Raw genomic sequence first — 112,813 nt, 5'->3', positions numbered from 1 at the left:
AGGGACCGCCGGTGGGCCTGGTCGGCATCGGGGGGATCACCACGTTCGAGGTCGGGTGGTTTGTCACATTCGCGGTGGCGATGCTCAACATCGTTCTCGTCGTTCGGAACACGCGAGCGCAAGAGGCATTCGGTCGGCTCGAGTTGCTGCGCTCCGGGCGGTTCGCGGTGCTCGCCAACTCGCTTGCGGTGGCGGCGATGGCTCTCGTCATCAATGTCGTCATCGGGTTCGGCGCCGCAGTCGCGCTCATCGCGGGTGGCGGCGAACCCACCGGTGCGTTCGCGTTCGGCGTGGCAACCGTGCTCATCGGCACCATGTTCGCCGCAGTGGCACTGCTGGCAGCCCAGATCACCGAGCACAGCAAGGGCGCGTACGGGATCGCCTGCGGCGTATTGGGTGTCGCCTACCTGCTGCGCGCTCTCGGCGACGCCACCGATTCCGATCCGCTACGGTACGCCTCACCCCTCGGTCTGGCGCAGGCCATCCACCCGTACGGCGACATCCAGTGGTGGCCGATGATCCCGTGTCTGGTCATCGCCGTGGCCAGTGTGCTTGTCGCACTGCGGATCGAGGTCACCCGCGACCACGGCTCCGGGCTCTGGCGGCCATCGCCTGGTCCGGCCCATGCGGGTTCGTTCACCCGGCGACCCGCGGGGCTGGTGGTACGCAATCAGCGGATGACCCTGGCGATCTGGGCGGCCACCATGGTCGTCCTCGGACTGGGGTTCGGGGTCACCGCCCGCGACGTCGGAGACATCTCCGACGGTCCGGCAGGTATGCGCCAACTCCTGGAGCGATTCAATGTCGATGTGGTGGACGGTTTCCTGGCGATGTCGACACTGATTCTCGCGGTTGCGACCACCGGCGCAGCCATCGCGATCACCGCGGGACTGCGCAGCGAAGAACTCTCCGGGCGCGCAGACCTGCTGCTCTCGGGGCTGGTGCCGCGCTGGCGACTGCCGGTACTGCACCTCGCCCTGGCGGCAGTGACTGTTGTGGTACTGGCGGGCATTGTGGGCGGCTGCATCGGACTTGCGCACGGGTTGGGGGTCGGCGACCCCGGCCAACCGGCACGCATGCTGATCGCGTCTCTGGCGCAGATCCCAGCGGCGTGCTTCTTCATCGGACTGACGATCGCAGTCATCGGCGTTGTACCACGGCTGGCTTGGCTGCCGTGGGCGGTCCTGGCCTGGTCGGGCGTGGTGACGATCCTCGGGCCGTCGATGAACCTTCCCACCGAGATCATGAACCTGTCTGTCTTCCATCATGTTCCACACCTGCCGGGAGTCGCTGTGCAGGCTCTCCCGCCGATACTCCTGGCTGGTGCGGGTGTGATCCTGGGCGTCGTCGGGGTGGTCGGCTTCGCCCGACGCGACCTGGCCTAGCTGCGGTGCTGATCAGCCTCACCGAGCAGTCGCTCGACAATCCGTCGCGCCGTCGGCAACGCCGACTCGTCTCCGATCCGGGCCCCGGAATTGGCGGCCGCCACCACGGCGTCGAGCTCGAACGCGAGGGTGGCGGCATCATGGTCGGCGAGCGCACCGTCGTCCTGTGCGTAGCGGATCGCCTTCTCGAGGAAGTCGAGCCACTCACGCCGGTCCGCCCCGATCGCGTCACGCACCGGGCCCGGACGACTGTCGAACTCGGGAACGGTTGCGGCACGGAAACATCCGCCCGGCATCGCGGGCGTCGCGACATAGTCCAGCCATCGATCGACGAGGGTGCGCAGCCGCGCCAATCCTCGTTCCTCGTTCAGCGCAGGCGCGACGACCGTACCGAGGAAGACATCGCGCGCCGACTCGACCGCGGCCAGTTGCAGATTCTCCTTGCAGCCGAACAGCGTCGAGACACCACTCTTGCTCAGGCCGAGATCCGTGGCGAGCTTTCCGAGACTCAAGCCGGTCAGCCCCTCGACGGACGCGACGTCGGCGGCGTGGCGTGCGATGGTCGCGCGCGCCCTGGCGCCTTTGATGAGGCGCTTGTCCGAGAGCCGCTCCGAGTCGGTCATGAACCCATGCTCCCACTCGACCCTTGAAAAGGCGAACGATCGGTCGTATTGTTTCAACAAGACGTACGACCGTCCGTTGAGTTTGTGCTCGATGATCCGAGGGAGTCTGTTATGAGCCACGTCGACGACCATTCGTCCGGCACCTGGACCGAGCGCGACGATCCTCTCCTCCTGCCGCCGGCGAAGGCTCGCGAGATGCTGTCGACGGCCCCCTGGCGTCGGTTCGCGGTGATCGGCGATTCGATCGCGCAAGGCATCGGCGACCCGTGGCCGGGGTACGCCGACGTCGCCTGGGCCGACCGGGTGGCCGACACACTGCGGGCTGTCCACCCCGACCTCTCCTATCTCAACAGCGGCCGCATCGGCGCGACCATCCCGGAAATCACTGCGGCACAGATTATTCCGCTGTACGAGTTCATTCCCGATCTGGTGCACATCAGTGCCGGTGGCAACGACCTGTTCGTAGGCACAGACCTCTACACCGTGGAACGCGACCTCGACGAACTGTGCGCCGCAGTCGCGGCGACCGGTGCCACGTTGTCGATGTTCACCCTCGCCGACGCGTTCTCCGATGACTTCGCCGACCTCCGCGAGCGCTTCTCCGCGCTGGCCGACATCACGCGTCGGCTGGCCGGACGCTACGACATGGTGCTCACCGAGTTCTGGCAGCACCCCGCGCGACTCCGGCCGAGCTGGTTGAGCGCGGACATGATCCATCTGACACGGGCAGGGCACGCCGTGGTGGCCGGCGACGTGATGCGGTCGCTGGCGCAGTGGGAGTCACCAGCCGAGAGGATCCGCGCCATCAGCTGATCCCACGATTCCCCCAATTGGTGGGCTTCGCCGACGCTCTGAATACGTTATCTTTCCTAACGAACCAGACGTCAGCTCGTCGCCGGTCGATTGACGGGAGAAGCCATGCCCGACCGGGTTGTCGACACTCACATGCGGTTCTGGGACCTGGCCACCGGCTGGTACCCCGGAATGGCCGACTACGCGCGGAGCGTCGCGACGCCCGAACTCGCGAGCGACTTCGGGCCGGACGACTACCGGCAAGCGGTCGGTTCGTTCCCCGTCGACAAGCTCTTGCACATCTCCGCAGCGCTGACACCGGGCTCGTATCTGGACGAACTGCGGTGGGCGGTGAAACTGGCCGACGAGCACCACCTGGACATGCGGTACATCGGGTGTGTCGACGCCACGATGTCCCCGGCCGAGATCATCGCCGATCTGAACGCGCAGCACGCAACGACATCGGGGTTCGCGGGCATCCGCGTCGTCTACGACTTCGAGCCCGACTCCCCCGCGGTGCACACTGTCTTGTCGTGGCTGACCGAGCATGATGTGGTGTTCGACCTGGTCACCCAGCCCGACGAGATGCCCGATTGGATTCGTGCGCTTCAACGATTTCCGGACCTCACCGTCGCCCTGGTACACACCGGATTCCCCACCGCGGACGACGACGACGCCCACGCCGAGTGGCTGGAAGCCATTCAGCTGTGCGCCCGTGAGACTCGCGCCTCCTGCAAGGTCTCCGGGCTCAGCATGACGACGAACACGTTTGAGCCCACGGCATTGCGCCGATGGATCGACCCGGCGATCGAGACCTTCGGCTGGGATCGGGTCATGTTCGGCAGTAACTTCCCCATCCACCGGACCGCCGGCACCTATCAGGAACTGCAGGCCAGCTTCGACGCGGTCATCGGCGACGCGACCGCCGACGAGCAGGACCGGTTCTACGCGCGCAACGCGATCGAGGTCTACGGCTTCGAACCGTGACTCCAGGACCGCCCAGAAGGTCAGTTGATGTGCACCCCGGTGATCACCACGCTGTCGTCGTCGAGGACTGCCGCGGTGCATCGGAACGGGTTGGTCGGGCCGAGTCGGGCGGCGCTCGGGAGCTCACCGTCGAGAGTGACGTCACCGGTGACGGCCCAATGGGTTTCGATCTCGGCACGCTCGCGGCCGGCGTCCTGCAGAGCCTGCGCCTCGCCACTGCCCACGCCCGTCGTCCGCGAATCGACGTCGACGAACTCCACTTCTGCGGCTTGGCCGTTCGCGCCCAACCGGTCGTCGAGTTCACCGCGGACGGCGTCCTCGCATCGGGAGGTCGCCACGGTCTCGTGCGCGCTGCGTTCCTGCATGGTGGACCGCCCGTGCCAGAGCAGGGCGCCGAGGATGACCACGATCACCGCGGCCCCGATCACCCACAGCGGCAGACGCGGGATGCGGCGACGTTCGGTGGACGTACCGGGCCGCATCAGGACTCGCCGTCCTGCTGGACCTGCCGGCGCAGCACGTTCTTCTGGATCTTGCCGGTCGATGTCTTGGGCAACTCGGCGAACACGATCTGCTTGGGAACCTTGAATCGCGCCAGGTGTTCTCGGGCGAACTCGATAAGGACGTCGGCCGACAGATCGGCTCCGTGGCGAATGGTGACGTAGGCGACCGGTACCTCGCCCCAGCGGTCGTCAGCGCGGGCGACCACGGCGGACTCGACGACGTCGGAGTGACTGTCGAGGACGCGCTCGACCTCCACCGAGGCGATGTTCTCACCACCGGAGATGATGACATCTTTACTGCGGTCGCGGATCTCGGCGTAGCCGTCGGGATGCATGACGGCGACATCTCCGGTACGCAGCCATCCGTTCACAGTGGCGACCGCGGACGCGTCCGGGTCGCGGTAGTAGCCGAGCATCACGTTGTTGCCGCGTGCCACGAGTTCTCCCTCGGTGGCGCCGTCGGCGGGGACGTCGTCGCCGTCGGGGGTCACCACCCGCAGCATCCCCGCGGAGATGTTGCCGATCCCCTGGCGCGCCTTCAGCTGTGCCCGGGCATCGGCGCCCCCGGCGTCCCACTCGGGTTGCCATTGGTTGACCGCGATCGGACCGAATGTCTCGGTGAGCCCGTACAGGTGGGTGACCTCGACACCGAGATCGGCCATCCGCGCGAGCAACGACGGCGACGGTGGCGCGCCACCGGTCGTCGCGTGCACGGTGTGGTCGAGGGGTGCGGCCGCCGGGTCCTCGGCGATCATCGTCAGCACCGTGGGTGCGGCGCTGAAATGCGTGATGCCGTCCTCGGTGAGATGACGCCAGATCTGGGCGGTGTCGATGGCGCGCAGGCACACGTGGGTGGCGCCGGCTGCGGTGAGCGCCCACGGGAAACACCAACCGTCGCAATGGAACATCGGCAACGTCCACAGGTAGGCAGACCCCGGTCCGATGCCGGTGTGATAGGCCATCGCCAGCGACTGCAGGTGCGCGCCACGATGGTGGTACATGACGCCCTTGGGCCGTCCGGTGGTGCCCGAGGTGTAGTTGATGGCGAGCAGTCCGCGTTCGTCGGCGTCCCGCCACACCGGAGCGGTCGCGGTCGTGAGCAACGCCTCGTACTCGTCGTCGGCGCCGCCCGCGACGATCACCCGAATCCCGGCCGCGTCTGCGATGGTCCGTGCGGCCTCGGCGAACTCGGCGGTCGCCACCAACAGCGTCGCGCCGCTGTGTTCGAGGATGTAGCCGAGTTCCGCTTCGGACAGCCGGATGTTCAGCGGCACCAGCACCGCCCCGAATCCCAGTACACCGTGGTGCAGTTCGAGCATCACGTGGCTGTTGGCACACAACGCGGCAACCCGATCGCCGGGTTGGACGCCCAGGTCCGCGAGGGCAGCGGTCAACTGACCGGATCGCTGGTGGAATTCGGCGTAGGTGAAGGTGAGCTCGCCGTCCACGATGGCGGTGCGCTCGCCGAATACCGCCGCTGCGCGGGACAGGAACGAGACCGGGCTGAGCGGGGCGAAAGTGAAGTCCGCGGGCGTCGGGGCTTCGGGTGGGGCGGCATCCGCCATCGATCAGTCGCCTCCTCGCGTGGTCTCGATGGTCGCGATGATACTGACGTGCCGGTCGTGGGGAGCGAACTCCTCAGGGACCGGGGTGACGCTCGGCCGCCGGCTTTCCTCGAAGCCCAGCCGATCAACGCCCAATGTGCTACAACAAAGACCGGATATTTGTCGCACACGAAGATTCGCGGTTCGCAGACCTGCGGGCCATCCGCGTTGTCTGCCGAGAGCGAGAAATGCTATGCCGAAATGGCTTGGCCTGCAGGTGAAAGCCGGCATCGCCGCGTTCGCTGCCACTCTCCTGATCGCGGTTCCCGCCCTGCAGTCGGCACCGACGAAGCCGGTCGAGCCGATCGCGGCACCGGTGGTTGCGACGCAAACCCTCGACGTGAACCCGGTGCGGTTCGTCAATCCGCTCGTCACCTGGGGGACGTTGTTCGCCAACACCGGCCAGAATCTGGCGGAGATAGGCGGCATCCTCATCGAGGAGCCGGCCCCCATCCTCACGCAGATCGGCCGCAATCAGCTGGCCAACATCGCCTACTTCCTGGCCGTCGAGTTCAACACCTACGCACAGCTCGGCCGGGTCGCGCTCGAGGTGCCCGGAGCAGTGTTCCGGTCGTTCACCCTGCTGCTGCAGGGTCGGTTCGAGGAGGCCGCGGCGGCGGCACTGGTCCCGCTGGAAGACGCGATCCGCATCGCCAACGAGGGCCATGCCGACCTGCTGCCGATCCTGTGGAACACGCTCGCCAATGCCGGACGGGTCGCGCTCCGACTTCCGATCGTCGCGTTGCTCGTCACGCCGGCGCTCATCGGTACTGCGCTGTCGGTCGCGTGGGTCCTCAGCGTCAGCGGCGCCGGACTGCTTCTCTCGGTGCTGCGCGGCGACCCGGTCACCTTCGTCAGCCACCTCCTCAATGACCCGGTCAAGATCGTCGACGCGCTGCTGAACGGCCACGAGTTCCAGATCGGATTCAGCATCAACTTGCCGCTGATCGGTTCGGTGGGTGTCTCGGCCGAGCTGGGTCTGCCGGGACTCCTCGGTGGCAATCCCACCGGTTTCACGATCGACGCCCCGTTCCTGCCGCCGGCCGGGATTCACTTCGAGGTCATCCACGGCGTCATCCCCACCCTGCTCAACCAGCGCGACTTCATCGCCGGTGCGCTGCGGCCGATCCCGCTACCGGGAGCGGGAACCCGCAACGCGCGCCTCGAGATACCCGCGCTTCCTCGGCTGGAGTTGCCGCCACCGCCGGCGCTGCCCGATCCCGTCGCCGGGCTGAACAAACTGGCCGCGGATGTTCCGGCTCAGGTCGAGCGGGTGACCGACGACGTCACGAAGACCGTGCAGGACGTCTCCGCCGAGTTCGACCGGATGGTCAAGAACATCGTGCCCCCACCCGCGCCGGCGATCACCCCACCGACACTGCCGGTGATCACGCCTCCCCGGATGCCCGCGCTCGACGCGCCGCCGATCGTTCCCAGCATCGAGAAGTTCCTCAAGGATCTGGCGCCAGCACCGGTACCTGCCGGCTGACGCGGCTCGTCACTCAGTGCCCCGCGAATGCCTCAGCCAACCACCAGGAGCCGCCGTCGTCGGCGATCTTTGCGTCGACGACAAGGGGTCGCGCCGAGCCGGTTGACCGGAACTCGTCGACCCACTGCCGCACGCCGTCGAGGTCGTCGAGGGTCCGCACGGTGACGCCTCGTGCGCCGAATCCCTCAGCAATGGCGGCGATGTCGGTGTCCGGGAAGGTGACCGTGGCGTGGTCGACGCCGGTGAAGTGGTGCACCTCGGCGCCGTAGGCCGCGTCGTTGTAGACGATCACCACCAGTGGCAGACCGATCCGCACGGCGGTCTCCAGGTCGGCGATGCTCATCAGGAAGCCGCCGTCGCCGGTGCCCAGCACGGGAAGTCGTTGCGGCTGAGCGATTGCCGCACCGATCGCGGTCCCGAGTCCGAGTCCGATCGATTGGAAAGCCTGGGTGAAGCAGAAGCCGTACTCGTCGGGCACCGACAGGTGGGTGGCCGGGTAGCCCATGAAGTTGCCGGAGTCGATGGACACGACCCGTTCGGCGGGCAGGATCTCATCGAGTGCGATGGTCAGTGCGCGCGGATCGATGCGGTCGTCGGTGGAGCTGTCGTCGACCGGAACATGCTGCCACCGTGAGTCTTTGGCGATTCGAGCGACGACTTCGGCGGTGCGGTAGCGCGGGACGTCCGATTGTCCCAGTTCGGCAAGCACATCCTGCGCCGTCAGCCCGCAGTCACCGACGACGCCGAACGTGGCCGGGCGGTGTGCGCCGATCGCGTCGACGTCATCGTCTACCTGGACAACCGTCGTCTCCGACCCGATGAGCTTGCCGTGTCGCATCGTCCACATGTTGAGCGCGCATCCCCATCCGACGATGAGGTCGGCGTCGGCAATCAGCTCGGCCGATGTCGGGGTGGAGAAGCCACCTGAGATGCCCAGGGCGTACTCGTCGTCGACGAAGAGCCCGTGCGCCACCGCCGATGTCGCGAGCAAGGCTCCGGAAGCCTCGGCCAGCGCAGCGATCTCGGGACCCGCCCCACGACCGCCGCGGCCCGCGACGAACACCGGCTTACTCGATGCCCGAATGGCGTCGACGAGATGCGCCACCGCTTCCGCATTCGGCCGCACCCGCGGAGCCTCGACGACCGCGTCAATCGGCCCCTCCACTGACGCCGCGCTCGCCGCGACATCGATGGCCACATTCAGCACCACCGTGCGACGCTGCGTCACCGCGATCCGATACGCGCGTGTCACGTCGGCGACCACGGTCTGCGCCGAGTAGACCCGCTCGCTGACCGCGCCCACGCTGGTCACCATCGACTCCTGGTCGACGCGGAAGTTGGAGCGCAGGGCCGCGGCGGGGCTGTCGGCGGTGAGCACGATCATCGGGGTGCGACTCTTGGCCGCTTCGGCGATGCCGGTCATCGCGTTGGTGAGTCCGCATCCCTGGTGTAGCGACACCACCCCGACGCGCGACGACATGCGCGAGTAGCCGTCGGCCATCATCGCCGCACCGCCCTCGTGGCGGGCTGCGGTGAACGGAACACCACCTGCCCGAAGGGCATTGGTCATCGTGAAGTTGCCACTACCGACGACCCCGAAGACGTGGCCGACGCCGAGATCGGCCAGGGTTCGGCCCACCACGTCGGCGACGGTGGGACCGTAGGTGGTCATGCCGCGCCGATCACCGCGAGCACCCGCGACGGGCTGCCGGTGCCGCCGACGATCGGCAGCGGGGTGACCACCAGCAGCGCACCGGTGGCGGGCAGCCGGCCGAGGTTGCGCAGCGACGTCAGGCCGTACTTGTCGTTGCCGAGGAAGTAGTGGTGTACCGGGAAGGCGGGGTCGAATCCGGCGGCCAGGCCGGCGTCAACGCCGACGGTCTCCACCCCGAGGCCGGTGATGTCACGTTGGGCGGCAAGCCATTCGGCGCAGTCGGATGCGACTCCCGGTGTGTGCGAGCCGGTGTCGTCGGCGTTGAGGAACTCGGCCTCCGATCCGCCGCGCGATTCCCAACCCGTCTGCAGCAGTAGCCAGGTGCCGGCGTCAAGTTGGCCGTGGGTGCCTTCCCATTCTTCGACGTCGGCGATGGTGAGGAGGTAGTCGGGATTGTCGGCGACCTTGGCGGTGAGGTCGAGCACCGCGGCCTTCCCGATGAGTCGTTGGACGGGGATCTGGGAGACGTCGTCGCCGTCGCGGCCGGTGATCCAGTGCACCGGCGCGTCGAGGTGGGTGCCGATGTGCTCGCCGGTGTGAATGTTGTTGTGCCGCCAGAACGGGCCCGGCTCGTTGTACGCGCTGACCTCTTCGAGGCTGAAGTCGATCAGGTTGACGAACGGGTCGGGCAGACGCAAGGCCGGGGTGGCGGCGCTGAGCGGGGTGGTCAGGTCGATCACCTCGAGGCTGCCGGTGGTGATGGCGTCGATGAAGTCGGTGAGGACGGCGTCGGCCTGCGGGGTGGTCATGGCTGCTCCTTCGTTCGGTGGCTGCACATGACGGTAGTCGTTCCGTGTGGGCGCGCAGTGCGGCATGCGACGCTGCTCGCGCCGCACTGCTCAGTGCGTCGTCAGATACGCCTTGGTGACCGTGGGCCAGTTCGCGATCGCCTTCCTGGCCGGCGACTCACCGGCGGGTTCGGGCATCGTGCGCTTCGGTGAAGGCGGCTTCGGGCTCGCCGTCACCGGCGCAGAGGTCGCCGGAGGCGTCACCGGCTCGGTCATCGAGCGCATCAGCGCCCGGAGTTCGGCGGCATCCTTCTCCAGCCGGTTGATGCGCTTGCGCGTGACCTTCTCGACCCGCGCGAGCTCGCTCTGCAGCCGCGTCACCTCGGCTTCGAGGCGCTTCGTCGTGTCACGCTCACGCTTCTTGCTCATCGGTCCATCCTCGGTCGCCGGCTTCGGCTCACTGTACGAGCGGAGGGCGCGTGACCTGGGGATCTCGGGGTCGTGTCGGGTCGGAGTGCGTTGCACAGAAAAGTTAACTACAAGATCCATAGCTAACTTTAATAGCCCTAAAGTACACTTACGGCGTCGTTGTTGTACTTTCTTCGTCCACGGAGTTCTCATGGATTGGCCCGGTATCCGAACGGAAGAACGTGCCTGGGTGCCCCGCGGACACTCAGGGTCGCGCGCCGATCGGATGCTGCGAACGATCGAGGTGGCGGTTCCACCGATGATCGCGGATTTACCGTACGACCCGATCGGCAGCGTTGCGAGGTCCCACGAGAAGGCCGTGATCGCGGTTGCTCGACTGGAAGCCGGGTACGGGGCGCACTTGGCGCCTCTGGCCGACTTCTTGCTGCGTAGTGAGTCGATCGCATCGTCGAAGATCGAGCACATCGACGCCGGGCTGCGCGCTTTTGGCAAAGCTTTGGCGGGTGGGAAGGCAAGCGCCGAAGCCCGATCACAGCTCGCTGCGGTTCACGCGTTGATCGCGATGGTCGACGCCGCCGGATACGGCCCGATCACCCTTGATCTCGTCCTACGTTCCCACGCCGTGCTCATGGCTCCCGACTACTACCAGGCACAGGATGCCGGCATGGTCCGAGACGTGCAGAACTGGATCGGCGGCAGCGATCACTCACCCCTGCATGCGATGTACATCCCGCCTCCGCCCGAGTTTGTCGCGCCGCTCATGGACGACCTGATCCGGTTCAGCAACCGAATCGACTTGCCCGTCTTGGCGCAAGCCGCGATCGCGCATGCCCAGTTCGAGTCCATTCATCCGTTCGTCGACGGCAACGGCCGCATCGGGCGCGCGTTGATCAGCGCGATTCTCCGCCGCCGAGGCCTCACCGAACGCATTACGGTGCCGCTGGCCTCCGCGATGCTCGCCGACACCACCCGGTACTTCGCGAAACTGGACGACTACCGCAGCGGCGATGTCGACAGTTTCGTCGACTACGTGGCGGAGGGAACATCGCACGCTGCCGCAGCATCAGAAGAATCCGCCCGCGTCCTCGCGAGCCTGCCTGCGCTGTGGAACGAGCGTGTACGTCCACGCGCCAACTCCGCCGACGCCGCCATCCTGGACCGGCTTCTCGACTCGCCTGTACTCGATGCAGATGCGGCACAACAGATCACCTGGACGTCCGATGCAAGTACCTACCGAGCTCTGGGCCGCCTGACCGAGGTCGGGATCTTGGAGCCGTTGTCGACCGCCAAGCGCAACCAGATCTGGGCGGCCGTCGACGTGCTTGCCGAACTGGACGCGCTGTCGGCGGCAATCGGGCGGCGCACGCTGGCAGAGTGAGCTGCGGATATACGCCTGTTCACCCATGTCGAGCTAGATTAGTCAGCCAACGAATGAGCTACCATGTAGCACATGTCTGAAGTGGGAATCCGCGCACTCAAGCAGAACGCCTCCGCAGTGGTGGCGGAGGCGGCCGCGGGCGAAACCGTGATCATCACGGATCGTGGACGCCCGGTCGCGCAGATGACGTCGATTCCCAACTCTCCCTTGGAGCGCCTGCTCTCGTCGGGGGCTGCTCGTCCTCCACGACGCGATATCCGTGAACTTCCGCCGCCGGAGCCGGGCCCTGCGTTGTCAGAGGAACTCGCCGCGATGCGTGCCTCCGAGCGGTACTGACAGGTGGCGCACTATCTCGACACTTCCGCGCTGGTCAAACTCGTCGTCGCCGAGGAGGAAACGTCTGCCTTGATGTCTTGGCTTCCCGACGAAGGCCGCGATCTGGTGTCGTCTGACCTCGCCCGCACCGAACTTCTCCGTGCGGTACGCCGGACAGCGGACGACCGTGCCAGGGAGGCACGGGTGGTCCTGGACTCGATCACGCTCGTGCCCGTGACCACCAGAATTTTCGAAGCCGCTGGACACCTGGACCCGACGGTCTTGCGCACTTTGGACGCTATCCACCTCACAGCCGCTCTCGAACTCGGTGACGACCTCGAAGGCATTGTCACGTACGACGACCGAATGGCGGATGCGGCTCGCTCGCACGGGATCGCCGTGGTCGCCCCTCGCTGATATCTGGGACACCGGGGAGGACTGGCCCGCTACGGCTCGACCACGATTGCCTAAAGGCCAGTTCCACGAGTAATTCGGTCTGGCGGACAACGCAACTCCGCGCTGTCGGATCACCGTGGACCTATCCCGCGTCAGTACTTGTCGTCTCCATCGAAACGAATGCACGGCGACACCGAGACCACCTGATAGGTGCCCGACTGTTCATCGGCACGAAGGTGAACAGAGAAGCCTTCGCCGTTCTCGACATGCCGGTCCTCGGTCGACTCACTCGAGCCGACCTTTCCGGAGACGTAGCCCTGCGCCGCCAACGCATCCAAACCACGATCGATGTCGGCCAGCTCGGATTGCTCCAGATCGATCAGTTCCGTTTCGACGCTGACACTCCAGGGCGGACCGGTCAACCGGCTGTCATCGCCGATCTCGCAGCCAACCAACGTCGCGGGCCAATCCAGCGGGTGCTCTGGAAAGGGACGGTTGGCGTCCCAATCGGGCACCAGCTCATGCAGGTTCGCGTTGACGGTGCGCCACGTAGCGTCGAGCGACATGTCACGGATCACGACTTCCGGTTCGCCATAGTTGTAGCACGCAGCAGTGCCGGCAACCATGGCGAGCGCAGAGCCCAAGCCAACCAGTCGCCTCACTTCTCCCGACCCTCCGCACTCGGCAACCGCCACCCGAACGTCGCCGTCGGCGGCGCGTCCTTGGAGTACAGCCGCGCCGGCCGGCCACCGCCGACCCGGGTCGCCGGCTGACCGTCGGCGGTGATCTCGGCGGCGAGCAACGGCTGCACCCGACGGTTGAACGAGTCGCGCATCAGCCGCCGGCCCAGGATGGCTTCGTGCAGCTCACGCAGCTCCGACAACGTGTACGGCGCGCGTAGCAGATTGTCCGGATCGGGCTGATCCTCGTAGCGCTCGCGAAGATTGTCGGTGGCCGCTGCAATGATCTGTTCGTGGTCATAGAGCAAGCGCTCCCCTGACGTCAGTTGTCCGTCCGACGTCACCGGCGCGACCTCGCCGACGACGTCCGACAGTTCGTCGGCCGGTAGGGCCACCGCATGCGCGATCGAGATCGTCCACCCCCGGGGATCTCGGTCAGGATCGCTGAACACCGCCAGCAGGTGCGGTCGGACGTGATCGGGCGAAAGCCCCAGTTTGAGTTCGAGGACCTCGCGGACCGTCTCCTCGACGGTGTGCCGTTCCCGGACGAACCGCCCCGGCAATGCGACTCCCTCGGAGTCCGTGTTGCGTTGAACCACAACGCACAACGTGGCGTCGACCACCGTGAGCACGGCGATGTCGACGGCGACGTTGGGCCGCGGATAGTCGCTGAGACCGGCGCGGGTGCGAGCACTCACGCCTCAACCCTATGCGAATGTCTGCGCAAAGTAGTAAGCTCAAAAACGCGCAAAGTCACCGCCTCGGTCGGATGCCAGGTGGGAGGAAAGGAAATCCGATGAAACTCTCCGCCGCTCTCGACGTCGAGGTCGTCGCCCATGAGGCCGCCGACGAGGTCACCGTCCTACTCGAGCTGGAAGCGCCCGCCGCCCCGGACACCAACCGCGCGGCCACAGCGCTGCAGGTGGTGCTCGACCGCAGCGGCTCCATGTCCGGGCCGCCGCTCGACGGTGCACGGAAGGCGCTGGCCGGGGTTGTCGCACAGCTCGATCCGTCTGACGTGTTCGGCGTAGTCACCTTCGACGACGACGCCCAGGTGGTGGTACCCGCCGCTGCACTCACCGACAAGCCGCGCGCCACCGACGCGATCAACTCGATCAGCGCAGGCGGCTGCACCGACCTGTCGTCGGGCTACCTGCGGGGTCTGCAGGAACTGCGACGGGGCACCGCTGCTGCCGGCATTCGCGGCGGCACCGTGCTGGTGATCAGCGACGGTCACGTCAACCGCGGCATCCAGGATCTGGACGAGTTCGCGAGTATCACCGCGAAGGCGGCCGCCGACGGCATCGTCACGTCCACCCTCGGGTACGGCCGCGGTTACGACGAGACGTTGTTGTCGGCGATCTCGCGCTCCGGCAACGGCAACCACGTGTTCGCCGACGACCCGGACGCGGCCGGCGCGGCGATCGCCGGTGAGGTCGAGGGTTTGCTGGCGAAGTCGGCGCAGGCGGTGACACTGACCGTGCGGTACGTGCCGCAGGTGCAGGCACTGTCGCTGTACAACGACCTGCCCGCCCACCAGACCGCCGACGGCGAGGTGATGATCGAACTCGGCGACCTGTACGCGCTCGAGGCGCGGAAGCTGTTGCTGCGGATGAAGGTCGACGGCCTCGCTTCGCTGGGCCTCGCGCAGATCGCGTCGCTGGAGTTGCGTTACGTGGAGACCGCGACCCTCACCGAACACACGGTGTCGCTGCCCATCTCGGTGAACGTGGTTCCCGGCGACGAACTCGGCGACCGGGTGCCCGATCCGAAGGTGCAGTCGGAGCGGCTGTATCAGGAGGGTCAGGCGGCCAAGCTCGAGGCGTCACAGGCCTACGAGACCGGCGACCTCGACGGCGGTCTGGCGCACATGCGTGAGTCGCGCGACCGCCTGCAGGCGGCGTCCGTCCTGGCGAGGCCGGAGGACCGCGCCGCCATCGACATGGAACTGTCGATGATCGAGGAGGTCAGTGCCGAAGCGCCCCTCACCGGAGCCATCTACGCGTCGAAGGCGACACGGGATTCGTATCACCTGGGCAACCGAAAGCGTGGTCGTCGGCGCTCGTAGTCCTTGCCGTTGGTCGATCTCGATACGCGACTCACTCCGTTCGCCGCTACTCGATCCACGGTTGGGGGCCCTTAACCGCTGGTCGAGTAGCGACGTGCGAGCTTGCGAGCCCGACGCGTATCCGCCGGGCTGAGCCTGTCGAAGTCGAGACCTCGACACCACCCACGAGAAAGGCCCCCGTGCACCTCACCCCCACCCAACTCGACCGCGCCACAGGCGTTCTCCTCGGCACCGCCGTCGGCGACGCCCTCGGCGTGCCCTACGAGTTCGAGACCCGCGTCCTCCCCGACGATGAGCCTCCGCAGATGCTGGGCGGCGGGCTCGGCGACTTCGCGCCCGGCGAGTGGAGTGACGACACCTCGATGGCGATGGCCATTGCGCTCGTCGCGGCCACCGGCGCGGATCTCACCACCGACGACGCGCTGGACGCCATCGCCGAGAACTTCCTACGCTGGTTCGATGGCAACCCGCCGGACGTCGGCAACCAGACCCGGGCGGTTCTCGGCGCCACCCGCCATCGACTCGACGCGGGCGAGCGCGGCGCCGGCCGAGTCATGCGTGAGGAGTCGGACCACTACGCCACCGCGCACCCACGTTCCGCAGGCAACGGTGCACTGATGCGGACCGCGCCCGTCGCGTTGGCTCACCTCGACGACCGCGACCACCTGGCCGACGCGGCCCGTCTCGTCGCGTCCCTGACGCACGCCGACCCGCTGGCCGGCGACTCGTGTGTGTTGTGGTGCGAGGCGATCCGAGTCGCCGTGCTCGACGGGCGGATAGACATCCGCGCCGGGCTCGACTTGCTCCCCGTCGAGCGCACCGACCGATGGGCACAGTGGCTCGACGAAGCCGCTGGGCAGGAGCCGAAGACGTTCACACCCAACGGTTTCACGGTCACCGCCCTGCAGGCGGCCGCGGCTGCGATTGTCCAGACACCGTCGGACGAGACTCTGCCATCGGTGCATCTGCAGAACGCGCTGCACACCGCCATTCGGATCGGCAACGACACGGACACCGTCGCCGCGATCGCCGGCGGACTACTCGGCGCTCGATGGGGTGCGGACGGGGTGCCGTCGCCTTGGCGTCGCATCGTGCATGGATGGCCACGTCATGAGCGGCCCAGCGATGCCCGCGACCTCGTCGCACTGGCCACGCACACCGTTTGCGACGGACATTCGGATAGCTCGGCTCGGTCGACGATCGACGACGTTCGCTCGTCAGGAACCGACTCCACCCACAAGTGAGCTGGCACCACTGCATTCACGCGACCGACACGTGTGCGTATCGAGATCCGTATAGTCTCACCGGCACAACGGAATGGGGGACCGCGAGCTGTACGCACTCGTCGACCGACACGACCGACCAGGTGAGTTCGCGTCCATGCCGTTGATGACGCGGACGCTCTGAGCGAAAGCGGTACCGCCTCCAGTCGCCGCACGTGTGGGCAACACCTCCGGGGGAGTGCGGAACATCGCACCTGGAGAGGCCGACAACCCGGGCAGCATCTGGACAATGGAGGTGTGCAGCATGGCATCGAAGACTCCTCATCGCCCATTCATCCCGTGCCGACGCTCGCTCGGCTGACCGAGGAGGACGCGCCGTTCTGGCTGCTGCATCGCGGCGTGGGTTGGTCGGTGGTCCAGCAGATGGTGTGGACCTTTCCCGATGAAGTTGCCAAAGACAGCCTGCGACAACTGAACAGCGCATTGACCCACGGCCGACTGCATCGGCGTCTGGTCGAGGCACGGGTCCCGGGGGCACGGCCGTATTGGGTGCGCGCCACGCAGCCGGTGCCATTGGCGTTCGACGACGAGCCGATCGTCGACGAGCAGCTGGCGGACTGGGCGGTGGCCGAACTGCGCACGGTGGATCTCGACCCCGACGACGGCCGCTGCTGGCGGCTGCGCGCCGCGGTCACGAGCTCCGGGCACACCGTGCTGTCGTTGTGCACCCTGCACCTCGTCGCCGATGGGGCAGCTCGTATCGAGGCGGTTGCCGCTGCACTGCGCTTGTGCGAGGCGCTGGGCGTCGAGAACACCGGAGATCGGCCGGTCCCCCATGTGCAGGTCGCACCGGAGACGTCGCGACGGGCCGATCTGGTCGACGCGGCACGCCAGGTCGGCGTGACAAGCCTCGGGCTCCTGCGGGTGCTTGGGCAAACGATCCGCCGCGACCGCGACGAGACCCCGACCGATCCGCGTCCACCGCGCGCTCCGCTGGCCGACCGCGCGCCGACAGCCACCCCGGTGTGGGCGACGGCGACGGTCCCGGCCGACGACTGGGACCAGATCGCAAGTCGGCACGGCGGCACGGCCAACTCGTTGTTTGTGGCGGTCGTGTGCGGGATGTTGCGCGCGGCCGGGTACACGGCGCCGGAGAATCCGGTGAAGGTCGGCCTGCCCGTGTCCGACCGCGCAGAGGGCGACGAGCGGAGCAACGCGGTCGCCGGGGTGACGCTGTACCTCACTCCGGTGCCGAAGGCCGCCGCCGACCTCACCGCGGTGCGCGACGCGTGCCGACAGGCCTACACCAAGCTCGCGGGCGGGCAGCGTTCGGCGATGGCGCATCTTCGGCCGTTGGCGTGGTTGGTGCCGCCCACGCGGCTCGCCGGACTGTCCGGCTCGGATGCCGCCTACCCCGACGCGGTCGCGTCCAACGTCGGCCAATTACCTCCGGAACTCCTGGTCATCGGTGGGGTCCGGGCTTACGCCGTGACCGTGCGTGGGATGGCACAAGGCGTCGACCCCGCCGGTCGCCACCGGTACGGCGACGGCGTCCAGGCGTGGCTGACCCGCACCGACACGGACGTGACCGTCACCGTGTCGGGATTCGATGAGAAGAGCTTCGTCGACGACGACACGTTCCGGCGGGTGCTCGCCGACGAACTGCGGGCGTGGGGACTGCCGCATCGAATCTGGTGAGTGGACGCGCGACTACCGGCACCGAACCTGTGCCCCGCCGGGTCCCCGGACCACCGAGGTGGCGAGCAGTCGGTAGCTTAGGCCTCAGGTCGCCGGCGTCGCGCCCCGCAGGATCGACGTCATCTTCTTGCCCTTGGCGACCTCGTCGACGAGCTTGTCCATGTAGCGGATCTTCTGCATCAGCGGGTCCTCGATGTCCTCGACTCGGTGACCGCAGATCACGCCCGTGATGAGTTCGGCGTTCGGGTTGAAGGCGGGCGCCTGCGCGAAGAAGGTCTTCAGGTCGGTCTCGTCGGCGAGCACCGTCTCGAGGCCGGCATCGTCGTAGCCGGTGAGCCAGGTGATCACCTGGTCGACCTCCGCCTTGGTGTGACCTTTGCGTTCGGCCTTGGCCACATAGTGCGGGTAGATGCTGGCGAAGCTCGTGGTGAAGATCCGATGCTCGGCCATCGTCTGCCTCCTTCGTCGGTGGTGATGATTGTGCCAGGTGGTCCGGTTCGGCCACCTATCCGCGGTAGCATCTGCCCGAGTCGCGGCTCGCACGACTATCGGGGGGAACGATGAGCGGGGATTTCACCGCCAATCCAGGTGCCGGAGACAGCATCCCCGGCGCCGTAGAGGGGATGGGGCGCTCCGCCGAATCGGCGTCCCGACCGGACGACACCGCAACGATCAACGCGGCGATGCCGAACGCGGCGTCCGGGCAAAGGGAGCCGTTTGCGTCCGCTAAGCGCGCAGCCTGTGTGATCTCGGTACTCGTCATGCTGTTGGCCACCGGGACCGGTTGCTCGACTTCGGATACGCCGGCTGAAGAATCGCTCACTACAAGCTCGTGGACCGCACCTGCCCCTGTCGCGCCCGAGGACTACCGCTTCCCCACTGACGTTGCGGGTCCCAACACTTTCGTCTGGTCAGCTGCCGACGGCATTGATCTTCACAGCAGACCGGCCGAACTTGCACGTGCGTATCTCGAGTCGTGCCAATTGTCGGTTTACGGGAGGCAAGCCGCTTATCCCGGCGCCGTGGCTGCCGCTCCAAAGCCAAGCGTCGAGAACCGGATCGGTTGCCTATACGCCCCAGAAGGTCCTGAAGGAGACTTTCCTGCTCTATTCGGCACCATGTACGCGAATATCGAGGAGATTCAGGCTTCTGACAGCGAGGTATCAGCACGAGGCTGCTACTTGCGCAACGGCCGAGCCGAGGTCGGCACCTGGGAACCACAGAGCTCTTACCTCAGCGTCTACGAGTTCAGTTTCACGGCCAAACTCCCACCCCAAACGGCGGATCCGCGAGCGAACGTTCGACGCGAAGCTGCACCGGGAACAGGCACGCGCGCCCCGCAGTTCGACGTGTTCTATCCGTGGAAGTTCGACGCGGTGCCCTGGGCTGCGCCCTCGTCACCCCAGCTGCCCGTCAGCGAGCGTCCCTGCAAACAATGGGGAGCCGGCATGCTCGATCAGATCCCGGCGTACCGCGGCCAGAACCCGATCACGCCTGACGATCGTGAAGCCTTGTTGATCCCAGAACTAGACGGCCCGGAGGGATTCCCCACTCTGCCGCAATCACCGGCATGGCCTTCACCCTGACCGCAGTGCAACACCACGATCCAGCAATCACCACGACCGGGATCGACACAGCACATGGCTAAACACGAGCGCACATTCACCGGCGACTTCGACGAAGTCCTCCGCGCGATCCACCGAGGCGTCATCGCCGGCAGCTCGTCGGCAAGCTTCGAGGACTCGAGCGACCTCAACGTCGGTGACGTTCGTTGTTCGACCATGGTCTTCGAGCGGTACAGCATGGTCGGCGCCAATCGCCTGAGTCTCACGGTGACACTGGTAGGACGCGAACGAGATCTGGGCCTTGTCGCCATCACGTCCGGCGGCAGCCAGGCGATTTTCTGGAAGCTCAACTCCTTCGGCGAGGACGCGTTCCTGTCGCAGTTCATCGATCTGCTGGAAACCATCGTCGGACGCCAGTCCGCCTGAGTCGCGTCTCCGACCACAGCGACCCACGCAGCAATCCGATTCGTGTCGCCGGGACGAGTCCATGCCGCGGTAACGCCGCACTGGCCCGCCCCGATATGACCTGTGTCACACACTTCCGCGCTGTCCTGCGCTCACCCGCAGAAAGTACCGACACATGCGACAACGACACGGTCAGCAGACCGAGAACGCCTCGATGTCGTCGAGGTCGGGGCGACATCGCGCAGGTCGATGGCGCACCCTCGCCCTACGTGGGTGCACGGTGGCCGCGGGGTGCGTCGTCGCGGTCACGACCGTGCAGGCGACGGCGGAGGCGCAGCCGCAGAACCGGACGGTGCTCTCGGGCCCGATCTACTCCGTCGCGGACGGACCGTTCTGTGGGGTGTGATCAACCTGCTGGCCTCGCCGTCGCCGACGCGCGCACGGACCACCTACATCCAGGTGTCGGGCGGGTTCTACGGCATCTCCGGATCGTTGGCGCCATGCGGAGTCGGAGTGACCGTGCACTGGCGCAATCTCAGAACCGGCGCCAAGGGTGCTGTGCACGGTCGGGTGTCGGGCATCGTGGTCCCGTTCGCCGGGACACTCATGTACCGGGAGCCGGTCACGGGTTCAGGGCCCGTCGAGCTCACAGTGCAGCCGCACCGGCCGTACCTGCCGAAGCCGCCTGTGCGCGTTCAGATCCCATGACTGACCCACCACACCTGCCTCAGTGGCACCTCGCTTCACCCAGGTCGGGATGAATATCAGGAGTACTCATGCCATTTCGCCGATCATTCCTCGCCACCTTTCTCCTCGCCGCGACAGTCCTGCTGACCGTCGCACTGACCGCGCCGGCCGCGTCCGCCGCGCCGGCGGGCAGCACTCCGGCCGCGGGCACCGAGGGCCGCGGGTTATGCCTGGACCTGAACTCGTCGGAGGTGAAGTGGGGTCTGCGTGAGATCGGGCCGCCGCTCGGTCGATCGGATCTGCGTTGGGTGGCCAGGAGCGGGTCGATGGCGCGGTCAATGGATCGCACCCCGAACTGTCCGTTCCTGATGTGGGCGACGTTCGACACCTCGGGCGGCACCGCGTCGTCGCCGGTAGCGGTCCTGCTGTTCCGGCCGGGCAGGTATCTCGGGGTGGCGAATCGTCCGACGGGCTACACCCGGGTCAGCGGGTTCACTCCGTTCAGCGTGACCGTCACCTACCGCTGGCCGCAGCCCGGCGACGCGAACGCCAACCCGACCGACGGGCCGGTGTCGTCGTTCTTCTTCCAGGTGTTCGATCGGGTGTTCAGGTTCGGGGAGTTGCCGCCGGGGGTGGGTTGACCACCATGCACGGCCACCCGATCCCGAGGCCGCGCATAATCACTCGCGGCCTAAGCCCTCGAGAGCTACTTTGCTGCAGTGTCCGAGTATCCAGCGATCATTCCCCCAGGCGAGCAGCTGCGTGATGTCCTGCACGATGCCGGACTGACGATCGACGATGCCGCTGCCAGACTCGGGGTGTCCGCGGATCTGCTCGCGAACGTTGTCGCGGGCCGTGCACACATCACCCCGGGGCTGTCGCGACGGCTAGGTGACTTGCTCGGTCAGTCGCCGACGTTCTGGGCGAACCGGCAAACCGAGCGTGACCGGTGGGTCGAGGAGGCGGCGCGGGCTGTCGCCGAGTGGTCGGCGCGATTGAATCATCGCCTCGCAGAACAGTAAAGCCAAGGGCGGTGACACCTCGCTCCGTGCCCAGCAAAGCGTCCACAATGCCGTTGCTACATCCGGGTCGGTGGGTTCACGACGTTCAGCGTGACCGTCACGACATCATCGGTTCCAGTCCTGGTTGACGAAGCCGGTCACCTGTGTGATCGCCGAGTTTGGGATTGTGCCGGTGTCGTCGGCGTCCTGCAGGAAGTAGCAGGGGCTGCTGACAATGATCCGTAGCGGCGAAGTATTTTCGATACGGACCGAGTAGATGTCGCTGGTGCCTCGGTCTGGCGGGTCGCCGCTCCACGTGATCGGCAGCGAGCCCAAGAGATTGCGGACTTCGTCGGCCGGCACCTCGTCCTCGGGTTCGAACCGGATGTCGGCGATGTACTTGACACCGTTGTAGTTGCCTCCGGCGGTGAGTCCGCTGGTCTTGGCTTCGCACTTGGACCATCGCTCCGACGATGCGGTTGAGCGCGGTACAAGGCCGGCTGGGGAGACGGGATCGATCACTGACTGCATCAGCTCACGCCCGGAGGTGCGGACGGCGTGCGCCTGCTCGGCTGTCAGCGGCTCGACATCCGAGACAACCTCGGAGGAGCCGGGAAGCGGTGCAGGTTCATCGCTGCCGCACGCCGACAGCAACACGGCCACCGCGCCTGCTCCTACAACTATCGACATTGCGCGACCTCGTTGACGTTTTCGTAATGCCTGTCGCCGCGGTTTGGAGGCGCCGCCGGGAGTGGGTTGATGAATCACATCCCGACCGAACTGGAAACGAACGCGAATATGACACCGAGAGGTGTAGCGAGAGCACCTACGAGCAGGCCGGAGCCGATCTGACGGATCACTCCTGGTGTACCCAACGCGACGAGACCAAGACACGCCCCGATCAGCACGAGGATGACGACCCAGAGCGCACCCGGTACGAGCCAGACCACCAGGCTGAGGAGCAGGGTGACGCTTGCTCTGAAAGAGCTTGTCGGACCGAAGAAGGTGCTGGGCCTCGCGTAACACGGTCTCAGAGCGCGCATCTGTCATATCACTACACCAACAAGACGATGGTGCCGGCGCATCGACGAGCAACCCCGCGAGGGCGAACCGTCTGTTCGAACGGTTCGGCAGCAGGGCGTACGCGGCAGCGAGGAGTGGAGCATCGCAACCTTATCTTCCCGAATCCCCTACAACGCCCTACAGCACTGGCTCGTCGACACGAACTGCGTCGGCCTTTGCATCAAAGGGCCTGGGAACGTGCAAGTCGAAAGTTGTTCAGGAGCCTGACGCTCGCGAGGCCTGTATCTTTCCCATGAGTTGGGCCGCCTCATCGTCAGTCATTTCGTAGGTGCGGGCTGCGGCAACGAGGCTGGTAGATGTTGTATTAGCCTCTGCGGCCAGTTGATTCAGGTCATCTCGCCATTCAGACGCAAAGGCCGCCACTGCGCCCTGCACGGCCGGAGCCCAGTCGCCGCTGCTGTCGCCGGCTTTAGATGCCGCTTCGGTAATAGCATGGTGGGCCTGGCCCCAACCGTTACTGATGGAAACCACCGCACCCGAGTTGATATCCACCTCATCGCCTCCTGACTAGCCCGTGCTCAGCCGTTGTCGGACAAACTGATCGCTCTCGGTAGGTGTGCCAACTGTCCCAGCACCTCGTCTACCGATTCCTCGAACATGAACTGCTCGCCGACGATCCTTATGCTGATGGTCCCGACGGCTGAGTGGACGAGGTGCAGCGATCGTTCGCCATTCTGCGCCCGCAGCTCTGCTCTTGCATTGTCGTCATCGGGGATCCAACCTTTGACCAAAAGCCGATCGCCCACTGCCGCAAACTCTTCGGCGGCATCTGACGTGGAACCGGTCGCCGTAACGACTGGGACAACTCCGCCGTTCGACTTCGCAAAGGACACGGCCACCTCGTTCGGCAATGTTTCGGATAGGCGGCAATGTCGCCACAGAGCCGCAAGTTCGGCGGCCAGTGAGCCGACATCTCGCCATGCCTTTGCGGCAAGTGAACTCGCCGCGACTTCACCCGCCATGGCATCGGTTGACGACTCGGCCGGTAGTGCCTCCGGATGATGCACGTGTGAGATCCGGACGCGCGGGTCGGCGATCCGGCTTCGAGCGGACTCCAAAAGCTCGGCGACAAATGCTTCGTCCTGACTGCGCGGATGCGACATCATCGACCCCAGTCTTGACTAACGAAGCCGGTGACCTCGGTGATCGCCGAGTTGGGGATGGTGCCGGTGTCGTCCGCGTCCTGCAGGAAGTAGCAGGGGCTGCCCACAATGATCCGCAGCGGTTCGGTGTTCTGAATGTGCACCCAATAGACACCGCTGGTACCTCTATCCGGCTGATCCTCACCCCATGTAATGGGCAATGAATCCAACAGGTTGTGAACTTCATCGATCGGAACCTCGTCGGCGGGCTCAAACCAGATGTCAGCGATGTAGTTGACGCCGTTGAAATTTCCTCCAGAGTTAAGGCCGCTACTCTTCGCTTCGCACTTCGACCACTCTTCGTAGGAGGCGGTTGACTTCGGCGTAAAACCGGCTGGGGCGACGGAATCGACCACCGACTGCATGAGTTCGCGTCCTGACGTGCGGACAGTCTGTGCTTGCTCGGCGGTCAGTGGTGCATCGCCTGAGACAACATCGGATGAATCGGGCAGCGGCGCCGGGGTATCGCTGCCGCACGCCGACAGCAACAGCGCTGCCGCACCCGCTCCGAGCGCGATAGACATGGCGTTGCGACCGGGCCACCTCCGTACCGTCTGGTGCCGCATGCTCTATTCTCCCTCTCCGTCGCGTGACCGTGCAGGGTCGCCGCCGATACCGTAAACGTCCCAGTTACTACGGCGGTCTTCGTGGCTGATGTCCTCGCCGTGGCCGCTGGCGATCTCGGCCAAGTTGTCAAGCGACTCGGAGCCCCGCTGGTAGTAGCTGGTATGCGAACCTATGCCGAGGGTGGTGTCGCCGCCCTCGGCGCGAAATCGTTCGGCGCCGAAGTCGGTGGTGGCCGGGTCGGTGCCGAGTCCGCCGAGTCCGGGATATCCGCCAGCGGTACCGCCGAGAAACGTGACCGTGTCGTCTGACGCCGACCCGACGTAGACGTTCTTCTCGCCGATTCCGAACTCCTCTGCCGTCGCAGCACCTCCTGCACCAGGTGAGCCGATCAGGGTGATCGTGTCCACATCGCCGGCCAGGCGGCCGTCGTCGGCCGCCCACCCGGTGGTCACCGAACCATAGCTGTGCCCAATGAGGTGGACATCGAGCTTGTCCGCGGCGCCCTCGCCCTGGCCGAGGCCCATCTGATCGCGAGCGGCGACGAAACCTTCGATGTCGCTGGCGAGCCGGTTTCCGCCGTCTTCCGCGGCTCCTGAGAAGGCCACTGCGCCAGTGTCGGCGCCGCTGGGTGCGTCGTACCCGATCCATGCGACCGAGGCGACACCCGCTTCTGCACCGCCGGCGGCGTTGTACAGGTTGATCGCCGCATCTACGTTGTTGGGTGTCTTCGTGATGTCAGTGGTCAACCCGGGAACATTCCACGAGACGTGCCGCGCAGTGTCGAGATTCCCAATGCCTACGACCGCCTTCCCATCGCCGCCAAAAGCCTGGGCGTCGTAATCATAGAGGTAGACCGGAGCGCCCCGTGCTCTCTCACTTGCGTCCTCTAGAGCCCCTCGCACGGTGAGCGCTTTCTCCAACGTCTTCTCCGCGTCCGAACGCGCCTTCGATCCAGGGTCCGGATGTGCGGGACTTGGCGACCCCCGAAAAGGTGCGGCAAGAACGGCTTGAGCTTGCGAAATGTCGCGATCCAGGTTCTGACGGCTGGCGATATCGCGCACCGACGGCGGCAAACCCTCGCCACCCTTGCCCAGATACTCGGGGAACTCCTGCAGCGCAGCATCGCGCTCAGCAGGCGTCAGGCCAGCCCACCACCGCGCCCGTTCCTCGGCCGACATCCTTCCCAGATCCTGGGGATTGGCGCCTTTGCCGACCTTGTCGAGCGCAGACCGTATCGCCACGGCTGGGTCGTAACCCTGAGCAGCCAGAGACCTGCCACTGGTCGCGACTCCGCCGAAAGCGCCCAGACCCGACACCAGAGACCGTTCGTTGGCTTCCGTGTCGGTCTTGAGCGTCGTGTTGTCGGTGGTGTAGGTGTTCACCTGCTCGGTGAGCGCGGACGAGCGAGCCTGTAGATCGGCCAGCGTCGCGGCAGGGATCTCCTTACCCTCCCAGCTACGAACTTCCGTCTCGAAGTTGCTGATCGACCGCACGAGGTCAGCTCGGCGATCCGTTAGCTCGTCATGAACCCGCTTTAGATCCGTCAACTTGTCGCCGTAAACCGTCAATGCCCGGGCCCCACGAGTCAGGCCGGTGTATGCGGTGGAGGTTTCAGATGCGAACGGGGCGATGGCGCCGAGGTAGGCCGATGCGCCACCTCCCGACCACACCCCGCCCTTCACTCCGACGTCCTTCTTGGCGCCACCCTCGGCGAAATCCTGCTGACCTTCGACAGTGTTGGCGGCATTGGTCAACCGCTGAGCCATCGCCTCCGCGCTGGCCGGGCTACCTTTGACTTCGGTCGTCTCGCCCGGCTGCGCAGGAATCGTTATCGCAACCATCTAGTCCCCCTGACATGCCCGGTGGCGGCGGGCACACAGTTACAGCTTGCCGCACCATCGCCGTTTCGACATCATCGGGGGCACCAGATGGTTCGAACGTACTACTCCAACATGGTGCTATCTTCTTACAACCACGTGGCGCGCGGGCGGAGGACCAGAACTGACAAACCAGCAGGCAGTCCTAGCGCGATTCCTCGATCCAACGCCCACCGCCCTCGACGAAGAGTGGGAATCGGTGCGCCACCGACAGTCGCCACCACCAGGTAAGAGACAGGTCAACTTCATCCCTAGCGAGGTCGTACTGTCCCTTTGTTCATCCCTACTTGTCGATCACAACCGCTATGGTGGAAATACATCACACAAGGCTGCGTTCCCGGTCCAACACTTGTCCCGGCTCTACCTCCGCCCGCCATCGAGTTTCCTCGCCAAGATGGCCAACCTGGATGGCAGCCGCAGTCACGCCGGTCAGCATGAACTCGAAGTTGCCGCGCGCTTACAGTCTGACAGTCTCCTTCTCCAAGAGGTATACCTTAGGATTCTGAGATCCGCTCGAAGAATCGGAATCGGTGCAGACGTTCTGCCCGACTTCCTCGGCCTCGAACTCGGAGGTTCCCTATACCTGGCAGGTCAGACCGAACTGTCTGCGAGCGACATAGAACGAGACCTCGAACCACGCATTCAGCAGTGGGCAGTTGACCGTTCGGACGTGCCCGTGGCACTTACCCAGAAACTATTGACCGCAACAGTAAGAATTGGCCAGCATCGCTTCGCATCCCAAGTCCTCGCTAATCACGATCACCGCTGTGTTTTCTGTGGAATGTCAGGACGTTTTGGAGGGCGCAAGCATGCCCGCTTACTAACCGCCAGCCACATCAAGCCTTGGCGCACGTGTTCCAACAGGGAGCGCCTCGACTTCCGAAACGGTCTAGCGGCCTGCCCCACCCACGATGTTGCCTTCGACACCGGGCTTATCACCGTGGACAGTGACCTGAAGATCCATCGATCTCCAGACCTTGACGCGGCGCTTGAGGGAGAGGACACGTTCAAGCTCGGCTATTCCTTTGGTCACCCACCGATTGCGACGCGCCTTATCTTGCCGGACCACGCGCACTCACCGGACACCACTTACCTCAGCTGGCATCGAGCACATTTTTCGCCAAACCCGCGTTGAATTAAACCGACTGTTAGAGTACGGCAGCCGGCACGACTCGCATTAGGCTCAGAAATAATCGTGTCGTCGTATACATGAACTGAAAAACCTGCAGAGCGGTCCGAGCGTGACTTGCTTGAAATCAGTTACGAACTCTTTTAATGGCCGAACAGATACGTCAACGGATACTGAACAGTTTGTTACAATGATTCACGAACTTCATGCTGCCTAATCAGCGATAGATACCGCACGTACTCAGTATCTACACGGTTGGGAATCCTTACAAGCGTCCCTTCCTCCATTCTGTATGTCCGATCAGAATCACCGCGGAAAGACAGCCAATTGAAACTAGTGGTTACCCAACAACTATCGAAAATTAGAATTTTCGCGTGCGTATTTTTTACCCGGATAAACAGGAAATTGTCAAACCTTGTTGCAAGGTTGTGAAGACGCTTTAGCGCGTACTCGTCTGATCCACGGTCGTCGTCGCCGTACCCGTGAGCTATCGTAACCTCGACACCAGAACGCAGGCGCCGTTCGAGCTTGGATACGAATTCGGTACTCACGACAGAATTCTTTACCCACGGCGCGATGATCAATATACGGTAGTTAGCAGTCGACAATGCCTCGGACAGCAAGTCGGCATGCTCGAAAACGCTCACGCCGCGAACCATGGCAGCAACCTCGCCTCCGGCACCGATCTCTCTCACCGCTGCAGGCGCGTCAACGAAATCTACCTCGCAATGAGTCGAGCGCCGACTCTCCAGGTCATCGTCAAGTATAGGCCTGGGCTCCGCTTCCCCAAACGAAATACCAAGTCGTTCAACAGCTTCGATGCGATCAAGGGCGAGGCCATGATCAGTCGCCAGCTCGTCGTCAATACAGATTGCAAGCTCCAACTCGCGACGGCTTTGATCGGCATATACGAGCATCTGTACGGACAAGTACCGATGCTTCTTTGCAGACACCTTGCGGACGCGAAGAACTTGAATACGATCGTCCTTGAAAAGGGTATTGAAGTCGTTTGCGCTCACGTCGTCTACCCCGATGTGCGCGCTCCTCGCAGCGGGAAGTATCCACATTCCCCTTTTTTCGGCTTCACTCTTCTTTATCAGCGCCGACTCTCGATAATCGGCTAGTGTCCACGTAAGGCGATCGAAGCTAATGGGAAGCTGGCGCAATACAGGTTGGCTCGCGGCAAGGTTCCGTACAATTTCGGTACCCAAGGGCGTGAGTGCCAGGCGGCCCCCGGAAAGCCTCCGCAGATGATTCTCGGATACCTGTGACGCCACAGCTTCTATGATATGGGCGGTATCTAGGCCAAGGAAGCTCGCAATTGCTTTGGGTGTGTCAACACCTCGTTGGACAAATTGCAAAGTATAGTTTTCTGCGATCGGCAGCTTCTTCTTCTCCTGAGCGAGTACATCAGCGCGCAGGACCGAGACCGGAATCGCAGCATGCTCTACCGCAATCAGCTGAAGACCTGGTCGGGACTCGCCGAAACGGCGTTGAAAAGTGCGGAATTGCTCAGTCACGATCAGCCAACCTCACTTCGCAGTCGGCAGGATGATTCTCGATATACTCTAGGACAGAGCGCAAAGCACCGTTTGTTTCGCGAACGAAGCCAGCGTCACCGATGATTGTCAGACCGTACCGCGCTCTGGACAGTGCAACATTAATTCGCCTCCAGTACTCGGCGCCCAGAAACCCCAGCCGGTTTTCCGAATTACTCCGGGTTAGAGAAACCAATGCGAGATCAGACTCGCGACCCTGCACCGCGTCGACCGAGAGTACCGTCGTAGTCAGATGCTGAAATGCTCGAGGCGCGAGTCTTCGTTTCAGATCTTCGACCTGCTTCTTATATGGCGCAATGACGAGGACTTCAAGGTTGTCTCCATCAGGCGCTTGGATCAGACCGTGCTCAACTGCGTTGTCTATCATGAGAAGCTGCTTGACTAAGAGTTGCGCTTCTGTTCGGTTTGCATAGCTGGTGACTCCGCTTTCACGTCGAGCTGCGCCAAACGGGCCTGTGTCGATCCACCTTACTGTACGTCCGAGTACTCTTTCGTATCCTTCCAATCCATGCGTTTTAGGTGAGCGTAACTTTCCGTCGTAAAAGCAGGTCGATATCATGTCGCCAATTGGGCGAATCATACGGTACTGCTCCTGAAGAACTAGCTGTGAATGTCCGGGAAGATGGTCTACAAATCTCTGGAAGAGAGTCTCCTTAACGTTGTCCGGAGTCAATTCATGCTCTTGCATGAGCTTGGTCGCGCGGAGTAGATCTTCATCCATTGGGGGAAGTTGGCGGGTATCGCCAACCAAGATCCATCGTTTTGCGCGTGACATGGGGATCAGCGCCTCGGTAATGGTCGCCTTTGACGCCTCGTCGACGATGCAGAGGTCGAACTCAAGCTCCCTCACAGACTTGATTCTCAAGAAACCTGTACACGTACCCGCGACTACCGAGGTACCCGACAAGAATATCGAAGTGAGTCCATCCTCAACGCCAATCTCCTCGAGCCAAGAGGCTTGCAGCTCCAGGCGCTTGAGGAGCTGCCGTACCGGAGTGCTACTGCCCAACAAGGCATCAATCGCGGCGCGCGCTTCGACACTGCCGATATCGCCCGGAATCGTGAGATCGCCCGCTAAGTAGCTCTGAGCTATTTTTGTCAACTCATCATGACGGTCACTCAGCTGATCGAGCTTTGCTTGCAACTCTCCCCTGTGGGAGTCTTCGTCAACCGCAGTTGCGAGATCAGATGGTTGATCGACTCTGTCGCTACCGTTCGCGCCGATTCGCTGGTTAATGGTTTCGATGTTGCTGCTGACGACGGCCAACTGCTCTAGCGTGAGCGCAGCTCGCACGTGATCGGCCTCCACTCCGAGCTCTTGTGCCCGTTCAGACAGGTTCGACGCGGCATGGTTGCGGATCTTCCCTACCCACTTCCTCCTCTGCCTGTCCAATAGGAGGTGTCTGACTCCTGGCTGAACTACCAAGTGGTTATCGCCGGCCAGGCGCACTAGGCCTTTGACTCCCGCAGCGTGAAGTCGCTCAACTGAGTTGTCAACCGCGACGTGAGTCTGAGAGGCAATCAGCACTCTCGCGTCGGGTTTCTGCTCCAAGAACTGCGCCACCGTCTCGGTGATAAAGCGCGTCTTGCCAGTTCCAGGAGGCCCTTGAACGACAAGTGCGTCCTGTGCGCCCAGCGCTAGCTGGACAGCCTTCTGCTTGATCGGGTCCAGCTCACTCAACCAGTCGTCGATGACATGGATAGCGGGTTCAGAGTTCAAAGATGGGTCGACCAGAATTGTTCGCAGATTTCGGCTCGGTGTCGTACCGCCCTTGACGTCAACGAGGGCTTCCCTTTGCCGGTTCAAGGCTATTGCGGCCAGATGGTTGTACGGCACCAATGTTGCCGTCGCGGGGAGCTGAGGTAGAGACTTTGGCGACAGCAGGGTGATCTCGTCGGCACCCTGATCGATCACCTCGCCATTTCCATATCTCCACTCAGATTGCTTATCGACTATCTCCCAGTTCGTTCCTACGAGGTCCACCTCACACGTTTCAGTCAATTCGAAGGTGGCGCGCCGGACATCGACGTGGACGGATCTGTAAGCGAGCGGCGCGTGCTCGCCTCTAGCTAGGTCATCGCGCGCGTCCAGGACACGATCCCACAGGCTGAACAGCTCCTCGCCCGCTTGCTCGCTAGATTCATCTTTGAGGTCGTCGACTACTTCGTAGAACTGATCAAGTATGTCGATCAACTTTTGACCCGCACGATCACTCAACTCCGAGATCACTGACTGCGCGACCGCCCAACTGAACACGGGCGGGAGCAAGCAACTATGCTTTCGCGCCCCTTCGAGACGTTCGAACTCCAATGCTTGCGCGGCAATGACCTTGAAGCCGACCGTCTGACTATCAGGTAGCAGCGTGTACCTGTGCTCCGCTCCTATCAAATAGATACGGTTCCGGTCGCGGCTGCCCGACTCGCGCTCCATTCCAAAGCTGGCGAAGACCTCACCAGACAGGTCATCCCGCAACTTGGCTGCTGCACGCCGTAGGTCAACAGGTTCTCCCGCAAGGTGTTCCTGTGCCTTTCGGGTCAAACTCAGGGAAACGGGGTTTCTCGGTTGTTCACGTTCGGCGACTCTGTCAACTGCAAGTTCATTGAACGCGGATGCGACTGCGCTGGCATTCGCTGGTCGCTCGGTGGGATCAGGACTGACGCACGCCGCCAAGAGGTCATGAACGTCCGAAGGAACCTGAACTGATTCCAGCGCTATCTTAATGTCGGGAAAGTCTCGGATCTTTGACTCACTTAGGCATTGAAGCAGCACCACGCCGACGCTGTACACGTCGCGAACATACGGGATTGTCGCTTCACGCTCTGGTGGCGCGTACGCACCCGATCGAAAATTGTGCACGGTTATCTCGCTCTGCGGCTCATCCCCCCTGACCTTCGCGATTCCGAAATCTGCTAGCAGAGGATTCCCCGAGTTGTCGATCAGAATATTTGCCGGTTTGATATCACGGTGCTCTAGCTGCTTTAGATGGGCGTACGCAAGGCCCTCAAGAAGCGGCTTCGCGACCGACCCGTATACGTCGTCCCAGCTTCGCCAGGGGCGCTCCTGTAATAGATCCGATAGGTTGCGATCGACCCAATCCAGGACCACGTAATAGGTACCTGTGTCGTCTATTCCAGCGTCGCGAAATCCCACAATATTCGGGTGACTCAGTGTTCGAAGGGCTTTGGTTTCTCGATCAAATATCTTCTGTGTTAACAAGTCCGAAGGTCCGCTGACGAACTTCACAGCAACTGGCGATCCGTCTCGGGTGTCTATCCCCTTGCGTACAGTCGCTAAACCACCTGAACGCGCGTCTGCGCCGATTAGCACATAGTGTCGGCCGATTTGCTCGGGCATCCACCCTCCCACCTTCGATATGGATGGACACTATCAGCGCATTCTGTCGGCAGGTAGCTTTGGTCGTGCCGTACCCTGTCAACGTTCGGAGCCCAGCCGCGTTGGGTATGCGGAGGCCCTTCAGAACCGAGGCACGAGGTTGGCCCGATTCAGGTGACGAGATTTTGCCCGTCAGGCGGCGCGGAAGGGGCATGGTTCAGACAGCTGCATCGGGGCGCAACTAAGTCGATCGCGGTTCTCAATGCGATTGAGTCGTCGACCGTGCACCGACATCGTGCAACGCCGCTGCGATCGCCAGCGACGGGCTCCGGCAAGCCGATGGGGCGGGGGTGCTGACGAGAGTCGCGGCTCAACCACTTCGAGACACCACCTCCGCGCCGATAGCCGCGACAACCTCTGCGGCTGGCTGGTGCTCCCAGAAACGTAGGACCTTCCAGCCCGCGTCGCGGAGGAGCTTGTCGCTGCGAGCGTCGCGCTCTCGGTTGCTTCGAAGCTTCTCCTCCCAGAACACGACGTTTCTCGTCGCAGGTCGGTAGTGGTCCGGGCACCCATGCCAGTAGCAGCCGTCGATGAATACAGCGATACGCACGCGGATAAACACGATATCCGCGCGCGGCCGCCGCGAGCCCGGCAGCGGCGAATGGTCGACACGGTAGCGAAACCCGGCAGCGTGCAGGCCCCTGCGCACGGCCAATTCAGGTCCGGTGTCGCGGCGACAGTTACCACGCATTGACGCCCGGACCGCGGGACTCGACGCCCAGCTTTCGCTCATCTCCCTAGTGTGCGCCACGCTCGCCCTGGTCGATCGAAATGTCAGCAGGTACCGATAGCCTATTCAGCATGCGCAGCGTCGAACTCTTCGCCGGTGGCGGCGGACTGACCCTCGGAACTCACAAGGCCGGGTTCTCCACCGAGGTCGTCGCCGAATGGAACCACTGGTGCTGCGACACACTCCGCGAGAATAGAGACGCGGGATACCCGCTAGTCAAAGGTATCGACGTGCGTGAGGGGGACCTCCGTCGCATTGACTGGTCCAAGCTGCCCGAAGGCGTCGATTTGGTCAGTGGAGGGCCGCCTTGCCAGCCGTTCTCCGGCGGGGGCAAGGGCAATGCCGCCGATGACGAGCGAGATATGTTCCCTGCAACGACCGAGGTCATCCGGGAGTTACGCCCGCGCGCCTTTATCATCGAGAATGTCCGCGGACTCTTGCGGCCGGGCTTCTCGGATTACTACAACTACATTCGTCTGCGTCTCGCCCACCCGGAGCTTCGAGCCGCACACGATGAGTCCTGGGGTGACCACTTCGATCGCCTACAGTCAGAAGACACCGCAGCGCGTTCTGACCTCCAGTACAAGGTTTTGCCTACTCTGGTTAACGCGGCTGACTACGGTGTACCGCAGCAGCGTTGGCGTGTGTTCTTCGTCGGCTTCCGCGCTGACGTGAATGCCGAATGGCACTTCCCACGAGAGACCCACTCGGCGGCTGCGCTCCGCGCTGCCCAGGAGGACGGCTCCTACTGGGACCGCCACGAGGTTGCTAGGAAGCATCGCGACTTCCGCCTGCGCACGGCCCGTGACTCGAACACCACACTCAGCCCGTGGCTCACGGTCCGTGACGCCCTCGTCGGTCTCCCCGCCCCTGGGAGCACCGCGGTCCTCAACCACGTCCCACAACCCGGAGCCAAGTCGTACCCTGGCCACACCGGCTCTTACATTGATGCTCCGGCCAAGACGCTGAAGGCTGGTGTCCACGGCGTCCCTGGCGGTGAGAACATGCTCCGAAATGTCGACGGCAAAGTGCGCTATTTCACTGTTCGCGAGGCCGCGCGGTTGCAGACCTTCCCCGACGACTACCGCCTGCACGGCCCTTGGAGCGAAGCGATGCGCCAGCTCGGCAACGCCGTTCCGGTTGACCTCGCGTCAGTAGTGGCGCGGTCGGTCCGTGACCGCTTGAACGCAGCCACATTTCGCGACAATAGAACGACAAGGATCGCCGGTTAGGGGTCGGTCGCGGGCAGCGAACGTGGCGCATACATGACCGAGAACGGCTCGGCTCCGATGAGCCCGCATAACCCCTGAACATGCTCCCAATCATCGTTCGAAAGGCATGCCATTGTGGGCCGCGTAATTACGATTCCTACCCTGTTCTCACCGGCGAGTCTCGCACCTGAGGCGGCCCAGTACAGATCACGTAAGATCCGGTAAGGCCCCCACGCCAGGAGTGCCTCATCGCCTGTGGGGCCGCCCGCACGGCAGCGCATTGGCTTCTGCTCCACCGACTCGGCGATGACCGCCCAATCCTCACCAAGCGTCGCACCGACGATGGCCTCGGGGCCAGGAAACCGGCGCGTGGTGTATTGCGATGCCGATCCGACCCCTTCCAGCGCCCGTGGATACTCCTTCGCGGCGCTGTCCTTGATCCAGACCCGCATCTGCGCCGCTGTCAGGTACGGCCGCAATGGCTCGCTGAACTTCGCATCGGCCACCAATTCATCAAAGACCGCACCGCGCTGGCTAGCTGGTACCTGTTCCCACCGTCTGCGGTCGAACACAGCGTAGGCGTACCGGAGCGCTTGGTCTTTGATGTCGTCGGGTAGCTTGCTCACGTCAGCCCTCTCGTCTCGACAGCGGGCGCGTCGACGGTAGGCGGAAACTCCAGCCTAACCATGTCAGCAGCTGTTGCGAGGTCACCGACGTCTGCGACCCACTGCTCAATGAGCGACTTGACTCCCTGGTCCTCGAAGTCAAAGCTGGACCGCTTGACGCTCAGGACCTCCGACTCACCGGCCTCAATCTGCGCGCGGAACCCCGAGACCTCGGCGATGCGCCTGAGGTCGGAGACGCAATCGAGGACCGCGACGCGCTCTTTGCCCGCCCTCAGCCGCAGACCCCGGCCCAGCTGCTGAATGAATATTCGGCGCGAGTGCGTGACTCGAGCGAACACGATGATGTTCACATCCGGCACGTCGATCCCCTCATTCAGTAAGTCGACGCTAACCAGAAGCTCCGTTTGACCCGAGCGGAAACGTAGCAGGCGTTGCTGGCGCTCGCGGCCGCCCATGTCGTTATGGATCGTCTCGACTCCGCGCCACGAGGAGTGCTCACGCAGCAGCCCGGCGAACCTCTCCGCATGCTCGATCGACTGGCAAAACACTATTCCCCGTGGCGCGCGAGTGGAGTTCCACACGCCGGTCAGGCGCTGAATGATCGCCTCGTCGCGTTCCGGAATGAACAGCCGACGGTTCAGATCCCTAATTGTGTACGAATGCTCCGACGCCTCTTTCACAAACTCCCAGTCAATATTGTCGGCGAGCAGCTGATAGTCCACCTGGGCGAGATATCCGCGCCTGATTCCATCGGCGATTGACATCGCAACCACCGGCGGGCCGAACGTCGACTCGATGTCAAACTTGTCCCCGCGCCAAGGAGTTGCGGTCACGCCCAACCTAGGTACTTCGTCAAGCATCTCGATGATGTGCGCGTAGTAGCCGCTTTCACCGACGTGGTGCACCTCGTCGATGACAATCAAGTCCGGCCGATAACCCCGCTCGACGTACGCGTGCGCCGTCGGCAGTACCGCGAACGTAACCCCCGAGAGGTCGTCGCGGTGCTCGCCCTGTCCGATCATCTGCGTCGTGATGTCCTTCGGGATGAATGGCCACATCGACTTTTCGAGTTGCTCGACGAGCGGCGCGCCGTGGGCGATCACCAGAACCTTCCCAGACGGGTCGCGCTCGAGACGGTCCGCGACGACCGAGCCAGCGACGACGGTTTTGCCCAGCCCAGTGGCGAGATAGACCAGGGCCTTGCGGCGCTCCGGGTCGTCCAGCGCGGCGAGCGATTCATCGACGGCCTCGACCTGGTACGGACGCAGTTCCATAGACGGCGGCAAAGTCTTGGCGCTGCGGTACAGCTTGACCAGTGCGGCGCCGTCCCAGACTTTAATGGACCGGCCTACCTTCTCGAACGCGGCGATGCGGGCACGCGCCGACTTGGTGAAACGCCCATTGGTGACGACGATCCCCGACGACGCACCGTATGCATCTATCGCACTGGACACTTCGTCCACGGCATCCTCGCTAACCGAGCCCGTCGCGGGATCCAGCCGCCACTTGACCTGAATGCCGACCAAGTCGCGGCCGTAACGGGCGATGATGTCCCCGCCTTGGTCGTTCGGCCCGTCAATATTCAAGACCTGGGTGAAACCTAACAGCGGCAACAACCGCTCCAGCACCCTAGTGAACCCAGCCGGGCCACCCTGGGCAATCCGGTCGGTAGACAGGAACGAAATGTCGCTCACGACAGAGACCTTTGAGCGACGGTCGCGCTCAGCGACTCCAAACCGATAGAGAGCCTAATTAACTCCCGCGAACTCATTCTGTCCGAGACTGAAAGAGTTCGCTCCAGATCCCTGATCAGACTGGCTAGGTGCGACAGCTTCTCCTCTCGGATCGACTCATCGTGCCACGACCCGTAGGTCGTCGTGAAGATCCCGCTGTCGAGCACGCGCTCGGGCAACTCCACTGCCAAATCTTCGAACGCACGCGGACTAAGGAACTCCGAGTACCCGCCGGTGGCCTCCAACTCGTCCCAGTCCGTGCGATCCATCGTTGCCGCCGCCTTCTGAGTTTCGATCTTCGCCTTGGGGGACAACGCTGCCCAGATGCCAGCCGGATCGCCCTTCACGATCGGTGCGCTAACTTCGCGGATCTCGTCGAGTAGCCCCTCGGCCGACTGCCGGACTGTCGAGGCGTCGACCCGTCGGTCACCGATCTGATCGAGAACCTGCTCGATGAAGTGCCCTGCGTTGCCGTCGTACCCTAAGTATCCGGAGGTGGTGTCGTGAAACAGCATCACCGCCACGTCAACAGGGTTCCATCCGAACCCGTCTAACAGCGGGTGCTTCTCGTCGATGAACAGCTCTAGCACGTTGGCCTCAAGACTCACGGATGAGAATCTGTCGGGGCCCTGGATGAACTCCGCCCCAGACGTGATGTACGCAGTCACCTGGATCGTTCGGCTCCGGCCCGGGACTACTACCTCAGTACCGTCGAGCTGGGGGACGATCCGTCCGTGGGCTCGGTAGCGGACACGACGCTCGGCGATTGTCTCGGGAACGTCGTCTTCTTCGTCTGCAGCATCGGCGGCGTCGTTGGAATCCACTTCACTGGAACCGCCTTCGGAGCCGCGGCCACCAGAGTCGGGAAGGAGATCCTCGATGTCGTCGTCCTCGTCGTCCGCAGCGAGCCCAGACTTGATCTCCTCGTGGTTGACTACGTTCTTCCACCACATCTCGTCGCTCTGGTAGTCCGACAGCCCTTCGCGGAAGTGCTGGCCCCACTTGCGCGCCAGATCTGCCAACGCCTTTGATCCGTCTCCGGGCACGAGGTAGCGGTAACCCGGGTCGTACCGGCGGTATGCATGTACCAGCATGCCAAGCCCCGACGTGTTTAGCGGGTACCCGTGCTGCTTGGCCAGTTGTTCTTTGAGCGGGCCGTCCCCGCGCACCGTGTCACGCACGGTGTTCCATGCGACGGTGTCACGGCCGAAGTCCGTCTTTCGGTAGTTCACCGGGACATGGTCCAGGTGCAGTTCGCCTACAATTCGCCCGCGGCCCAGCTCGATCGGATACTCCGTCACCTCCTCGCCGGTGTCAGGATTGGTCCACCTGAATAGGCCTTTGTCTAGGTGGACGATTGTGCGGCCCTCGCGGATCAGCGAGATACCGAAGTCACTGGCGTCGTCGTAGCGCTGGATACCCAGCCAGCCGCGAATGACGCGACTGCGAAGTTCCACTCGGTCCGACTCGCACTGGAGGCACAAGTCGACATCCTCGAGATTCTCCGAGTGCCAGTGCCCGCAGGCCATGCAGGCGAACGCGGGCTTCAATTCGTGGCGCACCTGGGTGACCGCTGGCACGTCCTGCCCTTTATAGGACACTGATCGCGTCGGCGACCAGATGCACGGGATATATGGAGCCACGGGACTCCCATTGAGAGTGAGCCCGACACCGAGGCCGCCGATCACGTCTGCCCCGGCGATTTCAGTGCCGTCTAGTGCTCTGAGCATGTAAGAATACGTCTGGCCGAGACGGGCCTTTACGCTGTTGGCCACGTTCGGCCAGCGCAGACGCTTGACCGTGTCCGGTCGTAGCCTTGTGACACTGATTGAGGTTCCGTGCTCCCCAATGGCCTTGGGCTTCGTGCGGATAGGCACCTGGAATGAGTCCCGCGAACCCATGGCCTGAATGTCGATTTCCGCGATTGTCCAGTGATCCTCCCCCGCTCGGCCCGAAACGACCGTCGTGGTGTAGCCGAGTCGCCCGGTCGCCACGTTGAAGCCCATGCCGAACAGCCCCAGCGAGCCGAAGCGAGAGTTGCCAGAAGAACCCGCGCGAAGTGCCTGACGCATCTGCTCCAGAGACATACCACGACCCGTGTCAGTTACGCTAACAACCGAATCCGAACCCACTTTCTCCGACCCGTACGGAAACTCGACCTCCACGCGCCCTTCGAAGCCCGGATCCGCCCTCTGGGCGTCGGCGATTTCATCAAGCGCGTTATCGATGAGCTCGGCGAGGCACTCCTCGACTCGCATGTCTACATCGGCAATCACATCGAGGATTCGTGGGGAAGGGGTAAGGTCAAGGGTCTCCGCGGACATATCAATCCTAGCTAGTCGTTAGGCGGTGCCCGCAATAAGTTCTGGATGCTTCAACGGGCACTTCGGACACTACTCGGCGCCCACGACGAAGTAGCGGAGGACAACTCACTACAGCCGCTGATTTCATGCTGGACGCGACGGGAGTTGGATATCTCAACCAGCGGCGTTCGGTTCGATTCGTCGTTTGAGCGAGGCACGAGAGTGAACGCCCAGTTGCCTTTGGTCGTCGGCGGGACTCGAGCCGGGGCACGATTGGCGAGCCGCCGCGACGGATCGCGTCGGTACGGTTAGGAATCTGACCGGCGTCCGGCCTTAACAGCGACCACGACCTCCGCCAGATCGGCTGCTGTGCTTCGTCGCGGCCGACGATGCGGCGGCGGTGGAACTTGTACTGTGCTGTATTAGGGCTCGTCTTCATCGGTCTCAGGTAGCTCCCCATCAGGGATCGTATCGAGTCCCGAAAGTGGATCGGAGCCGTCATAACCCTTAACGAAGTTATCCAGAATTTCCGCGCGCCGTGTGAGTGCTCGACCGTCGTTTGTAGACTGTACGAATGCGTTGTACTCGCGCAGTCTGACGTTTCCCCCTCGATTGTAAGATGGTTCATACTCTGCGATCTGCGTGGCCGATTTGCGCAGCACTTCGAAGTTCACCAGCTTGTCTCGATCGACGACATTGGCGAAATCTGATTTACGAAAAGCGATGTAGTAAACTACCACGGTTCCGATAGAGGAAAGCAGCCAGTCGTTTTCGTCGAACACATCTTTCATGCGATCCAAGACCTCCTCGGCGCTGGATCGATAGGCCTCCATCTCATTTGCGTCGATACGAGGCACATCACCACGAGTGTCGACGAAAAGTTTGTAGAGCGTGTTCGCTTTAGTATCTAAAATCCGACCGGATGTTGACAGCTGAAGCTCAATCGCCAGAAACTTGGCCCCCAATTCACGGTACTTGTATCGCGCGTTTCGAATCGGCGAGCATCTTTGTAGCAACGAGTGCTCGGCGAGCGCGTTCGCCGCGTCTCTTGTGGGTCCGCTGAGTGCGTTCCGCTTCTCGGCCGCGTTCAGTGCCGTGGAACTGTTCAGCCGCTGAAACATTTCCTCAACAAGGTCCCCGCTGTCGCTTGTGACCCGGACTATTGGGATCTCGAAGTCCAGGAAGCGGCGCGCCAGTAACGGGTAGTCCTGCTGAAGCCTCGACAGCGTCATCTTCCTAGCGTTGATTGTGTTGTCTTCGAAGAACATGAAGTCGTCGGGCAGAGCCAATTCGTCTGAGACGAACGCAAGGATCGTCTCGAGGCGTTGTTTGCCGTCAAGGACGGCATACTGATACGTCAGACCTCGTGGACTCTTGCGCCGTGAGGTCGCGGCCTCGAAGTAGAGCTTCGGCACGTCAAGGCCGTTTATAATCGAATCGATGAGTACACTACGAGCCTCTTCGCTCCACACACCACCCTCTCGCTGATACGGCGGATTCAGATCGACCACATCAATCATGCGCAGGAACCGGGAAACCGTGATCTCCCTGAGTGGTTCGGTGTCAATTCTCATGATGCAGTCCGCCCATGGCCCGCCTTGATTCTCTGAGCAATACGATCGAGATCACGGTAGATCGAAACCTCATTAAACCCGAGTGTGTCGAGTTGCTCCCGAAGGTTGTGTTTGGCCTCGCCGGGGACCAAGAACGACTGGAGGCCTCGCGCGTCTCGAAGCGGTTCCTGCTTTGCAGTCGCGGCAGGAATTTGGGCGACGGTAAAGGTGCCACTCTGGAACCGGATGCGGTCAAACGTCATGGGCGCCACGACCGACCGAGGCTTAGAGCGGTTCTCCGCATCCTTTCCCGGCAGGTAGTCGTTAAGCTTTGTATCGGAGTCTGAGAGCAAACGCGGGTGCCCGCCATCATCGTCGCCGGCTTCGGCATTCAAGTCCTTCGGGTCGAGCACGAAGAATTCGCCGTCGAACTCAACGCCTGTAGCAGCCGACTCCTGATCTCGCTCACAAGCGAAGTACAGTGCCACGAGCGGACTCTGCGACCAATCTAGGAGCCGTGTGGGAAGCGCGTGGTGTTGCGCGAAAGTAATCCAGCCCCAGGTGTCGAACGCGTACTGGAGACCGGCGGCCGCAGCTTCCTGTCGGAACCGCGCGAGCATGGCCCGCTCGTCGCGACGATGGCGTTCCTCACGCAACGCTGACGCTTCGAGACGCCAGGTGTGGTTGCGGTGCCCGCGATACCAAAGTTCCCGCCCATCACTGGCGATGGGCGCGAGCACTTCCATAAGATCCCCGACTGAACTGATCGTCGGGCCGCAATCACCATCCGTCGTCGCGCTCACGCAGGTGACTCTATCGAGAAGCCGGAGTTCGGCGCTGCGGCACCGTCAGACCGGATGAAGACATAGCTCGATTCCCATGCCAGGAGCATCTCGCCAGCAACCTGGCGAACCTCAATGGTCAGGTGAGTCAAGTTCTGACGCCCAAACGCCACGCGGCGCTACCCTCGACGCGAAGCGATGATCTGCGCCGCCTGTGGCGGAGAAGGGCCAGAACTGGTGGATTTCGACGAGGCGATCGATGCAAACCTGGGCTCTCGAAACGCGGCACTTCGAACCCAGCAGGCTGACCAACGGGACCAGTTTCTGGCCCGCTTCCCACGCGACTCCTGGCCATCAGTGACGCTCAGCGACTACGCACTGAACACGCCCGACTTCCGCAACAGTTACTCCTACTTCCTGGAGTGGGGAACGCCGAACCTCGGCAGCATCAGCGGCGGCAGCGCACACAAGCACGTGATCTTCCGACGCAACAGCGGTGAATGGGCGTACCCCCGCGGTTATGCCAACGTGGAGGAAGCGTGGAGCGACCTGCATTCCGGGTTCCTGCGGATGTTCGACCTCGCTGATCGGGGCGAGTGGACGTCTACCTCGGAGATCGACATTCTGCGGGGTGCCCGCACCGTGCGCTTGAAGTCGCTCTTTCTGTACTTCCCCGACAGTGTGTTGCCAATCTACAGCCACAATCACCTCACCCATTTCGCGAAGGAGTTCGGGCTCGAGACCACCGGCGACACTCTCGACATCAATCAGCGCATCCTCCGTCACCTCCGCGCCTATCCACAGCTGGCCGACACAGATCCTCTGGAGTTCATCGAACTTCTGTACTCATGGTCGGGCCCGGCCGGATGGCATACGCCGAAGTACTGGAAGATCGCCCCGGGTGAGGGCGGCCGATTCTGGGACGAGTGCCGTGAGGGCGGATACATCTGTATCGGGTGGGACGAGGTCGGAGACCTCTCGCTGTTCGACGCCGAGGACGACTTCATCGCAGCATTCACTGCGGCTTTCGCCGAAACCTACAAGGGCAACAAGTCGGCGATCACGCGTAAGGGTCGGGAGCTGTGGCGCCTCACCGAGGTCGCAGAAGGCGACCAGATCATAGCCAACCGGGGAACCTCGAAGGTCCTCGCCGTGGGCACCGTGACCTCACCCGCATATCAATGGCGACCCGAGCGCGACCAGTACAAACACACCATCAACGTGGATTGGGATCTGAGCACCGGCAACACGATCCCCGAGCCGGTCAAATCCTGGGCAGTAATCACGATCGCAAAGGTGCCGTCGACCAAACTCGACAACATCCTCGGGCGAGATGTACCTCCAAAGCCACCGAACGGCGACGACGATGCCACGGACATCACTACCGACGACGAGCTTCGCTACACAGGCTGGAAGAAGATCCTCGACCGCAAGGGCCAGGTGATCTTCTATGGCCCGCCGGGAACCGGAAAAACACGGGCGGCGAAGGGGTTCGCCGCCTGGCTGCTTCGATCGACTGATGAGAATCGCAGCGCGAACCGACTCACGGAGGTCACCTTCCACGCGTCCTACGCCTACGAAGACTTCATCGAAGGCTTCCGGCCGCTCTCCGGTGAAACCGAGCTGAAATTGGCACTACGTCCGGGCATCATGAAACGAGTTGCGACACAAGCACACGCCGATCCCGATCACGTGTACGTGCTGATCATCGACGAGATCAACCGCGCCGACGTCCCACGCGTCTTCGGAGAACTGATGACCGTGATAGAGCGCGGTCGACGCGGCCAGGCGGTGACCCTTCCGACGAGCGGCGAAACGCTCTCCGTGCCAAAGAACCTGATCGTGTTGGGCACTATGAACACGGCCGACCAGAGCATCCGATCACTGGATGCCGCGCTGCGCCGTCGCTTCGGGTTCATCGAACTCATGCCCGACACCGACTTGCTATCCGAAGTGACGATCGATGATTTGCCGCTCGATCAGTTCCTGCACGACCTCAACGCGGCAATCACTCGCATCGCCGGCCGAGAACGACAGATCGGGCACTCGTACTTTCTCGACCACGGGGAACCCATAGAATCCGTCGAGGCATTTGCCGACGTGATCCGCACGGACGTCATTCCACTTCTCCAAGAGATCGTCTACGACGATTACAGTCAGCTCCGTGAATTCTTGGGACCAGGTATCGTCGACGCCGCTCATTCTCGGCTGACCGACATCGTCAATCACGACGCCCAACTCGTTGCGGCGTTGGCCGACAACTTCGGGCTCAAGGTGCAGTCGACCACCGAATGATCGAACTCAGCGAGCACAGCAGCGGCACCCACGCTCTGCCGGCGGTTCCGGTTGCCGACCAGGTCCGGTTGGCGGAATCACTCGGCAATCGGTTGACCGTCAAATGGCTGTCGAACGATCGTGTGGAGGTTCGGTCAGCGTCGTGGGTCGGGAGTGTTCGCCTCTCTTCTGAGCTACATGTACGCGTTGTACCCAAGCTCGCCGGAGGCAACCTTGGAGTCCTGACGATGCTCGCACTCACCGACGGCAGCCCGATCAAAGAGTTACCGGACTACTTGCGGGATCTGTCCGACGACTCCACCGAAGACGCCGTGCAGTTGCTGTGCCGACTGGTGGTGGTCCAGACCGAGCGTGTGCTGGCTCGGGGGCTGATCCGCGATTACCGCGGGCACGCAGATGATCTCCCGTTTCTCCGTGGGCGGCTGGATACGTATCGGCAGGCCACGGTGCACTACGGCAAGTTCACCGCCTTGGCCTGCACTTTTGACGAGTTCGACCATGATGCGCTCGAGAACCACCTCTTGCTGGCCGGTGTGATGGCTGCGCGCCGGGCCGCACAGAATCCACAGGTTCGCCGCCGAGCCGCCGACCTCGAGCAGCGCCTCGCGCAGATCGCCCCAACGCTGCCCTCGCCACGCACCCTGCTGGCGGCGCGGGTGGTCTATGGGCGGCGAAACGCTCACTACCGGTCGGCGCACACCTGGTGCCGCTCGCTTCTCAGACTTGGAGAGGTCGATGACAGCGCTGCTCCCGACTCACATCAAGTCGGCGCCTTCCTGATCAACATGAATGCCCTGTTCGAGAGATTCGTGGAGAGGGTCCTCGACGTTGCATACGTAAACAGCGGTGTCACACTGCAAGCCCAGCAACGCAATCCGTCGCTCATCACGGTGAACGGGCAGTCCAGGCGTTCGATCGCGCCCGATATAGTAGCCACCCACGCGGATCGCCAGTGTGCAATCGATGCGAAGTACAAACTCTACGACCGCTGGGACATTTCTCCGGCCGACATCTATCAACTCTTGCTGTACGCGCAGTGCTATACCGGCTTCACAGAGACGCCTACTTCGTACCTGATCTATCCGGCGGAGTCGTCGCAGACATCCCCGACAAGAATCGAGCTGACGGTCCCAGGAGAGAACGGACCACGCAGGGTGCGGATCAATGCGATCGGCATTCCGTTGGCAAGCGTCGTCGCAGGTATCAGAACCGGCGACCTCACGGCACTCACGGATGCCACCAAATACTTACAACAGATCCTGCCAGCTTCCGGATCGATGCTGGCACACACCTCGCGCCAGCGAGCTGGCCCCATGCCGGGCCGATCGCTTTCGTAGACTTGCCGCATGCCTGGCCCGCCGTCCGATCCGCTCGAACTGGGCCAGAAGCTCGTCGCCCTCCTCGAGGGCGGGCGCCGCACGGCCACCTACAAGCTCGCGGTTCTCATGGCGTTGCTGGACCTCAGCGTCGAGTCCGTTCCCGACGACCCGAATGCCGCGGTCGATATCGACCTCGACGACCTCACAACCCGCGTCATCGAGCTGTACTGGCGGCAGATGCGCCCGCTCGATGGGCATCAGCTGCGGCAGTCCACGGATGGTCGCGGCGTCATCTTCACCACCGTCGCCGGTCTGCGGGCAGAGCTGACCAGCACTCATCGCGCGCCGACGATCGACCTGGTGATTGCCGACCGCTCTGACGCCTTCCGCGCTGCGCACACCACGGTGAAACGCACACTGGTTCGCTACCCGCTCAAGCTGTTACAGAACGTCACCACCGCCACCGAGCACGAACGCTTCCTCTACGACGACTCCTGGATGGGTACCGATTCGCTGCGCGTGGTCGCCAGCCACGGCAACAAGCTGATCCTCTTTCCCGGAGTCTGCACCACGCTCGCGCGCCTGGCCCACTGCTGAAACCCGCGTTCCAGCTCGCCTGGGTCGACGACGTCCGACGCATGAACAAGACCCTCCTCGCCGATGGTCCCGACATCGCCGACCACCTCTTCGGCGCCGACCGCGTCTCGCTCCTCAAGGCCGGTGACGTCTTGGCGAGCGAGTTCGGTCCGCACTGCTTCTACTGCGCTGCTCGACTGACGGCCACTCGACATGTGGACCACGTGCTGCCGTGGTCGCGCGTCGGCATCGACGGCCTGGCCAACCTCGTGTTGGCGTGCTCGTCGTGCAACTCAAACAAGTCCGACCTGTTGCCCTCCCCCACGCATGTCGACCGGGCGTTAGGACGGGGACAGCACCTGCTCGATGAACTGGCCGCCGGCATCAACTGGCCCAGCCAGTTCGACCGCGTGGTGTCGGCAGCGCATGGCCTGTACGCAACCCAACCCGAGAGCACGCCGGTCTGGTTGAGCCGCAAGAACATCGGCATTCTTGGGCGGGTCGACTTCGAGTGGTCTACCAGCTAGCACAGGCCACCCTACTGGCCCTGGCGCAGTTGGACGGTCGGACGCCGTCAACCAGCACCGTTGTTCTCGACAACGTGCCACAGTGTTTCTGTGGCTCCCGATAGCAGCAACCCCGTGATCCGTCTGACGGGCAAAGAACCCTTCTCGCACGATGATGTCCAGTTGGGTCGTACCGTCGATGATTTCTGGTCCTGGTCCTCATCCGATCTTCTGTCGAACGCGTTGCGCGGGATGCTCGCCGAGTACATCGTCGGTGTGGCGCTCGGCTGCGTCGACCATCGCATCCGTCTCGAGTGGGACGCGTTCGATCTGAAGACCGACGACGGTACGACCATCGAGGTGAAATCGACAGCGTACCTGCAGAGTTGGGGCGTCACGAAGCCGTCGTCGCGGCGCTTCAGTATCGGTGAGACCACGGCCTGGCATGCGGACACCAACACCTACGAGACGACGGCGATGCGACAGGCTGACGTCTATGTGTTCTGCGTTCATACTGCCGACGACCGTGCTGTCGCCGACCCGCTTCGGCTCGAGCAGTGGGAGTTCTACGTCGTGGCCACCGCGACCATCAATCGTCGACTCGGAAATCAGCGCAGCATCGCTCTGTCCCGACTCCCGCGCGCACTCGATGTATCCCCGGTGCGATTCGACGGCATAGCGGACGCGGTACGGCAGGCCGTCCGCCCCTGATCTGTCAGACCCCGCTCCTATCCTGACCTCACCACTTCACAGATCGGAGCATCATGTCCGTCATGGCCGGGCCTCGCGCCATCGACTTCACGTTTCCGGAGGTCGATGCTGCCGCCACGCTGCGCATCACCTTTCACCGGACACTGCGAGTGCCCGACGACGCCACCACCTACGGACTCCCACCGAGTCTCGGCGCGCTCGATATCCGGTCCACCCGTGACATCAACCCACGAGCACTATCCACTGCCGATGCGATTCTCCCGCTGTGGCAGTCGGAGGCGACGTGGATCGATTTGACCGCACCAGAGAGCTATCCGTTCCTGGTGAAGATCGGCATTGGCGGCATCAACGCGGTCACCGGCGACGCGTTCACGCCGGAACCCGACTTCGACGCGGAGGACTATGTCGAGGTCCCCACGCAGCCCTGGCTCGACGGGTTCCGCGTGGACGACTTCACCGTGCGCCAGTTCGTCGCGATGCCGATCGGTGACGGCTACACCGTCGCCGAGCAACTCACCGGTACCGACGACGGGCTCATCCGATTCTCGGTCGCCCCGCTACGGGCCGACGTGTGGGCTCAACGCCGGCAGGTGTTCCCGGAACCGGGATCGTTCATGGTCTGCGACGGCGACTCCACCGGCATGGGCCTCGGCGCGGGCGGTTCGATTCGCCAGTCCGTCGCCGCACCGATCGAACCGCACGAGAACTGGGACCTCGATGCGGGGGTCGAGGTCAGCCTGCGGATCGTCAATTCGGCTGTGTGGCAGTCACTTACCGACACTCCTCCCCATCGCGCGCCGTTGACCATCGACGAGTACCGCACCCATGGATATCCGTGGTTCGAGTGGTACGACGATTCGCTGGCGCGCCAGGGCGGTAGCCGCCTGAACGAGGTCAAGACCGTCCGACAGGTGGGCGCCGAGAAGGGCGCACAGCCGCTCCCCGACAACACCAGCTTCACCCCGCCGACACCGCACATCGTCAGCGGCTGACCGACGAACGGAAACGGGCATGGCGAAAGATGGTTGGGAGTTCTGGCGGCTCGAACGCGTTGACGACGGCGCGTTGGCATGGCTGGCCGCCACCAGGCCGAACGCCCGGGCGACGATCGACCGGCACAAGGTGTGGACGCTGGTCCCGAACCGATCGCTCTTCATCGCGAACTGGTACGTCACCACAGACCACCGCCGCGGCTCGGACTACCTGTGGACGCACGAGAACATCGACGTCCATGATGCGCGCGAGATCGCCCTCGACGTTCCCGATATCACCGCCGACGAGCTGCAACGGATCGCCGACCCGCAGGCCGAGTTCACGCTCGATCAGGTCGACCGGTACTCGGCGGAGAAGTTGCTCGGCAAGCGGGTGGCTGAAGCGTTGAGTGCCAGGCGGTTAGACCGGTGGAACGGCTGACGGTTCGCAGCCGTCTACTGGACACACTCACCTCCCCTGCCGCATCTCCGACTCCACATTGAGCTCGGCCGCAACCCCGATCGCCTCCAACAGCACTGGCACAAATCGCCGCACATCGCGCGGCGTCGGCGTTGGCGGTTCGTCGCAGCCGGCGGCCGGTTCCCCGTCCGGCCATTGCTCGAGCCACTCCCCGCAGATGCGCGCATACCGGCGCAGCATCGGCGCGTTCGCCTTGGTGTCACAGGCCAGCCGGGACGGCGTGAAACCGCATGGGTCCGCGACGAACCGCCGGATCAGATCGACGAGCCCCGCGGGCAGATCCCCATTCACCGACCCGTACTGGCCGGTCATCTCCGGGTGCAGCTGTTCGACGATGTCGATCGCGCCGGCGGCGCAGAAGTCGCGCCACGCCTCGATCGCCGAGAGCAGGTTGCTGGGATAGAAGGTGGTGCACTCGAGCGCGCGGACGGCGAACACGTGATCCTTGGCGACGAGAATGGAGACGTCAGGCCACCGTGATGAGTGCTCGGCGACGACGGCGCCGAGCAGTTCCATGTCGGGCATGCAGTGACCGACGATCGTGCAGAACTCCAAGCGCATGGCGTGCGGCGACACCAGCAGCTTCGTGTAGATGCCGTCGATGTCGGTGAAACGGATGGCGCCATCGTCGATCGGGACGTCGCAACCCCAGCCGACACCCAACGTCTCGGCGGCCATGGCCAGGAGGTGCTCGGCGTCGTCGGGGATCACCCCGAACGAGGCCGTCCCGCTGAGAGTCAGCTCCCGTTGCTTCGGCCGGCTTTCTGCCCGGAGCTTCTTCTCCTCCGGACTGAACGGATCATGCACGTGCAGCACCGACGGATGCTCGATCCGCCACACCTCACGCAACGCCGCCTCGGCATCGCGAAGGAGCCGATCCATTGTGCGCTTGCCCGACTCGCGAATGATGCTGTCCGACCGCAGTTCTCGCCATCCAAGGCGGTCGACGGCGGCACGCTGAGCGCGAGCGACCGGTACCTGGTCGGGCGGCCAGGAGTTGGCAAGTGCCGACATGCCGATGGTGCATCGCACCCGGCCGGCGCCGGTCACCGTGAAGATCAACAACGGCCGGCCAGTGTTTCCCTCGCGGCTCAGCTCCACGAACTCGTAGCGACCCAGCCTCGCCACGCTGATCGCGAGCCGCTGCCGGAACTCTCGCCATTCCGCGTCGATGCTGTCGTCGAACCCGGCGGCATGATTCTCGGCCATGTGCATCCCCCTATGCAGTCGGTCATCGGCGATGACCCTCTGACAGGCACGGTAGGAAGTGGCTCCGACAGGTCCGGGCTGCTGGCTGTCAGTTGTCCACAGCGGGCGGGGACGCCTTCCGCCCTCGCTCCCTCGCCGCGACCGCCCACGCTTCGTCCCGAATGCGCGCGGCAGCCTCGTCGACCGACACCTCGTGCCCTTCCGCGCACCGCACCACCGCCGACACCGGCGCCCCGCAGCCACGATGAGTCACTTCCAAACCACCGCGCCGGTCGCCTTCGAGGTGTTCGCCCCAGTCCATCAACGCTGTCAGCACCGGGAACAGTGCACGGCCGCGGTCGGTCAGCACGTACTCGTAGCGGGTGCGTTGTCCAGGCTCCCGGTAGGGACGTCGTTCGACGATCCCGTCAGCGAGCAGCTGCTTCAACCGCGACGACGCCACCGCGTCGCTCAGCTGCGTTCTGCGGGCAAGCTCGTCGAACTTCGTACCGCCGTACAGCAATTCGCGGACGATGACCATCGCCGACTTGGTTCCGATCACGTCGAGCGCCCGCTCGATGCGGCACCAGCCCTTCACCTGCCAGTCATCGCGTCGCGCGAAAGCACCCTGCAGTTCCATCACATCGGGGCCGGCGACCTCGGGTCCGTCGTCGTTCATGTGATTCATCCTACTCCTGACTTTACAAACCCCAAGCCAGCTCGTAGCGTGCTGACTAAGGGATCGCAAAGTCAGCGTGTCGTCCGGTGACGACACGACCTACCGAGGGAGCCAGTCATGAGTTCTGCAGTGATCGTCGACGCCGTCCGCACCCCCATCGCGCACGGCAAGCCGAGCGGCGCCTACGCCGACATCCACCCCGTCGACCTACATGCGCACGTGCTTGCTGACCTCGTGGCACGCGCCGGCATCGACCCGGCCGTCGTCGACGACGTGATCAGCGGCGCCGTCGGCCAAGTCGGCGAACAATCGGGCAACACCTCACGATGGGCACTGCTGGGCGCAGGATTCCCCGAATCCGTTCCGGGCGTCACCGTCGACCGCCAATGCGGCTCCAGCCAGCAGGCATTCCACTTCGCCGCGCAGGGCGTCATCGCCGGGGCCTACGACGTCGCGATCGCCTCCGGTGTCGAGTCGATGAGCCGGGTCCCCATGGGATCGCAAACGCTCGGCAAGGACATCGCGGGCAGCAGGGTTGCCGAACGGTACGCCGAGGGCCTCATCCCGCAGGGAATCAGCGCCGAGCTGATCGCCGACAAATGGAATCTGTCGCGTACCGAACTCGACGAGTTCTCCGCGACCTCCCACCAACGCGCGGCCCGTGCCTGGAAGGACGGACTGTTCGACTCCCAGGTCACCTTCGTCAACGACCTCCGCACCGATCAGACCGTCCGGCCCGACTCCACCCTCGAGTCGCTCGCGAATCTGCGGCTCGCATTCCGCAACGAGCACTGGGAAGCCCGCTACCCCGACCTCGACTGGCGTGTTACCGCCGGTAACAGCTCCCCCATCAACGACGGGTCGGCCGCCATCCTGGTCACGAACGAGCAAGCAGCACAACGACTCGGCCTCACCCCGCGCGCCCGCGTGCACTCGTTTGCGGTTGCCGGCGATGACCCGGTCCTCATGCTGACCGGCGTCATCCCCGCCACCGAGAAGGTCCTCGCGAAGGCGGGATTGACGATCGACGACATCGACGTCTTCGAGGTCAACGAGGCATTCGCATCGGTTGTGCTTGCGTGGCAACGCGAAACCGGCGCAGACCTCGCCAAGGTCAACATCAACGGCGGCGCCATCGCCCTCGGGCATCCGCTCGGGGCGTCGGGAGCACGCCTGATGACCACCCTGCTCAACAATCTCGAGCAGACCGGCGGCCGGTACGGGCTGCAGGTCATGTGCGAGGCCGGCGGCCTCGCCAACGCCACCATCATCGAAAGGATCTGAACCACAATGACTTCACTCGACGGCGCAGTCGTTCTCGTCACCGGTGCCAACGGTGGCCTCGGTACGCACTTCGTCCGCCAGGCCCTCGAGCGCGGCGCCGAGAAGGTGTATGCCACTGCCCGACGCCCACGCGACTGGGACGATGCGCGCATCGTCCCGCTGTCGCTGGACGTGACCGACGCGTCGTCGATCGACGCTGCGGCCGCAGCCGCCTCCGACGTCACGATCGTCATCAACAACGCCGGCGGCCTCAACGGTGCGAGCGTCCTCGGCGACCTCACCGAGCTCCGCGCACTGTTCGAGACCAACTTCTGGGGTCCGCTGGCCGTTGCCAACGCGTTCGTTCCGGCATTGCGGAGCTCCGGCGGGACGCTGCTAAACGTCCTGTCAGCGCTGAGCTGGCATGGGATGGGTGACGGCTACAGCGCCACCAAGGCGGCGCTGTGGTCGGCGACCAATACGCAACGACTGCTGCTCGCGGACAAGGGTATTGACGTGGTCTCATTGCATCTCGGCTACACCGACACACCGATGGTCGCCAGCGTCGATGCCCCGAAGAACGATCCCGCCGACATCGTGCGCGCCGCGTATGACGGCCTCGAAACCGGGGACCGTGAGATCCTGGCCGACGAACTCAGCAAGCAGGTGAAGGCCGGCCTCGCGGCGCCGATCGAGACGTTGTATCCGCAGCTCGCCAGGTCGTGACCGCCTTCGGCCGAGGCCCGATGCCATCTACGTGAGTTCTTGCAGGCCCTCACCGGCGAGTTCGGCCATCCCCGCCGGACGACCGGTGAGCGCGAGCAGCAGCGACTCCGCCGGGCCTTCGACCACTGGGCCGTCACCCGCCGCCCAGTCCAGGTCGGTCGATACCCAACGCACGGTACTACTGGGCACCTTCCCGAACATGTTGGTGCTCACGGGATCGACGAGGAAGTCGAGCACCACCCGGGTGCGGTCGGGCGGAGTGGTCGCCGCTATGCCCAGCGGCCGCCGGATGTCGAGGCCGTGCACGATGATGTCGGTGAGCGGTGCGCGCGGACCCTGCCGGCCGGGTGGGGTGAACCGCGTGTCCGCTTTGTCGCGCAGCGCCGTGGGAAGGTCGGGGTAGGTCACTTTGACTTTGGCCGCCATGGTGAGGTTGGCGCGATGAAAGTTGCCGCGGGCTCGTAGCATCGCGAGGCCTGCCACGGGGATCGACACCACGAGCGGGACCAGCAAGTGCGCCATCACATCCCGGCAGCTCCAGCCGTCGCACAACGACGCGGTCGCCCACTGCTCGTCGGTAAACGTGGCCGCGAGGTCGGCCAGGCGGCGGCGCTCGTCGGCGATGGCGGCGAAGATCTCGTCGTCGGTCACGTGACGCTCACTACCGGCCCAGTGTTTTCGCCAACGGTGCGAGCGCATCCAGGTAGATCGACGCCAGCAGCTCAGACTCGTCGGCGGTGCTGCGCATCCGGTCGGCCTCGGTGGCGTCCCACTGCGCGTCGACCTCGTTCTCGAAGTCGTCGATGGCGCTGACCCGATCGAGCCAGTCCCGCTTGTCCTGGCGCTGCTGGATGGCGGCCACAATCTGCTGGTACTCGCCCAGTGCGCCGACCCGCTCGACGAGCCCGTCGAGCCGCCGGGACAGCATCAGCGATTTGGCGATGTAGGTCTCGACGACGTCGTCGTCGGTGCTCAGGTGGGTGGGTGGTTCGCCGAGGAGGTCGATCTGGTCGCGGACGTTCGCGGCGGACGTCGTGAGCTCGGTGACCTCGCGCCCGAGGTCCACACGTACCCCGTGCCGGTCGAAGAAGTCCAGCTTCCAGGCCGGGTAGTCGCTCACCCGGTCGGCGACCAGGCCCGCGGTGACGGCGATCTGACCGATCGGGTCGTTGCGGAGGTGAGCGTTGTCGTCAGCGTCGCCTGCCCAGGTGTGGAGCGCGAGCTGCAGGTACTGGCTCGACTCGGCGGGCTCTGCCTGTTCCTGGATCGCGCGGCACCGCGACCACCGCGCGGCCCGCGTCGACCGCAGGGTGTCGGCCAGTTCCCCGAGCGGGTCGGGCTCCGCACCGGTTGAGTCCATCTCGGGGAGGGCGCGCAGGTCGTCGGCCGACATCGGCCGGACTCGTCGACTCCCCAGCCCCTCGCCGAGCGATCGGACGCCGTTGATCACCCACGATCCGACCACGACCAGCGCAACCGCGATCGCCGCCGCAATGACGACGAATACGAGGAGCTTGATCACTACTCCAGTACAGCACGATTCGCGAGGTCGGCCGATCGGCTCCGAGATGCGGCCGACGCCGGCCGAACGCGCCCGCCGGGAACATCGGCCCGCGTGAGGTGCGTCAGATCGGAGTCCCGGCCGGAAGGGCAGGTCGCCTGGCGAGGACCGCCCCGGGTCAGTGCACGTGCCGTCATCGAGGAGAAGTGATGTCCCACAACAGCTCCGCGTCGCCCGCTGGCCGTGGGCAGAGCGACCCGTTGACGCGGATCGTCGTGGTGTTCACTGTCTTGGTCGTCGGCTGGTTCGGCACGCTGCTGCTCAATTCCTGGCTGGCTGTGGCCGCGGCCAGTCTGATCATTGGATGGCTGGCGGGTGTCGCAGCCGTCCGGATCAAGGCACCGATCGCGCTGGCCGTGTTCATCGGCGTGGCGGCGGCCGGAGGGGCTTTCCGGCTGCTGGCACTGCTTCTGATGTGGGTGGTCGTCGCGTAGACCTGCAACAATCCCGTCCGTCAGAGCAGCACCGCACCATCGTTGATGTCGTCGTCGAGGCCGGCTTTCAGGCCGCCGTACTCGACGAGATCGATCTCGCGCCCGAGGACCTCTTCGAGGAGTCGCTGGAAGGCGACGAAGTCGAACGACGACGTCGCGTCGGGGGCCTCCACGATCAGGTCGATATCCGAGTCGGGACCGGCCTGTCGGCGAGCCACCGAACCGAACACGGCTATGCGGGTGTATCCGCGTTGCGCAGCAAGTGTTTTGAGGACTGGTGCGGCGGCTTCGAGCAGCATCTCCGGCTGGACGCGGTCGAGGTCGGGTGCGAACTTGAGTTGCTGACTGACTGCCGGCTGGGTGATATCCAGAATCTCGGCAATCTCTCGTTGCGACTTCCCCGTCGCCACGAGCGCCCGCAATGCGATGACCCGACGCAGTCGGGCAACTTCCTCGTCGCGTCGGGCGTTGCGGTATTCGCTACCGAGGCCCATAAGGCAATCTTATCAGCGCTGGTCTCGCAGCTCTCGACTATTCCGTCGGCTGCGCGTGCACTTCCTTGCCACCCCGCCGCGGAATGACATGCATGATCGCCACGACGATCGCACCGATCACCAGCCCCACGAGCGCCGAGACGACCGTGCTCGCAGTCCACGACAGGAAGCCGCCGACGAAGCCGTGGACGAGTTCCTCAAACCAGTGCTCGAGGTCGTGCAGACGGTCGGCGGGCCAATGGAATCCGGCTTCGCCGACGTTGACGATGAGGATGTGGCCGCCGACCCACAACATCGCGGCGATACCCACCACGGTCAGCGTGGCCATGATCTTCGGCATCGCCTTGACCAGGCCGCGGCCGATGCGTTGGCTCGCCGTCGAGCGGCGTTGCGCCAGCGACAGCCCGACGTCGTCCATCTTGACGATCAGCGCCACCACGCCATAGACGAGCGCGGTGATCAGGAACGCCACGACGATGAGCACCGCCAGCCGGGTGAAGAACGGTTCGGATTCGACCGACGACAGCGAGATCACCATGATCTCCGCCGACAGGATGAGGTCGGTGCGAATGGCGCCGTTGACCATCGACTTCTCGAACTCGGGCCCCTTCACCGCGGCCGGCGCGTCGTCGGCGTGGTCGTGCCCATGTCCGCCGCCGAGCGCCTCGTACACCTTCTCCGCGCCCTCGTAGCAGAGAAACAGACCGCCGGCGATCAGCAGATACGGCAACGCCTGTGGCAGGAACTGGCTGAGGATCATCGCCACCGGCAGGATGATCAGCAGCTTGTTCCGGATCGATCCGACAGCGATCTTGCGGACGATCGGCAGTTCCCGATCCGGCGTGAAGCCGTGGACATAGCGGGGTGTGACGGCGGTGTCGTCGACGACCACACCGGCCGCCTTGATGCTGGCCTTGCCGGCGGCGGCGCCGATGTCGTCGATCGACGCCGCTGCCGCCTTCGTCAGGGTCGCGATGTCGTCCAGCAAAGCGACGAGGCCACCGGCCACAGGAACCTCCAGTCAGGGACGGGCGAATCACGAACAGTATGCCCGCACCGATCCACGGGCGGGCGGCCTGCGACCTAGGCTCAGCCGCGGCCCGACCCGTTGTTCACAATGGTGAGATGGCCGATCTCGCCGACGACGTCCTACCGCTGATCCGCACGCGCGCCGATCTGCACACCTGGCGCGCATCCAACGCCCACGGCGCCCAGATGCACGAGGGTGTCGACCTGCTCCGCGAAGCCGCCGAACACGGCGACCCGGCCGAGGCGTTCGCGGTGACGCAAAGGGCGCTGGCCTCCGCGCTCAAGGTGGTCATGCGTGCTGACGATTCCAGCGGCATCATCGGCGACGCCGTCCGAGACCTCCTGGACCTGCACGCCGACCTGTCCGGCCCGGCAGCTCCGCCACCCGCCAAATTGGTCGACTGGATGATCAGGTTCCAGTTCCACAACGACTGCGACTTCTTCACCCTCGACCCGGTGCGGTACGCGCCGGCACTCGGTGACGTCGGGATGGCGCGGTACCGTCGGCGGCTCGACGAGATCCGAACCGGGCTGGGACCTCTGCCCGACGACTGGCGCACCTCCTTCCGTCACGACCTGTTCACCCTGGACCACAACGATTGTCGTCTCGCCGTGCTGGACCGCGACGTCGATGCGGTCATCCGGACGCACGCACGCGACCAGGGCGTCGCGGCCTGGTTGGACGACACTGCGAAAGCACTCGCCGAGATCGACGAGTACGACCGCGCGATCGACTGGGCACAGCGCGCCACCGAGTTCGACCGAGGACATCAGTCGCTGACGGCATCGGAAACCTGGTGTGCCCTGGTGGCCGCCCATCGACCCGACGAGCTCCTCGCCACCCGGCTCGCGGTGTTTCGCCGGTTCCCCTCCTCGTCCACCGCTGCCCGGCTGTACGACACTGCCGGCGACGACTGGGACAGCCTGCAGGACGAGGTCACCACCACTCTCGACACTCGCCCGCGCGATGCGGTCGTGTTCAGCCTCAACACCCTTCGCGATCCACGACAGGCCTGGGCGCAGGCGCACGACTTGTCCCTGACCGACGGCTCGCTGTGGCTCGACCTGATCAAGAAGTACGAGAAGATCGACCGGCTCGCCGTGCTCGGACCACTCACCGACCTGGTGCACGCCGAACTCGAAACCGCAGGCGCGGGCCACTACCAGGCAGCGGCCCGGCACCTCGTCCGAATGCGCAGGCTGGCCAACGGAACCGACCGCGCCCACGAGGTCGACACGTTCATCGTGCAACTGCGGGACATTCATCGGAATCGTCCTCGGCTGCAACAGGAGTTCGATCGAGCAGGACTGCCGTAGAAACGACGACGTCCACTGCGACTTTGGTCCCACGAAGTCAGTACCTTCGACCCCTTCGGACCTCGGGCGGATGCCGTATTCTATGGTCGCTCAGCCGCTTTGGCTTCTGTCGCAGGGCCCGCCTCTGACGCGAGTCGACTTGGACTTCGGGTCGGCACTCTGTAACAGTGTGAGCCTCCCGAACGCTAAACACGTGGACTGAGTTACATCGATTTGCCTGGAGATAACAAGTGAGTGCGCCGCCGCCCCCGCCCGGTTGGAACCTGGATCCGTCGGGATCCGGACGGTTGCGATGGTGGGACGGCGAACAGTGGACCGACCGCTACCACTCGCCGGGCGCCACCACCACGGCCACCCGCAGCGGCGGTAAGTGGTTGAAAATCGGCGGCGGGGTCGTCGCCGCGATCGCGGTGCTCGCGATCATCGGCAACCTCCTCCCCGAGGAAGAGGACACGTCGACGCCGGTGGCCGCGCAGTCGTCGACGACGACCGCACCCACCACGACCACCACCTCCACCACCAGTGCGGCCCCGACGTCGACCGTCGCCGCGGTGGTACCGCTCACCAGCGACGACGCCAACGCCGCGATCGCGAAGCTCGACACCCTGGCGGTCAAGGGCCGCGCCCCCAAGACCGGCTACGACCGCGACCAGTTCGGGCAGGCCTGGTCCGACGACGTCACCGTCGCCGGCGGCCACAACGGCTGCGACACCCGCAACGACCTCCTCCAGACGATGGACGCCGTGGTCATCAAGCCGGGCACCCAGAACTGCGTGGTCCTGTCGGGCACGTTGAACGACCCGTACACCGGCCGGTCCATCCCGTTCACCCGCGGCGAGACCACGTCCACCGAGGTGCAGGTCGACCACGTCGTCGCGCTGTCGGACGCCTGGCAGAAGGGCGCGCAGCAGCTGAGCGCAGATGAACGCCGCAACCTGGCGAACGATCCGCGCAACCTGCAGCCCACCGACGGCCCCACCAACAGCCAGAAGGGCGCCGGGGACGCCGCCACCTGGCTGCCACCCAACAAGTCGTATCGCTGCACCTACGTGTCCCGGCAGATCGACGTGAAGGCCGCCTACGAACTGTGGGTGACCGCAGCCGAGAAGTCCGCCATGCAGCGGGTACTCTCATCTTGTGGCGCAACGGTTCCCGTCACCGAGGAAACCAACGAGGCGGTCGAGACCGAACCGTACGTCGACGAGCAGACGCGCCGCGCGATACCGGCCGCGCCGGAACCAGAGCCGACCACCCCGGCCTACGTCCCACCGCCACCGCCCGCGCCTGCCCAGGACGCCACCGGGCCCTACGAGAACTGCACCGCGGCCCGCGACGCCGGCGCCGCACCCGTCTACGCAGGCCAGCCCGGCTACGGCTCGCACCTCGACAGCGACGGCGACGGGGTGGGATGTGAGAGCTGATCACGGGACGATGTAGTCGGCGGCCCGTGGTCGGTGCGCACTGCTACCGTCACCCGGACGCCACCTACCTGCCCCTTCGGAGAGTTCACGATGCCCACCAACTCCGTCTCGATGACCGACCACCTGGTCGCGATGTCGTCGGCGGGTGCGCGTGACGGCCGACGACCCGACGCCGACACCACCGAGCTGACGGCCCTGGTGAGCGCCCTGACGCCGGAGTACGCGCGGGACGCCTACCTGCGGTTCACCGCGTCGAACCGGTGGCCGAATCAGGCACCGCCGCCGACGGAGCCCGGACTGTGGGGCCGGATTACACGGCCACGGATCGTCCGATTTCCGGACAACGCGCGCACGGCCAACCCGTGGCCGTACGGCGCCGAACGCACCCCCGCGCACGGTGAACTCGCCGGCGAATCCACCCTGCTGAGACCGGAGGCGGAACTCCTCGGCATCGCGGTGCTGCTCGTCGAACGGATCAAGGCATCACCGGCCGCGCGCAGCCACGTGATCACCGCCGGCCAGATCCTGCCGCAGGTCGACCAATCCCTCTACACGATCAGCCACCAGGGCTACCGCATCTGGTGGGTGCGGTCATCGATCGAGTACCCCGAGTCGGACTCCGACGTCGGCCGTGCGCTCACGGAGGCGATCAACCAACGCCTGGCGCGGGTGCAGCACAACTGGCGGGAGCTGCTCGACAATGTCGCGCAGCTCGCTGAGCTCGCCACCAACTTCGACTCCTACGCCAAGGTGCTGCGCGACCACGAACGTCACCAGCGGTTGCTCGCCCACGGCGACACCGTCGGAACGTCGTGGGGACGGGACACCCAGTGGGATCGGTTGCAGTGGGATCACCTGCAGGGCATGCAGGCCAATCTGTCCGCGCAGATCGGCTTCATCAACGACACTGCGCGTCGGGTGAGCAGCGTCGACCTCGGGTAGCCGGGCGAGACCGGCGTAAGTGAGGGCATGGGTGAGCCATACCCTCATTTATCTCATAAGTGAGGGTATGGTTCCTGTATGCCCTCACTTGGGACTTCCGCCCGCGGGCCAGGCGACTGGCCCGCGTTGTCCAGCGAGGTCATCGACTGGACCCCGACGATCCCACCCGAGTTACTGACTCGAGCTCAACGCGAGCGGTACCGGGGCCCGTATCGGGCCGCCGTGGTTCCGCACATCGCCGCTGCCACGCCGCATGTCGCTCCCGAGACGTCGGCGCTCGTCGCCGAGGCAAGTTCGGTGCTCACCCGATTCGACGCCGAGCTCGGCAACGAGCTGGCACCGTTCTCCGCGATACTCCTGCGTTCCGAGTCCGCGTCGTCGTCGCAGATCGAGAATCTGTCGTCAGGAGCCAAGCAGATCGCTCTCGCCGAGTTGGGTAGCCGCGAGAAGCGCAACGCCACCGAGATCGTCGGGAATGTCGCGGCAATGACGGCGGCGGTCGAGCTGGCAGACCGCCTGGACACCGACGCCATCCTCGCGATGCACCACGCGCTGATGCAGAACACCAGCCCGCAGATGGCTGGGCTATGGCGAGACGATCAGGTGTGGATCGGTGGCACGAGCATCGGCCCCCATGACGCAGAGTTCGTCGCGCCCACAGGTGCGCGGGTACCCGACCTCATCGACGACCTGATCGAGTTCGCCCGTCGCAGCGACATCCCACCGCTGATCCACATCGCGATCGCACACGCGCAGTTCGAGACAATCCATCCCTTCCCCGATGGCAACGGCCGGACCGGCCGCGCACTCGTCCAGGCCATGCTCCGCGCGAGCCGACTGACGCAGAACGTCACCGTGCCGGTGTCGGCCGGACTGCTCGCCGATACGGGCAGCTACTTCGCAGCGTTGGATTCCTATCGGAGCGGAGATCCGTCGATGATCGTCGAGACTCTTTCGCGCGCCGCACTTTCCGCCGTCGAGAACGGCAGCCGTCTGGTGTCGGACCTACGACACATCCGCGAGCAATGGCGCGATCGGGTACGGGTCCGGCAGGGAGCAGGTGCCCAGCGACTCATGGACTTCCTGCTTCGACAGCCAGTGGTGGATCGACGAGCCGTCGCCACCGCACTGCATGTCTCGCCCGACAATGCCGGCAGAGCAATCGGCCCCCTGGTCGAAGCGGGAATCCTTCACGAGTTCACCGGGTTCTCCCGGAACAGGATGTGGCATGCAGCCGAGGTCACCGACGCACTCGACGAGTTCGCCCGCAGGGCGGCGAGGCGTCGCGGATAGTCGCTTCCCGAACCTTCCCCAGGTCCCGCCTCCGAGTCGCGCAGTGGGACCGGATGCGGTGGGATCGGATGCAGTGGGATCACCTGGAGGGCACCGCGAGCCGCTCCACATGTTGCCCGGTGATCTCTGCGATGAGGTCGAAGTCCTTGTCGACGTGCAAGACCGCGTGTCCGGCGAGTTCTGCGGTCGCCGCGATCAGCAAGTCTGGAACCGACGGAGCGCGATGGTGTCCCACCTCAGCCAGAAGGAGTTGAACTTCGAGGGCTCTCGCCTCGATTGCGGGTGTGAGGTACTCGACGGGCATCAAAGAGATGGGTGGCTTGTGTAATCCGCGGCGTGCCTCCGGTGCACTTCTGGCCGAGAATCCGGTCTCGAGCCGAGTCATCGTGGTGATGTGAACGAGCCCCCGTTCAATTCTTTCCGCCCAATGGTGCGCGTCCGGACTCGACCCGAGGCGCACCAGCGCGGACTTGTCGATGAGCCAGGAACGGGTCATCGCCACGCGCGTGACATCACGTCGTCATCTGCCAGATCGGAGAATGTGGATCCGAAGGATTGCAGGTCCTCCACGGTTACCGGCTCCGAATCCACCAGGACATCCTGCGCGAGCTTGCGGCGAAGATACTGCGTTCGGGAGAGGCCTAGTCGTGTCGCGCGCGCGTCGATTGCCGCAAGCACATCGTCTGGAACATCTCGAATGAGAACATCACTCATGATCTCCTCCTCCACCTGGGGATATCGTGCGCTATCAACACACATTACACGGAACGACCAGTTGAAAAGTTGCCCTGTCTCGCTCTTCGCGAAACTGCCCATCCGGATCGCATCGGAGTGCGACGCTCGAACCTGATGCGTCTGACCACCCCACGCCGAGATACCACCCAGGTCCTCTGCTCAGATCTTCGAAGGAGAAGTTCCCATGCTCAGCACCATGCAAGACACCCCACTCTCGATCGCACAGCTCCTGCGCCACGGCAGCACCATCCACGGCACCGCCGAGGTCGTCACCTGGACCGACGCCGGCGCGCGGCGACGGAGTTACGCCGACGTCGGACGACGCTGTGCGCAGCTCGCGCACGCGCTGCGCGGACTCGGTGTGACCGGCGACGAGCGGGTCGGCACCTTCATGTGGAACAACGCCGAACATCTCGAGGCCTACCTGGCCATCCCGTCTATGGGCGCGGTGCTCCACACACTGAACATCCGCTTGTTCCCCGAGCAGCTGGTGTTCGTGGCCAACCATGGTGAAGACCACGCCATCATCGTCGACCCAACCCTGGTGCCGCTGCTCAACCCGCAGCTGGCTCAGATGGAGACCGTCAAGCACGTCATCGTGACCGGAGATTCCGCCGACGGCGTCGACGCCCCCGAGGGTGTGCAGGTGCACGCCTATGAGCAGTTGATCGCCGATCAGCCCACCGACTTCGACTGGCCCGATGTGGACGAACGCTCCGCCGCCGCCATGTGCTACACCTCCGGCACCACCGGCGACCCGAAAGGTGTTGCCTACTCCCATCGTTCGATCTTCATGCATTCGATGCAGGTCTGTATGACCGATGGACCGGCGCTGAAGCAGGGTGATCGCGCGCTGGCGGTGGTGCCGCAGTTCCACGCCATGTCGTGGGGACTTCCCTACGCGGCGTTCATGATCGGCGCATCGCTGATCATGCCCGACCGGTTCCTGCAGCCCGAGCCTCTGGCGGCGCTGATCGCCGCCGAGAAGCCGAACTTCTCCGCCGCGGTGCCGACCATCTGGCAGGGTCTGCACCAGTATCTGGAGGCCAACCCGCAGGACATCTCGTTCATGAAGGACGTACTGATCGGCGGGTCGGCGGTGCCGCCGTCGCTGATGCACACCTTCGAGGAGGATCACGGCGTGCAGGTGCTGCACGCGTGGGGCATGACCGAGACGTCGCCGCTCGGGTCGGTGGCCCGTCCGCCGGCCGGCACCGAGGGTGAGGAGCGGTGGCGCTACCGCTACACCCAAGGCCGGTTCCCGGCATCGGTGCAGGCCCGACTGGTCGACGACCTCGGCGAGGTGGTGCCCAACGACGGCAACAGCGTCGGCGAACTCGAGGTCCGCGGCCCGTGGATCACCGGCTCCTACTACGGCGTCGACGCACCGGAGAAGTTCCAGGACGGCTGGCTGCGTACCGGCGATGTCGGCACCATCACCCCCGACGGCTACCTGACCCTCACCGACCGCACCAAGGACATCATCAAGTCCGGCGGCGAATGGATCTCGTCGGTGGACCTGGAGAACGCCGTCATGGGTCACCCCGACGTCATCGAGGCCGCGGTGATCGGCATCGCGGATGCCAAGTGGGACGAACGGCCGCTGGTGGCGGTGGTGCTGCGCGAGGGGTCCGACGCGAAAGTCGAAGACCTCCAGGAGTTCCTGTCCGACAAGGTCGCCAAGTGGCAGCTCCCGGAGAACTGGACGGTCATCAACGAGGTCCCGAAGACCAGCGTCGGCAAGTTCGACAAGAAGCGGCTGCGGTCGCAGTACACGGACGGGGATCTGGAGGTCACGCGGATCTGAGCCACGATCGCCGTGGGTGCCCGCCAACTTCGGCAGACCCGGTCGGTTGCTGTTTAACTCAGTCCATGGCCCGCGCTCCCCGCCTTGTACTTCTTCGTGTCCTCGTCGCCCTCGGGCTCATGCTCGGGTCCGTGGCTTTCGCCGCCGCGCCGTCGGCGACAGCCGCACCCGGACCGGGCTCGCCGCTGCCGTCGGCGGATCCGTTCTACGACTACGCGGGCCCGCTGGGCGGTGTGGCGCCGGGAACTGTGCTGCGATCGCGGCCGATGACGTTCCGCACCCCCACCCTCGACACACCCGTCACGGGTAGTCAGGTGCTGTACCGGACCACGGACCAGGCCGGCGACGGCGCGGTCACGGTGGCGACGGTGCTGCGGCCGCTGACACCCGGCCCCACCCGGCTCGTGTCCTACCACATGGCCTACGACGCGCTCGGCTCGAAGTGCGACCCGTCGTACACGCTGAGCGGTGGCTACGCCAACCCGCTGAACACCGCCGAACAAGCCGTCATCGCCGGGTATCTCGCCGCCGGCTACACCGTGGTCGCGCCCGACTACGAGGGCGAAGATCTGGAGTGGACCATCGGCCGGCAGTCGGGATATGCCGCACTCGACGGCGTGCGTGCGGCGCAGAGTTTCCTGCGCGTACCGGATTCCACCCCGGTGGGACTGGTGGGCTACTCGGGCGGGTCGGTGCCCACTCAGTGGGGCGCCGAGGTGGCGCCGCGGTACGCGCCCGAGCTGAACATCGTCGGCACCGCGGGCGGCGGTCTGCCCGTCGACCTCGCGCACAACCTGCCCTACATCAACGGCAGCGCCCAGTGGGCCGGGGTGATTCCCGCGCTCGTCGTCGCCTACCAGCGCACCTACGACCTCGACACCGATTCCTTCCTGTCCACCCGAGGCAAACAGATCACCCAGCAGGTCAGCGATCAGTGCATCAACGACTTCGCCGGCGACTATCCCGGTCTGACGAGTGCCGACATGGTGAAGCCGCCCTACTCCGGGCTGCTCGACGTGCCCGAGGTGGTCCGCGCGGTCAACGACAACATCATGGGTAGCCGGGGCACCCCGCGGTCACCGCTGTTCCTCGCCGTCGGCCACGCCGACGCGGTCGGCGACACCATCATGGTCACCGACGACGTGGTGGGTCTCGCCCACGAATACTGCACCCGCGGAGTCGATGTCACCTACGCCCAGTACGACGGCCTCACCCATGGACAGGCGTTCCCGGTCTTCGAGGCCCAAGCGCTGCAGTTCCTCACGGAGCGTTTCGCCGGCACGCCCACGCGCAGCAACTGCGCGACGATCCCGCGGGGGAACAGTCTGGCTCCGCTGCCGGTGCCGTCGGCGTAGCCCTCAGACCGACACCGGGCGCCGACCCACCAGCGATCCGATCGTCTGCAACACCGAGTAGGGAACGATCGCGCTGCTACGCGGGTTGTCGGCGCTCGGCCGGTTCTCGAACACCATCGAGTAGCGACCGAAGGGTCCGTCGGCGCTGATGGCGTGCCGGGTCATCGGCGTGTGCGGATCGGCGATCAGTTCCACCACCGTCGTGCCGTGTCCGCCGACGGCGAGATCCACGGCGAGTGCGACATTGAGCGACTCGGGGAACAGGCGCGCGGCTTCGTCGGGCGTTCCGCGGAACGCGACCACAGGCTTCGACGCGTCGGTGAGGCGTCGCTTCTCGTCGGCGGACATCCACGGCCGCAACAGGCTGGTCGGCTTCTTCGTCGAGGTGAGGGTCACGGTGTCCAACCCGCCGGCCGCGTGCGCTGCGGCAAGCATGTCGAGACCGCCGATCGCCCCATTGGTGATCACCATCCGGCCGGGACCCGCGGCGCCCAGCCGGGCGCGCAGGTCGGTGTCGCTGAGCGCGCCCACCGAGGTCAGGACCAGGTCGACACCGGCCTCGAGGATCGCGGTGGCGTGATCGCGAACCGCCTGTTGGCCAGCGCATTCGACGATCACGTCCGCCACGTCGAGCGCATCGTCCAGCGTCGTCCACGGCAGGGACGAATCACCCTGTGGGCGGCGGCCGATGACGCCGCAGAGTTCGGCGCCGGCAACCTTTCCGGCCGTGAGTTCTGCGGCCACCACCGAGCCGATAGTGCCGTGGCCGAGTACCGCGACTCGACGGGCGAGCGGCCGGTCAGCAAACGTCGTCATCGCGGTTCCCCCGATCTGCGTATCGCCCGATAGACGCGTTCCGGCGTCATCGGCAGTTCGGTGAGTTGGGCGCCGGTGGCGTCGGCGATTGCCTGCGCGATCGCCGGTGCGATCGGCAGCATGCCGCCCTCGCCCATCCCCTTGGCGCCGAACGGTCCGGCCCCGTGACCTTGCTCCTGGGTGATCGAGGTGAATCGTTCGGGGATGTCCTCGGCGAGCGGCACCCGGTACAGAAGCGCCTCCGCGTTGAGCAGTTCACCATCGTCGTAGCGCATCTCCTCGAACAATGCCTGCGCGAGTCCGAACACCGCGGCACCCTCATCCTGCCCGCGGCACCCGATCTTGCTGATCACCTTGCCGGCGTCCCCACTCACCGCGAGCTGCAGCACCTCGACGCGGCCGGTCTCGACGTCGACCTCCACTTCGGCTGCCGCCCAGCCGATCTCCCAGAACACGCAGGGCGCCTCCAATGGGGCTCGGTGATCGTTGCGAGCCTTGTAGAACCCGTCGGCGGAGAACTCGAAACCGGTATTGCCGAAGATCTCCATGATGCGCGGGAACAGCGGATGCGGGTCGCCACCGTCGCCGCGCACGGTCCAGTCGTCGAGTTCGGCGCGGGTCGGGTCGAACCCGAACTGGTCGCCGGCCCATTCCAGCACCTGCCGTCGAAGCGTCTCGGCGGCGTTGCGGACGGCCTGACCCATCACTGCCACACCGGAACTCGCGTTGGTGCCTTGATCGAACGGGGTGTTGTCGGTGTCGATCCGGGCGTAGGTCACCCGCTCGGTGGGGGTGTGCAGAATGTCGGCGACGATCTGGCACATCGCCGAGTGTCCGCCCTGCCCCATCTCGGTCAGCGCACAGTTCAGGATGACGTCACCTTTCGACGTCACCTTGACCCGCGCCATCGCCGGCTTGTTGATGCCGCCGCCGTCTTTCACGCCGACCGCGACACCCATGCCGCGACGCAGCGGACCGGCGGATTCCGCGGGGGTTCGTTGGTGGTAGCCGATGGCGTCGGCGACGACGCGCAGCCCCTCCTCGAGGTCGGAGTCGATGCCGGACTCGCCGGGCACGAACTCCTCACCGAGTGCCTTGAAGTTCTTGACCCGCAGCGCATACGGGTCCAGTCCCAGACGTTCCGCGATGAGGTCGACCTGGCGTTCACTGGCCCAGGTGGCCTGGGTGCCGCCGAAGCCGCGCATCGCGCCCGCGGGCACGGTGTTGGTGGTGACGACCTTGCAGACCGAATCGATGTGGTCCCACCGATACGCACCGGGCATGCGGTAGCCGGCCTTCTCCGCCACCGGCGGGCTGTGCTCCGCGTATGCGCCGCCGTTGAGCAGCACCAACGATTCTCGGGCGACGAACGTACCGTCGGAGGTGACACCGGATCTCACGACGAGTTTGGCCGCGTGTTGCGAGACGGTCAGGAAGACCTCCTCGGTGGTCATCGCGAACCGCACCGGCCGGCCGCCGCACAACTGCGACAGCCGAATCGCCACCGGGTCGGTCTTGGGTCCGTTCTTGGCTCCGAATCCACCGCCCAGGAGCGGAACATGGACCCGAATCCGGTTCTCCGGCAGCGAGAAAATCCGCGAGAGCTCCTTGCGGAGATTGAACGGGCTCTGCGTCGACGACCACACCTCGATCTCGTCATCGCTGGCCTCGGCGACCGTGACGAACGGTTCGAGATGCATGTGATTCATGCGGGAGAAGTAGAAGGTGTCGGTGAAGATGTGATCGCACCGCTGCCATGCGGCGGGATCACCGGTGCGGTAGCGGAACTCATACGGAACGTTGTCGCGGGGCCGCAAGACCGCCGATGCGCCGTCGCCGTACCCGGGGACCACGCCGAACGGCGGCTCCGGATGGATCACCGGAGCACCCTCGGCCAGCGCGTCGTCGACATCGAAGACGGCCGGGAGGATCTCGTACTGCACGTCGATGAGGCCCAGGGCCTCGAGCGCTGTTCGCTCGTCGACGGCGGCCACCGCGGCGACGATGTCGCCGACATATCGGACGGTGTCCATCGCGACGGTGGGCTGGTCCTTGACCATCGTCCCGTACGGTTGCAGCCCAACGGCTTCCGCGCGGGTCAGTACGGCTTTGACACCCGGCACGCGACGTGCCGCGGCGGCGTCGATGGATACGATGCGGGCGTGGGCGTGTGGGCTGCGCAGCACTTTTGCGTGCAGCATTCCGGCGCGGGCCACATCGGTGCCGTAGATGGCGCGTCCGGTGACCTTGGCGCCGGCGTCGGCACGCGGCTTGTCCCGCCCGGTGATGCGCCGATCCGGATCGACCGTGGGCAGCTCGTGAATGACATATCCGCGGTCGGGATCGTCGACGACGGTGTGCTGGAACGACTCGTGCTGGAACGACTCGAGGGCGGTCATCGATGCTCCTCGGCTGTCGGCTGCACAGGGACGTCCTGGGGTGCGTCGGCGGCTGCGATGCGCGCGGCGCACTCCACCGACTCGAGGATCGTCTCGTATCCCGTGCATCGGCACGTGTTGGACGAGATCCACTCGCGGATCGTCGCGCGATCCGGTGCGGGGGTGTGCCGGAGTAGGCCCGTGGTGAGCATCAGCATTCCCGATGTGCAATAGCCGCATTGGAATCCGCCGCACTCGGTGAAGCCGCGTTGCGCCGGCGACGGGGTGCCGTCGTCGTCTGCGAGCCCTTCGACAGTCTGTACGGAAGCGCCGTCGACGGCGAACGCGAAGGTCGAGCACGCCGCGACGGGCAGGTCGTCGATCAGCACGGTGCAGGCACCGCACACGCCCCGTTCACACGAGGAACGCACACCGCGGCAGTCGAATTCGGACCGCAGCATGCCGAGGAGTGTCTCGTTGGTGTCGACCCGGGCGGCCTGGGTCTGTCCGTTGAGTTCGAACTGCACTGTGGCAGTGAGCTCTCCATCGTCTGGGATCATGGTGTCGGGGTCCTCTCCACGCCGTCGTCGGCGGCCGCGCGCAGGATGCGGCCGGTCAGCACCTCCACGAGGTGACGGCGATAGTCGGCCGATCCGGTGTGGTCGGCGCACTCGTCGGGCAACTGCTCGGCGAGAGTCGCGGCGAGTGCGGACGGGTCCAGGTCGCGCAGGTCGTCGCCGGGGGCATGGGCTGTCAGGGTGTAGCCGGGCCGGTACTCGGAGCCGGCGACGGCGCGTACGTCGATCCCGCCGGCCGGTGCTGCGCGGACCGCGAGAGCCAGCGTTGCTGTCGGCCGCATCGACCGTTCGTACCCGAACCAGCGGAGGCCTGCGGTGTTCACACGGACATGGCAGAGCAGCCGGCCCGTTGCGTCATAGTCGTATTCGGCGCCGAGCGCGCCCAGCAGCAGCGGCATCTCGTAGCGGGTCCGGGCGGCCATGACGTTGCCGCCGATGGTGCCGGTGTAGCGGATGCGGACCGTTGCGATCGAACTCCATGCCGCCGCGAAGCCGGGTATCGCCGTGCGGACGATCCGGTGCGTCGATCCGTCGTGATGGCTCACCGCGGCGCCGATGCGCAGTGTGCCGTCGGACTCGTCGATCTCGCGGAGTTCGTCGACACGTTGCAGCGAGATCAGTCGCTCGATGCGTTCGCCCTCCCGGATACGGGCGACGAGGTCGGAGCAGCCGGCGGCGATGGTCGCCTCCGGGTACTCGGCGACCAGGGCACTGGCCTGCGTGAGGGTGGTGGGCCGATGCAGCCGGAACGGGGCGATCGCCGATTGGGACTGGGCGAGCATTCCCGCCCCCAGAGCCTGCGCACGCATCAGCGGTTGCCCGTCGCGGGCACCTCCACGCCGCGCAGCAACGACGTGACGTGCGCACGGGTTTCGACGAACACCGGGTCCTCCTTGGTGAGGATCTGGTCGCGTGGACGCGGCAGGTCGACGTCGATCACCTCGGCGACCACACTCGGCGGCTTCGACAGCACGATGATGCGGTCGGCCAGGTAGACGCTCTCGTCGATGTCGTGGGTGACCACCAGGACGGTGATGCCCAGCCGCGCCTGGATGGTGAGCAACAGATCTTCGAGTTCGGCGCGGGTCTGGGCGTCGACGGATGCGTACGGCTCGTCCATCAGCAGCAGCGCGGGGTGGCGAGCGAGGGCGCGGGCGATGGCCACGCGCTGTTGCATGCCGCCGGACATCTGCCAGGGGTAGAGCTTCTCCTTGCCGCCGAGCCCAACCGCTTCGATGGCCTCCTGCACACGCTGTGTGCGTTCGGCCGCATCGAGGTGCTTGAGTGGGAAGGCGACGTTCTTGTCGACTCGCATCCACGGGAACAGCGAACGCGAGTAGTCCTGGAAGACCATCGCCAGCCCGTCCGGAACGCCGCGCACGGGGGTGCCGTTGAACTCGACTCCACCGTCGGTGGGCGTGTCGAGTCCGCTGATCATCCGGAGCAGTGTCGACTTGCCGCAGCCGGACGGGCCGACGATGACGCTGACCTTGCCGGCGGGGATCTGCGCGGTGACGTCGCGGACGGCGAGGTTGTCGCCGTAGGACTTGGACACACCGTCGAGAGACAGTGCCGCCGAGATGGTTTCGGGTGTGGTCATGGTGCTAGTCATGTTGGGCGGTTGCTCCTCGATGCCAGGCCAGGACTCGTCGTTCGATGGCCTTGAAGATGAAATTGAGTACCACCCCGAGGGCGGCCAGGACGATCAGGACCGCCCAGAATCCGGTGTAGTCGAAGTTTCGTTGGGTCTGGATGAGCAGATACCCTAATCCGTTCTCCGACTTCTGCAATTCGGAGATGATCATGATGATCAGGGACAACGACATCGCGGTCCGGATGCCCGCGAAGATCTTGGGTGAGGCGCCCGGCAGGATGATGTGCGCCAGGGTGTCGAAGCGACCAATCTTGAAGACTGCGGCCGCCTGCATCCGTGCCGTGCCGACGCTGCCGACCCCGTCGATGGTGTTCAGCAGGATCGGCCACACCACGCTGAAGGCGATGAGGAAGATCTTCGGGCTGTCGCCGGTGCCGAACAGGAAGAAGAACACACCCAGTAGCGCCGGGCTCGGCAGGGACCTCCCGAGATGGATCAGTGGTTGGAACAGCGCGGTCATCACGCGGCTCATCCCCAGCAGCACACCGAGGCCCACCCCGATGACGATGGCCAGGCCGAGGCCGGCCATCGCCCGCCACAGACTCGGGATGAGGTCGTCGTAGAAGGCCTCGCCGAGGAACAGCTTGCTCGGGTCGGTACTGAAGAAGTCGCTGAACACCCGGCTGAACGCGTCGGCCGGCGCGGCGACGAACAGTCCCGACGTCGGTGACTGGGACAGCGCATACCAGGTGACGAGGAGTATCACCGGAACGATCAGACGGAGACCGCCCCGCCCGAGAAGTCGGCGGGCCTGCAGGGTGCGCGCGCTCCGCGCCGATGGTGTGTTCGAGATCGTGTGACGCTGTGTGACCGTCGCGCGATCTGCCTGTGCGAGAGTCATTGTGCGAGGCCTTTCTTCCATCCGAAGGCGGTCGAGTCGACCACCGCGAACACGCCGCTGACGGCCATGCCGAGCAGGCCGGCGACCAGTGTGGCGGCGTACACGACGTCGAGGTCGGTGGCGTTGGCGCTGTTGACGAGGATGTATCCGCCGATCCCCTGGCCGTTGCCGATCAGCAGTTCCGCGCTGACCGCGACGATCAGTCCGATCGACGCGGCGATCCGGATGCCGGTGAAGGCGAAAGGCAGTGCGCTCGGGATCTTGACCCGTCCGAGTACGCGCAGTTCGGAGAGCCCGAAGCTGCGGGCCGTCTGCACGGCGGTCACGTCTGCGCCGCGGACGCCGTACATGGTGTTGAGCAGGATCGGCCAGAGGCAGGCGAGCGCCACGGTCAGTGACAGCGGCAGCATCCCGGCACCGATCAGCAGCACGAGGATCGGTCCCACCGCCACCGACGGCAGCACCCGGAACACCTCGACCGGAAGCTCGAAGGCGACGAACACCGAGGTGAACGCACCCATGAGACCGCCGATCAGCACGCCGACAACGGACGCGATGAGTACACCCAGCAGCCACTCCTGCAGCGTGAAACCGACTGCTTCCCAGAATGTCCCGTCGCCGATCAGGTCCCCGACACCGCCGACCACCTGGGTCGGGATGGGCAGACCGGGCTTACCGATGACCGACGGCTGGAACAGCAGCTGGGCGACGGCGGCCGCCCCAAGCGTTCCCAGGACTCCGTACGCGATCACCCGCGTCCGGCTCAATGTCTCGTTGTCGACGCGCATCGGTCAGTCCGTGGACAGCTGATAGACGTGTTCGCTGATGTCGAAGTCCGCGGGGATCAGGCCCTGCTCCTTCAGCATGTTCGACACCTTCTCGAGCGCCGCGACGTCCATACCCGACGAGTAGGTCGGCATCACCATGGTCTGGGCCACGTCCGCGGGCACCTTGGCGACACTGGGAATCCAGTTGCGCACGGCCTGCTCGTCGGCGGCCATCTCTTCACCCGCGGCGTAGATGGCGCGGGCGAATGCCGCTGTGGTGTCCGGGTTCTGGTCGACGAAGCTGTTGCCGGCGACGAAGATCGACGCGGCCAGGCCGGCGTTGGGCCCATTGGTCAGATCGACCACTCGACGCATCCCGGCCTGCTGGGCGGCCGACCAGAACGGTTCCGGGGTGTATCCCGCGTCGATGGACCCCGCCTGCACACCCGACACCATCTCCGGGAACGGCACCTCCACCCAGTTCGGGGAGACCTCCTTGCCCTCGGACCGGGCCAGGTTGGCGAACGTCACGTCGCCGATGTTGCGAGTCGTGTTGGTACCGACAGTCTTCCCGTTCAGATCGTCGATGGTCTGGATCGGCGAGTCCTGATTGACGAAGATCGCCCCGGAGCCGTTGCCGAGGGACGCGGTGTAGGCGACGTCGGTGACCGGCGCGCCCTGCGCCTGGGAGATCGAGGCGGAGATGGTGTTGGCGATCGCGTAGTCGAGTTCGCCGGAGGCCACCTTCTGGATGCCGATAGGCCCGCCTTGGATGGGCTCGAGGGTCACCTCGAGACCTTCCTGCTCGAATAGGCCGTTCTCGTTGGCCCAATAGACGGCGCCGTAGTCGGCGAGTGGGAGCACACCGACCGTGATCTGCGTCTTCTCCAGGCTGCCGTCCGGGGCGGCCGCTTCCGTTCCCCCGCCATCGCTACCACCGCAGGCGGACAACACCATGACACCGCACGCCGCGGCTGCGGCGAACGCGGTACGAATCTTGTTCATCGGGCTGAATCTCTTTCGTTCCGCGGAAGGTCAGACTGACACATCCGTCTTAGCGCCAAACATCTTTGCTGTAAGAGAGTGTGCCTGTCTTTGCGCTAAGAGGTCAACGGTTTGGCGAATTTCGCGGGACGTTTTACGTAAGCTTCACGTGAACGACTCAGAACCCGATTCACTTGGGACGTGAGGCGCCGTCCGGTTGCGGCGCCCCACGAATTCTGCTCAGGCGCTGGCCGCTTCGTCCTCTATCCCTGCACCGGCGGCACGCAGAGAGTCCTCGAGACGGAACAACAGGTGAGCGAGTTGCTGACGATCGGGGCCGTCGATGGGGTCGAGCAGCCGGGCGAGCATGGCGAAGTGTGCATCAGAGACCTCGTCGACCAACTGTCGTCCCGCGTCGGTGAGGGCGACGTAGACGACGCGTGCGTCGTCGTTGTCCCGTTGCCGTGTCACGAGTCCCGCCTTCTCGAGCCGGTTGACCCGCAGGGTGAGTCCCCCGGTCGTGACAAGAGTCTGTTTGGCCAGCTCGCCGGCGGTTCGCCGGTAGTGCGGCTCCGCACGCCGTAGGCACGCGAGCACGTCGAAGCCGGCCTCGTTGATCCCGAAACGTTCGAAACCGGCGTTGATCTCGGACCGATACAGCAAGTAGCTGCGGTGCAGCCGGCCGAAGATCTCCAGCGGTTCGACACCGAGTTCCGGACGCACAGACGCCCACCCGCGGATGATCCCCGCGACGCCGTCGTCGAAGCCCCCTGATGCGCTTGGCATTGGCATCCACCCATCACACGATTCCGGCCGACCCGGTCGCGATGGCGATCGGCTCGGCTCTTTCCAAATTACCTTAGCGCAAAAGTTGTGTACGCTTCTCTGTATCCTGCCGGTGTGGGACGTTCGTATCCTGCTCCGGTACAGAGCAATCGCTCACGAATCCAGGAGAAGGTCGCCGATGGATCCCGTGCTCGCCACGTCCCAACCCGTGCTCGCCGAGGCCTACCGGGTCTGGCAGGAGAACCGCTCGTGCGCCCTCGCCACGGTGGTCGCTGCGCACGGCTCCACGCCACGTGATCCCGGCGCGATGCTGGTGGTGCACGAGGACGGATCGGTCGTCGGCAGTATCTCCGGTGGTTGCGTGGAGAGCGCTCTGTACGAGAGTGCCCTGGAGACATTGACCACGGGGGTACCACGACTCGAGAGTTACGGTCCGGACGGGGATCTGGTGGCTCCGGGCCTCACCTGCGGTGGCTCACTGAGTGTTCTGGTGGAACGCGTCGATCGCCGGCAGTTCCCCGAGTTGTCGGTGGTCGTGGATCGGTTGACCGCGGGCATGCCCTGCGTACTGCACACGACCGCACCGGAAAGCGGCGCCGTGCACACGGTGGTGGACGGCGTTTCCGGCGCGACTCGACTCGAAACGGACGGATCGATCATCCGGCGATTCCTGCCTGCACCGAGGATGGTCATCGTCGGGTCGACCGACTTCGCGGCCGAGATGTCCGTGCTCGGTGCGCGAATGGGGTATCGAGTGACGGTGTGCGATGCACGTCCGGTTTTCGCGACTCCGTCGCGGCTGCCGCACGCGCATGACGTTGTCTGCGGCTGGCCTTCGGATCATGTTGTGCGTGAACGTGACTCCGGCGCGTTCGACGAGAGGTCCGTGTTCGTGGTGCTCACACATGATCCGAAGATCGACATTCCGGTCCTGGTCGAGTGCCTCGACGACTCCCGGTGGCCGGTTCTGCCGTTCTACGTCGGGGCGATGGGGTCCCGAACGGCGGATGCCCGACGGCGGCGCGAACTTCTCGACATGGGTGTCACGCCGGACCAGCTGGATCGACTGCATAGCCCGATAGGGCTCGCCATCGGCAATCGCGGACCGGCCGAGACCGCGATCGCCATCGCTGCCGAATTGATCCATGCCCGTTCGGTTTCCGCTGTCTGACCTGTCGGGTCAGGCGTGGGCTGTCGCGGTGCCACCGAGCGGTTCCGACCAGGCGTCGTACTCGTACACCCAGTCGCCGTTGCCGGCCTCCTTCAGCCATTCGTTGCTGCGTGACCCGCGCTGGATCGCCGCGGTCCGCTCCCGTCGGGTCTCCTGGTAGCGGAACACTGCGGTGGCGGTGTCGTCGCCGGTCGCGAGGCAGCGCGCCAGGACGGCTGCGTCCTCGATCGCCTGTCCCGCGCCCTGCGCCATGAACGGCATCATCGGATGGCAGGCGTCGCCGAGCAGAACTCCCTGACTGTTGGTCCAGGATTCCAGTGGATCGCGCACGTATAAAGCCGATTTCATCACCTCGCCGCATGCATCGAGCAAGGCGGTGGCCTCGGGATGGAAGTCGCGGTAGGCGGCGCGGAGTTCGTCCACCGAACCACGCGTCGTCCACGACTCCTCGGTCCATTCGGGTTGGCCGATGGTCGCGAAGACGAAGATCTCCTTGCCCCGGTTGAGCGGGAAGACGACGATCTGGGTGTCCGGGTCGGGACCCCACCATTTGGTGAACGAATCCATGTTCGGCAGATGGGCGACCTGCTCACGATCCAGCACGGCACGGTAGGCGACGACGCCGGTGAACTCGGGATGCTCCGGGCCGAACATCGCTGTGCGAACCCGTGAGTGGATGCCGTCGGCGCCGATCACGACGGCGCAGTCGTGCCGGGTGCCGTCGTCGAACACCAGCGTGGCCCGCTCACCGAACTCGACGGTCTGCACTCGCCGACCCATCCGCATCCAGGAGTCGGGCACCGCGTCCCGCATCGCCGACATCAGATCTCCGCGGTGCAGTGTCAACTGCGGTGCACCGTAACGCTCTTCGGCACTCGCACCCATGGGGATGCGGGACGTCTCCACGCCGGTGTCCCACATCCGGCTGATCCGGAATCGGGGTTGCGCTCCGCCGTCGCGCAGGCGCGCACCGAGGTCGCCACCGACGGTGTCGAGCACGCGGACTGCGTTGGGGGTGAGGTTGATGTCGGCGCCGACGCGTGCGAACTGCGTTGTCTGTTCGAAGACCACGGCGTCGAGTCCCGCGTTGCGCAGTGCGATCGCTGCGGCGAGCCCGCCGATCCCGCCGCCGACGATCGCGATGTCGCGACCGGGTTGTGGTGCGGGGGTGGGGTGTGCCGGTGTTGCGGTCATGGGTGCGGCCTCTCGGTGGTGGGGGGTTTCAACCGATCCCTGAGGAGGGCCGGAGCGCTAGCGGAGGTCCGTCACGAAGGGCCCTTCGTGACGCTCGGCTAGCGCCTCGCTCCTCAGGGACCGGGGGTGCGGGCCCTTCGTGACGCTCGCAGGCTCGCTCCTCAGGGACCAGAAGGGGTCAGCTCACGCCGACGGGGGCGGGCCGTCCGCCTGCCACTTTCGTGGGGCGCGGCCGGGCGGTCCGGCCCAGGGCGACGACGATCACGGCGGCGACGGCAACCGGGATGCAGGCGATCAGGACGATGGTGCTGGTGGCCAGGCCCATGCCGATGAGCGCACCGCCGACGATCGGGCCGACGACGGAACCCAGCCGGCCCATCGACGATGTCCAGCCGACGCCGGTCGCGGCGGTGCGTTGCGGGTAGAGCGTGACCGCGACGGCGGCCTGACCGATCATGCCGGCCTGCAGGCCCAGGCCCACGCCGCCGAACACGATGAGCAGCATCGCCTTGTCGGCGCCCAGGTAGGTGGACAGCACGAGGAACGCGATGGCGACGACGGAGGTGCCGGCGAGGACGGAGGTCATGCGGAAACGCAGCGCGGCGACCATCAGGACTCCGGCGCCGATGATGCTGCCCACGCCGAGCGCCGCCGAGCCGAGCGGTGCCAGTCCCGTGCTGAAGCCGTAGCTGGTCAGCAGGGTCGGCAGCCACGACGAGAAGATGTAGTACACGGAGAAGATGAGGAACGAGAACGCCCACAGCAGGATCGTTCGGCCGCGGACCTGCGGATCGAAGAGGCGGGCCACGGACGCGTCGTGTTTCGCGGTGGCGGGGGCGTGCTGCACCCCGGTGACCGCGCGCTCGTCGGGCAGCCAGATCCACAGCATCGGCAGCAGCGCCGCCGAGGCGATCGCACCCACGATGAACACCGACGGCCAATCGAACCACCGGATGAGGGCGGCACCGAGAATGCCGGCGATGAGTGCGCCGAGCGAGATCCCGGTGGTCACGAAGACGGCGATCTGCTGGCGGAAGCGGGCCGGGTTCAGCGCGGTCGCCTGAGCCACCGCGGCAGGCATCACGGCTCCGAGACCGAACCCGGTGACGAAGCGCAGCACGCTGAGCTCGATGATGCCGCCCGCCCATGCGGTGAGGAGCGATCCGAGGGTGAACACGACGACGGCGGCCAAGACGACGTTGCGGCACCCGAACCGGGCGGTCAGCCGGCCCACCGCGATGTAGCCGAGGGCCACGCCGAGGCTGGTCAGCGACAACGCGGGGGTGAAGTGCGCCGGGTCCACACCCCAGTCGTCGGAGAGTGCGGGGACGGAGAGTCCGAGGGCGATGGTGTCGTAGCCGTCGAGGACGACGGCGACGAAGGCGAGGATCAGCACCGGCCAGTTGGGTCGGGTGATCTCGGCTGGGTTGACGCTGGAGTTGTGCGGTCCGTTCATGACGGGGTCCTCGGGGGTGTTGCGGCGGGCTGCGCCGGTGGGGATTTGTTGATTCTAGTCGGCTACTGCCCGCTCGAGCGGGGCAGGAAGCCCTGGGCTTCGATCTCGACGGTGAGTCCGGGCTCGACGAGCCGGGACACCTCGACAAGGGTCGAACAGGGGAAATCACCGGAGAAGACCGCGCTGCGGGCGCGGCCGACCGCGGCCTTCTCGTCGATGTCGGTGAGGTAGATGCGGAGCACGACGATGTCGTCGACGGTCGCTCCGCACGCCTCGGTGAGCGCTTGCACGCGGCGGAACGCCTCGACTGCCTGCACGTATGTGTCCGACCCGCCGACCGGTCCGTCGGGCGTACCCGCGTGCATGCCGGACAGGAAGAACTGGTCGCCGACGACGCGGGCGTTGCTGAACATGTCCGGGCGCGGAGGCTCGGCCACGGCGGTGTGCGCGACGCGGGTCATGCGACGGACTCCGCTCGGTTCGGCGCGAGGTCTCGCCGGGCGTCGGACTCCCGGGTGAGACGTTCGCGGACCGGCAGGAAGTCATACGTCGGGTAGAAGTCGGTCTCGAAGGTGCCCCAGGCGCGACGTTCGAGTTCGACGTTGACCGCTGGGAGCCGGGACGCCGGCAGCCGGAGGGTGACGATCTGGCCGATACCCATCGCGACCACCCAGGACACGACCTCGCAGCCCTCGGGCGGGAAGCCGTGCCACCAGTCATTGGCGTCCAGGCGGCCCTGCAGCTGCTCGAGGTTCTGACTCTGGTCGTGACGGAGCACCACGGTGAGCAGCATCGTGTCGCTGCCGGCGGTCATGCGTTCAGCTCCGCGAGTTGCTTGGCCTGAGCGACCGCGTCCGCGCGGTAGATGCGCCGGATACGGGAGACACCGAGGTCGTGCTGATAGAGATGCTCCTCGCGGTCTGCGTCGCCGGACAGCGCCTCGAGCACTTCACGGTCCTGTTCGAGGACCTGCCAGTGCTTCTCCTCGAGGACGGTCCGGAACATGAACCGCCACGTCTCGCGTTCCCATCCGCTCACGCGGCGGGTGCGCCAGTGGAAGATCGCCGACGACGACCGGTCGATGGGTGTGCTCATACCGACGATGCCGAACACCCCGCCGGGTCCGGCGCCCGGACCGTAGGGGATCTCGAGGTCCACATGGTCCATGGAGCCACGGACGAATTCGACCCAGTCGAAATTCACCCCGCGCTGGTCGGTCTTCTCGAAGAAGAAGCCGCGATCGGTCTCGCGAATACGGAACCGTGCGCTGGTGTCGCCGCCGAACATCGAGTGCGAATTCCGGTGCAGGAACGCGCCATGCATCGGGTCGAGGACGTTGTCCATGTAGAACCGCCACGGGCCGGCCCACTCGGCGTAGTTCGGGAACCACGACACCTCGGGGTCCGATAGTCGGTCGGGCAGGACGAACGGTGTGGGTACCGATTCCGCGGTGAGCGGGATGAATGCGAAGATGGTGTCGGCGGCCTCGACGACCTCGAGCGACACTGTGGCCCTGCGTCCTTCGAGTGCGCACCCGGGCATACCCGGTACGGAGACGACGGTGCCGCCGCCGTCGACCTGGACCCCGTGGTAGGCGCAGGCGATGCGGTCCCCGAGGTGCTGTCCGACCGACAGCGGTGCGCTGCGGTGCGGGCAGCGGTCCTCGAGCATGTGCACCACACCCTGCGCGTCGCGGAACAGCACCCAGTCGACCTCGAGTCGACGGACCGGCACCATCGCACCGGCTTCGACCATGTGCGACGGCAGGATCGGATACCACCGGTCGCGCAGGCCGGTGGCGGCGATCTCGTCGGCGTCGAGGTGGCGGCGGGTGCCGACGGCGAAGGTGGGGCGACCGCGGGCGGGGCGGCGAGGTGCCTCGGTACGGGTGGTTTCGGTGGTGGTCATGTCATTTCCCCAATCTGCGCATTTCGGCGCGGAAGGTCTGCTCGGTCCACGGACCGCCGTCGGGACCGTGGAGGCCCAGCGTGTTCAGTCCGTCCACGACCTCGTCGAGAGTGGTTGCGCCGCCGCTGAAGATCTCGGTCAGCGATCCGGCGAGTTTGCGCTCGTAGGGCGTGATGGGTTCCGGGTGTGTCTGGTGGGTTTCCAGATACGGCTCGCGGGCTGTGCGAGTGATCATGGGTGGGCTCCTTCGAGGAGAGGGGTGGGTGGGGTGAGCAGTCGTCCGTCGCGGGCGGCGAGCCCTTCGGCGATGGCCATGAACGATGCGGTCCACTCGCCGAACGATTCCGCGCTGCGCAGGTGCACCGGTTGCGGGGAGCCGTCGATGATGACGAAGACGCCGTTCTCCACTTCACCGGCGATGTGTTGCGCGGCAGACAGATCCGTATCCGTGCGCGGGGCCGATGCGAGTACCAGGGTGGGCACCGCGACGTCGGCGAGCAGGGCGGTCTCGGTGTCGTCGAGGGCGTCCGGTTCGGCCAGTACCAGGCTGAGCACGATGTCGGGGTGTGCGACCGCCAGCCGGATCGCGTCGATCACGTCCGGGCCTGCCGCGTGCACATGCACCTGTTCGCCGGCTTCGACCGTGGCCTGCGCGCCATCGGGCCACCACACGATGCGGGGACTCATGATCGTGCCTCATGCTTGTCGGCGGTGGGCACGTGCACGGGCGGCACGAAGGGACCGGGCGCCGGGTCGAGGGCCTCGACGTCGACCTCGATGAACGAGGGACCGGTGTGGGCGACGGCGGCGGCGAGTGCATCGCCGATCGCGCCCGGACCCTGCACCAGCTGGTAGCGGATGTCCATGGAGGCGGCGAGCAGATCGAAGCGCGGGGTGTGCAGGTCCACACCAGAGCGTCGGAAGCCGTTCTTCTCCTGCATGTTCCGCAACACTCCGTAGCCGCCGTCGTTGAAGACCAGGACGATGACGTGGGCGTCGGCGCCGGCCAGGCTGGCCAGTTCGCCGAGGTGGACGGCGAGTCCGCCGTCGCCGACCATGACCAGCGTCGGCACGTCCGGGCGGGCATGTGCCGCACCGATTCCCATCGCGAGGCCCTGTCCGATGCCTCCGCCGAGCGGGAAGATGTTGGTGGCGCGGTCGAGGATCGGCAGGAGTCGGTTGCCCCACTGGCTTGACGGGATGGTGACGTCGCGGGCGATGACCGACCGTGCGGGCAGTGCGTCGCGGATGGCTGTGCAGATCTCGGCATAGCCGCCGATGTAGGCCGTGAGGTCGGCGCGCACGCGGTCGCGGACCTCGGTGACGCGGTCTGTCCACTCCGACGACGACCGGTGGTCAGCGGGCAGGTTCTCGACGATTCGGTCGAGGACGCGGGCGGCGTCGCCGACGATGCCGGCGGTCGCCGGGTAGACCCGTCCGATGGTGGTCGGTTCGATGTCGACCTGGACGATCGTCTGCGGGAGTTTCAGGCTGTACGAGGCGGTTTCGTTGGAGCGGAAGTGGGTGCCGACGGCCAGCAGGAGATCGGAGTCGGCGAGGAGTTCGCGGACCGCGGGGGTGGTGGCGAAGTTGCCGATGACCAGCTCGTCGGACTCCGGGACGATGCCGCGGCCGGAGTTGCTGGTGAGGATTCCGGCGCCGAGACGACGGGCAAGCTGGGTGATCTCATCGCCGGCGTCGGCCGCTCCGCCACCGAGCCAGATCAGTGGGCGCTGCGCGTTGCGCAGCAGATCGGCAGCATGCCCGATCGCGGTCTCGTCAAGGTCGGTGCGGGTGTCCCCGACGGGGTCGACAGGTCGCTGGGACTCCGGCGCGGCGAGGTATTGGAGATCGGTCGGCCACTCCACACTGGCCGGCCCGTGCGGGGCGGTGCGGATCTTTGCGATGGCCGATTCCAGCTCGGCTGCCACATCTTTCGCGTCGACGATGGTGGTTGAGTGGGCGGAGACGGCGGCCAGCATCTCGGGCTGCCGCGGGAACTCGTGGATCACCCCGCGACTCGGTGCGGGCCGCCCGGGCGCGAGGTATTCGCTTTCGATCTGCCCGGTGATGTGCAGCACCCGGCTGCCGGCGGTCAGCGCTTCCACCATCGAGCCGGCGGCGTTGCCGGCACCGGTGCCCGTACTGGTCAGGGCCACGCCGATGTTGCCGGAGGCGCGGGCATACCCGTCGGCCGCGTTGACCGCGGCGGCCTCGTGCCGCATCTCGACGAAGGTGAGGTCGCGGTCGACGGCTTCCACCAGCGGCAGGTTGTGGATGCTGACCACACCGAAGGCGGTGGTGATGCCGTGTCGGCGCATCACCTCGACCAGAACGTCGCCGCCGGTGCGGCGGTCGTTCGCGGGCTGCTGTGCGGACATGTCGTGTACTCCTGTGGGCTGAGGTGTGAAAGGTCAGACGTAGCGGTGGACGCCGCCACCGACGTCGAGGGTGGCGCCGGTCATGTAGCTGTTGAGCGGGGACAGCAAGGTGGTGACCGGGAAGGCCAGTTCGTCGGCGGTGCCGAAGCGTCCCAACGCGATTCCGCGGTCGCGTGCGATGTCGGCGCTCCACGTGTCGAAGTCGTGCTCCGACCCGCTCTCCTGGTAGCGGCGATGCCACTGGCCGGTATCCACCAGGCCGAGCAGCACGGAGTTGACCCGGATGCCTTCCGGCGCGAGATCGCCGGCCAGGGAACGGGACAGGTTGAGCAGCCCGGCGCGGGCCGCGGCGGTGACGGCGAGTCGGAGCTCGGGCTGACGCGACAGGATGGCGTTGACGATCACGATCGATGCGGAGTCCGAGTCGGCCAACGCCTTCCGTCCGGCACGGATCACGTTGAGGGCGCCGAAGATCTTCAGGTCGAACTCGTCGCGGATCTCGTCGTCGGTGGTTTCGTCGAGGGTGCGCATCAGCGATCGTCCGGCGTTGCAGACCATTCCGTCGAGACCCCCGAGCCGGCCGACGGCGTCGTCGACAAACGCGTTCACCGAGGCACGGTCGGTGACGTCGCAGGAGGCGGTGACGACGTCGGTCATCTCGGCGAGGTCGGTGATGGCGGCACGCAGCCGGTCCTCGTCCCGGGCGCACAGCGCGAGGCGGGCGCCTTCGGCCGCGAGCATCCGGGCCGTGGCGAGACCGATGCCGGAACTCGCTCCGGTGATCAGAATCCGGCGGCCCTTGAGCTGCAGGTCCATGGGTACTCCTGTGGTGGTAGGCAGTGGCTCAGCGGAAGATGAATCCGCCGTCGACGACGATGGTCTGTCCGGTGACGAAGGCGGCGTCGTCGGAAAGCAGGAACCGGACGACTCCGGCGACGTCGTCAGGGGTCTGCTCACGTTTGAGCGCTCGCCCTTGGGCGTAGGTGCGGTAGCGGTCGTCGGGCACCCCTTCGGTGGCCTCGACCCGGATCAGGCCCGGTGCCACGGCGTTGACGCGCACGCCGTACTCGCCGGCGTCGCGTGCCATCGAGCGGGTCATGCCGATCACGGCGGCTTTCGACGACACGTAGTGCACGAGTCGTGGTGAGCCGTACATCGCGACGTCCGAGGCGATGTTGACGATCGCGCCCTGCGATGCCGACAGCAGGGGCCACAGGTACTTGGTGACCGCCCAGGTTCCCCGGACGTTGACCTGCGACAGCCGGTCGAACTCGTCGTCGGCGAGCTCGAAGAACGTTGCGCCACCGACTCCGTCGGCGATGGCGGCGTTGTTGACCAATCCGACGACGCGGTCTCCGTCGCGCTCGAGCCGGTCGGCCAGCGCTCGCACCGAGTCGACGTCGCCGATGTCGGTGACGATCGCGGTGGCGTCGACACCGTCGGCGGTCAGTTCGTCCTGGGCGATCCGGGCGGTGGTTGCGTCACGTTCGGCGATCACGACCCGATGGCCCTCGCGGCCGAGGCGCTCGGCGATGCTGCGTCCGAGGCCGCGGCCGCCGCCGGTGACGACGACGGTGCCGAGTGCTGTTGCGGCGCTCATGAGAGTTCCTTCAGGAACTCGACGACCAGTGCGGCCACGTCGGCGGGTTGTTCCTGGATCGCCACGTGTCCGGCGTTCGCGATGATGCGGAACTGTGCGTTGGGGATGCGCTCGGCGAGCAGTCGGGATTCGTCGACGCCGGTGATCACGTCGTGTTCGCCCACCACGACAAGAGTCGGACAGCCGATATCAGTGAGCTGCGGCCCGAGATCGGTCGCGGCCATGAACTCGGCTGCCGCGGTGAATCCGGGTACCCGCACGGACGACATCGATCGGCGAACCTGTTCGGTCACTTCCGGATCGGCTTCTGGCGCGGTGAGCCGAGTTGCGCGAGCAGCGGCGACGACGCTGGCGCCGTGCTCGCGCAACTCGGTGATCCGTGACCGCATCGCCGCTGCCTTCTCGACGCTGGTGCCCGATCCGCGGGTGCTGTCGGCGAGAATGAGGCCGGCGACCCGGTCGGGCCGGCGCAGCGCCACCGACATCGCGATGACACCGCCCCAGGAGGTTCCGAGGATCACCACCGGCCGGTCCGAGGAGATGTTGTCGAGAACATCGATGACGTCATTGACCACATCGCCTGTGGCAGCGGGGTCTGCGGATCGGCCATAGCCGGGTGCGTCGACGGCAGCCGTTGCCACCCCGCCGGCCGCCAGGTGCTCGGCCAGCGGTGCACACGACTCGGCAGAGCCGCCGATTCCGTGCAACATCACCACGGCCGGCTGCGTCGCGTCAGCGGGGTGCACTTCGACGTGGAGGCGGGTCGTCGATGCGGTGGTCATGACACGGCCGCCATCTCGGGTGCGCCGTAGAAGTAGTCGGCGTCGCGTGGGGTGACCAGCGAGCGGGCGCCGAGGTCGGGGATGCCGGCCATGGCCGACCGCACAGTTGTGCTGGGCGGTCCGGCGGTGCCCCACGTGTCCGACAGTTCCGGGGTGCGGCGCCAGGTGCGGCACAGCCACGCGTCCTCGTCGATCTGGGCGACCTCGGAGGTGTACTCGCACACCAGGCCGGCGGGGTCGGTGAAGTAGGAGAAGGTGTTGTCGCCGGGTCCGTGCCGGCCGGGCCCCCACTGCGGTGCGATTCCGTGTGCCCGCAGGCTTCCGATGCCGCGCATGAAGTGGTCGATGGATGTCATCTCGTAGGCGATGTGGTTGATCGACGGCCACGTCGCCTGGTTGAGCGCGATCACGTGGTGGTCGGAATTGCAGCGCAGGAAGGCCATCTGACGTTCGGACCAGTCGGAGATCCGCATGCCGAGGACCTGGGTGTAGAACTGGGCGGTCCGCTCGATGTCGGTGGTGTTGAGCACCACGTGGGCGATCTTGCGGGGCACGGCCCGGCGGCCGCCGGGTTCCTGGCTCGACACCGCGAAGGTGTCTGCCGACAGCTCGATGGTTCGGCCCTCCGGGTCCACGAACTGCAGCCCGTACCCGCCCCCGGCGTCGTCGAGCAGGCCCGGGGTGCGGAGCATCGGAACCCCGATGCGCTCGAGCGCGATGGCGGCCTCATCGACCTCGCGCGGTGTGCCGAGCGCGAAGCTGATGCCGCCGAGCGCGTTCGTGTCGCCCGGCCGTAGGTCGAGGACGTGATGCTCGGTTCCAGTGGCCCGCAGCCAGAACCGATCGCCGTCCTCGTCGACGGCGGTCAGTCCCCACACCTCGTGGTAGAAGTCGCGGGAGGCCTTGGGGTCGGGCACCGTCAGCGCCACCGAGCGGAGGCTGCGCAGGGTGCACACCGGCTGCTCGGTGATGACGGGGCGCTGAGAGTAGAGCATCGTGGAATCCTTCTAGAGGTCGAGGACGAGTTCGGCGGAGCGGCAGCGGGATACGCACGGGAACATGGTGGTGTTCTGTTCGTGTTCGGCGTCGCTGAGCAGGAAGTCGCGGTGGTCGACGTCGCCCTTGACGACGGCCACCTCGCAGGTGCCACAGATCCCCTCGGTGCACGAGCTCGGCACGTCGACACCGGCGTCGAGCAGTGCGTCGAGGACCGAGACGTCGCAGCCGACCGGGATGCGGCGTCCGCTCTGGTCGAGGATCACGTCGAATGCGCTGTCGTCACCGGACGGTGCGGCGACGACGGGGGCGGCGAACCGCTCGGTCCGTAGGGTCGCCCCCTCGGGGACCACCTTCTCCACTGCGTCGAGCAGCGGGGCCGGGCCGCAGCAGTACACGACGGCACCCGATCCTGCACCGCCGATCACGGCGGCGAGATCCGGGAGTCCGCCGACCTCGTCGTCGGCGTGGATCGTCGCGGCGTGGTGAGCGCTGACCTCGTCGACGAATGCCATCGACTTGCGTGAGCGCCCGGCGTACAGCATCTTCCACGGATGCCCGGCCTGTTCGAGGTGACGCATCATCGCCACGATCGGGGTGATCCCGACACCACCCGCCACGAGCACGTGTTCGGTGGCGTCATCGTCGACGCCGAACGCGTTGCGGGGGCCGGCGACCTCGATCTCGGCGCCGACCGACAACCGGTCATGGACGTGCACGCTGCCGCCCCGGGACTGCTCGGTGCGCAGCACCGCGACCGTCCAGTGCGAGGGGTCACGCGGGTCGGAGCACAGGGAGTATTCGCGCGTCAGTCCACCCGGGAGGTGTAGGGCGATGTGTGCGCCCGGTTCCCAGGTCGGCAGGTCTGCACCGCTGGGGTCGACGAAGGTGACGCTGGTGATGCCGTCGGCCTCCCACGTCTTCTGCTGGACGCGAAGGACTCTCGTGTCTGCGGACATCGGTGATCCTCTCGGACGGTCGGTCGGGGACGGCGTCAGCGGGTGACGCCGAACATCTCCGAGCTCGGTGGGTAGGTGGGCAGTTCCGGCTTCTTGGAGCCGATGATCACGCAGAACAGCGCGTCGACGTCGCCGACGTTGGCGAGGCTGCGGGGAACGCCCGCGGGCACGCGGATCAGGTCGCGGTAGCCGAGCTTGCGGACGGCCTTGCGGTTGCCGTCCTCCACGTCGTGGACGGCGACCTCGAGTTCACCTTCGAGGACGAAGAACACTTCCTCGACATCGTGGTGGGTGTGCTCGGGACCGACAGCGCCGACGGGCAGGCGCATGTTGGAGAAGGTGAAGTGCTCGGACGGCAGGGTGCGGTTGTCACCGTCGTGGTTGCCGGTGGCGCCCGAACCGATGTAGCGGATCTGGGCTCGCTTGAACCGATCTCCGCCCTTGGCGGCCTGGAATCCGAGGGTGTCCCAGTCCTCGTAGCGGGACTCGCGGCCGGCGATGCACGCGTCGATCTGTGCTTCAAGGTCGACGGCCTGCTTCTCTGGTGCACTCATGATGTGTCCTTTCGGTGGTGGTGATGTTCGGGTGGACAGCTGTGGGTCAGCCGCGGTGGGCGATCGCTTCGATCTCGACGGTTGCGCCGTATGGCAGTGCGGCGACCTCGACGAACGACCGGGCCGGGCGCGGGGCGGCGAAGATCTTCTCGTAGTGCCGGTTTGCGGCGTCGCGGAGTGAGACGTCGGTGACGAAGTAGGTGGTCTTGACGACGTCGGTGAGCGCCATGTCGACGGTGGCGAGTCGTTCGGTCAGGCGGGCGACGGCGGCGTCGAGTGCCGGTTCGATGCCGGTGACGGCCTGTCCGTCTTCGTCGACCGACAGTGCGCCGGAGACGAATCCGAATCCGGCCACCTCGTAGGCGGGGCTGTACGGGTGGGCCGATTCGGTGGCGGCGGGTGCGGGGGTGGACATGGGGTTCCTCTCGGTGGTGGCTGAGGTGTCGGCTCGGTCTATCGGGGTGTGCCCCACTGCATGGGGGCGTCACTGCGGTCGAGGTAGATGCTTTTCTGGTCCGAGTACTGGCGGATCGCGTCGCGACCCTTCTCGGTGCCCAGTCCGCTGTCGCGCAGGCCGGTGAAGGGTGTGGAGATGGAGAACTGCTTGTAGGTGTTGACCCACACAGTTCCTGCGTCGACGGCGTCGCCGACGCGCAGCGCGCGGCGGTAGTCGCGAGTCCAGATGCCGCAGGCCAATCCGTACACGGTGTCGTTGGCCTGGGCGATGACGTCGGCGTCGTCGTCAAAGGGGATCACGACGCCGACCGGGCCGAAGATCTCCTCACGACTGATGGCGTCGGCGTTGGTGACGCCGGTGAGGATCGTTGGAGGGTAGTAGCTTCCGTCGACGAGCTCCGGGTCGGCGGGGATCTCGCCGCCACACCGGATGTGCGCTCCGTCGGCGACGGCGGCGTCGACCATCGCGGCGACCGAATCGCGGTGGGCCCGAGTGATCATCGGGGCCACGTCGGTGCGTGGGTCGGTTCCCGGGCCGAGTCGCAGTTGCTTGGCTCGGCGCACCAGTTCGTCGGTGAAGTCGTTGAAGATGCTGCGCTGCACAAAAATTCGTGATCCCGCGATGCAGCTCTGGCCGCTGGAGGAGAAGATGCCGAACAGCACGCCCTGCAGCGCCCGTTCGACGTCGGCGTCGTCGAACACCATGGTGGGTGATTTGCCGCCGAGTTCCAGGGTGATCGGCATCAGCTTGTCGGCGGCGACGTGTGCGAGGTGCCGGCCGGTGGTTGTGCCTCCGGTGAAGCTGATCTTGGCGACCTGCGGATGGCGGACCAACGCCTCGCCGACGGTCCGGCCGGGGCCCGGGAGCACCGAGAGCAGTCCGTTCGGGAGTCCGGACTCCTCGCACAGACGGGCCAGCAGCAGGGTCACCCAGGGCGCCCACACCGGCGGCTTGCTGATCACCGCGTTACCGGCGGCCAGTGCCGGAGCGAGTTTCTGTGCGTCCGAGGCGATTGGCGAGTTCCACGGCGTGATGGCGCCGACCACGCCCATCGGCTGGTGCGTCGACATCGTCAGCCACGGTCCGCGCGGGGTGGTGACCGTGTCGTCGGCGGTCTCGAGCGCGGCGGCCATGTAGCGGAACGTGTTTGCCGCGCTCGCTGCCAATGCCTTTGTCTCGCTGAGCGTCTTGCCGGTGTCGAGGGTCTGCAGTGCGGCGATGCGGTCGGCATGGAACTCGACGGCGTTGCCGATGCGATGCAGGACGGCCGCACGTTCGTGCGGGAGCATCGCGGTCCAGCCGCTCGCGTGTGCCGCGGCGAGTCCGGTGGTGACCGCGACGTCGACGTCGTCGGGGGTTGCCGCGCGCAGGGTCGCGAAGCGGCGACCGGATGCCGGATCGATGGACTCGATCGTCTCGCCCGCTCCGGTCACCCACCGACCCGCCACGTAGATCTCGTCGAGGAGATCGCGGCTGGGGTCGACGCCGGCCCGGGTGTGGGCGGGCGCTGGTTCGGTGCTCGCGACGAGTGACATTCGATGGTCCGTTCCGACTGGGCGAGCCGACGGCTGCGTGGCTCTGGCTGGGCTGTCGCGCTGTCTTTATCTTTGCGCTAAGACAGTTGTAGAGCCTTAGCGCTAAGACGTCAACAGTAGAAACCGCAGAACAGAGCTTTGTAACACCGGGTTTATCTGCCCGAAACGGAAGCGACGCAGGTCACATAGGGTGTGTCGCCGGTCACGGGCCGGCCGGAAAATTTCTCGCCGAGATGGTCAGCCGGCGGTGATCGGGTCCGACTCGCCCGGATCCAGACCGTCGCCCAGGTGAGCGGACCGGGCCGATTTCTCCAGCCGCCCGAGCAGACGGGCCAACTGGGCGGCGTCCCGCTCGGAGAACTCGTCGAGCATCGACGCAAGCCGGGCGAAGTGTTCGTCGGCCACCCGATCGACCAGTTCGGCGCCCGCGGGGGTGAGCTCGACGTAGACGACGCGTGCATCTTCGGAGTCCCGCGTCCGAGTCACCAGGCCCGCATCCTCGAGTCGTCGCACACGCAGCGACAGACCACCCGTGGTCACCAGGGTCAGCTCGGCGAGCTCGCCCGCCGTCAGCCGATGGTCCGGGACGGCGCGTCGTAGGCAGGCCAGCACATCGAAGCCGGAGTCGGTGATGTCGTGCTCTTCGAAGGTGGCGCCGATCCGCGCCTTGTAGACGAGGAAGCTGCGGTGGAGTCGGCCGAAGACCTTGAGCGCCGAGACGTCGAGGTCCGGGCGTGCGACAGCCCAGCGGGCCACGATTTGATCGACTCCGTCCATGATGCGTTGAGACTACCCACATGCTGGGCGTATCGGCCGGTGACGACACGTATCCTTCGCCACTGGATCGTCGTCGACGAATAGCTGCTGCTACGGGTCGCAGTCCGAGAACAGGCCCAGGACGTACGCGGACGTGAGGATGAGGCAGCGCACCGCGGCCGCTTGTACGACCTGGTCGGTCAGAGGAAGAGACTGAACACCGACCAGGCGAACAATGCCACTCCGGAGACGGCCACGCCCCACGCTACCGCCGCGCGGGCAGGAGGTGCTTTCCACCTCAGACATCCGCCGAAGACCGCGATGACAAAGCCAATCAAGACTCCACTATTGCCGAACGCCATGGTAGGTGCGATCGGTGCTGTCACGATCACCGCGACGACCACGAGTAAGTAGGCAATCGCCACGCCCGCCACGAACTGCAGGGCCCGCTTGACAATAAGCGCCGATCTGGCCATACCAGGTCTTGCGGCCATCAGATGTAACCCGCACTATCGGGCGGGTCCTCTGGAAGTCTACGAGTCAGATTGTTCGCGAACGAATTCCAGACACTGCCGGATAGCCCGGCAATTCCTGGAATAGCCGTCACGCCCCGGACTGGTCCCCACGCGTCTACCTGGAGGTCCCACAAATCACCTGAACTCGGCAGGAACTGGAACGTGATGAAACGCCCATCGCCTTCGACATGGCCTAGACGTGATTCGATTGCGAATCCATCGTCATCGACGTCAGTGATCGTCACCGGTTGAGGGACATCGAGTCCCGGAACTGCGTCGAGGCTTCATTGCTTCCCCTCATACACAGTCGGCCCGCATCCGGTGAACGGAAAGTATGTGTCAAAGTTCGTAGCCACCTCACGAGTGATCGCCGACGGTGTCCAGCTGGGTGAGGCACGGAAGGTGAATGTTTTCTCGTAGCTTCCATAGCCACCGGGAGAAACTGGAAGGTCAACAGGAACGGCCTCGAGGTCAAGAATGCGCCGTAAACTCTCCGCGGCCTCGGCCACACGCCGCGCAGCAATCTCGTCTGCATCGGCGAGAGCACCCACTCGGGACGCGATGAACTCAGCCCATCCTGCCGCGTCCTCCCCGCCAGAGTCGCTGTACACGCCCCACGTCTCAGTGACTCTGTACCCCGCTTGTTCGGTATCACCTACCGCATTCATTACTGCGCGCGAAAAATAGTGAACCTCTTGAACTCCGTTCGTGGCTGCATCAGCGAGATCCTGCAGCCCGCCATCTATCGCTCTGTTTCGAGACAGAGCCCTACCCACTGCAGCCGAGGCTGCTTCGTGTCCTTCGCCGGACCAATCCGACTGAAGCGCAACACCAACCCGGTCCAACAGCTTGGACGCCTCCCCGACTGCCGTGAGCGCACCCTGCAGCAGGCTGGCGATCACCGATGAAGCGTCAGCCGCGGCCCACGCGGAAACTCGAGCACGGGTGACCGGAGCGATCCGTGTGCGCTCGTCACCTCCAGACATCAATGACCCGCCTGCTCAATCGTGGCAGCACCGTCGGCATCAGCATTGCTGTATGCAGATCGCGCAACATCGAGTTGATGGGCGAGTACCCGCGCAGTCCTACCGCTGTCCCGCGCTGCCCGCTCGATCAGATGACCGGACTCGGAAAGTGCATCCGCAGTGGCTGACCCCTTTACCGACGTGTTCACGAGGTCGAACAGCGTCCCAGCCAGCTGCGCTGGTGCAACCGCAGTTATCTCCGACAGAGCATTCGTCCAAACGAAGCTCGCTTCTTCATCGAAACTAATGTGATCGGACACTGCCACCCCCGTTTACCTGGCAATCTCCCGATGACAGTAGCAGGCAAGGGTCCTGCTGCGGCGACGACTAGGACTGCCGCCGAAGTCGGCCCGCGTGATGGCGTCTGGGCGGAAGGGCCGCAAACAGCACCGTACGCGGCCAGAGTCACCAACTTCGCGCCAGCAAATCCGCCAACGCACCATCCAGTTCTGGGAACCGGAACTCGAATCCGACGTCGTCGAGCACTTCCGACCGTGCACGCCGCCCGGTGAGTCCGAGCGCCGGGTCCGTGCGCAGCACGAGGGCACCGACTCGCAGCAGCGGTGCTGGCGTCGGCGGCGCGGGCGGCCGGTGCAGTGCGCGCCGCAATGCGGCCATGAGTTCGTTGTTGCGCACCGGGTTCGGGCTCGCACCGACCACCACCCCGTCGGGGATCGTGATCTCTGGGTCGAGGCCGAGTGCGGCGCGGGCGATGGCGAGCCAGTCGTCGACGTGAATCCAGCTGAACCACTGCCTGCCTGAGCCGACCCGGCCACCGAGCCCGACGCGCGTGAGATCGGCGAGACGCTTCATCGCGGGGGCCTGACCGTCGAGCACGATCGAGGTCCGCAGGATCACCAGGTGGTCGGCGTGCGCACCTTCCGCAGCGTTCTCCCACGGCTGCGCCACCCCCGTCATCTGCGGCAACCCCTCAGGCAGCGGGGTCATCTCGGTGCACCACTGTTCGCCGGCGTCGCTCCAGATCGCCGTCGTACTCGCTTGCAGCCAATGCTCGATCGGGGTGTCCCGCTGCTTCGACGCCTCGACCAGGGCTCGGGTGGCAGTCACCCGGCTGTCGCGCAGTAGCGCCACATTTCGTTCGGTCGGACGACAGTCCAGCAGCTTGCCCGCCAGGTTCACCACCGCGGTCGGACGGTCATCTGTCAGCACGTCGGCCCAGTCGCCGATGGTGCGTCCGTCCCATTCGATCTGCTCGAAAGGCGAAGCAGCATCGAGACTTCGGGTGAGGATCACCGGTCGGTGGCCGCGGCAGGCCAGGTCGGCGGCGAGATGCCGGCCGAGTGCGCCGCTGCCGCCGGCGATGACGACGTTGAGCGCGTCGGCTGCGGAAGCGAGCTCGGCGAGACGAGCCAACCGTACGAAGTCGACACGATCGGTCAGGTGTGGGGTGCCGGCGAGCAGGGTGCGACTCATGGTTCCGGATTTCGCTGTGGTGGTGACTGTTTCGGTGACCACGCACCCGTTTGGTGTGGGAGTGAGACGAAAGTCGATCACCGCCGCACCTACCGGTTCCGGTTGGGTCAGCTGCAGGTGGCGGCCGGCCTCAACGATTGCGATCTCGAAGGGCGGCGCCAGGCGGCGATGAAGTGGACCGGCAATCTTGTGCGTTTGGACGTACGACCCTCGCCCGCCGACCTGAATCGGATCATGAAGCGAGACAGAGCGATATCCGCTGTGCCACTCGGGCAACCGAGATGGGTCACCGAGAACCTGCCACACGGCTTCGGGATCAAGGGCGATGAACTGCGAGTACGACTTTGTACTGGCCATGTCTCACGGTAAACCCGGGCGTGTGCGTTGGCGCTGTCGTGATCGTCACGTTGACATTGGCACAAGACGCAACGCGGTTGCCGTGCGTGACCGGTCCTCTCGCCGAAACGGACCCACGGTCACGCCACCGACGAATCCTCCACCTCGACCGCACCGTCTCGCCCATCCGACCAGATGCGGTCGGTGAGCCGTCGCAACGCCGCCGTGGGTGGCCGCTGTCCCGCCACCGCCATCACGGTTTTGTCGGTCGCCGGCCGGCCTTCGAGCCGACGCGACAACCACCCGACGGCCATCGGGCCGGCGAGGGGAAGCAGCGAGTAGTGCTCGCTGAGCTGATCTCGCACGTAGGTCACCGTGACGCCCTGGTCGCGGTAGCGGGCGACCTGGCCGTCGACGTCGTCGACGCTGATCACCTCGTCGCGCACTGCCTGGATCACCAGCAGCGGGATGTCCGGCTTGTGGGCGCCGAGTTGCAGGTCATCCATCATCTCCACCATCTTCGGCTGGGCGAGCGCATCGGCCAGCGGGATGTCGAGGTAGTCGTCGATGTCGTGGTTCCTGAAGTGGCGCAACGCATCCAGTGTTGGCATCTCGGCGATCTCCGCCAGGTGACGGCGTCCCTTGTCGGTGGCGTGCTTCTCGATCATCTGGTCGAGCTGCGGGTAGACGCGGCGCAATCCGGCGATCGCCATCACCGGCAGGCCCGCGTGGAAGCTGCCGTTGAGACGCATCAGCGCCGACGCCATGTCGCCGACCGGTGAGCCGAGCACTGCGCCGATCAGGTTGAGTTCCGGCGCGTAGGTCGGGGCCATCTCCGCGGCCCACGACGTCGCCATCCCACCGCCGGAGTAGCCCCACAGGCCAACCGGGGTGTTGGCGGGGAGTTCGTGGTCGGGGAACGACAGGGTGGCGCGGATGCCGTCGAGGGTGCGGTAGCCGGGTTCACGCGGGGCTCCCCACGCGCCGAGCATGCCTTCGTGGTCGGGGATCGAGACCGCCCAGCCCTTGGCCAGGGCACGACGTACCACCATGAACTCGAAGGGGGCGATGGTTCGGCCCGCGTCGGCGCCCTTGCGCAGCGCATATGACGGGAAGCACTGCGAGGAGACCGCGTCGATCGCGCACTGGAACGACAGCAATTGGAAGCCGGCGCCGGAGGCTGGTTTGCGGGGCAGCACGACGGTGGTCGCGGCCACGCACGCCGCGCCGTTCAGGTCGGTCGAACGGTACAGCAGCTGCCACGCATCGCTGCGGTGATGCGAGGCCCAGAAGTCCTTCAACTCCACCTGCCGGGATCGGATGATCTCGCCGGGACGCATCCGCCGCAGGCCCGCCGGCTCGTCATAGAACGGGTCGTCGGCAGGCAGCAGCGACGGCCCGACGACACTGTCGTCCGGCGCCTCAGCCTGTGTGGTCATGGTCTCCTCATCTCTGCGTTACCCACTATTCAACGTCCGGGGATGAGGCCGGATTTCGGCAGAAGACTGTGGCAATCACTCTGTGACCTGGCGATGTTGTCGTTTCTCACAGCCATCGATGTAACGCCGCGCACGTTTGCGACCGATTGAGAGGTCAGCAGCGTTGCCGGCAGGTGGATGCGGGTTCAGAACCGAGCCCCGGCTCATCCGATCCGACCTGTCAGACCCCTCACCTACTGTTCACACATCGCGACGACGCGACGCCCCGGCGAGGACAGCCCCTCACCGGTGACACACGATGCGACCGGGACGCCTGGGTCCGACGAAAGGAGAAGTCATGCGAGACTTCGATTTCGACTCCGCCGTCGACGACGCGTGGCGCGAGTTCCGCGCGGATCTGGCCGACCGGTTGGCTTCCTTGCAGGTCGGTGAGAGACATACCGTCAGGGCGTCGCACGAGCTCGGAGTCGGGCCGTGCGCTGTGCTCACGTTCACCGTCACCAAGGCCAATCGTGTGCGCTGCACCGCGCACGCATCGGACCTCGATCCGACGCCGCACGTCCTCGCCGAGCAGCTCGACGTCCTCGAATCCGCCGGATGGCGGCTGCTGCGTGATGGTCGGATGATCACCGAAGTCGGCCGACGACGTGTCGACGAACTGGCGCAGGTCGCGATCGACGCGTTGAGGCAGCCGTGGGAGGTGCTGCATCCGGCGTTTCTCACCGGCCCGGCTCCGGCCCGGCCCGAAGCGTCGGTCGCGGTTGGTGTGTACCCGACATCGCGGGAACACCTGCTGCGCTTGGTATCCGGCGCTCTGGAAGAGATCGCGGGACGACCGGTGGCGGTCGATGCGGACGGTGACATCCCCCTGCCCACCGGCACCATGCCGTCGTGGCTGCGGGTCGTCGCCCAGCAGCCGACCGTGGAGTTCTTCGCGACGCTGGTCGACGAGGTGCCCGATGCCACGGCCGCCGCGGAGTTCATCGCGCGGGAATCGGTGCGCTGGCCGGGCATCACCCTGGTGCTTCATCAGACGACGCTGACGGCGTTCTCGTCGGTCGAGATGGCGGCATTTCATCGCGAGAATCTCGTCGCCGGTATCCGGCGCTGGCTCGAGTTCATCGCCGAGTCATCGCCGCAGGTCATCGAGGCGATCACCGGTGCGGGGCGACCGGAAGCGTCCGATGCGGAACAGCTGCCCGACCCGTTGCAGACGCTCATCGTGCTCGATGACGACGGCTCCACGCTCGATGCGCACGAGGTCGCGACCATCTGTGGTCACGATCAGTCAGCGATCCTCGGCTACATCCGCACCAGCCAGGAGCAGTACCTGGAGTGGATGAAGTCGGCGGCCGAGGCCGACCTGGCCGGTGATGCTGACGAGGCGTCGGCCTGCCGGCACGAGGAACAGGCGTGGCGGGCGACCACGGAGCAACTGCGTGCGGCGTTGCGGGTGGTGGTGTTGCGGGGTCACTCGAGTTCGGAGCAGGTTCGGGAGGGGTAGCGGAGGAGCATCACCACCAGATCTCTGAGGAGCTCCGGAGCGTTAGCGGAGGAACGTCACGAAGGGGGTGGTTGCGCGGCCCTTCGTGACGCATCGCTCGTTCCTCGCGAGGCTCCTCAGGGACCAGGGGGGTGCGGCCCTTCGTGACGCATCGCTCGTTCCTCGCGAGGCTCCTCAGGGACCGGGGGGTGGGGCTCCACAGGGGGCGGGGCGCAGGTCGGCGGCGAGGGCGCGTGAATCTGCGGTGAGCAGTTCTCCGTCGCGGACCACCCAGCGGCCACCAACCATCACATCGCGCGGGCGGCGGCCCGGACCGGCCCACAGCAGGCCGTCGAGCGGGTCGGGCACACCGGCGTCGTGCACGTCGGAGCAGTCCCACACGCACAGGTCGGCGGCGGCACCGGGACGAAGGTGGCCCAGCTCGGACCTGCCCAGTCCGGCCGCCGAACCCTCCGTCGCCATCGCCAGACACTCCCGAGCCGACACCGGCTCGCCCACCAGTCCCGACACCTGCATCGCCAGCCGTGCGTCGGCCAGCAGGTGCCCGGCGTCGTTACTGCCGCCGCCACTGGTGCCCAGACCCACCTTCACTCCGGCGTTGCGCAGGGCGGCCACCCGGGCGACACCCCAGCCCATCGGTACGTCGCACCCCGGCGCGTGGGTTGCAGAGGCGCCCGACCGCGCGAACAGGTCGAGTTCGGCGTCGGTGATCTCGCAGAGGTGCGCGACGGTCACGTCGTCGGCAAGCCACCCCCACTCGTCGAGCAGCTCCAGCGGACGGCGGCCGTACTTCTCGGCGGCGATCTCCACATCGATCTGCTCGTTGGCCTGCGTCCGACGACGCAGGCCGAGCCGCGCCGCCACCTCGGCGAGCGCGGCAAAGGTCTCGGGTCCGTCGGCGTGCACCCCGGACGGGCCGACCGCCAACTGCAGCATCCCGTCGGCCGTCACACCGCCGACGGCGTCGAGGAGGTACGTCTGGTGGATGTCGGCCACCGATTGTGCGGCGGCGTCCGGATCGTCGCGGGCGGTGCCGCGGACGAACACCAACCGCGCACCCACCCGTCGCGCGGCACCGATGGTGGCGCCGGCCATCGCGACCGGATCCTGATCGCGTGGCCAGGTCAGGTGATGATCGGCCACCGTCGTCACGCCGCACAGCAACGACTCGGCCGCACCCACCGCCGCTGCTGCTGCAGTGAGCTCCGGACCGACACCGGCCTCGCGGTAACGCTCACCCATCCGGGCCAGCCACTCCCGCATCGGCAGGAACCTGGTGTCCGGACGGGACCGAAACGCGCTCTGCAGCAGGTGATGGTGGGCGTTCACCAGCCCCGGCGTGACAACGCAGCCGGACACGTCGACCACCTCGGCGTCCGCGGGGGCCGGCCCTTCGACGACCGCGCCGTGACGCACCACGACCGGCCCGGAACCGACGGTCCGGCCGTCGATCATCACCGAGGCCGCACCCTCCAGAACCAGCGTGGTCATAGTTCGAGAACCAACCGTCCACTGGTGCAACGGGATACACAGATCATCATGGATTCGTTCTCCGACCGTTCCTCCGGCGATAGGATCGCGTCGCGATGATCGACCTCGCCGCTCACCACGCCGGTCTCACATGTCCCGCACATGCCCTCGCGGCACGAGGACGGTGCCACCACTCCGCGCCCGTCGAGGACGTCGAGGATGGTCTTGTCCGCGGGCACGGTGACGGTGGTGCCGGAGAACGCCAAGGACAGCTCGAACGGTTGGTTCGGTGCACCGACACCGACTGCGGCGGTGAATCGTTCGGCGAAGGAGTCGACCGCCGGCTGCGGTGCGCAGGCATCGGCGACCGCGTCGAGCATCGTCGGCGGGCCGCACACGTACACGGCTGTGCCCCGGGGCAATCCGGTCAACTCCTCCCCCAGGTTGAGGCGGCCGGAGAGCGTGGACTCCTGGATGGCGACGCGGTCGGGGTGCGCGGCGAGGAGGTCGTCGACGTACGCCATCCGCGCACGCGACCGCCCGACATAGATGAGCCGCCACGGTCGTCCCGCACGTTGCGCCTCCTCGATCAACGCCCGGATCGGCGTGATACCGATGCCACCGGCTACAAACACGTACTCGAGTGCACGGGTGAGCGCGAAGTGGTTGCGTGGCGGACTGATCCACGCCTCACCGCCGACGACGAGGTCGTCGTGCGCGGAGATCGATCCGCCGCGGCTGTCGGTGCGACGTTCGACGGCGATCCGGTAGGTACCGGCATCATCGGGTGCAGGACACAGCGAGTACTGGCGGACCGGACCCGCTGGGGTGGTCAGATCGATGTGCGATCCCGCTGTCCACGCGGGCAACGGATCGTCGCCGGTCGGGGCGAGCTCGAACTCGTCGATGAGCTCGGCGACATGCTGCCGGGACACCACACTGACGCGAATCTGGTTGGTGGACTGATACATCGGAGATCTCCTGGGAAGAGCTGTGATCTCCGCCAAGTTCCCAGCCATGGGAACCACTCCCTACAGTGACGCCTGCACCACGATCAGGTGCGCGACATCGGGGCCGACGAGCCGCCACCGATGAGGAATGCCGCCAGCGTAATAAAGGCTGTCACCTTTGCGCAATTCGACATAGCGTCCATCCCCGAGGTCCACCTCGACCTCGCCGACGACGACGTGCAGCCACTCGTCCTGCTCGTGCTGGAAGTAGTCGCCGTAATCGCGCCTGCTCAACACCTGTTCCTGCGGATAGAACGCGGCCGTGCCGGTGACCAGCAACCGGGCGTACCCGGCGTCGTCGCCGGCCTGCGGCAGCAGCGCGCCCTCATCCGAGCGCACGATGTGCGTGCCCTCCGGCGCGGGCGTGGGGGTGTTGCGGGCCAGTGCGGGGTCGGCGGCCAACATCAGACTCACCTGCGTTGTACTCAAGGCCCGCGCGATACGTTCCAGCGTCGTCATACTCGGGCGCGCATACCCACGCTCCAGCTGAGACAGGAAAGAATGCGAGATCCCCGCCTGGACAGCAAGATTCGCCAGCGTCGTGCCGCTCTCCTTGCGTCGGCGACGGATCTCGGCACCCAACGACACCTGCGCCACATCCGGCTCATCGAGTGCCATGTGCATCACCTTCCCAGATTCGCCGGCATTGGTTACACGCCCGCAGCCTTGGTTAACAGGGCCGCAACAGAGCGGTCCTAACTTGGGCGTTGTTGACGTGATCAACATTTAGCACGAAACCGCACGCTTCGCCGATCCCAGCCACGGCGGAACCACCGAACAACCTACGACGCTCATATCCACTGTCCGCCAACCGAACCACCACCGAGGAGGCCGCCCATGGAGGCAACGCCCGCCCGCCCGATGCGTGGCATCACCGGGTCGTCCGGCGACGGCTCTCCGGTGGACGTCACCGTGTCGGTCGACGCGGACGGCGTGGCGCGGGTGTCCGAGATCCGTCCACATGTAGACGACTCGCTGATCACCGGCTCGAACTGGCTCGACCTGCGCGGATTCGTCCTCACCGCCCCGGCCGCCGAACCGCACGCGCACCTGGACAAGGCACTGTCGTGGTCGGAGCTGAACCCACCGCTCGGCGACCTCACCGACGCCATCACCAGCTGGCGCACCGGCAGTGTCCAGCTCGGGGAGGAGTCGTTCCGACGACGAGCTCTGCAGGCCGCGACGGCCATGCTGCGCAACGGCATCACCGCGGTCCGCACCCACGCCGACATCCTCGGCGACGACGACCCGCTACGTGCCGTCCGAGCCCTGGTCGACGTGCGCGAGCAGCTTCGCGGGCTGATGACGATGCAGATCGCCGTCCTGGCCAGCCCGCTGACACCAACACGTCACATCGAAGCCGCCCTCGACGCCGGCGCCGACCTGGTCGGTGGCGCACCGCACATCGCCGACGACCCCGCCGCGGAGGTCACGCGACTTCTCGACCTCGCCGAATCCCGCGGCATCGGAACCGATCTGCACATCGACGAGTTCATGGACGGCGATCACCTGACCATCGAGCACTACGCCGACCGCGTGGTCGACTGGCCGGCCGAACGCATCCGCACCGCCGGGCACTGCAGCCGTCTGTCCACCCTGCCGCCCGCGGATCTGGCGTTCGTCGCAGCGGCCCTGGCACGCGCCCGCATGTCGGTCGTCGCACTGCCCATCACCAATCTCTACCTGCAGGGACGCCAGGGCGCGTCGGCCGGTCGGCGCGGCATCACCGCGATCGATGTGCTGCGTGACGCCGGGGTGCTGGTGGCCGGTGGCGCCGACAACATCCGCGACCCGTTCAACCCGGTCGGGCGTGCCGATCCGCTGGAGACCGCATCGCTGCTGGTGACCGCCGCGCACCAGGCACCCGATACCGCAATGGAACTCGTCACCGACAACGCCCGCGCCGTCCTGGGTCTCGAACCGGCGGGCCTGCAGGTCGGGGCGCGGGCCGATTTCCTCGCGGTCCGCGGCACCGACGTCGTCGACGTGATCGCCACCGCCCCCGCCGACCGTGTGGTGATCGTCAACGGCACACCGGTCGCCCGCACCGAGACCACCAGTTGGACGGCGATCGCGCCGTCGAGCACCGAAACGACCCCTGTCCCCTGCGTGATGGAGCGATGATGAACTCACCCGAATCGACCACTCCCCGATCGCCCGTCGGCCATCCGCTGGTCGGATTCGAGCACAGCGAACTCGTCTACCCCGACGGCACCCATGCGCTGCGCGACGTGAATCTCACCGTCCGCGAGGGCGAATTCGTCAGCGTCGTCGGACCCTCCGGCTGCGGCAAGTCAACATTGCTGCGGCTGTCCGCGGGACTGGAATCCATCACCGACGGCTACATGCAATGCGGAGCCGACCGCGTCGGCTACGTCTTCCAGGACGCAACCCTCCTGCCGTGGCGGACGGTGTGGGACAACGTCGCGCTGTTCGGCGAGCTCGACGGTGTCCCCCGCGAGGACCGCAAGCATCGCATCGCCGCGGCACTGGCCACCGTCGGACTCGAGGGGTTCGAAGATCACCTGCCGCACATGCTGTCCGGCGGTATGCGCATGCGGGTGTCGCTGGCGCGCTCGCTGACCCTGGACCCCGACCTGTTCCTGTTCGACGAGCCGTTCGCCGCGCTCGACGAGATCACCCGGGAGCGCCTCGGCGTCGAACTCAACGAACTGTTCGCCGCCAAGGGTTTTGCCGGCCTGTTCATCACCCACTCGGTGTCGGAGGCGGCGTTCCTGTCCAACCGGGTGCTGGTGATGTCCGGTCGTCCCGGAACCATCGTCGACGAGATCGAGGTGCCGTTCGACTTCCCCCGATCCCCCGACCTCCGTTTCGAACCCGAGTTCGCCGAGATCTCCGGCCGCATCTCCCATTCCCTGAAAGAGGCCCACTCGTGACCACCACCGACACGGACCCCAAGTCCACCACCGAGGTGGCCGTGGCAGCGCGCAGCAAGCCTCCCAAGAAGTCGCGCAACGTGCTCCGCGGGTTGTCTGGACCGCTCATCGTACTGCTCCTCGTCCTCGGGGCGTGGTATCTGGTGAGCTACGCCATCCTCGATCCCGACCGTCGGTTCCTGATGCCGCCGCCGCACAAGGTGATCACCGACGGCCTGTTCGGCCCGTCGGCGCAGGAGATGTGGGAGGCGTTGGGCCGCACCACCGTTGTCGCGCTGACCGGTCTCGCCATCGCCGCCGCCATCGGCATCACCTGGGCGGTCATCATGTCCCAGTCCCGCATGATGGAGAACGCGCTGTTCCCGTATGCGGTGATCCTGCAGTGCATCCCGATCCTCGCCCTGGTCCCGCTGGTCGGCTTCTGGTTCGGATTCGGCTTCAGCGCACGCGTGTTCGTCTGTGTGCTGATCGCGCTGTTCCCGATTGTGTCCAACACGTTGTTCGGGTTGAAGTCGGTGGACCGGCAGATGCGCGACCTGTTCGCGCTGCACCACCCCAGCCGGATGACCGTGTTGCGCAAACTCGAGTTCCCCGCCGCCCTGCCGGCCATCTTCGCCGGGCTGCGCATCTCCGCGGGCCTGGCCGTGGTCGGCGCCATCGTCGGCGACTTCTTCTTCAAGCAGGGCAATCCCGGCATCGGCATCCTCATCGACAACTACCGGTCCCGCCTGCAGTCCGAGGAACTGTTCGCGTCGATCATCCTGGCATCCCTGCTGGGCGTCGCCGTCTTCTGGTTCTTCGGCTGGCTCGGCAACCGCGTCGTCGGCCGCTGGTACCAACCCACCTGATTCGTTCACGTCCCCCGCTCGTCTCGTCGTATCCGCACGTCCACAACCGAAGGAAGACATGAGAAACCACACCTGGCGCCGCCTGTCCAAGAGCACCGGTATCGCGGCGGTTGCCGCAGCCGTCGCCCTGACCGCAGCCTGCGGTTCCGACAGCGGCACCGAATCGTCCGGCTTCGACGGTGCGATCGGCCCAGTCGACCTCAGCCAGAACTGTCCCGCCAAGATCGTCGTGCAGACCGACTGGAACCCGGAGGCCGAGCACGGACACCTCTATCAGCTTCTCGGCCCCGACAACACCACGATCAACGCAGAGAACAAGCGCGTGGTGGGACCGCTGTTCGACGGCGGCGAGTACACCGGTGTGGACCTCGAGATCCGTTCCGGCGGACCGGCCATCGGCAACCAGACGGTCACCTCCCAGATGTATGCCGATCCGGACATCATGCTCGGCTACGTCGACACCGACCAGGCGGTACAGAACTCGCAGTCGAATCCGACCACCGCGGTGATGGCGCCGCTGGACATCAGCCCGCAGATGATCATGTGGGACCCGGCGACCTACCCGCAGGTGCAGGGCATCGCCGACCTCAAGGGTGTCGACGCCCGGGTGCTCTACTTCGAGGGCTCCACCTACATGAGCTACCTGACCGGTTCGGGCATCCTGTCGCCGGAGCAGGTCGACGGCAGCTACGACGGCACGCCCGCGAACTTCGTCGCCGACCAGGGCCGCGCCGCCCAGCAGGGCTTCGCCAGCTCCGAGCCGATGGTGTACGAGGAAGAAGTCGAGGGCTGGATGAAGCCCGTCGACTACCAGCTGGTGCACGACGTGGGCTTCCCGATCTACAAGTCCGCCCTGTCGGTGCGCTCGGGTGACCTGGAAGCGAACGCCGCCTGCCTCGAGCAGCTGGTGCCGGTGCTGCAGCGCGGCGCTGTCGACTACATGGCCAATCCCGATGCGGCCGACGCAGTCATTGTCGATGCGGTGGAGCAGTACAACACCGGCTGGGTGTACACCGACGCCAACGCCGAGTACGCGGTGCGGACCATGGCCGAGCAGAACCTCGTCGGCAACGGACCCAACGCCACCATCGGTGACTTCGACCCGGCCCGCGTGGAGCGTGTCATCGAGGTGACGACACCGATCTTCGCCGAGCAGGGCACCCCGGTCGCCGACGGCCTCACCGCAGAAGCTGTGTCCACCAACCGGTTCATCGACACCTCGGTGGGCATGCCGTGATGCCCGCCCCCGTGGTGAGCGTCGACACCGACGACGGGCGCCCCGATTTCGGGCCCGACGACGTGGACGCGCTCGCCGACGATCTGCTCGCCATCCTGGGACCGCGCGGTGTCGGTACGCTGCCGCGCGCCCTGGAGCGGGCCGGTCGTGACGGGTCGGGCATGAGTCCGATCCTGTCGGCCCAGCAGCTCGGCACACCCGACCTGGTCTGCTACCCGCGCACCGCCGACGTGGTCCCGGCCATCGTCCGCGCAGCGGTCGCGCGGGGCGTGCCGATCACCACCCGCGGCAAGGGCACCGGCAACTACGGCCAGGTGATCCCGCGGTTCGGCGGCCTGGTGTTGGACATGACGTCGCTGACCGAGATCCATTCCGTCACTGACCGTGCCATCACCGCGCAGGCCGGTGCCCGGATGATCAACCTGGAACAGACCGCGTGGCAGCACGGCAGCCAGTTGTGGATGTATCCGTCGACCGTGCAGTCCACCCTGGGCGGATTTCTCGCGGGCGGATCGGCCGGAACAGGCACCATCGTGCACGGCCGCAACCATGAGGGATTCGTCGACGCCCTTGACGTGGTCTATGCCACCGAGGACGCCGAGCTCGTGCATCTCGACGGGGCGGATGCGCAGCCGTTCGTGCACACCTACGGTGTCGCCGGGATCATCGTGAGTGCGTCGGTCCGCCTCGAGCCGCTTCAGCAATGGCGTTGTGTCTACGCCAGTTTCGCCACCCAGCGGGAGGCATTCGACGCGGCCTACCGGGTGTCGACCATCGAGCCGAAGCCACGCCTGCTGTCGGCGGACGGTCCGATGATCGTCGACGCCCTGCCCGAGGACCCGGCATTCGTGTCCGGCCGGGCCAACGTGCGCGGGATCATCGATTCCCGCGCCGTCGAGGAGGCCACCGACCTGCTCGTCGCCGGCGGTGGCCGGATCGAGGCGGTTCGCGAGGGCATCGCGGAAACGGTGAAGTTGTCCACCCTCTCCTACAACCATCCGACCTGGTGGTTGCAGAAAGCTCAGCCGGACAAGTGGTTTCACATGGAATGCCGCGGCGACGCGCTGGTCACCCGGCTCGACGAGGTCGAGCAGGTCTACGAGGGCGGCATGGTGCACCTCGAGGTGGGTCACGAGATGATGTTCGGCATGCTCAACGGGATCTACCGTGACCCGCAGCAGGTCATCGACGGGGTTCCGGTGCTCGAGGAGCTCGGCGTCGGCATCCATTCGCCGCATCAGTGGTATGTCGACCTCGACGCCGAGCGGGTGCAGGCACTGGCCGCGCAGACCGACCCGAAAGGTCTGCTCAATCCCGGGAGGTGGATGTGATGGCGCACCGGCGCTACGCCGAACTCACCACGGCGGAGGTCTCCACCGCACTGTCGCGGGATTCGATCCTGGTGTTACCGACCGGGGCCATCGAGCCGCACGGGCCGCACCTGCCGCTGGCGACGGACCTCATTGTCGCCGAGGCGATGTCGGAAGCGGTGGTAGAGCGTGGCGCTGACGCCGGACACGACGTGTGGCTGCTTCCCGCCCTGGGGTACACTAAGTCCGACGAACACGCGCACCTGCCCGGGACGATGTGGCTGCGGGCGTCGACGCTGTTCGAGACGCTCGTCGACATCGGTGCGTCGATGGCGCAGACACCGGCACGCCGACTGCTGTTTCTCAACGCGCACGGCGGGAACTCCGCACTGATCGAGGTGGCTGCGCGGGAATTGCGTCGTCGCTTCGACCTGCAGACGTTCTTCTCCTCCGGCCCCGGGCAGCCCGGACCCACAGAACGCGGTCTCGGCATCCACGCCGGGTGGGCGGAGACGTCGATCATGCTGCACCTGAGGCCCGACCTGGTCCAGATGGATCAGGCCGTCGCGTCGGTGGCCGACGCCGTCGCCGACCACGAGCATGTGGGATTCACCAAACCGGTCAAGTTCGGCTGGCTCGCCACCGATTTCGCCGACTCGGGCGTCATCGGCGACCCGACCGGTGCGGACGCCGGGATCGGGGAGAAGCTGTTCGACGAACGCGTCAGCACCCTGGTGTCGTCGCTCGGCGAGATCGCCACCTTCGACCCAGGCCGGGTGCGCCGGTGATCACCAGCGGCACGGACTTCGGAACCGACTGCGACGCCGCGAATTACCGCACCACCGAACCGATGGCGCTGCTGCGGCAGTGGCTGCCGGCCGCGGACAGCCCGCCGCCGCTGATGTCTCTGGCCACCTGCGGCCGCGACGGCTATCCGCGGGTGCGGCACGTGCTGTTGAGTGAAGCCGACGACACCGCCGTCTACTTCCACACCGACAGCAGGTCGTCGAAGGTGGCCGAACTGTCCGAACGGCCACGCGCTGCCATCGCACTGGCGTGGCCCGGGGTCGGCCGGCAGGTCGTCGCACACGGTGACGTGCATCCCGCGTCCGATGGCGAGCTACAGCAGGCGTTCTCGCGACGGACCCGCTATCTTCAGCTGCTCGCCTGGCTCAATGACGACGAGACCGCCCTGCAGTCACCGGAGGATCGTCATCGTCGATGGGCCGAGTTCGACGCCGAGCACCCGGTTCTGCAGGCACCCGCCACCTGGACCGGGTTTGCTGTCGACCTGCACGAGATCACCTTCTGGCGCGGTGATCCGGATGGCCCGTCGCAGCGGGTACGGTTCCACCGCAGCGGAGACGAATGGACATCGGAGGTACTGCCCGGATGACCGCGGCAACATTCCACAACGCACTGATCCTGCCCGTGGCCGGCGAGCAGCCCTGGTTCTGGGGTTGGCTGTCGGTCGACGACGACGGCCGGATCTCCGGGATGGGCGAGGGCGCACCACCTGCGGACGCACCGTCGCCTCGCCATGACCTCGACGGCCGTTTTCTGGCACCGGGTTTCGTGTCGGCGCACAGCCACATCTACACCGGGGGCATGCGTGGGGTCGCGCCGAGTAGTCCGCTCTACGAGTGGGTGTCCCTCAACGGGCAGATGCTGCTCGGCGCCGATTCCGAGGACCTCTATTGGATGACCCTGGCGGGTGGGCTCGACCATCTCTCCAACGGCATCACGTCGGTGTACAACTTCACCCAGTCGCGGGTGGTGTCCATCTTCGACTACGAGCGGTCGGTCCTCGCGCCGCAACGGGTCCATTCGCCGGAGTTCGTCACCCGGCAGATCGACGGCCTCGCCGCCTCCGGCATCCGCTTCGTCACCAGCGTGCGCCTCGACGACGAACAGCTGCGCGAGGACGACGCATTCACCGGATTCGACACGGCCATGCGGCATCTCGATACCGTGCCGGCCGACCAGAATCTCGGTGGGTCCGTGTACGGGGCGGTGCAATGGTCGTCGTCACCGGCGACCGCCGAACGTGAACGCACCCTGATGAGCAGCTACGGCATCACCAATCAGGCGCATTTCGTGGAGACCGCCGAGCAGATCGAGATCCAGCAAGCCAAGTTCGACTGGTACGACGCCGCCGGAGTCCTCGGGCCCGGCTTCGCGTTCGGCCACTTCGTCCATCCCACCGACGAGATGGTGACCCGCGTCCGCGACACCGGTTCCGCGGTGGTGTGGCAGCCGATGTCCAACGGACGGCTCGGGTCGGGCATCGCCGATGTTCCTCGGCTGCTTCGCGATTCGGTGACGGTCGGGATGGGTGTCGACGACCAGTCCTGCACGGATGTCTCAGATCCGTTCGAGAACATGCGGACCGGGCTGTTCCTGCAGCGCGGGCTGCACAGTGATCCGGGTCTGCTGACACCGGCCGATGTGCTTACGCTGCATACGCTCGGATCGGCCACGGCCATCGGAGTCGCCGACCGGGTGGGTTCACTGGAGGTCGGAAAGTTCGCGGATCTGCTGATCGTCGACCCGTACTCGCCGCACACCGGACCCATCTGGGACCCAGTCGCCACCTATGTGCTGGGCTGTGGGCTGCGTAATCTGCACGAGGTGATCGTCGGCGGCTCGTCGGTGTGGCGTCGCGGTGTCGACAATCCGCAGCGTGCGCGTGCGGATCACGAACTCACCGAACGGATGATCGCGTCTGCGGCAGGTTCCGGGATTCACCCGGTGCGGCTGTCGGCCCCGGCAGGAACGGCCGGCTCGTGATCGCCGCTCCCGTCGTCGCGGACGTCGATGCGCTGCACGGCTACAAGATCAGTCCCGACGACACCGTCACCCTCGCGGTGCTGTCCGGACCGGAGACTTCTGGTTCGGACACCACTGTGTGCCTGGAGATCTGGGAGCCGCTCGGTGCGCAGCCACCCAACAGCCATCCCGAGTCGACCGAGACCTTCGTGATCGTGGCAGGTGATGGTGTCGCCTACTCCGATGACCACGTGCGGCCGGTGTCGGCGGGGACGATCATCGTCCTGCCGAAAGGGTCGGTGCACCGCATCGTCAACTCGTCGGACACGGAGAAGATGTACGCGATCACCGTGATGGAACGTGACGGCGGCTTCGAGGACATGATCCTGCGGGGTACGCCGGTCGCGTTGTCGGACGAGGATCGTGCCGTGCTCGGGGCGGCTACGGGCCGACCGACCAGCGACCCTGCGCGCACATGACCGCCTTGCCCTTGGGTGTCACGGCGACCGAGTACTGGCCCGAACACGGTTGTCCGGGAGTGCGGGTCACCGGATCGGCCGGTGCCACGCGCACCCACTTGAAGCCGCCGCTGCCGCCCATGTAGGCGCAGACGGTGGGCACACCGTTCGGCTGATTCCGGTAGTCCCGGACCTCGGCTTTGGTGCACGGGGCGCCGATCCGTGGTGGACTCGCGTCCGCGCCGGGAACGTCCTGGAGGAGAATCACGCCACCGGCCACCACTCCTACCGCCGCCATCGTCGGACCCAGTCGGGATTGACCCAGTTTCATGGTCGAACGGTAACCGGCGTGCGCGAGCGTCCGGTACCGGCTCGTCGCGAATTCGGTTGGTTGATCGACGCGAGTCAATGGGCCGCCACCAGCCGGCAAACGATGAGCACCACCAACCCCATCAGCCCCGACATCGCCAGCAGGAACGCGGTCCCCGCCGTCGCGGGGTCCATCGCGGTGACCGCCCAGACGGCAGCGATCGCCGAGACGATGACGACGAGCAGACCGAGATCTCGCACCAGCTCCCATCGCAGGGGTGATTGCGTCGCCAACATCACCATGCCGAGGTAGCTGCACGTGTTGACCGCGCCGACGAAGATGGCGAACGGAGCGTTGTACGCGACATCTGCCAGTACCGGGACCGTCGTCAGGGCGAGCGTCGCGATAGTCCCGACCAATCCGACGATGATGACCAGGACATTCTCGCGGAGGTCTCGGGCGCGGCCGTCCCCGCCGGTCGGCTGCTGAAGGTCAGGCATCGTCGATCACCGGCTCCATCCGCTATCTCGCCTTCTCCTCCACGAATCGCTCGATCCCATCGAGGACCACTCGCAGGCCGAACTGCAGATCCTGCTCCAGGCCGGTCGGATCGGCGCCGGCGATGGCCTCCGCGATGTGCGGAAACCGGTCCGGCCCCGCGACGGTCGCCATCAGCGCTTCGAACCCGGAGTAGGGGTTGGCGGCCTCGACGGCGGCCGGGTCCAGCGCGGAGAACGGGGTGGAGTCGTCGAGGCCTGCCTCTCGACGGACGACGGCCGCCGCGGCGCGCCGCGATTCCACCTCGACGTGTCCTTGGCCGAGCACGAACTGACTGAGCAGGCCGAGGATCGCCAGTTTGTCGATGAAGGAGATGTCGAGTTCGCGCAGAATGCCGAATCCCGCGTCGATCCATTCCATGCGTTGCGGCCCGGGTACCACCGACGACAGCGGGAGGTCGAGCATCCAGGGCCGCGCGAGCATGCCCTCGACCTGCGTGGTCGCCCAGCGTTCGAGCCCTTCACGCCACGTGAGGCCATCGGTGTCGGGAAGCGTCATCAATCCGCCGACGGCGTCGGCCATCAGCACCAGCAACTCATCCTTGTTCGCCACATGGCGGTACAACGCCATCGAGGTGCATCCGAGAGCCTCCGCAACCTTCGCCATCGACACCGCGGCAATCCCGTCGGCGTCCGCGATCTCGATCGCCGCGCGGACGATCGACTCCACGCTCAACGCAGGCTTCGGTCCACGCTTGCCGCTGACCCCGCCGAACCACAACCGCTGAACCGTTCCCGGGAATTCGTCGGGCCCGCTGTCACTCACGTCCTCATCATCCACTGCACCCTTGCCGTACACCACTAACTGTGTCTACCATAAACCTGTTGTTTATGACGTAAACAGTTAGCTGAGGAGCCGACAATGTCCGATGAAGTGGTGAGCGCGACCGGACTGCACAAGTCCTTCGGCCACGGAAACAAGCAGGTCGAGGTGCTCAGCGGCGTCGACCTCACGCTGGCGCGCGGCGAGGTCCTCGCGCTGCTCGGGCCGAACGGCGCGGGCAAGACGACGACCGTTCGGATTCTCACGACACTGCTCCGCCCGGACTCCGGGTCTGCATCTGTCGACGGATTGGATGTGGTGTGCGACGCCCATCGGGTGCGCGAGATCATCAGTCTCACCGGACAATACGCGGCCGTCGACGAGAAGCAGACCGGCCGGGAGAACCTGACGATGATGGGGCGGCTCGCGCATCTGTCGCGCCGCACGATCGGATCTCGGGTCGACGACTTGCTCGACGGTTTCGACCTGGTCGGCGCGGCCGACCGTCGCGTCGACACCTACTCCGGCGGTATGCGCCGTCGACTGGATCTCGCTGCCGGCCTCCTCACCCGGCCGCAGGTGCTGTTCCTCGACGAGCCGACCACCGGGTTGGACCCGCGCAGTCGGCAGACGATGTGGGAGGTGATCCGCGGCGTGGTCGCCGAGGGCACCAGCCTGTTCCTCACCACCCAGTACCTCGAGGAGGCCGACCAACTCGCCGATCGGATCGCGCTCATCGACGATGGTCGGGTTGCCGCGGAAGGCACACCGGCGCAACTGAAACGGCGCGTCGGAGACGCCGGTGTGGAGTTCACATTCGGCTCCGATCGCGACGCGCAGCGGGCGTCGGAAGCGTTGGCCTCCTTCGCGCCGACGGTCACCGACACAGTGGTGCGTGTCCCCACCGACGGCACCGTCGAACACGCCCGGACCGTGTTGGCGGCCGCCGCGGACTCGCCCGTGGTGCCGGTCTCGTGGGACCTGCGCGCCCCGACCCTCGACGACGTGTTCCTTGACCTCACCGGCCACGGAGTACGCACTGCCCCTGCAGATCCCGACAAGGAAGAGGTGGCGGCATGACCACGCTCGCACCCACCCCGGCCCGTGGCGGCCGGCTTCGCAACGCTGCCGACGACCTCTCGACGATGGTCGGTCGGTCGTTCCGCCTCACCCGGCGGGACCCCGACGAACTGATCATGGCGCTGGTCCTGCCGACCAGCATCCTGGTGCTGTTCGTCTACGTCTTCGGCGGGGCGATCTCGATCGGCGTCGACTACATCACCTACGCCACCCCGGGCGTCATCCTGCTGTGCGCGGGTTACGGGGCGTCGAACACCGCGATCGCCATCTGCCAGGACATGACCAGCGGCGCGATGGATCGGTTCCGGTCGCTGCCCATCGTGAGCGCGACGGCGGTCGGCGGGCACATCGTCGTGAGCGTGTTGAAGAACCTGGTCACCACCGCGGTGGTGCTCGCCGTCGCCGTGGCCATCGGCTTCCGGCCGTCGGCCGATCCGCTGGAATGGCTGGGCGCGATCGGCATGGTCGTCGCCTACGTCACGGCCATCACCTGTGTGGCCGCCCTCATCGGCGTCACCGTGCGAAGTCCCGCTGCCGCCGGTGGTTTCGGGTTCGTGATGCTGTTCCTGCCGTACGTGTCGAGTGCGTTCGTGCCGCCGGAGACGATGCCGACATGGATGCGGGGCTTCGCCGAGCACCAGCCGATCACCCCGGTCATCGAGACCCTCCGCGGGCTGCTGGTGGGGTTGGGTACCGACGGTCAGCCGGTCGCGGACCTCGGCTCGACGGCCGCTCTCGCGCTGGGGTGGTGTGCCCTGATCTCGATCGTGTTCGCCGGCGCCGCGGCGTGGGTGTTCAACCGGCGGCGGTACGCGTAGTCAGGTGAAGGCTTCGGCCGACGCGCGCTGATGCAGCTCCTGCAGTGTGCTGACCTGTCGTTCGGCGCGATCGTTCAGCTGGCGAAGCCGCTCGACGGTCGGCGGGTCGACGACGTCGTCGCCGAGGGCGAGGCCGAACTCCCACATCGCCTTCTTCGCCAGTACCAGCGATCGCATCGCCTCCAGGGCGAGCACGCGGCGGAATCGGCCACGGGTGGGCCGCAACGGTGCGGCCAGGGTGCGTGCCGCCGCGGTGACGGCGAAGGCCGGCGTCACCCACAGTTCGCGGACTCCGCTCACCGACGACGCCCACGTGCGGGTGAAGTCGACCTCGTCGGCGAGGTCGTGCGGCATGTTGTCGAGGGTGTGGTCGGTCCACGGGTCGGCTACGAGGAGTTCGGCGAGCCGGATGCCGGCACCGGCGCCCAGGAGGTGCATGCGCAGGTAGGTGGCGAGGAGTTGGCGGCGGTAGGGGGTCATGGGTGGTGAGTACCCAGGGCGGATCTCGATACGCCCTCCGCTAGCGCTCCGGGCTACTAATGGGAGCTACTGGGTCTGGTCGTGAGTTTGGGTCAGACTTGAAGTACCCCAGGTTTAGTTCCTATGTGGGTGCGAGGGCCGGGACGGCGGTCTCGCGGATATGTGAGGTCCCGGTGAAGGTGGCCTCGTATTCGGCTGGGGTGCGGTAGCCGAGGGCTTCGTGCAGGCGCTGATGGTTGTACCAGCAGACCCATTCGCAGGTGGCCAGCTCGACCTGCTCGACGGTGCGCCAGGGTCGGCGGTGGCGGATCAGTTCGGTCTTGTAGGCGGCGTTGACGCTCTCGGCGAGGGCGTTGTCGTAAGAGTCGCCGACGGTGCCGACCGAGGGAATGATTCCCAACTCGATCAACCGGTCGGTATAGGTCAGCGACAAATATTGCGACCCTCGGTCGGAATGATGTGTCAACCCGGATAGATCGGTACCGGACTGCCACACAGCATGATTGAACGCCTGCAACGGCAGGTCCTCGGTCCGCATCGTCGAGGCGACCTGCCAGCCCACGATCATCCGGGTACAGGCGTCGGTGACGAACGCGGTGTAGGCGAAGCCCTGCCAGGTGCGCACATACGTGATGTCGACGACCCACAGCCGGTTCGGTTGATCGGCCTGGAATCGACGGTTGACCCGGTCAGCCGGTACCGATGCGATCGGATCCGGGCGGGTGGTGAACACCTTCGCCGCGCGCTGCACCCCCTGCACCCCGGCGCAGCGCATCAGCCGGCGGGTTCGTTCGCGGCCCACGTCGTGGCCGGCCCGACGCAACGCGGCGTGCATCTTCTTGACCCCGTAGACCGAGAAGTTGTCGGCATGGATTGTGCTGATGACCTCGATCAGCTGCGCATCGCGCTGTGCCCGGGCCGAGATGGTGCGGGCTTTGGCCGCCCGGTAGCCGCGTGAGGTCAGAAATCCCACACCCGCCGCACGCAATGTGCGGCAGATGAACTCGACCCCGAAGTGATCGCGGTGGGTATCGATGAACGCGATCATCTCGTCGTGGGCCGGTCGAGTTCCGCAGCGAAAAACGCGCTCGCCGATTTCAACAACTCGTTGGTCTGTTCCAGCTCAGCAACCCGCTTCTTCAGCCGCCGGATCTCGGCATGCTCATCACTGGACGTACCGCGCCGCTGACCGGCATCGACCTGCGCCTTACGCCGCCACCGCCGCAGCGTCTCCTCAGCGATCTTCTGCCGACCGGCGACCTGACGGATCGCCTCGAACTCCGAGAGCTCGACGTCAGCCTCCAACGCCGTCTCCAACATGCGCACACACCTCTGCCGGAACTCCGGCGGATACTGACGTGGCATAGCTCCATCCTCCTATAGAAGTCGGAACTAAACCTGGGGTACTTCAACTTGGTGTTGGTGGCTGCTGCTGGGTGAGCACTCGTGCCTACGGAACCGTTGATGGCGAGTTCTGGATCGAGACCGTGCCCCTGGTGGTCGGCCGAGAGGGTGTGATTGCTGCTGGGATGTCGTGC

General features: G+C 65.6%; 111 protein-coding genes and 2 pseudogenes (1 of these 113 cut by a window edge). 45 read left to right on the top strand and 68 right to left on the bottom strand.

Annotated elements, in window-relative coordinates:
• Positions 1 to 1,385: the 3' portion of an ABC transporter permease gene (locus V1Y59_RS18560; RefSeq protein ID WP_330506438.1), read on the top strand. 190 nt of this gene lie to the left of the window's left edge; the window shows 1,385 of its 1,575 coding nt (coding positions 191–1,575); its start codon lies off the left edge, out of view; the stop codon is at positions 1,383 to 1,385.
• On the opposite strand, the gene V1Y59_RS18555 is transcribed toward V1Y59_RS18560, so the two are convergent.
• The gene (locus V1Y59_RS18555; RefSeq protein WP_330506437.1) at positions 1,382 to 2,008 is read right to left on the bottom strand and encodes a TetR family transcriptional regulator C-terminal domain-containing protein; all 627 of its coding nucleotides are present in this window, start codon (positions 2,006 to 2,008) and stop codon (positions 1,382 to 1,384) included. The genes V1Y59_RS18560 and V1Y59_RS18555 overlap by 4 nt on opposite strands.
• Positions 2,009 to 2,119: 111 nt before the next feature.
• On the opposite strand from V1Y59_RS18555, the gene V1Y59_RS18550 reads away from it, so the two are divergent.
• Both V1Y59_RS18550 and V1Y59_RS18545 read left to right on the top strand, forming a co-directional pair.
• Positions 2,120 to 2,821 (top strand): SGNH/GDSL hydrolase family protein, encoded by a 702-nt coding sequence (locus V1Y59_RS18550; protein ID WP_330506436.1) that lies wholly within the window; start codon positions 2,120 to 2,122, stop codon positions 2,819 to 2,821.
• 105 nt (positions 2,822 to 2,926) lie between these two features.
• Positions 2,927 to 3,787, top strand: coding sequence for an amidohydrolase family protein (locus tag V1Y59_RS18545; protein ID WP_330506435.1), 861 nt, complete (start codon positions 2,927 to 2,929; stop codon positions 3,785 to 3,787).
• A gap of 20 nt (positions 3,788 to 3,807) precedes the next feature.
• Here V1Y59_RS18545 and V1Y59_RS18540 read toward each other — a convergent pair whose 3' ends face one another.
• On the bottom strand, positions 3,808 to 4,269 hold the full coding sequence (locus V1Y59_RS18540; RefSeq protein ID WP_330506434.1) for a hypothetical protein: 462 nt from the start codon (positions 4,267 to 4,269) through the stop codon (positions 3,808 to 3,810).
• The gene (locus V1Y59_RS18535; protein ID WP_330506433.1) at positions 4,269 to 5,855 is read right to left on the bottom strand and encodes an AMP-binding protein; all 1,587 of its coding nucleotides are present in this window, start codon (positions 5,853 to 5,855) and stop codon (positions 4,269 to 4,271) included. The genes V1Y59_RS18540 and V1Y59_RS18535 overlap by 1 nt, the downstream gene beginning before the upstream one ends.
• Positions 5,856 to 6,087: 232 nt before the next feature.
• Here V1Y59_RS18535 and V1Y59_RS18530 point away from each other — a divergent pair, with 232 nt between their 5' ends.
• Positions 6,088 to 7,383 carry a hypothetical protein gene (locus V1Y59_RS18530; RefSeq protein WP_330506432.1) on the top strand — a complete coding sequence of 432 codons (1,296 nt, stop codon included), beginning with the start codon at positions 6,088 to 6,090 and terminating at the stop codon, positions 7,381 to 7,383.
• A 13-nt stretch (positions 7,384 to 7,396) separates the two neighbouring features.
• Here the strand turns inward: V1Y59_RS18530 and V1Y59_RS18525 are convergent, their stop codons facing one another.
• The 3 genes from V1Y59_RS18525 to V1Y59_RS18515 form a co-directional block, all read right to left on the bottom strand.
• Positions 7,397 to 9,055 carry a thiamine pyrophosphate-binding protein gene (locus V1Y59_RS18525; RefSeq protein WP_330506431.1) on the bottom strand — a complete coding sequence of 553 codons (1,659 nt, stop codon included), beginning with the start codon at positions 9,053 to 9,055 and terminating at the stop codon, positions 7,397 to 7,399.
• Positions 9,052 to 9,846: a cyclase family protein gene (locus V1Y59_RS18520; protein WP_330506430.1), complete on the bottom strand. Its 795-nt coding sequence runs from the start codon at positions 9,844 to 9,846 to the stop codon at positions 9,052 to 9,054. The genes V1Y59_RS18525 and V1Y59_RS18520 overlap by 4 nt, the downstream gene beginning before the upstream one ends.
• A 90-nt stretch (positions 9,847 to 9,936) precedes the next feature.
• Complete coding sequence (locus tag V1Y59_RS18515; RefSeq protein ID WP_330506429.1) at positions 9,937 to 10,254, bottom strand: hypothetical protein; 318 nt, start codon at positions 10,252 to 10,254, stop codon at positions 9,937 to 9,939.
• 190 nt (positions 10,255 to 10,444) lie between these two features.
• Here V1Y59_RS18515 and V1Y59_RS18510 point away from each other — a divergent pair, with 190 nt between their 5' ends.
• From V1Y59_RS18510 to V1Y59_RS18500, 3 genes are all read left to right on the top strand, one after another.
• Positions 10,445 to 11,632 (top strand): Fic family protein, encoded by a 1,188-nt coding sequence (locus V1Y59_RS18510; RefSeq protein WP_330506428.1) that lies wholly within the window; start codon positions 10,445 to 10,447, stop codon positions 11,630 to 11,632.
• Between the two features lie 72 nt (positions 11,633 to 11,704).
• Complete coding sequence (locus V1Y59_RS18505) at positions 11,705 to 11,968, top strand: type II toxin-antitoxin system Phd/YefM family antitoxin (protein WP_330506427.1); 264 nt, start codon at positions 11,705 to 11,707, stop codon at positions 11,966 to 11,968.
• Positions 11,969 to 11,971: 3 nt separating this feature from the next.
• Positions 11,972 to 12,364, top strand: coding sequence for a type II toxin-antitoxin system VapC family toxin (locus tag V1Y59_RS18500; protein WP_330506426.1), 393 nt, complete (start codon positions 11,972 to 11,974; stop codon positions 12,362 to 12,364).
• Between the two features lie 131 nt (positions 12,365 to 12,495).
• Here V1Y59_RS18500 and V1Y59_RS18495 read toward each other — a convergent pair whose 3' ends face one another.
• On the bottom strand, positions 12,496 to 12,987 hold the full coding sequence (locus V1Y59_RS18495) for a hypothetical protein (RefSeq protein WP_330506425.1): 492 nt from the start codon (positions 12,985 to 12,987) through the stop codon (positions 12,496 to 12,498).
• A gap of 14 nt (positions 12,988 to 13,001) precedes the next feature.
• Positions 13,002 to 13,721, bottom strand: a complete 720-nt coding sequence (locus V1Y59_RS18490; RefSeq protein ID WP_330506424.1) for an NUDIX hydrolase — start codon at positions 13,719 to 13,721, stop codon at positions 13,002 to 13,004.
• A 98-nt stretch (positions 13,722 to 13,819) separates the two neighbouring features.
• Between V1Y59_RS18490 and V1Y59_RS18485 the strand changes: the two genes are divergently transcribed.
• The 3 genes from V1Y59_RS18485 (at position 13,820) to V1Y59_RS18475 (ending at position 18,012) form a co-directional block, all read left to right on the top strand.
• The gene (locus tag V1Y59_RS18485) at positions 13,820 to 15,091 is read left to right on the top strand and encodes a vWA domain-containing protein (RefSeq protein ID WP_330506423.1); all 1,272 of its coding nucleotides are present in this window, start codon (positions 13,820 to 13,822) and stop codon (positions 15,089 to 15,091) included.
• A 179-nt stretch (positions 15,092 to 15,270) separates the two neighbouring features.
• Positions 15,271 to 16,335, top strand: a complete 1,065-nt coding sequence (locus V1Y59_RS18480; protein WP_330506422.1) for an ADP-ribosylglycohydrolase family protein — start codon at positions 15,271 to 15,273, stop codon at positions 16,333 to 16,335.
• Between the two features lie 276 nt (positions 16,336 to 16,611).
• Positions 16,612 to 18,012 carry a hypothetical protein gene (locus V1Y59_RS18475; protein WP_330506421.1) on the top strand — a complete coding sequence of 467 codons (1,401 nt, stop codon included), beginning with the start codon at positions 16,612 to 16,614 and terminating at the stop codon, positions 18,010 to 18,012.
• 84 nt (positions 18,013 to 18,096) lie between these two features.
• Here V1Y59_RS18475 and V1Y59_RS18470 read toward each other — a convergent pair whose 3' ends face one another.
• On the bottom strand, positions 18,097 to 18,462 hold the full coding sequence (locus V1Y59_RS18470; protein ID WP_330506420.1) for a DUF2200 domain-containing protein: 366 nt from the start codon (positions 18,460 to 18,462) through the stop codon (positions 18,097 to 18,099).
• Positions 18,463 to 18,572: 110 nt separating this feature from the next.
• Here V1Y59_RS18470 and V1Y59_RS18465 point away from each other — a divergent pair, with 110 nt between their 5' ends.
• From V1Y59_RS18465 to V1Y59_RS18445, 5 genes are all read left to right on the top strand, one after another.
• Positions 18,573 to 19,598 (top strand): hypothetical protein, encoded by a 1,026-nt coding sequence (locus tag V1Y59_RS18465; RefSeq protein WP_330506419.1) that lies wholly within the window; start codon positions 18,573 to 18,575, stop codon positions 19,596 to 19,598.
• A 54-nt stretch (positions 19,599 to 19,652) separates the two neighbouring features.
• Positions 19,653 to 20,003, top strand: coding sequence for a DUF6054 family protein (locus V1Y59_RS18460; RefSeq protein ID WP_330506417.1), 351 nt, complete (start codon positions 19,653 to 19,655; stop codon positions 20,001 to 20,003).
• Positions 20,004 to 20,273: 270 nt separating this feature from the next.
• Positions 20,274 to 20,690 carry a hypothetical protein gene (locus V1Y59_RS18455; protein ID WP_330506415.1) on the top strand — a complete coding sequence of 139 codons (417 nt, stop codon included), beginning with the start codon at positions 20,274 to 20,276 and terminating at the stop codon, positions 20,688 to 20,690.
• Positions 20,691 to 20,758: 68 nt separating this feature from the next.
• Positions 20,759 to 21,310, top strand: a complete 552-nt coding sequence (locus V1Y59_RS18450; RefSeq protein ID WP_330506414.1) for an LppP/LprE family lipoprotein — start codon at positions 20,759 to 20,761, stop codon at positions 21,308 to 21,310.
• Positions 21,311 to 21,388: 78 nt separating this feature from the next.
• Complete coding sequence (locus tag V1Y59_RS18445) at positions 21,389 to 21,691, top strand: HigA family addiction module antitoxin (RefSeq protein ID WP_330506413.1); 303 nt, start codon at positions 21,389 to 21,391, stop codon at positions 21,689 to 21,691.
• A 105-nt stretch (positions 21,692 to 21,796) separates the two neighbouring features.
• Here V1Y59_RS18445 and V1Y59_RS18440 read toward each other — a convergent pair whose 3' ends face one another.
• The 5 genes from V1Y59_RS18440 to V1Y59_RS18420 form a co-directional block, all read right to left on the bottom strand.
• A complete protein-coding gene (locus tag V1Y59_RS18440) occupies positions 21,797 to 22,333 on the bottom strand; it encodes a hypothetical protein (RefSeq protein WP_330506412.1) in 537 nt (178 codons plus the stop codon).
• A gap of 615 nt (positions 22,334 to 22,948) precedes the next feature.
• The gene (locus V1Y59_RS18435; RefSeq protein WP_330506411.1) at positions 22,949 to 23,245 is read right to left on the bottom strand and encodes a type VII secretion target; all 297 of its coding nucleotides are present in this window, start codon (positions 23,243 to 23,245) and stop codon (positions 22,949 to 22,951) included.
• Positions 23,246 to 23,271: 26 nt separating this feature from the next.
• Complete coding sequence (locus V1Y59_RS18430) at positions 23,272 to 23,859, bottom strand: hypothetical protein (protein ID WP_330506409.1); 588 nt, start codon at positions 23,857 to 23,859, stop codon at positions 23,272 to 23,274.
• Entirely contained in the window at positions 23,856 to 24,461 is a 606-nt protein-coding gene (locus tag V1Y59_RS18425) for a hypothetical protein (protein ID WP_330506408.1), read from the bottom strand. Before V1Y59_RS18425 ends, V1Y59_RS18430 begins: the two co-directional genes overlap by 4 nt.
• A gap of 3 nt (positions 24,462 to 24,464) precedes the next feature.
• Entirely contained in the window at positions 24,465 to 26,303 is a 1,839-nt protein-coding gene (locus tag V1Y59_RS18420; protein ID WP_330506407.1) for an alpha/beta hydrolase, read from the bottom strand.
• 430 nt (positions 26,304 to 26,733) lie between these two features.
• Between V1Y59_RS18420 and V1Y59_RS18415 the strand changes: the two genes are divergently transcribed.
• Positions 26,734 to 27,474: an HNH endonuclease gene (locus tag V1Y59_RS18415; protein ID WP_330506406.1), complete on the top strand. Its 741-nt coding sequence runs from the start codon at positions 26,734 to 26,736 to the stop codon at positions 27,472 to 27,474.
• 179 nt (positions 27,475 to 27,653) lie between these two features.
• Here V1Y59_RS18415 and V1Y59_RS18410 read toward each other — a convergent pair whose 3' ends face one another.
• The 3 genes from V1Y59_RS18410 to V1Y59_RS18400 form a co-directional block, all read right to left on the bottom strand.
• Positions 27,654 to 28,988: a phospholipase D-like domain-containing protein gene (locus tag V1Y59_RS18410; protein WP_330506405.1), complete on the bottom strand. Its 1,335-nt coding sequence runs from the start codon at positions 28,986 to 28,988 to the stop codon at positions 27,654 to 27,656.
• Positions 28,981 to 32,382, bottom strand: a complete 3,402-nt coding sequence (locus V1Y59_RS18405) for an AAA domain-containing protein (protein ID WP_330506403.1) — start codon at positions 32,380 to 32,382, stop codon at positions 28,981 to 28,983. Before V1Y59_RS18405 ends, V1Y59_RS18410 begins: the two co-directional genes overlap by 8 nt.
• Before the next feature lie 349 nt (positions 32,383 to 32,731).
• Entirely contained in the window at positions 32,732 to 33,154 is a 423-nt protein-coding gene (locus tag V1Y59_RS18400; RefSeq protein WP_330506402.1) for a very short patch repair endonuclease, read from the bottom strand.
• 68 nt (positions 33,155 to 33,222) lie between these two features.
• Between V1Y59_RS18400 and V1Y59_RS18395 the strand changes: the two genes are divergently transcribed.
• A complete protein-coding gene (locus V1Y59_RS18395) occupies positions 33,223 to 34,383 on the top strand; it encodes a DNA cytosine methyltransferase (RefSeq protein WP_330506401.1) in 1,161 nt (386 codons plus the stop codon).
• Here V1Y59_RS18395 and V1Y59_RS18390 read toward each other — a convergent pair.
• The 5 genes from V1Y59_RS18390 to V1Y59_RS18370 form a co-directional block, all read right to left on the bottom strand.
• On the bottom strand, positions 34,380 to 34,988 hold the full coding sequence (locus tag V1Y59_RS18390; RefSeq protein ID WP_330506400.1) for a hypothetical protein: 609 nt from the start codon (positions 34,986 to 34,988) through the stop codon (positions 34,380 to 34,382). The genes V1Y59_RS18395 and V1Y59_RS18390 overlap by 4 nt on opposite strands.
• Positions 34,985 to 36,682 carry a DEAD/DEAH box helicase family protein gene (locus tag V1Y59_RS18385; protein ID WP_330506399.1) on the bottom strand — a complete coding sequence of 566 codons (1,698 nt, stop codon included), beginning with the start codon at positions 36,680 to 36,682 and terminating at the stop codon, positions 34,985 to 34,987. The genes V1Y59_RS18390 and V1Y59_RS18385 overlap by 4 nt, the downstream gene beginning before the upstream one ends.
• Entirely contained in the window at positions 36,679 to 39,045 is a 2,367-nt protein-coding gene (locus V1Y59_RS18380; RefSeq protein WP_330506398.1) for an ATP-binding protein, read from the bottom strand. The genes V1Y59_RS18385 and V1Y59_RS18380 overlap by 4 nt, the downstream gene beginning before the upstream one ends.
• Before the next feature lie 401 nt (positions 39,046 to 39,446).
• A complete protein-coding gene (locus V1Y59_RS18375; RefSeq protein WP_330506397.1) occupies positions 39,447 to 40,598 on the bottom strand; it encodes a DUF262 domain-containing protein in 1,152 nt (383 codons plus the stop codon).
• Complete coding sequence (locus tag V1Y59_RS18370) at positions 40,595 to 41,380, bottom strand: FRG domain-containing protein (protein WP_330506396.1); 786 nt, start codon at positions 41,378 to 41,380, stop codon at positions 40,595 to 40,597. Before V1Y59_RS18370 ends, V1Y59_RS18375 begins: the two co-directional genes overlap by 4 nt.
• A gap of 336 nt (positions 41,381 to 41,716) precedes the next feature.
• Here V1Y59_RS18370 and V1Y59_RS18365 point away from each other — a divergent pair, with 336 nt between their 5' ends.
• The 6 genes and pseudogenes from V1Y59_RS18365 (at position 41,717) to V1Y59_RS18340 (ending at position 48,179) form a co-directional block, all read left to right on the top strand.
• On the top strand, positions 41,717 to 43,654 hold the full coding sequence (locus tag V1Y59_RS18365; protein ID WP_330506394.1) for an AAA family ATPase: 1,938 nt from the start codon (positions 41,717 to 41,719) through the stop codon (positions 43,652 to 43,654).
• Complete coding sequence (locus V1Y59_RS18360) at positions 43,651 to 44,991, top strand: McrC family protein (protein WP_330506393.1); 1,341 nt, start codon at positions 43,651 to 43,653, stop codon at positions 44,989 to 44,991. Before V1Y59_RS18365 ends, V1Y59_RS18360 begins: the two co-directional genes overlap by 4 nt.
• A 9-nt stretch (positions 44,992 to 45,000) precedes the next feature.
• Positions 45,001 to 46,076, top strand: a pseudogene (locus V1Y59_RS18355) (HNH endonuclease).
• 90 nt (positions 46,077 to 46,166) lie between these two features.
• Complete coding sequence (locus V1Y59_RS18350) at positions 46,167 to 46,766, top strand: hypothetical protein (protein ID WP_330506392.1); 600 nt, start codon at positions 46,167 to 46,169, stop codon at positions 46,764 to 46,766.
• A 62-nt stretch (positions 46,767 to 46,828) separates the two neighbouring features.
• On the top strand, positions 46,829 to 47,758 hold the full coding sequence (locus tag V1Y59_RS18345) for a hypothetical protein (protein WP_330506391.1): 930 nt from the start codon (positions 46,829 to 46,831) through the stop codon (positions 47,756 to 47,758).
• 19 nt (positions 47,759 to 47,777) lie between these two features.
• A complete protein-coding gene (locus tag V1Y59_RS18340; protein WP_330506389.1) occupies positions 47,778 to 48,179 on the top strand; it encodes a hypothetical protein in 402 nt (133 codons plus the stop codon).
• A gap of 27 nt (positions 48,180 to 48,206) precedes the next feature.
• Here the strand turns inward: V1Y59_RS18340 and V1Y59_RS18335 are convergent, their stop codons facing one another.
• Positions 48,207 to 49,427, bottom strand: coding sequence for a TY-Chap domain-containing protein (locus tag V1Y59_RS18335; protein WP_330506388.1), 1,221 nt, complete (start codon positions 49,425 to 49,427; stop codon positions 48,207 to 48,209).
• A gap of 88 nt (positions 49,428 to 49,515) precedes the next feature.
• A complete protein-coding gene (locus V1Y59_RS18330; protein ID WP_431309221.1) occupies positions 49,516 to 50,085 on the bottom strand; it encodes a winged helix-turn-helix transcriptional regulator in 570 nt (189 codons plus the stop codon).
• Between the two features lie 117 nt (positions 50,086 to 50,202).
• Between V1Y59_RS18330 and V1Y59_RS18325 the strand changes: the two genes are divergently transcribed.
• Both V1Y59_RS18325 and V1Y59_RS18320 read left to right on the top strand, forming a co-directional pair.
• Positions 50,203 to 51,369 carry a thiolase family protein gene (locus tag V1Y59_RS18325; RefSeq protein ID WP_330506386.1) on the top strand — a complete coding sequence of 389 codons (1,167 nt, stop codon included), beginning with the start codon at positions 50,203 to 50,205 and terminating at the stop codon, positions 51,367 to 51,369.
• A 6-nt stretch (positions 51,370 to 51,375) separates the two neighbouring features.
• Positions 51,376 to 52,074 (top strand): SDR family oxidoreductase, encoded by a 699-nt coding sequence (locus tag V1Y59_RS18320; protein ID WP_330506385.1) that lies wholly within the window; start codon positions 51,376 to 51,378, stop codon positions 52,072 to 52,074.
• 27 nt (positions 52,075 to 52,101) lie between these two features.
• Here the strand turns inward: V1Y59_RS18320 and V1Y59_RS18315 are convergent, their stop codons facing one another.
• Positions 52,102 to 52,725, bottom strand: coding sequence for a maleylpyruvate isomerase family mycothiol-dependent enzyme (locus V1Y59_RS18315; RefSeq protein WP_330506384.1), 624 nt, complete (start codon positions 52,723 to 52,725; stop codon positions 52,102 to 52,104).
• A gap of 10 nt (positions 52,726 to 52,735) precedes the next feature.
• Positions 52,736 to 53,596 carry a hypothetical protein gene (locus tag V1Y59_RS18310; RefSeq protein WP_330506383.1) on the bottom strand — a complete coding sequence of 287 codons (861 nt, stop codon included), beginning with the start codon at positions 53,594 to 53,596 and terminating at the stop codon, positions 52,736 to 52,738.
• Between the two features lie 188 nt (positions 53,597 to 53,784).
• Here V1Y59_RS18310 and V1Y59_RS18305 point away from each other — a divergent pair, with 188 nt between their 5' ends.
• Positions 53,785 to 54,069: a hypothetical protein gene (locus V1Y59_RS18305; protein WP_330506382.1), complete on the top strand. Its 285-nt coding sequence runs from the start codon at positions 53,785 to 53,787 to the stop codon at positions 54,067 to 54,069.
• Positions 54,070 to 54,089: 20 nt separating this feature from the next.
• On the opposite strand, the gene V1Y59_RS18300 is transcribed toward V1Y59_RS18305, so the two are convergent.
• Together V1Y59_RS18300 and V1Y59_RS18295 are read right to left on the bottom strand one after the other, a co-directional pair.
• Positions 54,090 to 54,563 (bottom strand): nucleotidyltransferase domain-containing protein, encoded by a 474-nt coding sequence (locus tag V1Y59_RS18300; RefSeq protein WP_330506380.1) that lies wholly within the window; start codon positions 54,561 to 54,563, stop codon positions 54,090 to 54,092.
• Positions 54,564 to 54,600: 37 nt separating this feature from the next.
• Positions 54,601 to 55,572 (bottom strand): DUF808 domain-containing protein, encoded by a 972-nt coding sequence (locus V1Y59_RS18295; protein WP_330506379.1) that lies wholly within the window; start codon positions 55,570 to 55,572, stop codon positions 54,601 to 54,603.
• Positions 55,573 to 55,688: 116 nt separating this feature from the next.
• On the opposite strand from V1Y59_RS18295, the gene V1Y59_RS18290 reads away from it, so the two are divergent.
• From V1Y59_RS18290 to V1Y59_RS18275, 4 genes are all read left to right on the top strand, one after another.
• Positions 55,689 to 56,909, top strand: coding sequence for a DUF6880 family protein (locus V1Y59_RS18290; protein WP_330506378.1), 1,221 nt, complete (start codon positions 55,689 to 55,691; stop codon positions 56,907 to 56,909).
• Between the two features lie 230 nt (positions 56,910 to 57,139).
• The gene (locus V1Y59_RS18285) at positions 57,140 to 58,330 is read left to right on the top strand and encodes a GmrSD restriction endonuclease domain-containing protein (protein ID WP_330506377.1); all 1,191 of its coding nucleotides are present in this window, start codon (positions 57,140 to 57,142) and stop codon (positions 58,328 to 58,330) included.
• Positions 58,331 to 58,420: 90 nt separating this feature from the next.
• Positions 58,421 to 59,272, top strand: a complete 852-nt coding sequence (locus tag V1Y59_RS18280; protein ID WP_330506376.1) for a hypothetical protein — start codon at positions 58,421 to 58,423, stop codon at positions 59,270 to 59,272.
• A 78-nt stretch (positions 59,273 to 59,350) separates the two neighbouring features.
• Positions 59,351 to 60,565 carry a Fic family protein gene (locus V1Y59_RS18275; protein ID WP_330506375.1) on the top strand — a complete coding sequence of 405 codons (1,215 nt, stop codon included), beginning with the start codon at positions 59,351 to 59,353 and terminating at the stop codon, positions 60,563 to 60,565.
• 79 nt (positions 60,566 to 60,644) lie between these two features.
• Here V1Y59_RS18275 and V1Y59_RS18270 read toward each other — a convergent pair whose 3' ends face one another.
• Together V1Y59_RS18270 and vapB are read right to left on the bottom strand one after the other, a co-directional pair.
• The gene (locus V1Y59_RS18270; RefSeq protein WP_330433521.1) at positions 60,645 to 61,061 is read right to left on the bottom strand and encodes a PIN domain nuclease; all 417 of its coding nucleotides are present in this window, start codon (positions 61,059 to 61,061) and stop codon (positions 60,645 to 60,647) included.
• Positions 61,058 to 61,279 carry a type II toxin-antitoxin system VapB family antitoxin gene (gene vapB, locus V1Y59_RS18265; protein ID WP_330506374.1) on the bottom strand — a complete coding sequence of 74 codons (222 nt, stop codon included), beginning with the start codon at positions 61,277 to 61,279 and terminating at the stop codon, positions 61,058 to 61,060. The genes V1Y59_RS18270 and vapB overlap by 4 nt, the downstream gene beginning before the upstream one ends.
• Positions 61,280 to 61,484: 205 nt before the next feature.
• On the opposite strand from vapB, the gene V1Y59_RS18260 reads away from it, so the two are divergent.
• Both V1Y59_RS18260 and V1Y59_RS18255 read left to right on the top strand, forming a co-directional pair.
• Positions 61,485 to 63,107: a long-chain fatty acid--CoA ligase gene (locus V1Y59_RS18260; RefSeq protein ID WP_330506373.1), complete on the top strand. Its 1,623-nt coding sequence runs from the start codon at positions 61,485 to 61,487 to the stop codon at positions 63,105 to 63,107.
• Between the two features lie 65 nt (positions 63,108 to 63,172).
• Positions 63,173 to 64,462, top strand: a complete 1,290-nt coding sequence (locus tag V1Y59_RS18255; RefSeq protein WP_330506372.1) for a lipase family protein — start codon at positions 63,173 to 63,175, stop codon at positions 64,460 to 64,462.
• Positions 64,463 to 64,465: 3 nt separating this feature from the next.
• Here V1Y59_RS18255 and V1Y59_RS18250 read toward each other — a convergent pair whose 3' ends face one another.
• The 9 genes from V1Y59_RS18250 to V1Y59_RS18210 all read right to left on the bottom strand — a co-directional run bounded on the left by V1Y59_RS18250 (position 64,466) and on the right by V1Y59_RS18210 (position 73,266).
• Positions 64,466 to 65,278, bottom strand: a complete 813-nt coding sequence (locus V1Y59_RS18250) for an aspartate dehydrogenase domain-containing protein (protein WP_330506371.1) — start codon at positions 65,276 to 65,278, stop codon at positions 64,466 to 64,468.
• Entirely contained in the window at positions 65,275 to 67,677 is a 2,403-nt protein-coding gene (locus V1Y59_RS18245; RefSeq protein WP_330506370.1) for a xanthine dehydrogenase family protein molybdopterin-binding subunit, read from the bottom strand. Before V1Y59_RS18245 ends, V1Y59_RS18250 begins: the two co-directional genes overlap by 4 nt.
• A complete protein-coding gene (locus V1Y59_RS18240; protein WP_330506369.1) occupies positions 67,674 to 68,216 on the bottom strand; it encodes a (2Fe-2S)-binding protein in 543 nt (180 codons plus the stop codon). The genes V1Y59_RS18245 and V1Y59_RS18240 overlap by 4 nt, the downstream gene beginning before the upstream one ends.
• Positions 68,213 to 69,043 (bottom strand): FAD binding domain-containing protein, encoded by an 831-nt coding sequence (locus tag V1Y59_RS18235; RefSeq protein WP_330506368.1) that lies wholly within the window; start codon positions 69,041 to 69,043, stop codon positions 68,213 to 68,215. Before V1Y59_RS18235 ends, V1Y59_RS18240 begins: the two co-directional genes overlap by 4 nt.
• Positions 69,043 to 69,846, bottom strand: coding sequence for an ABC transporter ATP-binding protein (locus V1Y59_RS18230; RefSeq protein WP_330506367.1), 804 nt, complete (start codon positions 69,844 to 69,846; stop codon positions 69,043 to 69,045). Before V1Y59_RS18230 ends, V1Y59_RS18235 begins: the two co-directional genes overlap by 1 nt.
• Positions 69,839 to 70,729 carry an ABC transporter permease gene (locus V1Y59_RS18225; RefSeq protein ID WP_330506366.1) on the bottom strand — a complete coding sequence of 297 codons (891 nt, stop codon included), beginning with the start codon at positions 70,727 to 70,729 and terminating at the stop codon, positions 69,839 to 69,841. Before V1Y59_RS18225 ends, V1Y59_RS18230 begins: the two co-directional genes overlap by 8 nt.
• Positions 70,726 to 71,517 (bottom strand): ABC transporter permease, encoded by a 792-nt coding sequence (locus V1Y59_RS18220; RefSeq protein ID WP_330506365.1) that lies wholly within the window; start codon positions 71,515 to 71,517, stop codon positions 70,726 to 70,728. The genes V1Y59_RS18225 and V1Y59_RS18220 overlap by 4 nt, the downstream gene beginning before the upstream one ends.
• A gap of 3 nt (positions 71,518 to 71,520) precedes the next feature.
• Positions 71,521 to 72,501, bottom strand: coding sequence for an ABC transporter substrate-binding protein (locus V1Y59_RS18215; RefSeq protein ID WP_330506364.1), 981 nt, complete (start codon positions 72,499 to 72,501; stop codon positions 71,521 to 71,523).
• A 219-nt stretch (positions 72,502 to 72,720) separates the two neighbouring features.
• Positions 72,721 to 73,266: a MarR family winged helix-turn-helix transcriptional regulator gene (locus V1Y59_RS18210; RefSeq protein ID WP_330506363.1), complete on the bottom strand. Its 546-nt coding sequence runs from the start codon at positions 73,264 to 73,266 to the stop codon at positions 72,721 to 72,723.
• Between the two features lie 178 nt (positions 73,267 to 73,444).
• Between V1Y59_RS18210 and V1Y59_RS18205 the strand changes: the two genes are divergently transcribed.
• Positions 73,445 to 74,437, top strand: a complete 993-nt coding sequence (locus V1Y59_RS18205; RefSeq protein WP_330506362.1) for an XdhC family protein — start codon at positions 73,445 to 73,447, stop codon at positions 74,435 to 74,437.
• A gap of 9 nt (positions 74,438 to 74,446) precedes the next feature.
• Here V1Y59_RS18205 and V1Y59_RS18200 read toward each other — a convergent pair whose 3' ends face one another.
• The 21 genes and pseudogenes from V1Y59_RS18200 to V1Y59_RS18100 all read right to left on the bottom strand — a co-directional run bounded on the left by V1Y59_RS18200 (position 74,447) and on the right by V1Y59_RS18100 (position 93,764).
• Entirely contained in the window at positions 74,447 to 75,631 is a 1,185-nt protein-coding gene (locus tag V1Y59_RS18200) for an FAD-dependent monooxygenase (protein WP_330506360.1), read from the bottom strand.
• A gap of 178 nt (positions 75,632 to 75,809) precedes the next feature.
• The gene (locus V1Y59_RS18195) at positions 75,810 to 77,087 is read right to left on the bottom strand and encodes an MFS transporter (protein ID WP_330506358.1); all 1,278 of its coding nucleotides are present in this window, start codon (positions 77,085 to 77,087) and stop codon (positions 75,810 to 75,812) included.
• Positions 77,088 to 77,149: 62 nt separating this feature from the next.
• Positions 77,150 to 77,548, bottom strand: a complete 399-nt coding sequence (locus V1Y59_RS18190; RefSeq protein WP_330506357.1) for a RidA family protein — start codon at positions 77,546 to 77,548, stop codon at positions 77,150 to 77,152.
• Positions 77,545 to 77,901 (bottom strand): hypothetical protein, encoded by a 357-nt coding sequence (locus V1Y59_RS18185; RefSeq protein ID WP_330506356.1) that lies wholly within the window; start codon positions 77,899 to 77,901, stop codon positions 77,545 to 77,547. Before V1Y59_RS18185 ends, V1Y59_RS18190 begins: the two co-directional genes overlap by 4 nt.
• Positions 77,898 to 78,995, bottom strand: coding sequence for a Rieske 2Fe-2S domain-containing protein (locus V1Y59_RS18180; protein ID WP_330506355.1), 1,098 nt, complete (start codon positions 78,993 to 78,995; stop codon positions 77,898 to 77,900). The genes V1Y59_RS18185 and V1Y59_RS18180 overlap by 4 nt, the downstream gene beginning before the upstream one ends.
• A gap of 1 nt (position 78,996) precedes the next feature.
• Positions 78,997 to 79,230, bottom strand: coding sequence for a recombinase-like helix-turn-helix domain-containing protein (locus V1Y59_RS18175; RefSeq protein ID WP_330506354.1), 234 nt, complete (start codon positions 79,228 to 79,230; stop codon positions 78,997 to 78,999).
• Positions 79,227 to 79,682 (bottom strand): hydrolase, encoded by a 456-nt coding sequence (locus tag V1Y59_RS18170; RefSeq protein ID WP_330506353.1) that lies wholly within the window; start codon positions 79,680 to 79,682, stop codon positions 79,227 to 79,229. Before V1Y59_RS18170 ends, V1Y59_RS18175 begins: the two co-directional genes overlap by 4 nt.
• The gene (locus V1Y59_RS18165; RefSeq protein ID WP_330506352.1) at positions 79,679 to 81,376 is read right to left on the bottom strand and encodes a thiamine pyrophosphate-binding protein; all 1,698 of its coding nucleotides are present in this window, start codon (positions 81,374 to 81,376) and stop codon (positions 79,679 to 79,681) included. Before V1Y59_RS18165 ends, V1Y59_RS18170 begins: the two co-directional genes overlap by 4 nt.
• Before the next feature lie 33 nt (positions 81,377 to 81,409).
• Positions 81,410 to 82,192: an SDR family oxidoreductase gene (locus tag V1Y59_RS18160; protein WP_330506351.1), complete on the bottom strand. Its 783-nt coding sequence runs from the start codon at positions 82,190 to 82,192 to the stop codon at positions 81,410 to 81,412.
• A 28-nt stretch (positions 82,193 to 82,220) separates the two neighbouring features.
• Positions 82,221 to 82,976 carry an SDR family oxidoreductase gene (locus V1Y59_RS18155; protein WP_330506350.1) on the bottom strand — a complete coding sequence of 252 codons (756 nt, stop codon included), beginning with the start codon at positions 82,974 to 82,976 and terminating at the stop codon, positions 82,221 to 82,223.
• A complete protein-coding gene (locus tag V1Y59_RS18150; protein WP_330506349.1) occupies positions 82,973 to 83,758 on the bottom strand; it encodes an alpha/beta fold hydrolase in 786 nt (261 codons plus the stop codon). Before V1Y59_RS18150 ends, V1Y59_RS18155 begins: the two co-directional genes overlap by 4 nt.
• Positions 83,755 to 84,753: a VOC family protein gene (locus V1Y59_RS18145; RefSeq protein ID WP_330506348.1), complete on the bottom strand. Its 999-nt coding sequence runs from the start codon at positions 84,751 to 84,753 to the stop codon at positions 83,755 to 83,757. Before V1Y59_RS18145 ends, V1Y59_RS18150 begins: the two co-directional genes overlap by 4 nt.
• 12 nt (positions 84,754 to 84,765) lie before the next feature.
• Positions 84,766 to 85,713, bottom strand: a complete 948-nt coding sequence (locus V1Y59_RS18140; protein ID WP_330506347.1) for a PDR/VanB family oxidoreductase — start codon at positions 85,711 to 85,713, stop codon at positions 84,766 to 84,768.
• A 35-nt stretch (positions 85,714 to 85,748) separates the two neighbouring features.
• Positions 85,749 to 86,267 carry a cupin domain-containing protein gene (locus V1Y59_RS18135; RefSeq protein ID WP_330506346.1) on the bottom strand — a complete coding sequence of 173 codons (519 nt, stop codon included), beginning with the start codon at positions 86,265 to 86,267 and terminating at the stop codon, positions 85,749 to 85,751.
• 46 nt (positions 86,268 to 86,313) lie between these two features.
• Positions 86,314 to 86,682, bottom strand: a complete 369-nt coding sequence (locus V1Y59_RS18130; RefSeq protein WP_330506344.1) for a RidA family protein — start codon at positions 86,680 to 86,682, stop codon at positions 86,314 to 86,316.
• 38 nt (positions 86,683 to 86,720) lie between these two features.
• Complete coding sequence (locus V1Y59_RS18125) at positions 86,721 to 88,259, bottom strand: aldehyde dehydrogenase (RefSeq protein ID WP_330506343.1); 1,539 nt, start codon at positions 88,257 to 88,259, stop codon at positions 86,721 to 86,723.
• A 237-nt stretch (positions 88,260 to 88,496) separates the two neighbouring features.
• A complete protein-coding gene (locus V1Y59_RS18120; protein WP_330506342.1) occupies positions 88,497 to 89,036 on the bottom strand; it encodes a MarR family winged helix-turn-helix transcriptional regulator in 540 nt (179 codons plus the stop codon).
• Between the two features lie 179 nt (positions 89,037 to 89,215).
• Positions 89,216 to 89,491, bottom strand: coding sequence for a hypothetical protein (locus tag V1Y59_RS18115; RefSeq protein ID WP_330506341.1), 276 nt, complete (start codon positions 89,489 to 89,491; stop codon positions 89,216 to 89,218).
• 1,469 nt (positions 89,492 to 90,960) lie between these two features.
• Positions 90,961 to 91,989, bottom strand: a complete 1,029-nt coding sequence (locus tag V1Y59_RS18110; protein WP_330506466.1) for an epimerase — start codon at positions 91,987 to 91,989, stop codon at positions 90,961 to 90,963.
• Positions 91,990 to 92,013: 24 nt separating this feature from the next.
• Positions 92,014 to 92,346, bottom strand: a pseudogene (locus tag V1Y59_RS18105) (SRPBCC family protein); the annotation flags it as partial.
• Positions 92,347 to 92,465: 119 nt separating this feature from the next.
• Positions 92,466 to 93,764, bottom strand: coding sequence for a lipase family protein (locus V1Y59_RS18100; RefSeq protein WP_330506340.1), 1,299 nt, complete (start codon positions 93,762 to 93,764; stop codon positions 92,466 to 92,468).
• 337 nt (positions 93,765 to 94,101) lie between these two features.
• On the opposite strand from V1Y59_RS18100, the gene V1Y59_RS18095 reads away from it, so the two are divergent.
• Positions 94,102 to 95,268: a TY-Chap domain-containing protein gene (locus V1Y59_RS18095; RefSeq protein ID WP_330506339.1), complete on the top strand. Its 1,167-nt coding sequence runs from the start codon at positions 94,102 to 94,104 to the stop codon at positions 95,266 to 95,268.
• 174 nt (positions 95,269 to 95,442) lie between these two features.
• On the opposite strand, the gene V1Y59_RS18090 is transcribed toward V1Y59_RS18095, so the two are convergent.
• The 3 genes from V1Y59_RS18090 to V1Y59_RS18080 are packed head-to-tail and all read right to left on the bottom strand — an operon-like array spanning position 95,443 to position 98,366.
• Positions 95,443 to 96,759: an amidohydrolase family protein gene (locus tag V1Y59_RS18090; RefSeq protein WP_330506338.1), complete on the bottom strand. Its 1,317-nt coding sequence runs from the start codon at positions 96,757 to 96,759 to the stop codon at positions 95,443 to 95,445.
• On the bottom strand, positions 96,756 to 97,709 hold the full coding sequence (locus V1Y59_RS18085) for a PDR/VanB family oxidoreductase (RefSeq protein WP_330506337.1): 954 nt from the start codon (positions 97,707 to 97,709) through the stop codon (positions 96,756 to 96,758). Before V1Y59_RS18085 ends, V1Y59_RS18090 begins: the two co-directional genes overlap by 4 nt.
• 60 nt (positions 97,710 to 97,769) lie before the next feature.
• Entirely contained in the window at positions 97,770 to 98,366 is a 597-nt protein-coding gene (locus V1Y59_RS18080) for a helix-turn-helix domain-containing protein (protein WP_330506336.1), read from the bottom strand.
• 219 nt (positions 98,367 to 98,585) lie between these two features.
• Here V1Y59_RS18080 and V1Y59_RS18075 point away from each other — a divergent pair, with 219 nt between their 5' ends.
• Genes V1Y59_RS18075 through V1Y59_RS18035 form a run of 9 tightly spaced genes read left to right on the top strand, consistent with a single transcriptional unit; the run spans position 98,586 to position 107,288 of the window.
• Positions 98,586 to 99,872, top strand: coding sequence for an amidohydrolase family protein (locus tag V1Y59_RS18075; protein ID WP_330506335.1), 1,287 nt, complete (start codon positions 98,586 to 98,588; stop codon positions 99,870 to 99,872).
• Positions 99,872 to 100,645, top strand: coding sequence for an ABC transporter ATP-binding protein (locus V1Y59_RS18070; protein WP_330506334.1), 774 nt, complete (start codon positions 99,872 to 99,874; stop codon positions 100,643 to 100,645). Before V1Y59_RS18075 ends, V1Y59_RS18070 begins: the two co-directional genes overlap by 1 nt.
• Positions 100,642 to 101,493 (top strand): ABC transporter permease, encoded by an 852-nt coding sequence (locus tag V1Y59_RS18065; protein WP_431309220.1) that lies wholly within the window; start codon positions 100,642 to 100,644, stop codon positions 101,491 to 101,493. The genes V1Y59_RS18070 and V1Y59_RS18065 overlap by 4 nt, the downstream gene beginning before the upstream one ends.
• 58 nt (positions 101,494 to 101,551) lie before the next feature.
• Entirely contained in the window at positions 101,552 to 102,730 is a 1,179-nt protein-coding gene (locus V1Y59_RS18060; RefSeq protein WP_330506333.1) for an ABC transporter substrate-binding protein, read from the top strand.
• Positions 102,730 to 104,061, top strand: a complete 1,332-nt coding sequence (locus V1Y59_RS18055) for an FAD-binding oxidoreductase (RefSeq protein ID WP_330506332.1) — start codon at positions 102,730 to 102,732, stop codon at positions 104,059 to 104,061. Before V1Y59_RS18060 ends, V1Y59_RS18055 begins: the two co-directional genes overlap by 1 nt.
• Entirely contained in the window at positions 104,061 to 104,828 is a 768-nt protein-coding gene (locus V1Y59_RS18050; RefSeq protein WP_330506331.1) for a creatininase family protein, read from the top strand. The genes V1Y59_RS18055 and V1Y59_RS18050 overlap by 1 nt, the downstream gene beginning before the upstream one ends.
• Positions 104,825 to 105,436 carry a pyridoxine/pyridoxamine 5'-phosphate oxidase gene (locus V1Y59_RS18045; protein WP_330506330.1) on the top strand — a complete coding sequence of 204 codons (612 nt, stop codon included), beginning with the start codon at positions 104,825 to 104,827 and terminating at the stop codon, positions 105,434 to 105,436. The genes V1Y59_RS18050 and V1Y59_RS18045 overlap by 4 nt, the downstream gene beginning before the upstream one ends.
• The gene (locus V1Y59_RS18040) at positions 105,433 to 106,830 is read left to right on the top strand and encodes an amidohydrolase family protein (RefSeq protein ID WP_330506329.1); all 1,398 of its coding nucleotides are present in this window, start codon (positions 105,433 to 105,435) and stop codon (positions 106,828 to 106,830) included. Before V1Y59_RS18045 ends, V1Y59_RS18040 begins: the two co-directional genes overlap by 4 nt.
• A complete protein-coding gene (locus V1Y59_RS18035; RefSeq protein WP_330506328.1) occupies positions 106,827 to 107,288 on the top strand; it encodes a cupin domain-containing protein in 462 nt (153 codons plus the stop codon). The genes V1Y59_RS18040 and V1Y59_RS18035 overlap by 4 nt, the downstream gene beginning before the upstream one ends.
• On the opposite strand, the gene V1Y59_RS18030 is transcribed toward V1Y59_RS18035, so the two are convergent.
• The 3 genes from V1Y59_RS18030 to V1Y59_RS18020 form a co-directional block, all read right to left on the bottom strand.
• The gene (locus tag V1Y59_RS18030; RefSeq protein ID WP_330506327.1) at positions 107,251 to 107,598 is read right to left on the bottom strand and encodes a hypothetical protein; all 348 of its coding nucleotides are present in this window, start codon (positions 107,596 to 107,598) and stop codon (positions 107,251 to 107,253) included. The genes V1Y59_RS18035 and V1Y59_RS18030 overlap by 38 nt on opposite strands.
• Positions 107,599 to 107,672: 74 nt before the next feature.
• On the bottom strand, positions 107,673 to 108,077 hold the full coding sequence (locus V1Y59_RS18025) for a hypothetical protein (RefSeq protein ID WP_330506326.1): 405 nt from the start codon (positions 108,075 to 108,077) through the stop codon (positions 107,673 to 107,675).
• A gap of 22 nt (positions 108,078 to 108,099) precedes the next feature.
• Entirely contained in the window at positions 108,100 to 108,900 is an 801-nt protein-coding gene (locus V1Y59_RS18020; RefSeq protein ID WP_330506325.1) for a TetR/AcrR family transcriptional regulator, read from the bottom strand.
• Between the two features lie 96 nt (positions 108,901 to 108,996).
• Here V1Y59_RS18020 and V1Y59_RS18015 point away from each other — a divergent pair, with 96 nt between their 5' ends.
• Both V1Y59_RS18015 and V1Y59_RS18010 read left to right on the top strand, forming a co-directional pair.
• On the top strand, positions 108,997 to 109,977 hold the full coding sequence (locus tag V1Y59_RS18015; protein WP_330506324.1) for an ATP-binding cassette domain-containing protein: 981 nt from the start codon (positions 108,997 to 108,999) through the stop codon (positions 109,975 to 109,977).
• On the top strand, positions 109,974 to 110,795 hold the full coding sequence (locus V1Y59_RS18010) for an ABC transporter permease (protein ID WP_330506323.1): 822 nt from the start codon (positions 109,974 to 109,976) through the stop codon (positions 110,793 to 110,795). The genes V1Y59_RS18015 and V1Y59_RS18010 overlap by 4 nt, the downstream gene beginning before the upstream one ends.
• Here the strand turns inward: V1Y59_RS18010 and V1Y59_RS18005 are convergent, their stop codons facing one another.
• Positions 110,796 to 111,275, bottom strand: a complete 480-nt coding sequence (locus tag V1Y59_RS18005; protein ID WP_330506321.1) for a hypothetical protein — start codon at positions 111,273 to 111,275, stop codon at positions 110,796 to 110,798. It abuts the gene before it with no gap.
• Between the two features lie 121 nt (positions 111,276 to 111,396).
• A protein-coding gene (locus tag V1Y59_RS18000) for an IS3 family transposase (RefSeq protein ID WP_330506320.1) occupies positions 111,397 to 112,640 on the bottom strand; the annotation gives its coding sequence in 2 pieces (ribosomal slippage) (positions 111,397 to 112,349 and positions 112,349 to 112,640; 1,245 coding nt in all).
• Between the last annotated feature and the right edge of the window lie 173 nt (positions 112,641 to 112,813).

The organism is Gordonia prachuapensis (assembly GCF_036350515.1).
Taxonomy (GTDB): Bacteria; Actinomycetota; Actinomycetes; order Mycobacteriales; family Mycobacteriaceae; genus Gordonia; species Gordonia prachuapensis.
The sequence above is the reverse complement of the archived record's forward strand: the minus strand, read 5'-3'. Positions and strand labels throughout refer to the sequence as shown.

Bases quoted from the DNA above. Each gene is read 5' to 3' on its own strand.
- V1Y59_RS18555 (WP_330506437.1), bottom strand. From the start codon at position 2,008: ATGACCGACTCGGAGCGGCTCTCGGACAAGCGCCTCATCAAAGGCGCC.
- V1Y59_RS18550 (WP_330506436.1), top strand. From the start codon at position 2,120: ATGAGCCACGTCGACGACCATTCGTCCGGCACCTGGACCGAGCGCGAC.
- V1Y59_RS18545 (WP_330506435.1), top strand. From the start codon at position 2,927: ATGCCCGACCGGGTTGTCGACACTCACATGCGGTTCTGGGACCTGGCC.
- V1Y59_RS18540 (WP_330506434.1), bottom strand. From the start codon at position 4,269: ATGCGGCCCGGTACGTCCACCGAACGTCGCCGCATCCCGCGTCTGCCG.
- V1Y59_RS18535 (WP_330506433.1), bottom strand. From the start codon at position 5,855: ATGGCGGATGCCGCCCCACCCGAAGCCCCGACGCCCGCGGACTTCACT.
- V1Y59_RS18530 (WP_330506432.1), top strand. From the start codon at position 6,088: ATGCCGAAATGGCTTGGCCTGCAGGTGAAAGCCGGCATCGCCGCGTTC.
- V1Y59_RS18525 (WP_330506431.1), bottom strand. From the start codon at position 9,055: ATGACCACCTACGGTCCCACCGTCGCCGACGTGGTGGGCCGAACCCTG.
- V1Y59_RS18520 (WP_330506430.1), bottom strand. From the start codon at position 9,846: ATGACCACCCCGCAGGCCGACGCCGTCCTCACCGACTTCATCGACGCC.
- V1Y59_RS18515 (WP_330506429.1), bottom strand. From the start codon at position 10,254: ATGAGCAAGAAGCGTGAGCGTGACACGACGAAGCGCCTCGAAGCCGAG.
- V1Y59_RS18510 (WP_330506428.1), top strand. From the start codon at position 10,445: ATGGATTGGCCCGGTATCCGAACGGAAGAACGTGCCTGGGTGCCCCGC.
- V1Y59_RS18505 (WP_330506427.1), top strand. From the start codon at position 11,705: ATGTCTGAAGTGGGAATCCGCGCACTCAAGCAGAACGCCTCCGCAGTG.
- V1Y59_RS18485 (WP_330506423.1), top strand. From the start codon at position 13,820: ATGAAACTCTCCGCCGCTCTCGACGTCGAGGTCGTCGCCCATGAGGCC.
- V1Y59_RS18470 (WP_330506420.1), bottom strand. From the start codon at position 18,462: ATGGCCGAGCATCGGATCTTCACCACGAGCTTCGCCAGCATCTACCCG.
- V1Y59_RS18465 (WP_330506419.1), top strand. From the start codon at position 18,573: ATGAGCGGGGATTTCACCGCCAATCCAGGTGCCGGAGACAGCATCCCC.
- V1Y59_RS18460 (WP_330506417.1), top strand. From the start codon at position 19,653: ATGGCTAAACACGAGCGCACATTCACCGGCGACTTCGACGAAGTCCTC.
- V1Y59_RS18450 (WP_330506414.1), top strand. From the start codon at position 20,759: ATGCCATTTCGCCGATCATTCCTCGCCACCTTTCTCCTCGCCGCGACA.
- V1Y59_RS18430 (WP_330506409.1), bottom strand. From the start codon at position 23,859: ATGATGTCGCATCCGCGCAGTCAGGACGAAGCATTTGTCGCCGAGCTT.
- V1Y59_RS18425 (WP_330506408.1), bottom strand. From the start codon at position 24,461: ATGCGGCACCAGACGGTACGGAGGTGGCCCGGTCGCAACGCCATGTCT.
- V1Y59_RS18420 (WP_330506407.1), bottom strand. From the start codon at position 26,303: ATGGTTGCGATAACGATTCCTGCGCAGCCGGGCGAGACGACCGAAGTC.
- V1Y59_RS18415 (WP_330506406.1), top strand. From the start codon at position 26,734: ATGGCCAACCTGGATGGCAGCCGCAGTCACGCCGGTCAGCATGAACTC.
- V1Y59_RS18405 (WP_330506403.1), bottom strand. From the start codon at position 32,382: ATGCCCGAGCAAATCGGCCGACACTATGTGCTAATCGGCGCAGACGCG.
- V1Y59_RS18400 (WP_330506402.1), bottom strand. From the start codon at position 33,154: ATGAGCGAAAGCTGGGCGTCGAGTCCCGCGGTCCGGGCGTCAATGCGT.
- V1Y59_RS18395 (WP_330506401.1), top strand. From the start codon at position 33,223: ATGCGCAGCGTCGAACTCTTCGCCGGTGGCGGCGGACTGACCCTCGGA.
- V1Y59_RS18380 (WP_330506398.1), bottom strand. From the start codon at position 39,045: ATGTCCGCGGAGACCCTTGACCTTACCCCTTCCCCACGAATCCTCGAT.
- V1Y59_RS18375 (WP_330506397.1), bottom strand. From the start codon at position 40,598: ATGAGAATTGACACCGAACCACTCAGGGAGATCACGGTTTCCCGGTTC.
- V1Y59_RS18360 (WP_330506393.1), top strand. From the start codon at position 43,651: ATGATCGAACTCAGCGAGCACAGCAGCGGCACCCACGCTCTGCCGGCG.
- V1Y59_RS18345 (WP_330506391.1), top strand. From the start codon at position 46,829: ATGGCCGGGCCTCGCGCCATCGACTTCACGTTTCCGGAGGTCGATGCT.
- V1Y59_RS18340 (WP_330506389.1), top strand. From the start codon at position 47,778: ATGGCGAAAGATGGTTGGGAGTTCTGGCGGCTCGAACGCGTTGACGAC.
- V1Y59_RS18335 (WP_330506388.1), bottom strand. From the start codon at position 49,427: ATGGCCGAGAATCATGCCGCCGGGTTCGACGACAGCATCGACGCGGAA.
- V1Y59_RS18330 (WP_431309221.1), bottom strand. From the start codon at position 50,085: ATGAACGACGACGGACCCGAGGTCGCCGGCCCCGATGTGATGGAACTG.
- V1Y59_RS18325 (WP_330506386.1), top strand. From the start codon at position 50,203: ATGAGTTCTGCAGTGATCGTCGACGCCGTCCGCACCCCCATCGCGCAC.
- V1Y59_RS18320 (WP_330506385.1), top strand. From the start codon at position 51,376: ATGACTTCACTCGACGGCGCAGTCGTTCTCGTCACCGGTGCCAACGGT.
- V1Y59_RS18305 (WP_330506382.1), top strand. From the start codon at position 53,785: ATGTCCCACAACAGCTCCGCGTCGCCCGCTGGCCGTGGGCAGAGCGAC.
- V1Y59_RS18300 (WP_330506380.1), bottom strand. From the start codon at position 54,563: ATGGGCCTCGGTAGCGAATACCGCAACGCCCGACGCGACGAGGAAGTT.
- V1Y59_RS18290 (WP_330506378.1), top strand. From the start codon at position 55,689: ATGGCCGATCTCGCCGACGACGTCCTACCGCTGATCCGCACGCGCGCC.
- V1Y59_RS18280 (WP_330506376.1), top strand. From the start codon at position 58,421: ATGCCCACCAACTCCGTCTCGATGACCGACCACCTGGTCGCGATGTCG.
- V1Y59_RS18275 (WP_330506375.1), top strand. From the start codon at position 59,351: ATGCCCTCACTTGGGACTTCCGCCCGCGGGCCAGGCGACTGGCCCGCG.
- V1Y59_RS18270 (WP_330433521.1), bottom strand. From the start codon at position 61,061: ATGACCCGTTCCTGGCTCATCGACAAGTCCGCGCTGGTGCGCCTCGGG.
- vapB (WP_330506374.1), bottom strand. From the start codon at position 61,279: ATGAGTGATGTTCTCATTCGAGATGTTCCAGACGATGTGCTTGCGGCA.
- V1Y59_RS18260 (WP_330506373.1), top strand. From the start codon at position 61,485: ATGCTCAGCACCATGCAAGACACCCCACTCTCGATCGCACAGCTCCTG.
- V1Y59_RS18255 (WP_330506372.1), top strand. From the start codon at position 63,173: ATGGCCCGCGCTCCCCGCCTTGTACTTCTTCGTGTCCTCGTCGCCCTC.
- V1Y59_RS18250 (WP_330506371.1), bottom strand. From the start codon at position 65,278: ATGACGACGTTTGCTGACCGGCCGCTCGCCCGTCGAGTCGCGGTACTC.
- V1Y59_RS18245 (WP_330506370.1), bottom strand. From the start codon at position 67,677: ATGACCGCCCTCGAGTCGTTCCAGCACGAGTCGTTCCAGCACACCGTC.
- V1Y59_RS18240 (WP_330506369.1), bottom strand. From the start codon at position 68,216: ATGATCCCAGACGATGGAGAGCTCACTGCCACAGTGCAGTTCGAACTC.
- V1Y59_RS18235 (WP_330506368.1), bottom strand. From the start codon at position 69,043: ATGCGTGCGCAGGCTCTGGGGGCGGGAATGCTCGCCCAGTCCCAATCG.
- V1Y59_RS18230 (WP_330506367.1), bottom strand. From the start codon at position 69,846: ATGACTAGCACCATGACCACACCCGAAACCATCTCGGCGGCACTGTCT.
- V1Y59_RS18225 (WP_330506366.1), bottom strand. From the start codon at position 70,729: ATGACTCTCGCACAGGCAGATCGCGCGACGGTCACACAGCGTCACACG.
- V1Y59_RS18220 (WP_330506365.1), bottom strand. From the start codon at position 71,517: ATGCGCGTCGACAACGAGACATTGAGCCGGACGCGGGTGATCGCGTAC.
- V1Y59_RS18215 (WP_330506364.1), bottom strand. From the start codon at position 72,501: ATGAACAAGATTCGTACCGCGTTCGCCGCAGCCGCGGCGTGCGGTGTC.
- V1Y59_RS18210 (WP_330506363.1), bottom strand. From the start codon at position 73,266: ATGCCAAGCGCATCAGGGGGCTTCGACGACGGCGTCGCGGGGATCATC.
- V1Y59_RS18205 (WP_330506362.1), top strand. From the start codon at position 73,445: ATGGATCCCGTGCTCGCCACGTCCCAACCCGTGCTCGCCGAGGCCTAC.
- V1Y59_RS18200 (WP_330506360.1), bottom strand. From the start codon at position 75,631: ATGACCGCAACACCGGCACACCCCACCCCCGCACCACAACCCGGTCGC.
- V1Y59_RS18195 (WP_330506358.1), bottom strand. From the start codon at position 77,087: ATGAACGGACCGCACAACTCCAGCGTCAACCCAGCCGAGATCACCCGA.
- V1Y59_RS18190 (WP_330506357.1), bottom strand. From the start codon at position 77,548: ATGACCCGCGTCGCGCACACCGCCGTGGCCGAGCCTCCGCGCCCGGAC.
- V1Y59_RS18185 (WP_330506356.1), bottom strand. From the start codon at position 77,901: ATGACCGCCGGCAGCGACACGATGCTGCTCACCGTGGTGCTCCGTCAC.
- V1Y59_RS18180 (WP_330506355.1), bottom strand. From the start codon at position 78,995: ATGACCACCACCGAAACCACCCGTACCGAGGCACCTCGCCGCCCCGCC.
- V1Y59_RS18175 (WP_330506354.1), bottom strand. From the start codon at position 79,230: ATGATCACTCGCACAGCCCGCGAGCCGTATCTGGAAACCCACCAGACA.
- V1Y59_RS18170 (WP_330506353.1), bottom strand. From the start codon at position 79,682: ATGAGTCCCCGCATCGTGTGGTGGCCCGATGGCGCGCAGGCCACGGTC.
- V1Y59_RS18165 (WP_330506352.1), bottom strand. From the start codon at position 81,376: ATGTCCGCACAGCAGCCCGCGAACGACCGCCGCACCGGCGGCGACGTT.
- V1Y59_RS18160 (WP_330506351.1), bottom strand. From the start codon at position 82,192: ATGGACCTGCAGCTCAAGGGCCGCCGGATTCTGATCACCGGAGCGAGT.
- V1Y59_RS18155 (WP_330506350.1), bottom strand. From the start codon at position 82,976: ATGAGCGCCGCAACAGCACTCGGCACCGTCGTCGTCACCGGCGGCGGC.
- V1Y59_RS18150 (WP_330506349.1), bottom strand. From the start codon at position 83,758: ATGACCACCGCATCGACGACCCGCCTCCACGTCGAAGTGCACCCCGCT.
- V1Y59_RS18145 (WP_330506348.1), bottom strand. From the start codon at position 84,753: ATGCTCTACTCTCAGCGCCCCGTCATCACCGAGCAGCCGGTGTGCACC.
- V1Y59_RS18140 (WP_330506347.1), bottom strand. From the start codon at position 85,713: ATGTCCGCAGACACGAGAGTCCTTCGCGTCCAGCAGAAGACGTGGGAG.
- V1Y59_RS18135 (WP_330506346.1), bottom strand. From the start codon at position 86,267: ATGAGTGCACCAGAGAAGCAGGCCGTCGACCTTGAAGCACAGATCGAC.
- V1Y59_RS18130 (WP_330506344.1), bottom strand. From the start codon at position 86,682: ATGTCCACCCCCGCACCCGCCGCCACCGAATCGGCCCACCCGTACAGC.
- V1Y59_RS18125 (WP_330506343.1), bottom strand. From the start codon at position 88,259: ATGTCACTCGTCGCGAGCACCGAACCAGCGCCCGCCCACACCCGGGCC.
- V1Y59_RS18120 (WP_330506342.1), bottom strand. From the start codon at position 89,036: ATGGACGGAGTCGATCAAATCGTGGCCCGCTGGGCTGTCGCACGCCCG.
- V1Y59_RS18115 (WP_330506341.1), bottom strand. From the start codon at position 89,491: ATGGCCAGATCGGCGCTTATTGTCAAGCGGGCCCTGCAGTTCGTGGCG.
- V1Y59_RS18110 (WP_330506466.1), bottom strand. From the start codon at position 91,989: ATGAGTCGCACCCTGCTCGCCGGCACCCCACACCTGACCGATCGTGTC.
- V1Y59_RS18100 (WP_330506340.1), bottom strand. From the start codon at position 93,764: ATGACCACACAGGCTGAGGCGCCGGACGACAGTGTCGTCGGGCCGTCG.
- V1Y59_RS18095 (WP_330506339.1), top strand. From the start codon at position 94,102: ATGCGAGACTTCGATTTCGACTCCGCCGTCGACGACGCGTGGCGCGAG.
- V1Y59_RS18090 (WP_330506338.1), bottom strand. From the start codon at position 96,759: ATGACCACGCTGGTTCTGGAGGGTGCGGCCTCGGTGATGATCGACGGC.
- V1Y59_RS18085 (WP_330506337.1), bottom strand. From the start codon at position 97,709: ATGTATCAGTCCACCAACCAGATTCGCGTCAGTGTGGTGTCCCGGCAG.
- V1Y59_RS18080 (WP_330506336.1), bottom strand. From the start codon at position 98,366: ATGGCACTCGATGAGCCGGATGTGGCGCAGGTGTCGTTGGGTGCCGAG.
- V1Y59_RS18075 (WP_330506335.1), top strand. From the start codon at position 98,586: ATGGAGGCAACGCCCGCCCGCCCGATGCGTGGCATCACCGGGTCGTCC.
- V1Y59_RS18070 (WP_330506334.1), top strand. From the start codon at position 99,872: ATGAACTCACCCGAATCGACCACTCCCCGATCGCCCGTCGGCCATCCG.
- V1Y59_RS18060 (WP_330506333.1), top strand. From the start codon at position 101,552: ATGAGAAACCACACCTGGCGCCGCCTGTCCAAGAGCACCGGTATCGCG.
- V1Y59_RS18055 (WP_330506332.1), top strand. From the start codon at position 102,730: ATGCCCGCCCCCGTGGTGAGCGTCGACACCGACGACGGGCGCCCCGAT.
- V1Y59_RS18050 (WP_330506331.1), top strand. From the start codon at position 104,061: ATGGCGCACCGGCGCTACGCCGAACTCACCACGGCGGAGGTCTCCACC.
- V1Y59_RS18040 (WP_330506329.1), top strand. From the start codon at position 105,433: ATGACCGCGGCAACATTCCACAACGCACTGATCCTGCCCGTGGCCGGC.
- V1Y59_RS18030 (WP_330506327.1), bottom strand. From the start codon at position 107,598: ATGAAACTGGGTCAATCCCGACTGGGTCCGACGATGGCGGCGGTAGGA.
- V1Y59_RS18025 (WP_330506326.1), bottom strand. From the start codon at position 108,077: ATGCCTGACCTTCAGCAGCCGACCGGCGGGGACGGCCGCGCCCGAGAC.
- V1Y59_RS18015 (WP_330506324.1), top strand. From the start codon at position 108,997: ATGTCCGATGAAGTGGTGAGCGCGACCGGACTGCACAAGTCCTTCGGC.
- V1Y59_RS18010 (WP_330506323.1), top strand. From the start codon at position 109,974: ATGACCACGCTCGCACCCACCCCGGCCCGTGGCGGCCGGCTTCGCAAC.
- V1Y59_RS18005 (WP_330506321.1), bottom strand. From the start codon at position 111,275: ATGACCCCCTACCGCCGCCAACTCCTCGCCACCTACCTGCGCATGCAC.